This window comes from Thalassotalea agariperforans (assembly GCF_053470345.1).
Window position 1 is genome coordinate 57672 of sequence record NZ_JBQMWH010000008.1, and the last position, 115343, is coordinate 173014.

92 protein-coding genes and 4 tRNA genes (2 of these 96 cut by a window edge) are annotated in these 115343 nt (G+C 37.0%); 58 read left to right on the forward strand and 38 right to left on the reverse strand.

Translation table 11 applies throughout. From position 1 onward, the window contains the following. The 11 genes from ACSLUO_RS11690 to ACSLUO_RS11740 form a co-directional block, all read left to right on the forward strand. A protein-coding gene (locus tag ACSLUO_RS11690; RefSeq protein ID WP_448248714.1) for a methyl-accepting chemotaxis protein crosses the window boundary here: on the forward strand, window positions 1-1611 show its 3' portion. 1146 nt of this gene lie to the left of the window's left edge; the window shows 1611 of its 2757 coding nt (coding positions 1147-2757); its start codon lies off the left edge, out of view; the stop codon is at window positions 1609-1611. A gap of 6 nt (window positions 1612-1617) precedes the next feature. After that, window positions 1618-2466: a CheR family methyltransferase gene (locus tag ACSLUO_RS11695; protein WP_448248715.1), complete on the forward strand. Its 849-nt coding sequence runs from the start codon at window positions 1618-1620 to the stop codon at window positions 2464-2466. Beyond that, window positions 2463-3122 (forward strand): chemoreceptor glutamine deamidase CheD, encoded by a 660-nt coding sequence (gene cheD, locus ACSLUO_RS11700; protein ID WP_448248716.1) that lies wholly within the window; start codon window positions 2463-2465, stop codon window positions 3120-3122. Before ACSLUO_RS11695 ends, cheD begins: the two co-directional genes overlap by 4 nt. Before the next feature lie 11 nt (window positions 3123-3133). After that, a complete protein-coding gene (gene cheB / locus ACSLUO_RS11705) occupies window positions 3134-4216 on the forward strand; it encodes a protein-glutamate methylesterase/protein-glutamine glutaminase (RefSeq protein ID WP_448248717.1) in 1083 nt (360 codons plus the stop codon). Further along, a complete protein-coding gene (locus tag ACSLUO_RS11710; protein ID WP_448248718.1) occupies window positions 4206-5381 on the forward strand; it encodes a methyl-accepting chemotaxis protein in 1176 nt (391 codons plus the stop codon). Before cheB ends, ACSLUO_RS11710 begins: the two co-directional genes overlap by 11 nt. A 19-nt stretch (window positions 5382-5400) precedes the next feature. Next, window positions 5401-5709 (forward strand): STAS domain-containing protein, encoded by a 309-nt coding sequence (locus tag ACSLUO_RS11715; protein ID WP_448248719.1) that lies wholly within the window; start codon window positions 5401-5403, stop codon window positions 5707-5709. 3 nt (window positions 5710-5712) lie between these two features. After that, the gene (locus ACSLUO_RS11720; RefSeq protein WP_448248720.1) at window positions 5713-7425 is read left to right on the forward strand and encodes an ATP-binding SpoIIE family protein phosphatase; all 1713 of its coding nucleotides are present in this window, start codon (window positions 5713-5715) and stop codon (window positions 7423-7425) included. Between the two features lie 349 nt (window positions 7426-7774). Continuing rightward, window positions 7775-8929: a response regulator gene (locus tag ACSLUO_RS11725; RefSeq protein WP_448248721.1), complete on the forward strand. Its 1155-nt coding sequence runs from the start codon at window positions 7775-7777 to the stop codon at window positions 8927-8929. Then, entirely contained in the window at window positions 8926-11103 is a 2178-nt protein-coding gene (locus ACSLUO_RS11730) for a hybrid sensor histidine kinase/response regulator (RefSeq protein ID WP_448248722.1), read from the forward strand. The genes ACSLUO_RS11725 and ACSLUO_RS11730 overlap by 4 nt, the downstream gene beginning before the upstream one ends. A 248-nt stretch (window positions 11104-11351) precedes the next feature. Continuing rightward, the gene (locus tag ACSLUO_RS11735) at window positions 11352-12149 is read left to right on the forward strand and encodes a response regulator (protein ID WP_448248723.1); all 798 of its coding nucleotides are present in this window, start codon (window positions 11352-11354) and stop codon (window positions 12147-12149) included. Window positions 12150-12180: 31 nt separating this feature from the next. Beyond that, window positions 12181-13482: a diguanylate cyclase gene (locus tag ACSLUO_RS11740; protein WP_448248724.1), complete on the forward strand. Its 1302-nt coding sequence runs from the start codon at window positions 12181-12183 to the stop codon at window positions 13480-13482. A 46-nt stretch (window positions 13483-13528) separates the two neighbouring features. On the opposite strand, the gene ACSLUO_RS11745 is transcribed toward ACSLUO_RS11740, so the two are convergent. Together ACSLUO_RS11745 and bglX are read right to left on the reverse strand one after the other, a co-directional pair. Then, window positions 13529-15349, reverse strand: coding sequence for a glycoside hydrolase family 3 protein (locus ACSLUO_RS11745; protein WP_448248725.1), 1821 nt, complete (start codon window positions 15347-15349; stop codon window positions 13529-13531). A 69-nt stretch (window positions 15350-15418) separates the two neighbouring features. Further along, window positions 15419-17614, reverse strand: coding sequence for a beta-glucosidase BglX (gene bglX, locus ACSLUO_RS11750; protein WP_448248726.1), 2196 nt, complete (start codon window positions 17612-17614; stop codon window positions 15419-15421). A 347-nt stretch (window positions 17615-17961) separates the two neighbouring features. Between bglX and ACSLUO_RS11755 the strand changes: the two genes are divergently transcribed. Next, complete coding sequence (locus ACSLUO_RS11755; RefSeq protein ID WP_448248727.1) at window positions 17962-19437, forward strand: MFS transporter; 1476 nt, start codon at window positions 17962-17964, stop codon at window positions 19435-19437. A gap of 144 nt (window positions 19438-19581) precedes the next feature. Here ACSLUO_RS11755 and ACSLUO_RS11760 read toward each other — a convergent pair whose 3' ends face one another. Further along, window positions 19582-19797 (reverse strand): DUF1653 domain-containing protein, encoded by a 216-nt coding sequence (locus ACSLUO_RS11760; protein ID WP_448248728.1) that lies wholly within the window; start codon window positions 19795-19797, stop codon window positions 19582-19584. Window positions 19798-20135: 338 nt separating this feature from the next. On the opposite strand from ACSLUO_RS11760, the gene ACSLUO_RS11765 reads away from it, so the two are divergent. From ACSLUO_RS11765 to ACSLUO_RS11780, 4 genes are all read left to right on the forward strand, one after another. Further along, window positions 20136-21167, forward strand: a complete 1032-nt coding sequence (locus ACSLUO_RS11765; protein WP_448248729.1) for a LacI family DNA-binding transcriptional regulator — start codon at window positions 20136-20138, stop codon at window positions 21165-21167. Window positions 21168-21250: 83 nt separating this feature from the next. Further along, on the forward strand, window positions 21251-22498 hold the full coding sequence (locus ACSLUO_RS11770; RefSeq protein ID WP_448248730.1) for an acetate kinase: 1248 nt from the start codon (window positions 21251-21253) through the stop codon (window positions 22496-22498). Continuing rightward, window positions 22498-24648 (forward strand): phosphate acetyltransferase, encoded by a 2151-nt coding sequence (gene pta / locus ACSLUO_RS11775; protein WP_448248731.1) that lies wholly within the window; start codon window positions 22498-22500, stop codon window positions 24646-24648. The genes ACSLUO_RS11770 and pta overlap by 1 nt, the downstream gene beginning before the upstream one ends. Before the next feature lie 251 nt (window positions 24649-24899). After that, window positions 24900-25787, forward strand: coding sequence for a hypothetical protein (locus ACSLUO_RS11780; protein WP_448248732.1), 888 nt, complete (start codon window positions 24900-24902; stop codon window positions 25785-25787). 34 nt (window positions 25788-25821) lie between these two features. Here the strand turns inward: ACSLUO_RS11780 and ACSLUO_RS11785 are convergent, their stop codons facing one another. The 3 genes from ACSLUO_RS11785 to ACSLUO_RS11795 all read right to left on the reverse strand — a co-directional run bounded on the left by ACSLUO_RS11785 (window position 25822) and on the right by ACSLUO_RS11795 (window position 28356). Beyond that, window positions 25822-26064, reverse strand: a complete 243-nt coding sequence (locus ACSLUO_RS11785; RefSeq protein ID WP_448248733.1) for an RNA recognition motif domain-containing protein — start codon at window positions 26062-26064, stop codon at window positions 25822-25824. Window positions 26065-26261: 197 nt separating this feature from the next. Continuing rightward, window positions 26262-27686 carry a pyruvate kinase gene (pyk, locus tag ACSLUO_RS11790; protein ID WP_448248734.1) on the reverse strand — a complete coding sequence of 475 codons (1425 nt, stop codon included), beginning with the start codon at window positions 27684-27686 and terminating at the stop codon, window positions 26262-26264. A 214-nt stretch (window positions 27687-27900) separates the two neighbouring features. Continuing rightward, entirely contained in the window at window positions 27901-28356 is a 456-nt protein-coding gene (locus ACSLUO_RS11795) for a methylglyoxal synthase (protein ID WP_448248735.1), read from the reverse strand. Window positions 28357-28551: 195 nt separating this feature from the next. Here ACSLUO_RS11795 and sbcD point away from each other — a divergent pair, with 195 nt between their 5' ends. The 5 genes from sbcD to ACSLUO_RS11820 all read left to right on the forward strand — a co-directional run bounded on the left by sbcD (window position 28552) and on the right by ACSLUO_RS11820 (window position 35498). Next, window positions 28552-29841, forward strand: a complete 1290-nt coding sequence (sbcD, locus tag ACSLUO_RS11800) for an exonuclease subunit SbcD (protein WP_448248736.1) — start codon at window positions 28552-28554, stop codon at window positions 29839-29841. A gap of 2 nt (window positions 29842-29843) precedes the next feature. Beyond that, window positions 29844-33728, forward strand: coding sequence for an SbcC/MukB-like Walker B domain-containing protein (locus ACSLUO_RS11805; RefSeq protein WP_448248737.1), 3885 nt, complete (start codon window positions 29844-29846; stop codon window positions 33726-33728). A 61-nt stretch (window positions 33729-33789) separates the two neighbouring features. Next, entirely contained in the window at window positions 33790-33921 is a 132-nt protein-coding gene (locus ACSLUO_RS11810) for a hypothetical protein (RefSeq protein WP_448248738.1), read from the forward strand. A 98-nt stretch (window positions 33922-34019) separates the two neighbouring features. Further along, complete coding sequence (locus ACSLUO_RS11815) at window positions 34020-34913, forward strand: EamA family transporter (protein WP_448248739.1); 894 nt, start codon at window positions 34020-34022, stop codon at window positions 34911-34913. Window positions 34914-35015: 102 nt separating this feature from the next. Then, window positions 35016-35498 carry an FKBP-type peptidyl-prolyl cis-trans isomerase gene (locus tag ACSLUO_RS11820; protein ID WP_448248740.1) on the forward strand — a complete coding sequence of 161 codons (483 nt, stop codon included), beginning with the start codon at window positions 35016-35018 and terminating at the stop codon, window positions 35496-35498. Between the two features lie 292 nt (window positions 35499-35790). On the opposite strand, the gene yfbR is transcribed toward ACSLUO_RS11820, so the two are convergent. The 5 genes from yfbR to ACSLUO_RS11845 form a co-directional block, all read right to left on the reverse strand. Beyond that, complete coding sequence (gene yfbR / locus ACSLUO_RS11825; RefSeq protein ID WP_448248741.1) at window positions 35791-36396, reverse strand: 5'-deoxynucleotidase; 606 nt, start codon at window positions 36394-36396, stop codon at window positions 35791-35793. Between the two features lie 45 nt (window positions 36397-36441). After that, the gene (locus ACSLUO_RS11830) at window positions 36442-37656 is read right to left on the reverse strand and encodes a pyridoxal phosphate-dependent aminotransferase (RefSeq protein WP_448248742.1); all 1215 of its coding nucleotides are present in this window, start codon (window positions 37654-37656) and stop codon (window positions 36442-36444) included. Window positions 37657-37840: 184 nt separating this feature from the next. Beyond that, window positions 37841-39559 (reverse strand): proline--tRNA ligase, encoded by a 1719-nt coding sequence (locus ACSLUO_RS11835; RefSeq protein WP_448248743.1) that lies wholly within the window; start codon window positions 39557-39559, stop codon window positions 37841-37843. Between the two features lie 497 nt (window positions 39560-40056). Beyond that, the gene (pyk, locus tag ACSLUO_RS11840; protein ID WP_448248744.1) at window positions 40057-41508 is read right to left on the reverse strand and encodes a pyruvate kinase; all 1452 of its coding nucleotides are present in this window, start codon (window positions 41506-41508) and stop codon (window positions 40057-40059) included. 94 nt (window positions 41509-41602) lie between these two features. Then, window positions 41603-42448, reverse strand: a complete 846-nt coding sequence (locus ACSLUO_RS11845) for a MurR/RpiR family transcriptional regulator (RefSeq protein ID WP_448248745.1) — start codon at window positions 42446-42448, stop codon at window positions 41603-41605. A gap of 303 nt (window positions 42449-42751) precedes the next feature. Here ACSLUO_RS11845 and zwf point away from each other — a divergent pair, with 303 nt between their 5' ends. From zwf to ACSLUO_RS11870, 5 genes are read left to right on the forward strand one after another with little or no spacing between them, the layout of a single operon-like run. After that, window positions 42752-44224, forward strand: coding sequence for a glucose-6-phosphate dehydrogenase (gene zwf / locus ACSLUO_RS11850; protein ID WP_448248746.1), 1473 nt, complete (start codon window positions 42752-42754; stop codon window positions 44222-44224). Next, a complete protein-coding gene (gene pgl / locus ACSLUO_RS11855; RefSeq protein WP_448248747.1) occupies window positions 44224-44916 on the forward strand; it encodes a 6-phosphogluconolactonase in 693 nt (230 codons plus the stop codon). The genes zwf and pgl overlap by 1 nt, the downstream gene beginning before the upstream one ends. A gap of 2 nt (window positions 44917-44918) precedes the next feature. Then, window positions 44919-46736 (forward strand): phosphogluconate dehydratase, encoded by a 1818-nt coding sequence (gene edd, locus ACSLUO_RS11860; RefSeq protein ID WP_448248748.1) that lies wholly within the window; start codon window positions 44919-44921, stop codon window positions 46734-46736. Window positions 46737-46744: 8 nt separating this feature from the next. Continuing rightward, entirely contained in the window at window positions 46745-47725 is a 981-nt protein-coding gene (locus tag ACSLUO_RS11865; RefSeq protein WP_448248749.1) for a glucokinase, read from the forward strand. After that, window positions 47718-48362 carry a bifunctional 4-hydroxy-2-oxoglutarate aldolase/2-dehydro-3-deoxy-phosphogluconate aldolase gene (locus tag ACSLUO_RS11870; RefSeq protein WP_448248750.1) on the forward strand — a complete coding sequence of 215 codons (645 nt, stop codon included), beginning with the start codon at window positions 47718-47720 and terminating at the stop codon, window positions 48360-48362. Before ACSLUO_RS11865 ends, ACSLUO_RS11870 begins: the two co-directional genes overlap by 8 nt. A gap of 228 nt (window positions 48363-48590) precedes the next feature. Here ACSLUO_RS11870 and ACSLUO_RS11875 read toward each other — a convergent pair whose 3' ends face one another. Both ACSLUO_RS11875 and gap read right to left on the reverse strand, forming a co-directional pair. After that, window positions 48591-48716, reverse strand: a complete 126-nt coding sequence (locus ACSLUO_RS11875) for a hypothetical protein (RefSeq protein WP_448248751.1) — start codon at window positions 48714-48716, stop codon at window positions 48591-48593. Between the two features lie 82 nt (window positions 48717-48798). Further along, window positions 48799-49794, reverse strand: coding sequence for a type I glyceraldehyde-3-phosphate dehydrogenase (gap, locus tag ACSLUO_RS11880; protein ID WP_448248752.1), 996 nt, complete (start codon window positions 49792-49794; stop codon window positions 48799-48801). 278 nt (window positions 49795-50072) lie between these two features. Here gap and msrB point away from each other — a divergent pair, with 278 nt between their 5' ends. From msrB to ACSLUO_RS11895, 3 genes are all read left to right on the forward strand, one after another. Then, window positions 50073-50447, forward strand: a complete 375-nt coding sequence (gene msrB / locus ACSLUO_RS11885; RefSeq protein WP_448248753.1) for a peptide-methionine (R)-S-oxide reductase MsrB — start codon at window positions 50073-50075, stop codon at window positions 50445-50447. 98 nt (window positions 50448-50545) lie between these two features. Beyond that, window positions 50546-50794, forward strand: coding sequence for a DUF3297 family protein (locus ACSLUO_RS11890; protein ID WP_448248754.1), 249 nt, complete (start codon window positions 50546-50548; stop codon window positions 50792-50794). Window positions 50795-50930: 136 nt separating this feature from the next. After that, window positions 50931-51560: a PepSY domain-containing protein gene (locus ACSLUO_RS11895; protein ID WP_448248755.1), complete on the forward strand. Its 630-nt coding sequence runs from the start codon at window positions 50931-50933 to the stop codon at window positions 51558-51560. A gap of 106 nt (window positions 51561-51666) precedes the next feature. Here ACSLUO_RS11895 and ACSLUO_RS11900 read toward each other — a convergent pair whose 3' ends face one another. Next, window positions 51667-53397 carry a GMC oxidoreductase gene (locus ACSLUO_RS11900; RefSeq protein ID WP_448248756.1) on the reverse strand — a complete coding sequence of 577 codons (1731 nt, stop codon included), beginning with the start codon at window positions 53395-53397 and terminating at the stop codon, window positions 51667-51669. 2 nt (window positions 53398-53399) lie between these two features. Further along, complete coding sequence (locus ACSLUO_RS11905) at window positions 53400-53999, reverse strand: gluconate 2-dehydrogenase subunit 3 family protein (RefSeq protein WP_448248757.1); 600 nt, start codon at window positions 53997-53999, stop codon at window positions 53400-53402. Window positions 54000-54402: 403 nt separating this feature from the next. Between ACSLUO_RS11905 and ACSLUO_RS11910 the strand changes: the two genes are divergently transcribed. Continuing rightward, entirely contained in the window at window positions 54403-55278 is an 876-nt protein-coding gene (locus ACSLUO_RS11910; protein ID WP_448248758.1) for a porin family protein, read from the forward strand. Window positions 55279-55351: 73 nt separating this feature from the next. Here ACSLUO_RS11910 and ACSLUO_RS11915 read toward each other — a convergent pair whose 3' ends face one another. Beyond that, window positions 55352-55771, reverse strand: coding sequence for an RNA-binding S4 domain-containing protein (locus ACSLUO_RS11915; RefSeq protein ID WP_448248759.1), 420 nt, complete (start codon window positions 55769-55771; stop codon window positions 55352-55354). Between the two features lie 144 nt (window positions 55772-55915). On the opposite strand from ACSLUO_RS11915, the gene ACSLUO_RS11920 reads away from it, so the two are divergent. The 5 genes from ACSLUO_RS11920 to ACSLUO_RS11940 all read left to right on the forward strand — a co-directional run bounded on the left by ACSLUO_RS11920 (window position 55916) and on the right by ACSLUO_RS11940 (window position 59904). Beyond that, a complete protein-coding gene (locus tag ACSLUO_RS11920) occupies window positions 55916-56569 on the forward strand; it encodes a sulfotransferase (protein WP_448248760.1) in 654 nt (217 codons plus the stop codon). 170 nt (window positions 56570-56739) lie between these two features. Then, complete coding sequence (locus ACSLUO_RS11925; RefSeq protein WP_448248761.1) at window positions 56740-57312, forward strand: MiaE family protein; 573 nt, start codon at window positions 56740-56742, stop codon at window positions 57310-57312. A 38-nt stretch (window positions 57313-57350) separates the two neighbouring features. Next, the gene (locus ACSLUO_RS11930; protein WP_448248762.1) at window positions 57351-58589 is read left to right on the forward strand and encodes a hypothetical protein; all 1239 of its coding nucleotides are present in this window, start codon (window positions 57351-57353) and stop codon (window positions 58587-58589) included. 293 nt (window positions 58590-58882) lie between these two features. Beyond that, window positions 58883-59386, forward strand: a complete 504-nt coding sequence (locus ACSLUO_RS11935; RefSeq protein WP_448248763.1) for a TlpA disulfide reductase family protein — start codon at window positions 58883-58885, stop codon at window positions 59384-59386. Window positions 59387-59421: 35 nt separating this feature from the next. After that, window positions 59422-59904, forward strand: a complete 483-nt coding sequence (locus ACSLUO_RS11940; protein WP_448248764.1) for an EVE domain-containing protein — start codon at window positions 59422-59424, stop codon at window positions 59902-59904. 59 nt (window positions 59905-59963) lie between these two features. Here ACSLUO_RS11940 and ACSLUO_RS11945 read toward each other — a convergent pair whose 3' ends face one another. Together ACSLUO_RS11945 and ACSLUO_RS11950 are read right to left on the reverse strand one after the other, a co-directional pair. Beyond that, window positions 59964-61430, reverse strand: coding sequence for an SEL1-like repeat protein (locus ACSLUO_RS11945; RefSeq protein WP_448248765.1), 1467 nt, complete (start codon window positions 61428-61430; stop codon window positions 59964-59966). Window positions 61431-61787: 357 nt separating this feature from the next. Then, window positions 61788-65090 (reverse strand): glycosyl hydrolase, encoded by a 3303-nt coding sequence (locus ACSLUO_RS11950; protein ID WP_448248766.1) that lies wholly within the window; start codon window positions 65088-65090, stop codon window positions 61788-61790. Between the two features lie 27 nt (window positions 65091-65117). On the opposite strand from ACSLUO_RS11950, the gene ACSLUO_RS11955 reads away from it, so the two are divergent. Next, on the forward strand, window positions 65118-65252 hold the full coding sequence (locus ACSLUO_RS11955) for a hypothetical protein (RefSeq protein WP_448248767.1): 135 nt from the start codon (window positions 65118-65120) through the stop codon (window positions 65250-65252). A 216-nt stretch (window positions 65253-65468) separates the two neighbouring features. Further along, a complete protein-coding gene (locus ACSLUO_RS11960) occupies window positions 65469-65834 on the forward strand; it encodes a hypothetical protein (protein ID WP_448248768.1) in 366 nt (121 codons plus the stop codon). Between the two features lie 13 nt (window positions 65835-65847). On the opposite strand, the gene ACSLUO_RS11965 is transcribed toward ACSLUO_RS11960, so the two are convergent. Further along, complete coding sequence (locus ACSLUO_RS11965; protein ID WP_448248769.1) at window positions 65848-67125, reverse strand: ABC transporter permease; 1278 nt, start codon at window positions 67123-67125, stop codon at window positions 65848-65850. Further along, window positions 67115-67798 (reverse strand): ABC transporter ATP-binding protein, encoded by a 684-nt coding sequence (locus tag ACSLUO_RS11970; protein ID WP_448248770.1) that lies wholly within the window; start codon window positions 67796-67798, stop codon window positions 67115-67117. Before ACSLUO_RS11970 ends, ACSLUO_RS11965 begins: the two co-directional genes overlap by 11 nt. A 132-nt stretch (window positions 67799-67930) precedes the next feature. Here ACSLUO_RS11970 and ACSLUO_RS11975 point away from each other — a divergent pair, with 132 nt between their 5' ends. Beyond that, window positions 67931-68608, forward strand: coding sequence for a DUF3299 domain-containing protein (locus ACSLUO_RS11975; protein WP_448248771.1), 678 nt, complete (start codon window positions 67931-67933; stop codon window positions 68606-68608). A 70-nt stretch (window positions 68609-68678) separates the two neighbouring features. Here the strand turns inward: ACSLUO_RS11975 and ACSLUO_RS11980 are convergent, their stop codons facing one another. From ACSLUO_RS11980 to ACSLUO_RS12010, 7 genes are all read right to left on the reverse strand, one after another. Further along, the gene (locus tag ACSLUO_RS11980) at window positions 68679-69731 is read right to left on the reverse strand and encodes a CobW family GTP-binding protein (RefSeq protein ID WP_448248772.1); all 1053 of its coding nucleotides are present in this window, start codon (window positions 69729-69731) and stop codon (window positions 68679-68681) included. A gap of 18 nt (window positions 69732-69749) precedes the next feature. Continuing rightward, window positions 69750-69941 (reverse strand): SEC-C metal-binding domain-containing protein, encoded by a 192-nt coding sequence (locus ACSLUO_RS11985; RefSeq protein ID WP_448248773.1) that lies wholly within the window; start codon window positions 69939-69941, stop codon window positions 69750-69752. Window positions 69942-69991: 50 nt separating this feature from the next. Further along, window positions 69992-70384, reverse strand: a complete 393-nt coding sequence (locus ACSLUO_RS11990) for a MerC domain-containing protein (RefSeq protein WP_448248774.1) — start codon at window positions 70382-70384, stop codon at window positions 69992-69994. A gap of 72 nt (window positions 70385-70456) precedes the next feature. After that, a complete protein-coding gene (locus tag ACSLUO_RS11995; RefSeq protein WP_448248775.1) occupies window positions 70457-71023 on the reverse strand; it encodes a DUF2796 domain-containing protein in 567 nt (188 codons plus the stop codon). A gap of 47 nt (window positions 71024-71070) precedes the next feature. Then, complete coding sequence (locus tag ACSLUO_RS12000; RefSeq protein ID WP_448248776.1) at window positions 71071-71751, reverse strand: DUF1826 domain-containing protein; 681 nt, start codon at window positions 71749-71751, stop codon at window positions 71071-71073. Next, window positions 71751-72953: a zinc metallochaperone GTPase ZigA gene (gene zigA, locus ACSLUO_RS12005; RefSeq protein ID WP_448248777.1), complete on the reverse strand. Its 1203-nt coding sequence runs from the start codon at window positions 72951-72953 to the stop codon at window positions 71751-71753. The genes ACSLUO_RS12000 and zigA overlap by 1 nt, the downstream gene beginning before the upstream one ends. 276 nt (window positions 72954-73229) lie before the next feature. Further along, a complete protein-coding gene (locus ACSLUO_RS12010) occupies window positions 73230-76010 on the reverse strand; it encodes an alpha-L-rhamnosidase (protein WP_448248778.1) in 2781 nt (926 codons plus the stop codon). A 358-nt stretch (window positions 76011-76368) separates the two neighbouring features. Between ACSLUO_RS12010 and ACSLUO_RS12015 the strand changes: the two genes are divergently transcribed. Then, window positions 76369-77853, forward strand: coding sequence for a sulfatase (locus tag ACSLUO_RS12015; protein ID WP_448248779.1), 1485 nt, complete (start codon window positions 76369-76371; stop codon window positions 77851-77853). A gap of 313 nt (window positions 77854-78166) precedes the next feature. On the opposite strand, the gene ACSLUO_RS12020 is transcribed toward ACSLUO_RS12015, so the two are convergent. From ACSLUO_RS12020 to ACSLUO_RS12040, 5 genes are all read right to left on the reverse strand, one after another. Then, on the reverse strand, window positions 78167-79111 hold the full coding sequence (locus ACSLUO_RS12020) for an alpha/beta hydrolase family protein (RefSeq protein WP_448248780.1): 945 nt from the start codon (window positions 79109-79111) through the stop codon (window positions 78167-78169). 154 nt (window positions 79112-79265) lie between these two features. Beyond that, on the reverse strand, window positions 79266-79631 hold the full coding sequence (locus ACSLUO_RS12025; RefSeq protein ID WP_448248781.1) for a hypothetical protein: 366 nt from the start codon (window positions 79629-79631) through the stop codon (window positions 79266-79268). Between the two features lie 20 nt (window positions 79632-79651). Next, window positions 79652-80005, reverse strand: a complete 354-nt coding sequence (locus tag ACSLUO_RS12030; RefSeq protein WP_448248782.1) for a hypothetical protein — start codon at window positions 80003-80005, stop codon at window positions 79652-79654. Window positions 80006-80119: 114 nt separating this feature from the next. Continuing rightward, complete coding sequence (locus ACSLUO_RS12035) at window positions 80120-82060, reverse strand: ulvan lysase-like protein (RefSeq protein ID WP_448248783.1); 1941 nt, start codon at window positions 82058-82060, stop codon at window positions 80120-80122. A 139-nt stretch (window positions 82061-82199) separates the two neighbouring features. Next, the gene (locus ACSLUO_RS12040; protein WP_448248784.1) at window positions 82200-85730 is read right to left on the reverse strand and encodes a glycosyl hydrolase; all 3531 of its coding nucleotides are present in this window, start codon (window positions 85728-85730) and stop codon (window positions 82200-82202) included. A gap of 354 nt (window positions 85731-86084) precedes the next feature. On the opposite strand from ACSLUO_RS12040, the gene ACSLUO_RS12045 reads away from it, so the two are divergent. Next, window positions 86085-88877, forward strand: coding sequence for a family 78 glycoside hydrolase catalytic domain (locus tag ACSLUO_RS12045; RefSeq protein ID WP_448248786.1), 2793 nt, complete (start codon window positions 86085-86087; stop codon window positions 88875-88877). Between the two features lie 365 nt (window positions 88878-89242). Here ACSLUO_RS12045 and ACSLUO_RS12050 read toward each other — a convergent pair whose 3' ends face one another. After that, on the reverse strand, window positions 89243-90754 hold the full coding sequence (locus tag ACSLUO_RS12050) for a BNR-4 repeat-containing protein (protein ID WP_448248787.1): 1512 nt from the start codon (window positions 90752-90754) through the stop codon (window positions 89243-89245). Between the two features lie 496 nt (window positions 90755-91250). Between ACSLUO_RS12050 and ACSLUO_RS12055 the strand changes: the two genes are divergently transcribed. From ACSLUO_RS12055 to ACSLUO_RS12065, 3 genes are read left to right on the forward strand one after another with little or no spacing between them, the layout of a single operon-like run. Further along, window positions 91251-92459: a glycoside hydrolase family 88 protein gene (locus tag ACSLUO_RS12055; RefSeq protein ID WP_448248789.1), complete on the forward strand. Its 1209-nt coding sequence runs from the start codon at window positions 91251-91253 to the stop codon at window positions 92457-92459. Between the two features lie 30 nt (window positions 92460-92489). After that, the gene (locus ACSLUO_RS12060; protein ID WP_448248790.1) at window positions 92490-93959 is read left to right on the forward strand and encodes a sulfatase; all 1470 of its coding nucleotides are present in this window, start codon (window positions 92490-92492) and stop codon (window positions 93957-93959) included. Between the two features lie 36 nt (window positions 93960-93995). Then, window positions 93996-95201 carry a glycoside hydrolase family 88/105 protein gene (locus ACSLUO_RS12065; protein WP_448248791.1) on the forward strand — a complete coding sequence of 402 codons (1206 nt, stop codon included), beginning with the start codon at window positions 93996-93998 and terminating at the stop codon, window positions 95199-95201. An 86-nt stretch (window positions 95202-95287) separates the two neighbouring features. Here the strand turns inward: ACSLUO_RS12065 and tpiA are convergent, their stop codons facing one another. After that, window positions 95288-96052: a triose-phosphate isomerase gene (gene tpiA / locus ACSLUO_RS12070; protein ID WP_448248792.1), complete on the reverse strand. Its 765-nt coding sequence runs from the start codon at window positions 96050-96052 to the stop codon at window positions 95288-95290. Between the two features lie 433 nt (window positions 96053-96485). Further along, the gene (rhaM, locus tag ACSLUO_RS12075; RefSeq protein WP_448248793.1) at window positions 96486-96800 is read right to left on the reverse strand and encodes an L-rhamnose mutarotase; all 315 of its coding nucleotides are present in this window, start codon (window positions 96798-96800) and stop codon (window positions 96486-96488) included. Window positions 96801-97327: 527 nt separating this feature from the next. On the opposite strand from rhaM, the gene ACSLUO_RS12080 reads away from it, so the two are divergent. The 4 genes from ACSLUO_RS12080 to ACSLUO_RS12095 all read left to right on the forward strand — a co-directional run bounded on the left by ACSLUO_RS12080 (window position 97328) and on the right by ACSLUO_RS12095 (window position 102948). Beyond that, window positions 97328-98545: a right-handed parallel beta-helix repeat-containing protein gene (locus ACSLUO_RS12080; protein WP_448248794.1), complete on the forward strand. Its 1218-nt coding sequence runs from the start codon at window positions 97328-97330 to the stop codon at window positions 98543-98545. A 343-nt stretch (window positions 98546-98888) separates the two neighbouring features. Beyond that, on the forward strand, window positions 98889-99899 hold the full coding sequence (locus ACSLUO_RS12085; protein WP_448248795.1) for a hypothetical protein: 1011 nt from the start codon (window positions 98889-98891) through the stop codon (window positions 99897-99899). A 16-nt stretch (window positions 99900-99915) separates the two neighbouring features. Then, window positions 99916-101412, forward strand: a complete 1497-nt coding sequence (locus ACSLUO_RS12090; protein WP_448248796.1) for a BNR-4 repeat-containing protein — start codon at window positions 99916-99918, stop codon at window positions 101410-101412. Between the two features lie 132 nt (window positions 101413-101544). Next, window positions 101545-102948, forward strand: coding sequence for a BNR repeat-containing protein (locus ACSLUO_RS12095; protein WP_448248797.1), 1404 nt, complete (start codon window positions 101545-101547; stop codon window positions 102946-102948). A gap of 435 nt (window positions 102949-103383) precedes the next feature. Here the strand turns inward: ACSLUO_RS12095 and ACSLUO_RS12100 are convergent. Both ACSLUO_RS12100 and ACSLUO_RS12105 read right to left on the reverse strand, forming a co-directional pair. Then, window positions 103384-103460 (reverse strand) — tRNA-Met (locus ACSLUO_RS12100). A 155-nt stretch (window positions 103461-103615) separates the two neighbouring features. After that, window positions 103616-103692: transfer RNA gene (locus ACSLUO_RS12105), tRNA-Met, on the reverse strand. Window positions 103693-104009: 317 nt separating this feature from the next. Here ACSLUO_RS12105 and rlmKL point away from each other — a divergent pair. From rlmKL to rmf, 5 genes are all read left to right on the forward strand, one after another. Next, window positions 104010-106136 (forward strand): bifunctional 23S rRNA (guanine(2069)-N(7))-methyltransferase RlmK/23S rRNA (guanine(2445)-N(2))-methyltransferase RlmL, encoded by a 2127-nt coding sequence (gene rlmKL / locus ACSLUO_RS12110; RefSeq protein WP_448248798.1) that lies wholly within the window; start codon window positions 104010-104012, stop codon window positions 106134-106136. Window positions 106137-106188: 52 nt separating this feature from the next. Further along, window positions 106189-106419 (forward strand): glutaredoxin family protein, encoded by a 231-nt coding sequence (locus ACSLUO_RS12115; protein WP_448248799.1) that lies wholly within the window; start codon window positions 106189-106191, stop codon window positions 106417-106419. Between the two features lie 57 nt (window positions 106420-106476). Then, complete coding sequence (gene uup / locus ACSLUO_RS12120) at window positions 106477-108402, forward strand: ATP-binding cassette ATPase Uup (RefSeq protein ID WP_448248801.1); 1926 nt, start codon at window positions 106477-106479, stop codon at window positions 108400-108402. A gap of 25 nt (window positions 108403-108427) precedes the next feature. Continuing rightward, the gene (locus tag ACSLUO_RS12125; RefSeq protein WP_448248803.1) at window positions 108428-110194 is read left to right on the forward strand and encodes a DUF3466 family protein; all 1767 of its coding nucleotides are present in this window, start codon (window positions 108428-108430) and stop codon (window positions 110192-110194) included. Window positions 110195-110499: 305 nt separating this feature from the next. Continuing rightward, the gene (gene rmf / locus ACSLUO_RS12130; protein ID WP_448248815.1) at window positions 110500-110673 is read left to right on the forward strand and encodes a ribosome modulation factor; all 174 of its coding nucleotides are present in this window, start codon (window positions 110500-110502) and stop codon (window positions 110671-110673) included. Window positions 110674-110745: 72 nt separating this feature from the next. On the opposite strand, the gene fabA is transcribed toward rmf, so the two are convergent. Further along, entirely contained in the window at window positions 110746-111261 is a 516-nt protein-coding gene (gene fabA, locus ACSLUO_RS12135) for a bifunctional 3-hydroxydecanoyl-ACP dehydratase/trans-2-decenoyl-ACP isomerase (protein WP_448248805.1), read from the reverse strand. A gap of 152 nt (window positions 111262-111413) precedes the next feature. Between fabA and ACSLUO_RS12140 the strand changes: the two genes are divergently transcribed. The 6 genes from ACSLUO_RS12140 to ACSLUO_RS12165 all read left to right on the forward strand — a co-directional run. Beyond that, a complete protein-coding gene (locus ACSLUO_RS12140; RefSeq protein WP_448248807.1) occupies window positions 111414-111668 on the forward strand; it encodes a hypothetical protein in 255 nt (84 codons plus the stop codon). Between the two features lie 107 nt (window positions 111669-111775). Continuing rightward, window positions 111776-112420 carry a UvrY/SirA/GacA family response regulator transcription factor gene (gene uvrY, locus ACSLUO_RS12145; protein ID WP_448248816.1) on the forward strand — a complete coding sequence of 215 codons (645 nt, stop codon included), beginning with the start codon at window positions 111776-111778 and terminating at the stop codon, window positions 112418-112420. An 87-nt stretch (window positions 112421-112507) separates the two neighbouring features. Beyond that, the gene (gene uvrC, locus ACSLUO_RS12150; RefSeq protein ID WP_448248818.1) at window positions 112508-114349 is read left to right on the forward strand and encodes an excinuclease ABC subunit UvrC; all 1842 of its coding nucleotides are present in this window, start codon (window positions 112508-112510) and stop codon (window positions 114347-114349) included. A gap of 112 nt (window positions 114350-114461) precedes the next feature. Continuing rightward, window positions 114462-115046 carry a CDP-diacylglycerol--glycerol-3-phosphate 3-phosphatidyltransferase gene (gene pgsA / locus ACSLUO_RS12155; protein WP_448248809.1) on the forward strand — a complete coding sequence of 195 codons (585 nt, stop codon included), beginning with the start codon at window positions 114462-114464 and terminating at the stop codon, window positions 115044-115046. Window positions 115047-115188: 142 nt separating this feature from the next. Then, a tRNA-Gly gene (locus ACSLUO_RS12160) sits at window positions 115189-115264 on the forward strand. Window positions 115265-115302: 38 nt separating this feature from the next. Next, window positions 115303-115343, forward strand: a tRNA-Cys gene (locus ACSLUO_RS12165) (it continues 33 nt past the right edge of the window).

The window sequence follows — 115343 nt, forward strand, 5'->3', positions numbered from 1 at the left end:
GTAACGGCAATCAATGATGTTAATGGTAATTATATTGGTAATTCATTGGAGTGGCAGGATGTCACTGATGCGCGCAATAAAGCAATAGAAGTGGGGCGTTTATCTTCCGCAGTTGAAGGCATGACAACTAATCTAATGATGGCAGATCCCACCGGTAAAATTGTTTATGCCAATCCTTCTGTTTTGTCGATGTTACGAAGACGTGAGCAAGCATTAAAATCAGCTTTACCTGCTTTTAGTGTTGATCGGGTTGTAGGCACTAATTTTGATAGTTTCCATAAAAATCCAGCTCACCAACAAAATTTATTGGGTAATCCCGATAATTTACCTTATAAAACTGAAATCAGTGTTGCTGGCCTAGTATTTGAGTTGATCGCTATCGCCTTAAGAGATGATAAAGGTAATCATGTTGGTACTGCTGTGCAATGGTTAGACCTAACAGAACAAAAAGATGCTCAAAACCAAGTTGACGGTTTGATCAATGCCGCTATAAGTGGACGTTTAGATAGTCGAATTGATACCAGTCAATATGAAGGCTTTATGAAAGGCTTAGGCGATAATATCAATAGTTTAATGGATTCTATTATTGCGCCAATTAATGATGCTATTTCAACGGCACAAATGTTAGCAGAAGGTAACCTAACTCAAACAATGGATGGTGAATATGAAGGTGAATTTTTAGCTTTAGCCCAAGCCATGAATGGTTCAATTGAAAACTTAAGTTCGATGGTTGAAGAAATACGAAATGCTTCCACTAGCGTTTTTGATGCCGCCAGAGAAATTGCCGCAGGTAACGATGAATTAAGTCATCGTACTGAATCACAAGCATCAAGTTTAGAAGAAACCGCTTCAGCCATGGAAGAGCTAACCAGTACAGTACAACAAAATGCTGAAAATGCCGGTGAAGCAAGTAAATTATCGACTTCTGTTATGGATAAAGCCAGTAATGGTGGTGAAGTGGTTAAAAATGCGATCACCGCCATGAGCGATATTAATAAGTCGAGTAAAAAAATTGCCGATATTATTAGTGTGATTGACGAAATAGCATTCCAAACTAACTTGTTAGCGTTAAATGCGGCTGTTGAGGCGGCTAGAGCCGGAGAGCAGGGGCGCGGTTTTGCTGTTGTTGCAGCAGAAGTTCGTAATCTAGCACAACGTTCTGCCGGCGCGGCAAAAGAAATAAAAGGCCTTATTAACGATAGTGTTGAAGCGGTAGGACAAGGTACTAAGCTGGTTGATGAAACCGGACAAACCTTTACTGAACTGGTTCAAGCGATTGAAGAAGTGAGTAAAATGATCAGTGATATCGACAGTGCTGGAAAAGAGCAATCTGCCGGTATAGGTGAAGTAAGTGCTGCTGTCAGTCAAATGGACGAAATGACACAACAAAATGCTGCATTAGTGGAAGAAGCAAGTGCTTCGAGTAAAGCAATGGAAGAGCAAGCACAATTATTACTAGAGCAAGTGGCTTTTTTCAATAATGGTAGCGAAGAAATAAAATCTCCTGTTAAAACAAGTCATAGAACTCATGTTAGAGCGGTAACACCTCAACAACCACCAAAACGTTCGCGTCCGGTGACCCCTAGCGATCAAGAATGGGAAGAGTTTTAAATAAGTATGACAATTACTCGTAATAGTGATGCGGTACTAACCGGCAAAGATTTTAATTTTATTTGTCAATTTGTCTATCAAGCGTCGGGTATTGTGTTAAACGACAGTAAACGGGAAATGGTTTATCGTCGTTTAACTCGAATTATTAGAGATCGAAAGCTCGAGTCATTTTCACAATATTGTCAGTTATTAAGAAATAATCCGGAACAAGAAAAAAACTATTTTATTAACGCCATTACCACGAATTTAACGAGTTTTTTTAGAGAGCATCATCACTTTGATTATTTGGCGACAACTGAATTACCTAGGCTGATAAAGCGTGGAACAAAAAAGATCAGAATCTGGTCTTCTGCTTGTTCAACGGGGGAAGAACCATACAGTATCGCGATGACCGTGATGAAAACCATGAAACCCCATCTAGCTTCATGGGATGTAAAAATACTTGCTACCGATATTGATAGTAATGTTTTAGCTAAAGCTAAAAGTGGTATTTATCCTGATAAAGACGATATTTTACCGCTAAATATTAAAAAAAACTTTTTTAAACAGGGTAAAGACGCTAACCGTAATAAAATTAAAGTGAATAATGAGCTGCAATCATTAATTACCTTCAAGCAACTAAATTTGTTACACGAGTGGCCAATGAAAGGCCCTTTTGATGTGATTTTTTGTCGAAATGTTGTGATTTATTTTGATAAAGAAACACAACAAGAGTTGTTCGCTCGCTATTATGATTTATTAGCGCCAGGAGGGCTTTTAATACTAGGGCATAGTGAAAATTTAGGCAGTTATCAAAAGTACTTTAGCAATGTTGGCCGAACCATTTTTAGAAAGCCTGATCAGGTATTAACATGATCTTAAATCAGTTAAGTAAAAAAAATGAAGAGTTAGCAAACTGTTTAGACGAATTTAAACATGTTAATCATTATTGGGATAAACAACGAAATAGTATCGTAGCTAAAATTCTACCGGGTGAATTTTATATGACTAAAGAACCTATCACCATTGCTACAACTTTAGGCTCATGTATATCCGCTTGTCTTTGGGATGAACGAGCAAAACTTGGAGGAATGAATCATTTTATGTTGCCATTAACCGATAAAGAGGCACATGAAGTGAACTGGGGAAGCCGAGGTTTAGTTACGGATTCAACCCGTTATGGTAACTTTGCGATGGAGCATTTAATTAACACTATTTTAAAATATGGTGGCAGAAAGGTTAATTTAAAAGCTAAAGTGTTTGGTGGCGGTAAAGTATTAAAAAAAATGTCAGATGTTGGCGAGCGAAACATTGCTTTTGTTTTAAGCTATTTAAAGCAAGAAAACATTGAAATTGTTAGTTCCGATCTGGGGTTGTCTTACCCAAGAAAAGTGTTATTTGAACCGCAAACAGGGCGTGCCTTTGTTAAGCGGTTAGACAATTTACATAATGATACCATCGCCCGTAGAGAAACAGACTATCGTAAACGTATTGATGATCATGAGGTTGATGGCGACGTTGAGTTGTTTTAACGAGAGGTTTTATGGATAAAATTAAAGTATTAATCGTTGATGACTCTTCGGTAATAAGAGCAATTGTTAGAGGACTACTATCACAAGATGAGAGCATTGTGGTTGTTGGTGAAGCGGAAAACCCGTTAGTTGCTCGTGAGTTAATTAAAAAACTGAACCCTGACGTGTTAACTCTTGATGTTGAAATGCCCAAAATGGATGGTATTACTTTTTTAAGTAATTTGATGCGGTTAAGGCCGATGCCAGTGGTTATGTTGTCGACATTAACCACTAAAGGTGCAGATATTACACTCCAAGCACTTGAAATTGGTGCTGTCGATTTTATCGCAAAACCGAGTGTTGAGTCGTTAATTGCCAATAAAGCGAGTTTTAAAGACCTACTTATTGATAAAATTAAACATGCAATTACTGTTAATCATAAAAATTATCAATTAAATCAGCAGTTATCTAAACCCAGTTCCGAGCTTGAATTAACCTTTGAAGGCGCTGATAAAAATCATATTATCGCTATAGGCGCCTCAACCGGAGGAACAGAAGCAATTAAGTCGGTTTTAATTCAATTGCCTAAAAACTCCCCCCCCATTGTGATAGCGCAACATATTCCGCCAACCTTTAGTGCCCGTTTTGCTAGTCGGTTAAACTCCCTTTGTGCGATGCAAGTGCATGAGGCCAAGCATGGTCAGAAAATTCTACCCGGTCATGTTTATATTGCTCCAGGTGATCGACATTTAAAAGTTGAAAGCAAAGGTGATGCTTTGTTTTGTGTGCTTGATGATTCAGCAGAAGTTAATCGGCATAAACCTGCTGTTGATGTATTGTTTAATTCATTGGTTGCTATAGCTAAAAATGTTCAAGCGATTGTTCTAACTGGCATGGGGAGTGATGGTGCAAAAGGGTTATTAAATTTACAACAGGCCGGCGCAAGAACTATTATTCAAGATGAGCAAAGCAGCTTGATTTGGGGTATGCCGGGGAGTGCAGCTAAGTTACATGCTTATACCGATGAATTTTCACTAAAAGATATTGCGAAAAATATTTTAGCTTTTGCTAAATTACCTCAACATAAAAGGGCAAAGGCTTTATATGTTGATTAAACAAGATCAATCTTCATTAATTATCATTGGCTTGGTTCTCGCTATAATTAATGAGGCTCTGGTCAATATACCTTATTTAACGCTTATATTATTACTTGCTTGTTTATCTATGCAATTAATTAAATATGTTTTTAAAATTAGACAAAACGAGCAACAAGAAATACAGTTAGAACAGGTAGATAAAGAATTAGTTGCGACGTCGTTATTAAGTATTCAACAATTCCTTGAGCATGAAATTAAGGTTTTTGAAAATGAAATCAATAGAACGACAGGTTTTATTCAAAATGCGGCAATGGGCTTATCAGATACATTTAAGTCATTACAAGCATTAAGTTATCAGCAGCATGACATGTTAAATCAGTTAGTTTCACAAAACGCTAATATTGGTGATGAAGATGAAACCTCGTTAGCAACCTTTGTTGATAACTCAAGTAAAACCTTAGATGAATTTGTTAAAGTTATTATAAATACCAGTAAACAATCATTAGAAACAATGAACTATACCGATGAAATGATATCGCAATTTGAGCGAATTTTTTCATTGCTTGAACAGGTTGAAAATTTAGCCAGCCAAACAAATTTACTGGCGTTAAATGCAGCGATTGAAGCGGCAAGAGCAGGAGATGCTGGGCGAGGCTTTGCGGTTGTTGCTAATGAGGTAAGAGCCTTGTCATTAAGCTCAACTGATTTAAATCAAGATATTAGGCAAGAAATTAGTAGCGCAAAAGTAACTATTGAAAATTTAAGAGCCTCTGTTGAAGTTATTGCATCGGCTGATATGACACAAACGATAGCCGAAAAAAATAAAATGGGTGTCATGATGGGGCTCGTTAATGATATTAAAGGTCGAACCGATACTCAGCTAACCGAACTGTTAGCAATTTCACCTCAAATTGAAGATGCCGTTGCTTTGGGGGTTAGAAGTCTTCAATTTGAAGATTTGACTTATCAAGCGCTTAACTCTTTAAGAGATAATCTTGAGCATTTAACTGAATTTAAAGGGGTAATTGATAGTTTAGCGCAAGCAGGTAAATTACAAAATAGTGATACCTTAGACACAATTACGCAGCAATGTATTAAACTTAGCCATGCGTCACAAGATAAAGAGTCGAAACGAAGTGTTAGCCAAACATCTTTAGACGAAGGCGATATAGAATTATTTTAAAAATAAGGAGCAAATATATATGGGAATTACAAAAGAAGTTTCCGAGGATGGTAAAGACGTTAATATTCAAATTGAAGACAGGTTTGATTTTTCGCTTCATCAAGGTTTTCGCGAGTCGTATTCAAAACATGATATAAAACCGGCAAAGTTTACGTTAGATTTAAGTAAAACAACCTATATGGATAGCTCAGCGCTCGGCATGATTTTATTATTAAAAGATTATGCGGAAAATATTTCAGCGGACGTGGTTATTAGTAAACCAAGTGAAACCGTGTATAAAATTTTACAAATAGCGCAATTTCATCGCTTATTAACCATTGAATCATAACTTATGTTGAATGTTAAACATGGAAAGTTAGCCTTAGTTGTTGATGATTCTGCTATGCAATGTAAGTTGCTAAGTGTTTTATTGATTGAAGAGGGCTATCAAGTTGTTACTGCCAATGACGGCGCAGAAGGAGTAGCAAAATATATCGAACATCAGCCTGATCTTGTGCTGATGGATATTAACATGCCGATAATGAATGGTTATCAAGCGACTCGAAAGATAAAAGAAATATCAAAAGGTTCGCTAGCTCCGCTAATTTTCATTACCAGTTTAGACACCGACAAGGCCTATATTGAAAGTATTGATGCCGGTGGTGATGGTATTTTAGTTCGACCATTTTCACCTGAAGTATTTAAAGCAAAAATTAAATCCATTCAACGAATTAGTGACCTATATAGCCAAGTAAAAAGCTTACAACAAGCGCAACAACAAGATGCTGAATTAGCTGAAAAATTAATGTCTGGTGTTATTGAATCACGTAATTTTTCGGTTGATAGAATAAAAATTATTAAACAAGCGGCAACCTTGTTTAGTGGCGATATTCAATTATCCGCACTTTGTCCTAACGGTGATGTTAATGTGCTATTAGGTGATTTTACCGGTCATGGATTGAGGTCATCAATTGGCGCAATACCTCTGGCTGAAACCTTTAGAGCGATGACAAAAAAAGGTTTCTCAATTTATGAAATTATTTCGCAAGTTAATTTACAGCTGTATAACTTATTACCACAAGACTTATTTTTAGCTGCCGCTTTTGTCAGTATTTCAGCACATGATAAATCAGCCTATATTTTCAACGCAGGTTTACCCGACGTTTATTTAATTAATAACCAAGGTCAGATAAATGATGTGATTTCATCATGTCATCCCCCTTTAGGAGTAATGGCTAAGCTGCTCCCTGATGTTGGTGTATCGGTGAAGTCAGTAGTTGATGATGACAATATCGTTATGATCAGTGATGGCATTATTGAGGCGAGAAATAGTTTGGGGGAAATGTTTGAACAACATCGCTTTGAAAGTGCGATTATTGAAGGCGCGAAACAAGGCGGTATCGCTAACTATTTAATGGCACAAGTGAGTGAGTTTTGCCAACAGGTTCCACAAGAAGATGACTTGTCAATTATCGAGCTACCTTGTGGGGGTTGGGAAAGCGAGAATGTTCCCGTTGCGTTTAATAATATAAGTCATTTAGATGCAGTTTCGTTTATTGACCAGCCTAATTGGTTTTGTAGCTTAACCTTAACCGGTGAAAAGTTAGCTAATGTTAACCCGATCCCGATTATTATGAATCAAATTCAAGATATAGAAGGCAGAGGGGAACACTGGCAGGTTGTTTATACTATTTTTACCGAACTTTTTACAAATGCTTTAGATCATGGTGTGCTAGGTTTGAGCTCAGACTTAAAAGACTCTCCAGAAGGCTTTGCTCAATATTTTGCTGAACGTCAAACACGATTAAACCAATTAGTTGATGGTGATATTGATATTTATGTTGAGTTATACCAGTTAAAAAATGTTGGTAAAATTGTGATAAAAATTAAGGATAGTGGCAAAGGTTTTAATATTAGTAAATTTATAAACAAAACGTCAGAGCAAAGTGTCAATAAAAAGTTAAGTGGTCGTGGTATAGAATTAGTTAAACAATTATCTAACTCGGTTAATTATTATGAAAACGGTACTTTAGTTGAAGCGTCTTTTTTATGGGAAAAACCTTAAGCTTAAAGCTTATTATAATTTTTAATAAAAATGCCTAATTGCTTCGCTATGACATGCTAAAAGGTGTTTATGTCATTTGAGTTTTTTATCCTTTCTATAAATGTATACTTCTAACTAGCTTTTTATCGCTAAATTCTGTTAATAAAAAATATCATATCCTGCCCCTATATATCGATTGGGGTTGTCTTTTTTACCACCGAATTACGAAATAATTATGAGTAAAACTTATTTTATTTAAAGATAAATAAACTTCGATTTGTGTCTTAAAAAAATTGCACTAATATTAAGTTAAGTATTGGTTTATAAATAAAAAACTATCGATAATTTTGGTATATAGGGAAGTAGTTAAATGACACAATCACGGATATTAATTATTGATGATGACGAAGTATATCTAGCGTTATTAAAAGAAGCTTTAGAAGATCATTATTTTGTCCAAACGGCAACTAGTTTAGTTGAAGCTGATGCAATCGTGCATGAATGTGAAAATTTTGATATTGCTTTAGTAGACGAATTTATTGGTCAAGAGCATGGTTCTACTTGGATATCTAAGAATAAAACAAATCAAACAGCGGCAAAATCTTTTGTTTTATATTCGGGATTAGCAACAGAAGAGGCGATTCTTAATGGTTTGTCTTGTGGTGCCGATGATTTCTTGTCGAAACCCATTTCATTATTTACGCTGGCGAATAAACTATCAAAACTTATTGATTACCAGTGCCGCATTAAAACATTTGAAAGCGAGCTAAAATCAAAAGATAACGTGATTAACATATCGATGGCACAGGCCTCTAAATATGGCAGCTGTATGCAGTTAACGTCGCGACTTAATCAATGTTTTAGTCTTGAAAAAATAAGAGATGAAGTTTTTTCTTTTTTATACAGCATGAATTTAAAAGGTTGTATTTCATTTTATCCGCTTGATTGCCAACCCACATTTTACAGTTCAACCAATGGCTATTGCTCCCCGGTAGAAATAGATGTCATGAAATTACTTCATGAAAAACCTCGTCTGTTCCGATTTGGGCCACGTACTATTTTTAATCACACTTTAGTCTCGATTCTTATCTTAAATTTAGAAGAAGATAGTGTTGATACGGATATTTATATCGACGCACTAGCGTCGGTAATCGAATGTATTGGCGCTCGAATAGAGTTTTTAATTTACAAAGATGCTTTGATTGGTGTGCAAGAACAAATAGCGCAAGCCGTTCACAAAACGAAAAAAATGGTAGAAATTTCAAAGCATCATCAACAAGAAATTATGAATGAAATTGTCCAGAACATTGGTACCAGCTTTCATGTCCTTGATATGAATGAAGAGCAAGAAGAATACTTAATGAATCTTGTGCATAGCGCGTTAAAAAAACATTCTCAAGATGATATTAATTTTATGGAAGTCACGGGCTTTTTAGATCAAGCTTTATTAAGTGTCGAGCAGCTTAAAACACTTAACACCGAAGTTTCAGAAGTGTTAATTGAAGAAGAGGATGAGTTGTTTTGAGTCAGTCTATTTCGTTAAACATCAATGATATTCCTTTGCCTGCCATTGTTGTTGATGACAAAGGAATTGTTCTCGCGATTAATAATACTTTTATTGAGCGCTCTCATTATCAAAAAAAATCATTAATTAATAAGCCATGTTCGCTATTTTTACCTGGATTAATTAGCGATAATTTTTCTCAAGCCTTAAGTAAAACAACAGAAAATGATCTGTTGGATTTTGTCCAAAATGATGATGATTTATTAGGTAAAGTCAGTATTAATAAATCTAAGTTGGCTGATGAATATTTATTATTATTTGATTTTATCGAATCAACAACGTATTTAACCCCTAATCGCTTAAGTACAACTAAAAGTCAATTCTTAAAAGTATCGCCAGACAAATCATATAAATTGTTGCAAGAACAAAATCATTATCTTTCCTTGTATGAAAAAATGAATGATTCAGGTTTTTGGCGTATTGATTTTAACGATAATTCACTTTTTTGGTCTGAAGGTATTTTTAGAATACATGGGGTTGATGAAGAAACGTATACTCCATCAACTCTAAATTATTTAGATTATTATTTACCTGAAGACAAAAAAATCATTCAACAATGCATTGAAAAAGCAATTAAAGATAAAACAGGCTTTGTTTGCAAAGGTACTATTGTTCGCAGTGATAATACGCGGGTAAAAGTTGAATCAATTGGTGAAATTGAAGTTGATACGAATGGTAATGTTGTTGGTATTATCGGTGTCTTTCGTAACATCACTAAACAAGTTCAAAATATTGAAAAGTTAAAGTTATTAGCCATTGTTAATTATACTATCAGTGTGCCTATCTTTTTTATTGATGAAAAAGATAACGTTATTTATCAAGATCTAACCCCGTTATGTATCAATGTACCCTCAGGTTTATTTAGTTATCTTAATTTCAGTATTGAAGAGTATATTGATTATAAAAAGAAAGCGAGAGAGCAAGGACAAGTTAAAGAAAGTAACATCAGTTTTGATCAATACAATACCGTTTATGATTTTTCAGTGACTTATGAGCCCGATGAAAAAATTTATATTTGGATTGTTGAAAACGTCACCGAAAAATTCCGTAAAGAACAACAGCAAATGATCAGCAACCGCTTAACATTATTAGGTAATACGTTTGGTAATGTTTCTCATGATATCAACAATGTGCTTGGGGTTGCTTTAGGCTCCGTAGAAATGCTGGAGCTAAAATTATTAAAGGGCGAAAAAGATATTGTCAGTTATGTTGACCGAGTTAAAAATGCGATAGATAAAGGAAAATCAATCACTGAACGTTTATTAGCTTTTACCCGAAAACAAACTGTCAAAATTGTTCAATTTGATCCTGATAAAGATATCATGGATAACCAATATTTATTTAAACAATTGTTATTAACGACAATTAATCTCAAATTTAAGCTGTCAAAAGAAGTATGTATTATTAAATTTCCACAAGGCGAGTTTATTAATATTTTACTTAATATTGTGCTTAATGCTCAAGATGCTATTCAAGAACAAGGCACTAGCGGAGAAATAATTATATCAAGTGAGTTTGTTGGCGGTAACCGTTACGTTGTTCATGTAAAAGACTCAGGCGTAGGTATTGAATCTCATCTATTAAGTAAGATATTCGACCCTTTTTATAGCAGTAAGTCCGTTAATAAAGGCAATGGTATTGGTTTAGCTAATGTTTACAATACTATGTATAAACATAACGGTGAAATTAAAGTGCAAGGTCGTAGTGATATTGGTGGCGCGCAATTTTCACTTGTTTTTAAAGCGGAATTATTAAAAAAAACTAGAGTTCCCAAAAAAGTCATTAAAGAATTGAATCTATTAAATAAAAATGTCTTAGTGCTAGATGATGAAGAGAGTATTGCTGACTTTGTTGCCATGTACATAGAAAACCAGGGGGCGAATGTTAATTGCGTTAACTCAAAAGAAGAGTTAATGCGTTATTTAGCATTATCACAACCGGTTGATATTTTTATTACCGATATGATCATGCCTGACTTTACCGGTAAAGAAGCTGTTGAACTTGTGTTAGCGCATAATAACAATGCCACAATATACTCTATGAGCGGCTATATTGGCCAAAAAGAACAAGAGTGGCAATACCCAGTATTACGAAAACCGTTTAACTCATCTGAATTATTAGAATTCATAAGTTAGTATGTTTTTCTGTCCAACCAATAGCTAATTTTCAATATAGCAGCACATTAAGCTGTTGTTTTAGCTGAACACTATACCTAGATGACTTGGGTGTGAAAGAATTTTAGGTTATTGTACTATTTTCTCAATCATTAAACGTATTTTAATGCTTAAACTTATGTTTTAATGAAAGCGTTTCTGAATTAATTGGTTCAATACTAAAGCGTGAGCGTGAAAGCGTGCTTTTTGATAATTGAGAGGATATACCATTGCCGTTGCCTAAAAATATAAATATTTTATTAGTGGAAGATAGTCGTATTAATCAAGCGGTGATGATGGGCATTTTATCGTCTTGGGGTATGTCGGCTGATATTGCCAATAATGGTCAGGAAGCGATAGAAATTCTAACAAAACAAGAAGATTTGTTTTATCACATAGTGTTAATGGATTGCCAAATGCCGATCATGGATGGCTATGAAGCTAGCCAAGTGATCCGTTCTGGTCAGATACAAACACTTCCACATGATATACCTATTATTGCCATGACCGGCAATGCGATGGAAGGCGACAAAGAAAAGTGTTTAGCCGCAGGTATGAATGATTATTTATCAAAGCCTGTTGATGCGACTATGTTGTTGGAAAAAATACAGCACTGGTTAAATATAGCGAATACAAATTCAATAACGGAAACAAACGTTGACCAAGCAGCAAGTGTTGTTCTAACTGACAGCGACACTTGGCAATATAATCAATTATTAGTACGCATGAGAAATAATCAAGCTATGATTAAAAAACTGATTGAATTGTTTATTGAAGATAATGGACAAGTAAAAGCACAGTTAAAACATGCTATTGAGCAAAATAACTTAGCGGAAGTAAAAAGCATTGCACATAAAATTAAAGGCTCTGCGAGAAACTTAAGTTTTATTAATTTAGGTGATACGTTAAATGCGATTGAATTATCAGCAAAAGAACAAAAAGTTGATAATTTATCTGAACTTTATCGACAATTTATTAGAGAATATGACAATTTAATGCCATTATTAACCAAGTATATAACTAATTGATAAATCATGATAATGATAGGATGTGTTAAGCATGGCAAATGACCCCATGTATACAATTTTAGCTGTTGATGATGCTCGCGATACGTTAATGTTAATTGACTTTGACTTGACTGAGCATGGTTATAAAGTTGTTACCGCAGACTCAGGCGAGAATGCATTTATTCAATTAAGTGAGCATGATGTTGACTTAATATTGCTTGATATTTATATGCCAGGTTTATCGGGCCTTGCAACCCTCGCTAGGATCCGTGAGCATGATAAATATGACAACATACCGGTTATTATGTTGTCGGCATCTAACGACGAGGACGAAATTGTTCATGCCTTAGATCTAGGTGCAAGTGATTATGTTACTAAACCCTATATTACCAAAGTGCTTTTAGCTCGTATCCGTAACGCAATCCGCTTGAAAGAAAAAAATATGGAGCTAGAGCTAATTGCTAAAACTGATTTTTTAACCGGTTTGAGCAATCGTAAAAACTTTGATGAATACGCCAATAAAATGATCACACAGAGTAATCGAACACATGATTATCCTGTTGTGATTGCTATGTTTGATATTGACTTTTTTAAGAAGGTCAATGATACCTACGGGCATGAAGCAGGTGATATTGTTTTACGAAGTTTTGCTAAAATTTTAACTACCAATTTTAGAGATTATGATTTAGTTGCTCGCATTGGTGGCGAAGAGTTTGCAGTTTGTTTACCTAATACTGATCTGCATGAAGCTATCGCGGCATGTGAGCGCTTTAGAGTACAAGTTGAGAACTTTCAATTTCCGATCACACCTGATCAAAGCAAAGTTATTCAAATAACCACGAGTGTTGGACTTGCTGCTAATCAAAGTAATATTCAAACATTAGAAGAGTTAATGAAATTAGCCGATGAAGGCTTGTATCAAGCAAAATCAGAAGGTAGAAATAAAGTGGTGAATAATTCAGATGTTGCGGAAGAGTTAAACTCACAAGGTAACAATCAAGAAAAATATCCAGGCATTGAGCTTTCTGTTGGTTTAAAAAATGTGTTGGATGACGAAGGATTATTTAACGAAATTTTGATCATGTTTTATCAAGATCATGGTGAAGATGTAGATAAACTAAGGAAAGCACTGGCAAGCCAAGATGTGTTAACAGCTAAACATTTAGCACATACCCTAAAGGGCGTTGCCAGCTCTATAGGTGCTATTACCCTGTTTGAAAAAACCAAGATACTTGATGAAGCGATCAATGCTAATGAAGACTTTGATATTTTAATGAGTCACTTTGATTTGGTGGCGATACAATTAAATATTGTCCTCAATGGCATTAAAGCTCAATTAAATGATAGGCTTTAGTTGTATCTTTAAACGGTGTTTTATTTGCTGTTTATTAAAGGATTAATTATAGCCCATAACCATACGGAAATAATGGCTGATAATCGGCATCACCAATATTAAGCGTTGGGTGTGACTTTTTAGGCCAAGTAAAAGATAATTTACCTTGAAAAGAGTAGTCGCCAAATAATACATCAGCGACACCTTCACCTTCAGAGCCGGGTAACCATGCGGCGATAAAAGCCGATGACGCCGCTAATTCTTGGTTAATTAATAAGGTTCGACCAGAAAGTAAAATCACAACCACTGTAATACCTTTATTTTTAATATTATTAATGGTTTTTAGATCTTCTGGATGAAGCTGAGCTAATGCTAAAGTACGGCCATAAGGTGACAAAACATTGAGTTTCCCTTGTACTAATGAACCTGTTTCAATAATCGTATCATTACCTTCTCTGATATCACCTAAACCTTCGGCATAAGGGGTTTCACCAATAACTACCACGGCAATATCGTGAAGGTTTGGATCTGCATCTTCGGCATAAGGCTGCTTGCTTAATGTTGCATTTTTGGCTTGTTTTTTGATGGCTTGCCAAATACTAGTAGCACCTAATAACTCTTTATTATGGTTAAAACCTTGCCAATTTATGGTGAAGCCACCACATTGGTTTGCTAAACTATTTGCGCTTTTTCCTGCAACTAATATTTTTTGATTTTTATTAAGCGGCAATGTGTTTGTTTCATTTTTTAATAAAACGCATGATTTTCTTACGGCTTCTCGGGCAACATCTCGATGCTTTTGGCAACCAATAATATTTTTCTTGGCTAATAGACGATTTTTCGGGCTAGGGGAGTCAAATAAGCCATACGCAAATTTTACCGTCAGTATTCGTCTGACAGCGTTGTTAATACGATTAATAGAAACTGAGCCTAACTCAACATGGTGTGTTAAGTGTTCAATGAATAATTGCCAATTCTCCGGCATCATAAACATATCAATGCCAGCATTTACGCCTTGTTCGACCGCTTGATAAAAATCATCGGATAAATAATCAATGCCTTCCATATCAGAAATGATAAAGCCATTGAAGCCCATTTTTCTTTTTAAGGTATTAATTAACAGCATTTTATTGGCATGGCATTTTTTACCATTCCAGCTGCTAAATGACGCCATAATGGTCAAAACACCAGCTTTAATTGCATGGTAGTATGGAGCAATATGAAGCTTGTCTAATAACTCAAAGCTTAACTGGGTATTGCCTTGATCAATACCATGACTTGTCCCGCCATCACCAATAAAATGTTTAGCACAGGCAATTACGCCTTGCTCTGAAAGATCGCCTTGTAAGCCGGCAACTAATTTTTCAGCATATTGGCAGACAATAGCAGGATCTTCTGAAAAGCTTTCGTAAGTTCTGCCCCAATGGTTATCACGGGCGACTGCTAAATTTGGGGCGAAAGTCCATTCGACGCCAGTTGCTAATACTTCGTTTGCGGTTACTCGAGCTATTTTTTCAATTAACTCAGGATCTCTCGCTGCCCCTAAACCAATATTATGTGGAAAAATGGTCGCATGTTTAAGATTATTATGGCCATGAATGGCGTCAACCCCATAAAGTGTTGGGATCGCGAGATGTTTATCATCATGCATCATTGAAGCTTGCCAGTAAGCTTCATTCATTGTTAGCCAATCATTAACATCATTATTGCCAGGAGCCGAACCTGCGCCACTTAATACAGAGCCAATATGGTGTTTTTTAACTTGCTCAGGTGTGCAGCTTTGGCGTTCTACCTGAGTCATTTGACCGATTTTTTGAGCTAAAGACATTTGGGCTAAAAGTTTCTCAACTTTTATTTTTATCGACTTATCTAGCAGTTTTGATGACATAGTATTTTCCTACTGAACGCGATGTTTTATCTGTCTTCTCTCGGTAAAACCAAATTGGCTTTTAGCATGTTATTGTTGAGACATAATTAAAAATTCGGTTGATAATTGAGTGGTTGAATCACCACCAACGTAAATAATAAACTTGCCAGGCTCAACAACCGACACCATTTTATTATTATAAAACGCTAATTCGTTATGGCTTAATTGAAATGTTAACGTTTTGGTTTGTTGTTTTTCTAACATAACACGTTGAAAGCCCTTTAGCTCTTTTACTGGCCGAGTGACACTAGCAACGGGATCTCTGATATAGAGTTGCACTATTTCTTCGGCGGCATAATTACCAATATTAGTTACAGCAACAGAAACGTGAATGATTTCATCAAGTTGATATTCGGTTTTATCAATGTGCAAGTTGTGATAGCTAAATCGGCTATAAGAAAGACCAAAACCAAAAGGAAATTGTGGCGAAAAATGCGTGTCTAAATGGGTTGCAGTCATGCCCAATGAGGTTTGCTCAGCGCGGACATCAATATCATTCATATGAATAAATGTGGCATCGCTAGGGGGCTTTCCTGAATTTTTATGGCTGTAATAAATAGGAATTTGGCCAACACAACGTGGAAAAGTAACGGGTAATTTACCCGATGGAATTTGTAAACCAAATAATAAATCGGTGATCGCAGGTCCTGCCATTGAGCCTAGATGCCAAGTAAATAAGATGGCATCCACTTTATCAATAACTTGGGTTAACGTAATAGGGCGTCCTGCCATGATCACAAGCACAATAGGAGTGCCTGTTTTTGCTATTTCGTCAATTAATTGCGCTTGTTTCCCTGGTAAATTAATGTCAGCACGGCAATGTGCTTCACCGGAAAGAATTGATTCTTCGCCCATAAACATTAGTGCAACATCGGCTTGAGCGGCTTTATTGACGGCATCAGCAAAGCCTTCAGTTTTAGTAGACCTAGAGGTTGATAATCCTTGAGAAAATTCTATTTTAGCATGGCTACCAACCAAGCTTGTTAGTGCCGATAAACAACTAATACTGTGTTTTTCTTCACCGTCAAATATCCAAGTGCCTAATTGTTCATAACCATCATCGGCTAATGGGCCAATAACGGCAATATTGTTAAGCTTAGATGTGGAAAGTGGTAAGGTGTTGTTTTGGTTTTTTAATAACACACAACTTTTGGTTGCAAATTCTTTTGCTAACAATAAATGCTCATGGTTAGCTAATGGCGGAAATTGCTCTGTTTTTGTATAAGGCTGGTCAAATAAGCCTAATTGCTCTTTTAAAGATAAAATATGGCCTACCATTTGATCTATTTGTGCAACGGTAATTTTACCTTCATCAATCAGTTCGTTTATATTTTGCTGATAAGTATGGCTAACCATTTCCATATCAATACCAGCGTTAATTGCTTCATAAGCCGCATGTTTATCATTTTCAGTTAAACCATGAATACTTAACTGCGAGATAGATTCCCAGTCACTGACAACCATGCCATTAAATTGCCATTCAGTACGGAGAATATCTTTCATTAACCACGCATTACCTGAGGCGGGAATACCATTTAAATCGCTAAATGCTGACATAAAAGTGGCAACACCGGCATTAATTGCTGATTTAAATGGAGGGAAATACACATTTCGTAATTCATGCTCAGAAATATTGGTGGTATTGTAATCACGACCACTTTCAGCCGCACCATAACCGGCAAAATGTTTAGCACAAGCGGCAATGGCACCGGTTTGGCTTAAATCGTCTTGTTGAAAGCCTTTGATCATAGCATTACCTAATTGTGAACATAGGTAAGGATCTTCACCTAAACTTTCGGCAATTCGCCCCCAACGTGGATCGCGTGTTATATCGATCATTGGCGCAAAGGTCCAATTAACACCAATACTTGCTGCTTCAAGCGCAGCTATTTCAGCACTCGCTGCAACAAGCTCAGGCGACCAAGTTGCCGCTTGTGCTAATGGAATTGGGAAAATGGTTTTAAAGCCATGAATAACATCTCGGCCAATTAATAATGGGATCCCTAAACGGCTTTCTTCAACAGCAATACGCTGTAATTCATTAATTGTATTCGGCTCAACTTCATTAATTACAGAGCCCACAAGACCTAAACGAATATTGTTTGCTAAATCTTCAGTTATTTGGCCATGACAGCCAGAAACTTGGCTCATTTGTCCTGCTTTTTCAGCAAGTGTCATTTGGCTAATTAAGTGTTTAAGTTTTATGCTTAGCGTGTTTTTTGTCATTGCATTTCTTTAAGGATTATTGAGTATTATCACTACGCTGTTGTCAGCGGAAAGTTTGATCACTGCTAACTATTATTGTTACAGCATGATTATTCAAATTAAATAAGACCAGATGGACTAAATTTAAGTTAGGGCGGATTTTTTTAAGGGATTTTCGAATATGCTTGGTTTTTAGCTATTAGATAACCGCTTTGTCGTTGTATTTGTCCAACTCATCGTTTTTATCTGTATACACTGATAAAAAAAGTTATGGTAAAGGTGAATAATAAGAATGGTTAATGAAAACAAGTTAACAAAACAGTTCGCAATAACAAGCATATAACAGCAACATTAAATTGGGTTTATCCATGAGTCAGATAGAACAACAGCCAACAAAATCCACCGATAAAATTTCTGTTATGCAAAAATTTATCTATGGTTTAGGAGCGTTAACCAATAATTTATTAGGTGCTGCTATTGGCGGTATGGCCATTGTTTTAAACCTAGGTTTAGGAATGAATCCTGCTTTGGTGGGATTACTCGGGGCTTTACCTCGGCTCACCGACGCATTAACTGATCCTTTAATGGGGTATATTTCAGATCATACCAAATCGAAATGGGGACGCCGACGTCCTTATATTTTTTGTGGTGCAATATTAGCAGGTATTATTTTCGCTTTGTTATGGCAATTCCCACAAGGTCAAAGTGAACAGTTTTATTTTTGGTTTTTTCTTATCGGTTCCATTTTATTTTATCTAGCTTATACCGTATTTGCCACGCCCTGGGTGGCGTTAGGTTATGAGTTAACACCTGATTATCATGAACGTACTCGGATCATGGCGGTGCAAAATTTTATGGGACAATTTGCTTGGATTGTTGCACCTTGGTTTTTATGGTTTATGCAATCAGATCTGTTTTTTGACAATATGATCCAAGGTGCAAGTTGGTTAGCCATTATTATCGGTATTTTTACTGTTTGTGTTGGTATTTTACCCGCAATTTTCTTAAAAGAGCGCAGTAAGCAAAATCCAACTGCAGAGCAATCTCCTGTAGTAGCTGTGGTTAATGCCGCTAAACAGGCAGCTAAAACACCTGAACATTCAGGCAGCTTTAAAGGTTTTTTTAAAGGCTTTTTAATCACCATAAAATTTAAACCTTTTTTAAGTTTATGCGCCGCGACATTTCTCGTTTTTAACGGCTTTATGTTGGTTTCATCATTTCAAACTTATGTCATCATTTATTATGTTTTTGGGGGGGACCAATCGTTAGGAGCTGAGTACGCAGGTTGGTCTGGTACCGTTTCTGCAATTGCGACATTTTGTGTGATCTTTTTAATCACGAAAATTTCAACAATTATTGGTAAACGCCAAGCTTTCTTTCTAGCAACTGGTATTTCTATCATTGGTTATGCATTAAAGTGGGTTTGTTATACTCCTGAAAACCCAATGTTAATATTAATTCCACCTATTTTTATTGCCTTTGGTTTAGGTGGATTATTTACTTTAATGGGCTCAATGGTTGCCGATGTCTGTGATCTTGATGAACTTAATACCGAACAACGCCGTGAAGGTATGTTTGGCTCTATTTTTTGGTGGGTGGTTAAACTCGGTATGGCGTTAGCTTTACTTGCCGGTGGATTTTTATTAAATGCTACTGGTTTTGATGTTGCTTTAGCGCATCAGCAATCGTCAGAAACTTTATTTTTAATGCGAATTTTCGATGTAATTATTCCTATTATCACTTCATCTATTGCCATTTGGATGGTTGCAACTTATCCAATTACCGAACAAAAAGCGCGGGAAGTCAGAGAAGCGCTTGAGCAACGCCGTGGTAAATTAGCTTAGCGTTGGTTTAACTGGTCAGTATAATTTTTAACAGTTTGTATGGTGTTAGTACAAGCGCTAGTCAGCCCGATTCATTTTAAATGAATCGGGCTTGAACGCGTATTGAGCTGATAGCTTATGTACAGATAATTAATAACTCGCGTGTTATTCTTTAATAAACCGAAAACGTTTTAACTGTTTGCCGTCACGCTCGATTGTTTCATCAAACATGCTTAAGGGTCTGACCCAAATGTCTTGTTCACCATATTGTGGTTGATATACAACCATTATTTCTTCTGTTTCGCTATGGGTAGCCAAGTGCAACACACGATAAAAATTACCTTTAAAGTGTTGGTACATGCCTAAAGGGATTTTGTTCATATTATTTTTCTATGGTTATTTGTTACGGTTATTTGCTAGGGTTAACTTGTCGGTAGTTAGAGTATCATTTTTGGTGATAACTTTGTATTTTACCGTACAAATAACAATAAACACTGTTTTAAAGCTGCTAGTTTTATAAGCTTAAAATAGCCACTGGTAGCGTTAACTTTTTATTGGTATTTTCAACCTTGTTTATATTATTTGTTTGTTAATAACTTATAGCTAGCTTTTGTTTTACATAGCTTAACTAGATATTTTTATTCTTTATTTAATATGTTAGTCTTTAACAATATGTAAGTTGTAACAATCGAATTTCATCGATAAGCAGAAAGGTCTACATGGTAAAAGCAAAACGAGCACGTATTCAGGATGTTGCTGAAAAAGCTGGCGTGTCAATGATGACAGTTTCACGGGTGTTAAATCAAGATGCCAAAGTTAGTGATAAAACCCGTCAAAAGGTCATGCAATTTGTTAAAGAGTTAAATTATCGTCCTAATGTATCAGCCCGCCGTTTAGCCAGTACCAAGTCATTTTTTATTGGTTTATTATACGACAACCCAAGTGCCTCATATGTTAGCCAGTTTTTATTAGGTTCTTTAAAACGTTGCCGTGCCAGTGGTTATCATTTGGTTGTTGATGAAGCTGATCCTGATCTTGAGATTACTTTAGCGTCAGTGAAAGATCTTATTGATGTCACTCAAGTTGACGGTATGATTTTATTACCGCCTGTTTGCAATATGCCGGAAGTTGTTGCTATGTTGCAAGAGTCGAAAGTGCCTTTTGTTCGCATTTCTCCTGATAGCAACTTAACGTCATCACCTTATGTTTGTTTAGATGATTATCAAGCTGCCTTTGAGGTTACTGAAAACCTGATCCGACAAGGACATAGCAAAATAGGCCATATTATTGGTCATCCTAATCAAGGATCAAGCCGTTTACGTTATCAAGGGTATCTTGATGCCTTAAGATCAAATGAAATAACAGTACCGCCTGAATATATTGAACAGGGCTTCTTTACTTACAAATCGGGTTTGAGTGCAGCAACCAACATGCTGGCATTACCTGATAAACCCACTGCTATTTTTGCCGGTAATGATGATATGGCGGCGGCTGCAATTGCCGCAGCACATATGAAAAACATTACCGTACCCGATGAATTATCTATTGTTGGTTTCGATGATACTCAACTTGCCACAACTGTTTGGCCTTGTATTTCAACGGTACGTCAGCCCATTCAAGAAATGGCTGAATTAGCGATAGAGCTATTAACGTCTGGTCGTTATGACGATCTATCACAGGTTAATCCGCGTGAATTTCGTCATGTCCTTGATTTTAAAATTATTGAGCGCGAATCAAGCCAAGCAATTTAATTCGAATAGTTTGATTTAGCTCTACTTTTTTTTTGATTATTTCAGCTATATTTATATCAATTCTTTTTTGTTGATATAAATATATGACTGATTTTGTTCTTGTTTTAAACTCTGGAAGTTCTTCGGTAAAATTTGCCGTTATTAATGTACAAACCACCGAGCAAGTTTTGCATGGTATTGCCGAATGTTTAGGCGCTTTAAATGCGCAAATTAGCTGGCAACACAGCGGCTTGCCTCACTCTACTGCACAATCACCGGCCAATCAGAAGCATACACATGCATTGGCTGAAAATAGTTACCATCTGGCCGCAATTCAAGCCTTGGTCGAAATTATTAACCAACATCAATTAACTAGTGCAATTAACGTGATCGGTCATCGTGTTGTTCATGGTGGTGAGAAGTTTTTTAACTCGGTGGTAATAACTGACGAGGTTGAGGCTGAAATAAAAGCTAATAATAAACTTGCCCCTTTGCATAATCCCGCCAACTTATTAGGTATTCAAGCAACTAAAAAACTGTTTCCACATTTAAAGCAAGTAGCGGTATTTGATACTGCGTTTCATCAAACCTTAGCTAAAAAAGCCTTTTTATATGCAATTCCTTATTCGCTTTATCAATTAGAAGGGATCCGTAAATATGGTTTCCATGGTACCAGTCATCGCTATGTGGCGGAACAAGCGAGCCAATTGTTAGATAAAAAGTTTAGCGAGTCTCACTTGATCACGGCACATTTAGGTAATGGCTGCTCAATTTGTGCGATTAAAAATGGTGAAAGTGTTGATACCAGTATGGGGTTTACGCCACTAGGAGGTATTTGCATGGGGACACGCAGTGGTGACGTTGACCCTGGCTTATTAAACTTTTTAGTCAATGAATTAGCTTATTCAATGGAGCAGGTTGATCAGGTATTAAATAAACAAAGTGGTCTTTTGGGTATTTCACAATTAAGCAATGATTGTCGAGAGTTACAAGAAGCGGCACAAGCGGGCAATAAACAAGCGGAATTAGCGCTTGATGTTTTTAGTTATCAAATTGCTAAAACGATTGCTGCTTATACAGTCCCATTAGGGAAGCTTGATGCCATTGTTTTTACCGGAGGTATTGGTGAAAACTCAGCTTATGTGCGAGCAAAAGTGGTGTCATTATTAACTATTTTTGGCTTGGTATTATCTGAACAAGAAAACATGAATAAACGGTTTGGTGAGCAAGGTTGCATTACCAGTAATGATGGGATCAAAGCGTTAGTTATTCCAACTAATGAAGAATTAGTTATTGCGCTTGATGCCATTGCATTATTGCAAGACACCAGTAATGAAAAGGAGATTTGTTAATGACTAAACGCATTATGTTAATTCCGGTTGGTTCAGCGGTTGGGCTAACTTCTGTTAGTTTAGGGCTGTTAAGAGCATTTGAACAAAAAAATATTGATGTCGGCTTTTTTAAACCAATTTCACAACCTAAGCCAGGCGAAAATGGACCGGAAAAATCAACCGAAATCATCAGAAAAACTAGCCATATTGAGCCGCCTGAACCATTTGATTTAGCTTATGCTGAAAAACGGTATAGCCAAGGGCAACAAGATGTTTTATTGGAAGATATTGTTGGCCGTTTTGAAACCTACGCCAAACAAGATCAAACCATCATTATTGAAGGCTTAGTACAAACTCAAGAACAAAATTATACCGTTAGACTTAATCGTATGGTAGCCAATGCATTGGGAGCCGATGTTGCTTTTGTTGCCACTATTCATGATCAAGATGAATCCATTGATGAGCTATTAGATATCGCTGCCAATCATTATGGAGGGGTGAGTAGTGAACATGTTTTAGGTTGTATCTTTAATAAAATTGGTGCGCCGGATGATCCTTTGGCTATCGAGCAGAACGAATTTAGTAATGATTTACCGGCTTTTTTGTTTGAGAATTTAACTAATAAAATTCATCAATTACCAATATTTAATGAAAAGTCATTTAAATTATTAGGGGTAGTGCCTTGGAATTTTGATCTGGTTGCGCCACGAGTTAAAGATTTAGCCAATTATATTGATGCCCAAATATTGAACACTGGCGATATGGAGCATAGACGCTTACGCTCTATTAATTTTTGTGCGCGTACGGTTGCGAACATGATCGGTCATTTTACCCCGAATACCTTGTTAGTTACGCCCGGTGATCGCTCAGATGTTATTATTGCTGCTTGTTTAGCGGTAATGAATGGAACAAAACTGGGGGCTTTATTACTCACCGGTAATATTCGACCAGATCATAAAATTATGAAATTGTGCCAGCAAGCCTTTAATGCTGGTTTGCCATTATTGCTTACTAATCATGATACTTGGCAAACAGCTTTAAAACTTCAACGTTTTAATTTTGAAGTACCGATAGATGATTTACAACGAATAGAAAAGGTAAAGAATCATACGGCACAATTTATCAATAGTGATTGGGTTAATAGTATCGGGCAAGTAAAACCATTAGAAAAATCTCATGAATTTCGGCCAATGTCTCCACCCGCATTTCGTTATTTACTGACCGAGCGCGCTAAAAGAGCTAATAAAACCATCATACTTCCTGAAGGAAATGAAGTGCGGACAATTAAAGCAGCGGCACTTTGTGGAGAGCGAAAAATAGCACGTACTGTGTTATTGGGAAATCGTGATGAAATTTTAACAACAGCACAACATCAAGGGGTTCAATTAAATGACTACGTTACCATTATTGAACCAGAAAGTATTATTGATCAATACGTAGAAGACTTAGTTGCTTTAAGAAAACATAAAGGCTTAACGCCGGTTGTTGCCAAAGAGCAGTTAGCTGATCCGGTTGTGTTGGCTACCATGATGTTAGCCAATAACAAGGTGGATGGCTTAGTTTCGGGAGCTGTTAATACAACGGCAAATACCATAAGACCTGCGCTACAACTTATTAAAACTGCACCTGAAGCCAGTTTAGTTTCATCGGTATTTTTTATGTTATTACCTGAACAAGTACTTGTTTATGGTGATTGTGCAATTAATCCTGATCCTAATGCTGAACAATTAGCGGATATAGCAATTCAATCGGCAGACTCAGCTAAAGCTTTTGGTATTGAACCGCGTGTTGCCATGATAAGTTATAGTACTGGAACGTCAGGTCATGGTAGTGATGTTGAAAAAGTGAGACAAGCCACTGAAATAGCACAAGCGAAACGACCTGAGTTATTAATTGATGGGCCATTACAATACGATGCTGCTGTCATGGCTAATGTTGCCAAGAAAAAAGCCCCAGAAAGTAAAGTGGCTGGCCGTGCCACCGTGTTTATTTTCCCTGATTTAAATACAGGCAATACGACTTATAAAGCCGTACAACGTAGTGCTGATTTAGTAAGTATTGGCCCTATGTTACAAGGCATGAATAAACCTGTGAATGATTTATCAAGAGGTGCTTTAGTCGAAGATATTGTTTACACCATTGCTTTAACGGCAATACAAGCGGCGCAATAATATAATTATTTGTTGTTTATAATATCCCAAACAACGAGTGTTGCTTGGGATATCATATCTATAGAATGTTCGAAATTTGATAAAAACCGACTAAAATTAATAACAGAAAATTAATTATACCAACTCCATTAAGTTTGTGATCTTGTTGTCCGTAGGCAACATAAATTATGGCAAGGCGCTTGATTGAGCAATAGCTTGATATTGAAAGCAACGCAGCCATGTAATGAAATTGGTATTAGTTAGGTAAAGCTATGCAAGATTTGGAACGAGTTAAACGCGATTTTTATCAGCAAATGGGTGACTGGCTGCGGATAAATGAACGTATTAGTTTATCGAGTGTTACCTTTATTAGTTTATTTATCGCGACAGTAGCAGTGCTTTGTGCAAGTTATTTTGCCTTTTCAAATAATAACTTGAGTCGCCAAAATGTTGCTTTGTTAGCAAATAACAGCCAGTTGCAACAGCAAGTAGATAGTCAAACTTATCAACAAAATAGTGCGTTAACTGAGCTAAAGTTTAAATTAAAATCAGCTATCAATAGGGAAGATGAGCTTAAAAAAGAGCAGCGAAAACTAAATACTGAAATAAACCAAACAAAAAGCAAAATAACCACACTTAATACGTTAACAACTAAACTTACAGCAGATAAATTAGCCCTTGAGCAGAAATTACAGCTTAGCCAAACTCAAGTTATTCAACAGAAAAAATTATCGGATAAAAACAGCTTAGATTACGCCCGTTTAAATAGTGATTATATTAAATTAAATACCGAATTAACGGAGCGCATCAAAACGGAATCTAGCTTAGCTAAATCGTTATTAATAAAAACCATAACACCAATATGGTTTGAACCCTCAGCTTATTTTAATCATCAAGCGGTGATAGCACTTTATACCAATCAACAACCAGAAAAACTCACTTTATTCGAGCAAGAGGTTGACTATGTTTATTACAAAATATCAGGTGCAGAAACAGCGTCAGGTAGTGACGTGTTCCGTCCAATTGCGGTTAGTGATAAACAACGAGGTTTATATTTTATGGTTTATAACAATAGTGCTAAAAATTGGGCGGGTAAGGAGAAATTTGCTTTTATTAAATTTAAAGGACAAAGCAAAGAACATGTTATTTCTTTTTACTAACAACAAACAACATGCGCTTTAATGTGATTAAGAATTATTCGTCTAACGCTAACTTTACTCGAATTTTATTATTAGCCACTTTCATGTGATGTAAGCTGGCAAGGGCGGCATGTGCTTCTTTTTCATTAGGCATAACAACAAAGCCAAAACCTTTCGACAAACCGGTTGCTTGATCCAATACTAAATTACACTCATTTACTGTGCCGTGATTGGAAAATAAAATTCTAATTTCTTGTTCCGTGGTTGAGCGAGAAAGGTTACGAACTAAAAGTTTCATAATGAACCATAGTGTTTTTATAAGTTAAAGTCATTGTCTCAGGTGCTAAGCGCTAGACCAAGCTATTTATGATTTATCGGCAATAAAAAAGGCTTAAATTTTCATTTAAGCCTTTTGGGTAATCATTTCAATACTTATCGTGTTATTTGTTCTTCAACACTAGGGTCTATTATGCGTAAATTATGCTTTAAAAAGCATTAATCTCTCGCGATAAAAGAAGCAACCGTGTTAACTTCCATGCGGTTAGTTTTGCCTTTAGGTGCGCCAGGTGCACTTTTAGCAATAACCACTAAACTGTCGTTGTTAACAATGTTCTTTTCAACTAATGGCATAATTGAGTTTTTGATCACATCTTTACGCTCAGGCACATCAACTAAATAAGCGTCAACACCGTAGCTTAACGATAATAAACGTAAAGACTCAGGTGTATAACATGCAGCATAAATAGGCGCAGCAGGGCGATGTGAAGCAATTTGACGAGCAGTTGAACCTGTAGCTGTTGGTACAACAATCGCATCAACGTCTAAGTCGCGTGCTGATTTAGCAACTTGCTTACAAATGTAGGCTTGTAAGTTATCTTTGTCAGCTTGGGTTGCATCTAAGTTAATGCCATGAGCAATTTTTTCTTCAACGTGTTTTGCAATTTGTGACATAGTGTCAACTGCTTCAAATGGGTAATCACCGTAAGCTGATTCACCTGAAAGCATTAATGCATCAGTACCATCTAATACCGCATTGGCAACGTCAGAAATTTCTGCACGTGTAGCACGAGGGTTTTGGATCATACTTTCTAACATTTGTGTTGCCGTAATTACAGGTACTTGTGCAGCAATACATTTTTGGATCATTTCTTTTTGTACTAATGGTACTTCGTAACCTGGAATTTCAATACCTAAATCACCACGCGCTACCATAACACCGTAAACAACTTCTAAAATTTCATCTAGGTTGTCAACGCCTTCACGGTTTTCAATTTTAGCGATAATTTTAATTGATGAATTTTTAGCGTCTAAAATGTCTTGTACATCTAATACATCTTGTTTGTTACGAACAAACGAATGGGCAATAAAATCAACACCCGCGTCAATCGCCATTTCGATAAAGGTTTTATCGCGGTCCGTTACTGAAGGTAAGTTAATTTCTACACCTGGAACGTTAACACTCTTTTTCTTTTTAATTTTACCGTTGTTTAATGCCGTTGTGTAAAGGTTGCTATCATCTTTACTATCAACAACTAATTCTAATAAACCATCATCAATTAAAATGCGAGCGCCTACTGGTACATCGTTAACAAAGCCTAAATAGTTTACTTGTACTGCTTCTTTCGTGGTCGGAACATCTAAACCGTCAGCACGGAAAGTTACTTTGTCGCCAGTTTTAATGGTCAAATCTTCTTCAATTTTAAGATTTGTACGCATTTCTGGGCCTTTGGTATCAACAAGAACCGCTAACTTTTCACTAACAGCACGAACGTTTTCAATAACTTTACGTGTGTCTTCAGGTGTTTGGTGAGCGGTGTTTAAACGAATTACGTTTACACCACGTTTGAATAATTCACCGATAAATTCTACGTCACCTTTAAGGTCCGATACTGTTGCTACAATTTTAGTTTGTTTTGTCATTTTTCCATTCACAAATTTCAGAAGAATATTTCGGCCGCTATTGTAATGAATTTCTATAATTAATGCTGCCTTTATAGCGATTAATTTTGGACTTTTTGAGCTGTTTTTTTAGAAATGGCTAAAATAGGGGATATCTTGCCTAAAAAACATGGTCAATTAGAGGCTGAAATTAATCCGCCTCTAATAAATAAAAAGTGATAGAGGTAAAAAACCACTAAGTACGAGAGGCTAAATAACTTTCATAATCGGGGATAGTTTTCTCATAACTGCTGGCAAATAAGCTTGAATTAACTAACATATCAGCGGTTGATTCATTACAAGCTACGGGAATATTCCATACGGCTGCTAAACGAAGTAAGGCTTTTACGTCAGGATCATGAGGTTGTGCGGCTAACGGATCCCAAAAGAAAATCATCATATCTAATTTTTGTTCCGTGATCAGAGCACCTATTTGCTGATCGCCACCCAGTGGACCGCTGATCAAAGGGGTGATATCAAGATCCGTATTTTTACTTAACAAGGTACCGGTTGTACCAGTGCCATAAAGGGTATGTTGTGATAGTGGTTGTTGATATTTTTGACACCAAGCTAACAATCTATTTTTCATGTTATCGTGGGCAACTAAAGCAATAGTTTTTTTAGCGGGAGAAGTTACAGTTTTAAAAAGCATAAATGAGTTTATTTTCAATTAACATAACAACACACTAACGTGTTTTGTCGGTGCTGTAAAATGGAGAATATCCGCTGAATAATATTTAAGCAAAATTACCCAGTTTGCTTTAATAAACTTAAAAATTGCTGTTACTTATTATCAATATAGGTAGAATTGACCTTTGTTTTTTCACTCGTTTAAATTTGTTTTATTATGCGCATTATACACACCTCTGACTGGCATTTAGGTCAGCATTTTTTTGGCAAAAGTCGCGCAGTTGAACATAAACAATTTTTACATTGGTTAATTGAACAAGTGTTAGCAAATGATGTTGCGGCCATTATTGTTGCCGGTGATATTTTTGATACCGGCAATCCGCCAAGTTATGCCCGTGAATTATATTTTGATTTTGTCAGTGACTTACATAAACAAGCACCATTTTGCCAGTTGGTAATTTTAGCGGGTAATCATGACTCAACGGCGATGATTGGTGAATCAAAACAGTTGCTTAGCAAGTTTTCTACTTATGTTATTCCGTCCGTATCTGATGATATTGATGCACAACTTGTTGAACTAAGTGATCAAAACAATAATAAAGCGATTGTTTGTGCAGTGCCTTTTATTCGTCCACGTGATGTTTTAAAAAGTAGTGCCGGACAGTCAGCACAACAAAAACAGCAGCAATTGCAACAAGCAATAACAGCGCATTATCAAGCTTTGTATCAACAAGCTGAGCTTTTAGCGCAAGATAAATACCCAATCATTGCTACCGGCCATTTAACCACCGTTGGTGCAACGACTTCAGACTCTGTTCGCGAAATTTATATAGGCACACTTGATGCCTTTCCTGCTAGCTTTTTCCCAACGGCCGATTACATCGCATTAGGGCATATTCATCAAATGCAAAATGTTGGAAAATCTGAACATATTCGTTATTGTGGCTCTCCTATTCCTTTAAGTTTTGATGAAGCCAAACAAGACAAAAAAGTGTTGTTAGTTGATGTTAATGCTAAACAACCCCCAAAAATTAAACCTTTGGTTATCCCACGTTTTCAGCCTATGGCTATGGTTAAAACTACCGTTGATGCGGTAACGGAAGATATTAACGCTTTAGTTGCGCCTTTAAGCGATGGTGTTAGTTTATGGTTAGATATTGAAATTGAATCAAGCGATTATCACAGTGATATGCAGGCAAAAATTACTGAGCAGTTACAAGCATTAATTGATAATAAAAAAATTGAAATTTTACTTATCCGACGTAGTAAACAACAGCGACAGTTGTTGTTAGACGAGCAAGAAAAAATCACGTTAGAAGAATTATCACCCAATGAAGTGTTTAGCGAGCGTTTAAAACAAACGGATTGGCCGGAAAGTGATAGTAACATTGATGATAAAAAACAGCGTTTAACGCAGTTATTCCAACAAGCCTTAGATAAAATGGCGGTGTCACCAGCAGAACAACCACTTGCTGTGAGTGCCGACACATCGGAGCAAGATAACTAAACATGAAAATTCTTAGCTTACGATTTGAAAATATCAATGCCTTAAAAGGCGCTTGGCATATTGATTTTACTCAAAGTCCTTTTGACGACAATGGGCTGTTTGCCATCACAGGGCCAACCGGTGCCGGTAAAACAACCTTGTTAGATGCAATTTGTTTAGCGCTGTATCACCAAACACCTAGGCTGACAATATCCGATAAGCAAAACCAGCTCATGACACGTAATACCGCGAATTGTTTAGCCGAAGTAGAATTTGAAGTGAAAGGGCAAGGCTATCGGGCTTTTTGGTCTCAGCGTCGCGCTAAAGGGCAAGTTGATGGGAAATTACAAGCAGCTAAAGCAGAGTTAGCGACCTTAGATGGTAAAATACTGGCGGAAAAACTATCTCAAGTTAGAGCTGAAATCACGCGCATTACAGGTTTAGATTTTGCACGTTTTACTAAATCAATGATGTTATCACAAGGGCAGTTTGCCGCTTTTTTAAATGCATCACCTAATCAACGAGCTGAATTATTAGAAGAGCTAACGGGAACGGAAGTTTATGGTTTAGTGTCGCAACAAATTTATCAAGATCATAAAACCGTACTTGATAACTTAAAGCAGCTAAAAGCGCGTAACAAGGATATTGCGGTATTATCTGAACAAGAGATCAGCGAACTTGAAAACGAACTTGCTCAGTTAAATAAGCAAGAACTCACGTTAAATAATCAACGTGAGTTTTTACAAAAACTAGCCAACTGGAAGCAACAAATTAATGAGGCTGAGCAGCAGTTAACCTTGGCGCATGGTCAAGAAAAAATGATCAGCCAAAAGTATCAATTAGCACAAGCCGATTTAACAAAATATGAGCTGGCTGAGCCGGCGGAAAAGCTACGAGCAGAATTTCAACAGTTAGAAAAATTAACTGAAAAAGTCACTTTATTGCAAAGCCAGTGTTTGGAAGAGCAAAAGCAAGTAAAGCTTGTGCAACAAAAAGTCATTGAACAGCAAGCGCAATTTGACAAGTTTGCAATAACGCAGCAGCAAGCAGAGCAAAGTCACCAGCAATTAGAGCAATTAATGGTGGAGCAAGTTACACCGTTAGATAATCAAATTCATTATCAGCAACAACAAATTACCCACCTTAATGAGCAGCAAAAGGCACTTAGTACTGAGCAACAAAATATTGCCAAGCAGCGTGCTGATAAAAACAAGACATTAGAGCAAGTGCAGCAAGAAATTGCCAAGCAACAACAATTTCTGAATGAGCACCAATATTTGTTAACTTTGCAACAATCGTTACCTAAATGGCGGCAAGATGTTGAGCAAGTTATTAAGTTTCAAGAAGACGTTAACAATCTTGAAAATAAAAAATTAAATCATGAAAAAAACGCGCAGCAATTAAGACAAACTTTAGCTGAGCAAACACAGCAATTAGACGATTTGTCAAAGCAAAGTGGCACGTTAAAAAATCAACTTGAGAGCACGTTAGCAAATAAATTAGCATTATTTTCACAACTTGAATTTGTCGATTTTTCAGCATTTGAAAAGGTAAATGAAGCCGTTGAAAATGAAAGTAAATCGCAAACATTATTGCAAAGAACACGCTTAATACAGCAACTTCTTGGGCAAAGCCAAGCCCAGCAGCAGTTGTATTTGAAAGCTCATCATCAACAGCAAGAGTTTACTAAAACACAGCAAGAAATAGCAGGGTTAACAACACAAGTTAATGTTTTAAAAGAAAATAATTATAACATTGAACAGCAATTGATTTCGTTACGCGTTACCTATAAAGAATCAAAACAAACTGTTGATGACCTCTCATTGATTGTAAAACAGCATAATGCGATTATCGACCTTGCGAAATATCGTAGTGAACTTCAAGCACAACAACCTTGTCCGTTATGTGGTTCAAAAGAGCATCCCGCTATTCATGATTATCAACCGATCACGGTCAATGAATACGAAGAACGCTTAACCTCAGCACAACAGGCATTAGAAAAGTTAGTGTTAGAAGGCCAGCAGTTAGGTTATCAAAAAGAAACGAATAATAAACAGCTTACTGAACTTGACGAGCGCATTAAAAAAGAGCAAAAACAATTAACGTTATTATCAGAAAACTGGCACTTATTAAGCCATGATTTAGCGCAGCAATGTGCAATTGATAATACTGACAAGTTGGCAGAATTAACGCAGCAAAACGATCATCAATTAATAAAATTACAGCAGGTAATTTCAGATCTTGAGCCGTTAAATATTGCAGGTCAAAACATCGAACAAGCAATTGCGGACGCAGAAAAATCAGTCTTAGTGTTAGCAGGTCAAAAACAGCTTAGCGAACAAAATTTAGCGCAACTGCAAGTTATGCTTAAGCAAGACAGTGAGCAGGCGGCTGTTTTTCAAGAAAATAGCCAGCGACTTAAGCAGCAAGTGTTAGCTGAAATTACGGCCTTATCACTTGTGCCGCCAGCATTTGAACTATTAGCGGATTGGTTGAAAGAGCAAGATTTACAGTTTGCGGAATATGAGCAACGCCAACAAGCCTTAAATACTCATGCGCAAGAGCAGCAAGCGTTATCACAAAGTATTGCTGTTTTTGATGAACAGTTAGCTAGCCGAGAAAATCAGTTATCAGTAACTAAGCAAGATGTTGCACAATTAAACGATACATTAGTGGTATTACAGCAACAGCGTTCGAGCTTATTTGCTGATAAAAACGTGAGCACTGAACGCGAAAAGTTACAGGCTGAAAAAAACGAATTAAAATTACGTTATCAAACATTACAAACAGAATTACAGCAACAAAATCAAATTTATCAAAGCAAACAAGGAAATTTAGCGGCACTTGAAAGCCAACATCTAGCCTTGAGCGAAGAAAAAACACAGGCCATAGAACATTGGCAAACGTTGTTACAAGCAAGCTGCTTTGCTGATGAAAACGCATTTAAGCAGGCGCTATTACCCATTGAAGAAATTGAGCGCTTAAAGCAATTGACCACCAGTCTTGCGAGCGAAAAACAAACGGTGGCGGCAAAATTACAACAAGCACAAGCACGGTTCAGCCAATTAGAGCAGCAAGCACAAAATGAATTAATTAATTATCAACTCGCAGGTGAACAGCTCAGTCAAAAATTGCTAACCGCTTTGTTATCTGTTGACAGCCAAGTAGATGTTAACGCTTTAACAAACACAGCCATAACATTAGCTGACTTATTATCGTTAAAGTTATCGGTTATTGAGCAAGCATTAGCAAGCGTTAATCAAAACTTAAAGACAGTGCAAATAACCTTAGGACAGCAGCAGCAGCGGTTATCACATGATCAACAAACCCGAGAGCAGCAACTTTCCTTATTGCAAGAGATCAGCCTTGTGGAAGCTGAGCTTGATGACTTAAGCCAGCTTAATCACTTGATCGGCTCAGCTGACGGAAATAAATTTAGGCGCTTTGCTCAAGGGCTTACCTTAGGGCATTTAGTCTATTTAGCGAATCAACGTTTATTAAAGCTTGATGGTCGATACCAATTACAGCGTAAAGATAGCGATGCTTTAGCATTAGAAGTACTTGATACATGGCAAGCCGATAGTGTGCGCGACACGGCAACTTTATCTGGTGGCGAAAGTTTCTTAGTCAGTTTAGCCTTGGCATTGGCGTTATCGGATCTAGTGAGTGCTAAAACCAGTATCGATTCATTATTTTTAGATGAAGGGTTTGGTACCTTAGATAACGAAACCTTAGAAATCGCCCTAGATGCCTTAGATAGTTTAAATGCCAGTGGTAAAATGATCGGCATTATCAGTCATGTTGATACGCTAAAAGAGCGAATTTCTGTTCAGATCAAAGTGAAAAAACAAAATGGCTTAGGTTATAGTCAACTTGAGCCGCAATATCGATTTATCGAACAAGATTAGGGTTTGTTGAACTTTGTTTATATTTTCAGCAATAGGCTATTTTAAGTGATAGCAAAGCAGAATGAACGTTGTTTGGTTATTCCAAATGAGTGAAATTCTAATGCAGCTAGCGCAAAAAATAGCCATTGCCCCCTGTGGGCTGAGACTAAAATCGCTTTACTGGGCGTTAAAAATTATTGGTTTAGATGATTAAACGACATAATTTCAGCCTTGATTAAAAACGATTTTAACTCTCAGCTGAATTATTAAACAAAGATAAACATACCCTGATATAACTTTATTAAAGGATTAGTGACTTTGTATACTTGGATTTATTTCACCTTATTAGCCGCAACCATGCAGGCGGTAAGAACAGCCGGTCAAAAACAACTTGGCAGTAAACTTAATACTATGGCGGCCTCAGGGGTACGTTATATTTTTGCTTTGCCCTTTGGTTATTTATATTTATATGGTGTCACGGAATATACCGAATTGGCGGTGCCGAGTTTAAATAGCCAGTTTGTGATTTATGCGCTTTTAGCTTGTGCCGCTCAAATTATTGGGACAGCTTGTTTAGTGGCGGCGTTTAAATACCGTAACTTTGCTGTTTCAAGTAGTTTATCTAAAACAGAAGCAATTCAAATCGCCATTATTGGTGCGATATTATTTTCTTCACCGTTGAGCTTGTTAGGCTGGGTATCGGTGATCATTAGTGCAATTGGTGTTTTCTTTTTAGCGAAAGTTAAGTTTCACTTGAAAGACTTAATTGCTAACCCTGGGGCGGGTTATGGTTTGGCCTCAGGCTTAGGTTTAGCGTTTGCTACGTTGTTAATTAGAGAAGCAAGTTTAGCTTTATCAACCAATTTATTTTTAAGTGCTGCTGTGACTTTGGTGTTTATGATCACCGTACAGTCGTTATTTTCAGCGATCTATTTGTGGTTTGAAGACAAATCTCAGTTTGGTTTAATGGTAAAACATTGGCGTTTAGCTTTGTTTGTTGGGGTAACAAGTGTGCTCGGCTCTATTGGCTGGTTTACGGGCGCAAGCTTACAATTAGCCGCTTATGTGAAAGCGCTTGGTCAAGTTGAGTTTTTTATTACCTTGTTATTAACTTATCGAGTCTTTAAAGAAAAAATAAGCTTAGCTGAATATATTGGTATGGTGTTAATCGTGTTAAGTGTTTTAATCTTGTTGTTATGGGCTTAATGGTATTGCTTAACCTGAGCAGGGGATAAAAATGATTAGCTCGGCCATGTTAACTTTGTTAGAATCGCCGCCATTATTTCCCCTTAACAATTGGTTAAATTAATGAGTATTACAAAAAACAGTGTTGTGCAATTTCATTACACACTTAAAGATGAAGCCGGCGAAACCTTAGAGTCGTCATACGACGGTGATCCGGTAGCTTATTTACATGGTCATGACAACATGATCGTTGGTGTTGAAAAAGCGCTAGAAGGTAAAGCAAAAGGTGATGAATTTACGGCGACAGTAGCCCCAGCCGATGGTTATGGTGAAATTGAACCTGATGCACAGCAACGTATCCCAACTAAACATTTACAGGGTGCTAAACATTGGGCACCAGGCATGATGGCAACGGTAAATACTGAACAAGGTAAACGTCAGGTTACGGTAGTGAAAGTAGGGCGCTTTATGGTAACGGTTGATTTAAACCATCCACTTGCGGGTAAAACCTTAGTATTTGATATTAAAGTTGAAGATGTTCGCGAAGCAACCGAAGAAGAAATTCAACATGGCCATGCTCACGGTGTGGGTGGTCATCATCACTAAGTGTTTGATAACGACTTAATGTAAAACTTAACCTGAACTAGGGATAACAACTTGCTTTCTAGCAGCTGTTTTTCCTTGTTACTGCGTTAAATTTAATTGCAATAGGCTCGCTATTGGCGCTTAAATTTGCCTTGTACTAAGAAAAAACATCAAGCTAGAATAGAGAAAACATAAAAATATATGTATTTCATATGGTTAGCTAATTTCTTATCCCGAGTTCAGGTTAACTTACAAAAGCAGATATCACATCTGCTTTTTTTATTTTTGTTTAATATCATTCCGTATAATATGGTTATTTGACCGGATTAAGCCCAGATAATTGATCAAGTGTTGCAACACAGCTTTTTGCAAAAGTATCTAAAAAGTATTGTACTTCCGGTAGTTCAGTCACAATAACCGCCAGTTTCTTTTCTAAATTTATTTTTACGTGAGCAAATTCTTGATTACCTAAATGTAATTCATCAAGGGTTTTTAAATAAGCAGATAAAACATCCGCGGCTTTAATAATCGGCTTGTAAGCTTTATCGACATTATCTTGAACGATAATATCTTCAAAATACTCACGAAATTCTTCCGGTAATGAGGCTAAGCATTCTTGTTCGGCAAGTGTTTCTAAGCGTTTAAATTCACGGGTAATTTCAGGGTTGTGATACTTAGTATTATGATTAAGATCTTGATGACGGGCTTCGCTACATTCATGATATAAAGCTAAGGTGGCAGCGCGATCAGGATTTAAATTGCTATTAAACTTTTTATTTTTAATAACAATTAATAAATGTGATATTACCGCGACCATATGTGAATGTTCGGCGACATTTTCCGGTTTAACACAGTGCATTAACGCCCATCGTTTGATGAGCGGCATGCGGTAGATCCAAGCGATAAAGGTACTATTCATTAGATCTCCTTTGGGTTTAACGGCTAGCTTTGCCTGTATTGTTTGTTATTGCTGATAGGTTGCAAAAAAACGTTTTAGTTTTCTAAGAGCAGGCCCTAATTCATCAACATGTGGTAAAAATACTAATCGGAAATAGCCTTTTTCTTGAATGTTAAAAGCGCGACCATGAACCAGTAAGATTTTTTCTTGTTTAAGAATATCTAACACCATTTTTTCATCGTCTTCGATATTAAATTTTTCCATATCCACTTTTACAAACAAATATAGTGCACCCATAGCTGGCTTACATGAAATACCATCAATGGCATTAAGCTCTTTAAAAGCAAGATCTCGTTGCTTTTTCAAACGGCCATCACCATTGATTAATTCATTAATGCTTTGATAACCGCCTAACGCCGTTTGTATGGCATGTTGGCTAGGTACGTTTGCACATAAACGCATTGATGACAGAATATTTAACCCTTCAATATAATCAGCGGCATGTAGTTTTGGCCCGGTTAATACCATCCAACCAGCACGGAAACCGGCAATTCGGTAATTTTTTGATAAGCCTCCCATGGTAATGATCAAGACATCATCAGCTAAACTAGCTGTTGGAATATGCTTCGCACCGTCATATAAAATTTTATCGTAAATTTCATCACTGAAAATGATCAAATTATGTTGGCGAGCCAGTTCAATGATATCTAATAACACTTCTTTTGAATAAACGGCACCCGTTGGGTTATTTGGATTGATCAAAACAATTGCTTTGGTTTTATCATTAATTTTACTGGCAATATCTTCTACGCTTGGAAACCAATCTTTTTCTTCTTCACAGCGATAGTGAACAGGTGTACCACCAGCTAATGAAACAGACGCAGTCCATAGCGGATAGTCAGGTGCAGGTAAAAGTACTTCATCACCATTATTTAATAAGCCTTGTAGTGCCATAACGATAAGCTCACTGACACCATTGCCAATATAGATATCGTCAACACTAACTCCTAATATACCTTGTTGCTGAAAGTACTGAGTAACGGCAACACGGGCAGAGTAGATACCTTTAGAGTCGCTATAACCTTGTGAACGAGGTAGGTTATGAATAACATCTTTTAAAATATCATCTGGTGCTTCAAAACCAAATGGCGCAGGGTTGCCAATATTGAGTTTTAAAATTTTATGACCTTCGTCTTCTAATTTACGGGCTTCTGCTGCGATCTGTCCACGGATCTCATAACAAACATTATTTAACTTGGAAGACTTTTTAACTTTAGGCATGGACTGGTACCGTTACAAATATGATTCTAATAAAAGGTTAACTGCATTGTTGCTAAAAATTATGCAGAAAGAAACAGTTAACGACTGATTTTTTCAGGTATTTTCGCTATTTTTCAGCTTGACTTAAAAATACCAATAAAAAAGGGGCTAAACAGCCCCTTATTCAAATGAATACTGGGCGTTATCAGCAACTGGCAAATAACGACATTACTTCGCTAATGGCAATAAGTGATTTTTCACCTGTGGCGCGATGTTTAACTTCAATTTCTTGATTATCAAGGTTACGTTCACCAATAACTAATAATATTGGTGTACCAATTAATTCATGATCTTTAAACATGACACCAGGGCGTTCTTTACGGTCATCAAATAAAACTTCAATCCCTGCCGCTTGTAAGTCGGCATATAGTTTATCAGCCACTTCTTTTACACGAGCTGACTTTTGCATATTCATCGGCACAATAGCTACTTGGAACGGGGCGATAGCTGTAGGCCATTTGATACCATTTTCATCGTGGTTTTGCTCAATAGCAGCCGCAACAATACGTGAAACCCCAATGCCGTAACAACCCATGGTTAAAATTTCAAATTTACCAGATTCAGTAAGCACACCACAGTTCATCGCTTGTGCGTATTTTTTACCTAGTTGGAAAATATGTCCAACTTCAATACCACGTTTGATCACAATATTGCCTTGACCACAAGGGCTTGGGTCACCTTCAACAACATTACGAATATCGGCAACCGTATAATTGGTGATATCACGATCCCAATTTGCACCGGTAAAATGGTGATCATTGTCGTTAGCACCACAAACGAAATCAGCTAAATGTGCAGCACTGCGGTCAACAACAACAGGAATAGATAAGTTAATTGGGCCAACAGAGCCAACATTAGCACCGGTAGCCGCAAATACTTCTTCATCTGTTGCCATGGTTAATGGGGCTGCAACACCTGAAATTTTTTCAGCTTTAATTTCATTTAATTGGTGATCGCCACGTAAAACAAGGGCAATGATAGGTGCAGCAGCTTCGTCATCGGCTTGTTCACCTTTAACCAATAGTGTTTTAACAATTTGGTTTTCGTTAATGGCTAAAAAGTTAGCAACTTGCTCAATGGTTTTAACATCAGGGGTTGCTACTTTAGTTAACTCAGCATTGGCTGCTGGGCGCTCACCTTGTGGCGCTAATGCTTCTGCTTTTTCAATGTTAGCAGCAAAGTCACTAACATCACTAAAGGCAATATCATCTTCACCTGAGTCTGCTAACACGTGAAATTCATGCGAGGCTTCACCACCAATAGAGCCTGTATCAGCAATAACTGGGCGGAAGTTTAAACCTAAACGTTCGAAAATACGGCAGTAGGCATCAAACATTTTTTGATACGTTGCTTGTAAACACTCATCTGAGTTATGAAATGAATAGCCATCTTTCATTAAAAACTCACGACCGCGCATTACGCCGAAACGAGGACGAATTTCATCACGGAATTTAGTTTGTACTTGGAAAATGTTTAATGGCAATTGTTTGTAGCTGCTAATTTCATTGGCAACTAGCTTAGTGATCACTTCTTCGTGAGTTGGTCCTAAAACAAAAGGACGATTGTGACGATCGGTAATACGCAATAATTCTGGACCATAATCGTTCCAACGGCCTGATTCTTCCCATAAATCAGCAGGTTGAACAACTGGCATTAAGGCTTCAATGGCACCGGCACGTTCCATTTCTTCACGAACAATATTTTCTACTTTACGTAAAACTTTCAAGCCGGTCGGCAACCAAGTATATAAACCTGACGCGACATTTCTAACTAAACCAGCACGTAACATAAGTTGATGACTGATCACTTCTGCATTAGCAGGCGTTTCTTTTAAAGTAGATAGCAAATATTGGCTAGTACGCATTACAAGTAAATTCCGTTAACGGGTTAAATTTTTTAGGGCGCTATTCTAACAGGGCATGAACTAAGGAAAAAGTGTTATTTCATTGTCGCGCGCGGTATTTTTAGATAGCTATGGAGAGTAGGGGCTGTTTATCTTTGTTTAATAATTCAGCTGAGAGATAAAATTGTTTTCATCAAGGCTTAAATGATCTCGTTTAGTCATCTAAACCAATAATTTTTAACGTGGAGTAAAGCGATGATTATAGCCTCAGCCCGCAGGTTAATGGCTATTTTTTGCGCTAGCTACATTAGAATTTCATAAAATTTCAATTATTTAGTATAACCAAACAACGTTCATACTGCTTTGCTATCACTTGAAATAGCCTATTGCTGAAAATATAAACAAAGATCAACAACCCCTAATAGCTAAAGGCAACAAATAATGCCATAAAGAGTAAAGTGGAGAAACAAAAAAGGGCGCTAATAGCACCCTTAATTATCATTAAAATACCAAGATATTTAACTAATGTGTTTAGCTGTAACTTCTAACACTTTAACTGTGTTGGTTGCGCCAATTTCACCCATTAAATCACCATGAGTTAGAACAACTTTATCACCCGCTACTAACTTAGCTTGTTTACTGACAGCGGTTAGAATTTCATCGGCTAATAAGTTGTTATCAACGGCAATCGTTTCAAATGCCATTGGGTAAACACCACGATAAATAGCAGTTGTTGTTAACGTTTTTGCATGACGTGATAATGAGAAAATCGGTAAGCCTGAGGTGATACGAGACATTAATTTACTCGTGTTACCTGATTCAGTTAACGCTACAATGGCTTTTACACCTTCTAAATGATTAGCTGCATACATTGCTGACATCGCAATAGTTTCACCAGCACAATCGAAGGTTTCATCTAAACGGTGCTTAGAAATATTAACTGAACGATGTTTTTCAGCGCCAATACAAACATTAGACATTGCTTGTACTGTTTCTACAGGGAATGCACCTGCCGCTGTTTCAGCCGATAACATAACAGCATCAGTACCATCAAGTACGGCGTTTGCAACATCCATTACTTCTGCACGTGTTGGCATTGGCTGTGTGATCATCGTTTCCATCATTTGGGTTGCGGTAATAACAGCACGGTTTAATTGACGAGAACGGGCGATCATGTGCTTTTGTTTACCCACAAGTTCAGCATCACCAATTTCTACACCTAAATCACCACGCGCTACCATAACAACGTCAGAGGCTAGAATGATGCCATCAAGTGTTTCATTATCAGCAACCGCTTCCGCACGTTCCACTTTGGCCACAAGTTTAGCGTTACAACCAGCAGCTTCGGCTAATTGACGAGCATATTTCATATCTTCAGCATCACGTGGGAATGAAACGGCTAAAAAGTCAGTTTGAATAATAGCCGCTGTTTTAATATCAGCTTTATCTTTATCTGTTAATGCTGCAGCAGATAAACCACCACCTTTACGGTTGATGCCTTTGTTATTTGATAATGGACCACCAATAGTCACTTCAGTGAATACAGATGTTTCTGAGCTGCTTAAAACTCTTAGTTGTACGCGGCCATCATCAAGTAATAAAATATCGCCAGCATCTACATCTTGTGGTAATTCTTTGTAATCAATACCAACTTTTTCTTTGGTACCTTCACCTTTTGCTAACGTAGCATCTAATTCAAATTTATCACCAACAGCTAATTCAATTTTGCCATCTTTAAAAGTAGAAACACGAATTTTAGGGCCTTGTAAATCACCTAAAATGCCAACATAAATGCCTAATTCTTGTGAAATCTCGCGAACTAATTTAGCGCGGTTAATATGATCTTCGGCGCTGCCATGAGAAAAGTTTAAACGGACAACGTTAACGCCTGCGGCTAAGACTTTTTTTAATACTTCTCTATCTTCAGTTGCTGGCCCTAGGGTAGCAACAATTTTCGTTCTTCTAAGCATCTTGTAGACCTTATAGTTTTATGGGAAGTGAGCGTTTGGTTATTATATCGGTCACCGGATCCAATGGTGAAATAAATATGGCTTATATTCAGTATTATTTACGTTCAAAACGTGAACTGATCAAGCTGTCTTTAACGCGTTTTAAATGTTCACGGAAATGTGAATCACGTCTGAGTGTAAAGCCTGTGGCTAACACATCAATTAATGTTAATTGCGCTATACGTGAAGACATTGGCATGTATAAATCAGTGTCTTCTGCTATCTCCATCGATAGTACAATATTACAGATTTTAGCTAAAGGGGAATCGGCAGTGGTAATACCAATAACTGTGGCATTATTGTCTTTGGCAATTTTTGCTATTTCAACCAAAGATTTTGTTCTGCCGGTATGTGAAATAAAAATAACGACATCACCTTGACTACTATTGATCGCGCCCATACGTTGCATAAGTATGTCGTCAAAATAGACCACCGGAATATTAAAAGGAAAAAACTTGTTTTGTGCATCATGTGCAACCACCCCTGATGCGCCTAGGCCAAAGAAAGAAATTTTATTGGCTTGAATTAACAATTCGACACAACGGTTAATTAATGCAGGGTCTAAAGTTTTTTTCGCGAGCTCTAAATTAGCCATGGTAGATTCAAAGATTTTAGTCGTATATTCGGCAGTTGAATCATTTTCATCTACATGTCTGTTGACATATGGTGTTCCGTTAGCAAGACTTTGTGCTAGATGCAATTTAAAATCGGGATAGCCTTTGGTATCAAGGCGACGGCAAAAGCGATTTACGGTTGGTTCACTGATATTCGCTTGTTTAGCTAGTGCAGCTATACTCGCATGAATAACGGTACTTGGAGAATCTAGAATAACTTCGGCGACTTTTCGTTCTGATTTACTAAAAGTTTCTAGTTCGTTAGCAATTTTTTCAAGGATATTCATGAACATTAACCTAAAGGTTGGTCTAAATGTAATTAATTTTCATTTTAAAAAGCTTTAACGCATTTAAAATGAAAGTTAATTTCAAAATTAACAGTTAATATAAATCAAATTATCAAGAATTTGAAATATTTAATAGTAAATAAATTTTTTTGTGAGCTTAAGCTCTATAGATAGTATGATATTTCATAAAATCTGAGGCTTTTGTAATAAAATTACAAAAAAACCTTTACTGAAACCCAAATACCCGTTAAATTAACGCTAAATGTAATTTAGTTACATATTTAGTAAACTAGAGAAATATCTATGAATAATATTGAAAGCCAAGCTGCTAGTGAAATTGTCATCTTTGGCGCGTTAGGTGATCTATCTCGCCGTAAGTTACTTCCATCTTTATACCAATTAGATCGTGCCGGTTTAATTCATCAAGATAGCCGGATCATTTGTGTTGCTCGTCAAGAGCATACTAATGAGTCATTAATTGATGTAGTAAAAGAAAATTTTGCTAAATTTGTTCCTGAACATGAAATTGATCAAACAGCCTATGACCGTTTTTTATCACGTTTAGTTTACCAACGCGTAAACTTAACTGAGGTTAGTTCTTATCAAGGATTAGCTGATGCTGTTGCCGGCGGTCATGACATTCGAATTTATTACTTCTCAACAGCACCATCATTATTTGGTGATATTTGTGATGGTTTAAATGATGCCAAATTAATTACTGATAACGACCGCGTTGTGATGGAAAAACCAATCGGGCACTGTTTAGAGTCATCTAAAGTTATTAATGATCAAGTTTCGCGCTTTTTCAAAGAAAACCAAACTTACCGCATAGATCACTACTTAGGTAAAGAGACAGTACTTAACTTATTAGTAATGCGTTTTGCTAACTCATTATTTACTACTAACTGGGATCGCAACAGTATTGACCATGTGCAAATTACGGTTGCTGAAAGTGTTGGGGTTGAAGGCCGTTGGGGTTATTACGATGACGCCGGTCAAATGCGCGATATGGTGCAAAACCATTTATTACAAATTTTATCGTTACTTGCCATGGAGCCACCAGCTGATTTAACCGCTGATAGCATTCGTGATGAGAAGTTAAAAGCATTAAAAGCGTTAGTACCTATTAATAGAACTAACGTGAAAGAAAAAACCGTTCGTGGTCAATACTCGGAAGGTTTCTTAAATGGTGTACCTGTACCTGGTTATTTACAGGAAGAAGGCGCTAATACCAACAGTGATACTGAAAGTTTTGTGGCGATTAAAGCTGAATTTGATAACTGGCGTTGGTCTGGTGTGCCTTTTTACCTAAGAACAGGTAAACGTATGCCAGCTAAACACAGTGAAATTGTTGTTCAATTTAAAGCACAACCGCATAACATTTTTAAAGACAGCTACACCGACTTACCAGCGAATAAATTAACGATTCGTTTACAGCCGGATGAAGGTGTTGAATTGCAAATCATGAATAAAATTCCAGGCATTGCTTCACAAATGCAAATTCATGAAAACAAATTAGATTTAAGTTTCTCTGATACTTATGAAAATGAGCGTGTGATTGATGCTTATGAGCGTTTAATTTTAGAAGTGATCAACGGCAACCAAGCCTTGTTCGTTCGTCGTGATGAAGTTGAAGCCGCATGGGAATGGGCTGACGGTATTATTGATGCTTGGAAAGAGTCTAACGATAAGCCAAAACCTTATGCTGCCGGTTCTTGGGGACCAGTTTCATCTATTTCTTTAATCGCGCGTGACGACAGACAGTGGGTTGAATAATGTATCAATTAAATGAATTCGCTGACCGTTCAGCACTCGATCAAACATTGGCAGATAATGTTGCCGACATTTTAGCTGATGCTATTAAACACAAGGGTAAAGCAAGTATTGCGGTATCTGGAGGTTCAACACCAAAAGGTTTTTTCTCTCTTTTATCGCAAAAAGATATTGCTTGGGATCAAGTTACTATTACCTTAGCGGATGAACGCTGGGTAGATATTACGAGTGAAGCCAGTAATACCCGTTTAGTACACGAAAACTTATTAGTTAATAAAGCTAAAAAAGCACACTTTTTTCATATCAAACAAGGTGATGAGCTTAATGCAGAAGTGTTAAGTGATTTAATTTTTGCTGCCGACAGCAAATGTTTACCTTTTGATGTCTTAATTCTTGGTATGGGTGAAGACGGTCATACCGCGTCTTTATTCCCATGTAGTGAACAAATTGATGCCTGTTTTTCAATGTCGACAGCATCACTTTTAAAAGTAAAACCAACAACCGCACCACATGATCGTATTAGCTTTAGTTATAAAAGCTTAATTGCGAGTAAAAATATCTTTTTACATATTTGTGGTGATAACAAAAAGCCAGTTTTGGAAAAAGCTCTTGCTGGCGATAACGTTAAAGAAATGCCGATTCGCGGCTTCTTACAACATCCAACAGTAAATACCAATATATATTGGGCGGAATAATTATGAACTCACAAATACAAGCGATCACCGACCGAATTATCGAACGAAGCAAAGATACACGCTCAGCGTATTTAGCTAAAATTGATAGTGCTAAAGCAAAAACAGTACATCGTGCTAGTTTATCTTGCGGTAATTTAGCGCACGGTTTTGCCGCTTGTGGTAAAGAAGACAAATTGAAGCTTAAAGGTATCAATCATTCTGATGTAGCAATTGTTTCATCATACAATGATATGTTATCGGCTCACCAACCTTATGAAACCTATCCTGCTATTATTAAAGCGGCTGTTTCTGAAACTGGTGGCGTAGCGCAATTTGCCGGTGGTGTGCCAGCCATGTGTGACGGTGTTACACAAGGCCAACCAGGCATGGATTTAAGTTTAATGAGCCGTGATGTTATTGCTATGTCATCGGCTGTTGCTTTATCTCATAACATGTTTGATGGCGCACTAATGCTTGGTATTTGTGACAAAATTGTTCCGGGTTTATTAATTGCGAGTATGACGTTTGGTCATTTACCAACGGTTTTTGTGCCTGCTGGTCCAATGCCTTCAGGTATTCCAAATAAAGAAAAAGCTCGTGTTCGCCAGCAATATGCTAAAGGTGAAGTGGGCGAAGAAGAATTACTGGCGGCTGAATCAGCTTCTTATCATAGTGCTGGTACTTGTACTTTTTTTGGTACGGCAAACTCAAATCAACTTGTTGTTGAGATCATGGGCTTGCATTTACCTGGTGCTTCATTTGTTGCGCCAAATACGGAACTTCGTACCGAGCTTACTAAAGCCGCGGCGAAGCAAGTAACACGTTTAACGCAGCAAAATGGTAACTATATGCCGGTTGGCCGCATGATTGATGAGCGTTCAGTGGTCAATGCCATTGTTGCCTTAACAGCGACTGGTGGTTCAACTAACTTAACTATGCACTTAATTGCTTTTGCTCGTGCAGCAGGCATAATCATTGATTTCCAAGATTTTAATGATATTTCTGATGCAGTGCCGTTAATTACCCGTATTTATCCTAATGGTCATGCTGATATTAACCACTTCGAACAAGCGGGTGGTATGGCATTATTATTTAAAGAATTAATTGCCGCGGGTTTATTGCATAATGATGTAGAAACTATTTGTGGTAAAGGACTTGATGCTTATACTAAAAAACCAGTATTACAAGACGGTAAATTAGTTTGGGTTGAAGCAACTGATGTTTCAGGTGATCCTGAAGTAATTGCCACCGTAGCTAAACCGTTTAAACATGATGGTGGCTTAAAAGTACTAAAAGGTAACTTAGGTATTTCGGTTATTAAAACGTCATCACTTCGTGAAGGTGCTGCTGTTATTAAAGCGCCAGCTGTTGTTTTCGAAGATCAAAATGATTTACAAGCCGCTTTTGATGCCGGTGAGTTAGAAAAAGATTTTATTGCTGTTGTGCGTTTCCAAGGTCCTAAAGCACGTGGTATGCCTGAACTACATAAATTAACACCACCATTAGGGGTGTTACAAGATAAAGGGTTTAAAGTTGCATTAGTAACTGATGGCCGTATGTCAGGTGCATCGGGTAAAGTACCAGCTGCTATTCACCTTTGTCCTGAAGCGTTAGATGGTGGCTTAATTGCTAAAGTACAAACAGGCGATATGTTATCGCTTGATGCAGAATCAGGCGAGTTAAGTTTACTTGTTTCAGAAGAAGAACTTGCTAAGCGTGAATTAGCGTTATTTGAACAAGCCAAACATCATGAAGGAATGGGACGTGAATTATTTGGTGCGATGCGTCGTAACTTAAGTACGTCTAATACCGGTGCCTGTTCATTATTTGATAACGAATAAGGATATTTATGACAAAATCGATAAATTTAGTGGCAGATATTGGTGGTACCAATATCCGCCTTGGTATTGCGGATGATACCGGCGACATACGTGCATTAACCGTATTTCAATGCCGAGAATATCCAGGTTTAGCTGATGTATTGAAAAAATACATTGCTGATAATGATTTAGCGCAATACAGCATTAATGCTTGTTTAGCGATAGCCTGTCCAGTTGATAACGATCTTATTACCATGACCAATTTGCCATGGTCGTTTTCGAAATCAGCGATAAAAACTGAATTAAAGTTAAATAAGTTATTATTAATTAATGACTATACGGCTATTGCGCATTCGGTACCTTATTTAACCGATCAGCAAAAAGTACAAATTGGTCAAGGTCAACCGGTAGCAGGGCGTCCAATTTCAATTTGTGGGCCTGGTACCGGTTTAGGTGTGGCTAATGTCGTACCAAATGGTGATAATTGGATAAGCCTTGGTGGCGAAGGTGGTCATGTCGATTTTGCACCAATTGATGCAATTGAACAGCATATTTTGAATTTCTTGTTAAAGAAATATAGTCATGTTTCCTACGAACAGTTATTATCTGGTTTAGGTATAGAACAAATATACCAAGCGTTATGCGATTTTCATGGCGATACGCCAGAACAATACAGTGCTAAGGATATTTCAGCTAAAGCTGTAGAGAATTCTTGTCCGCGTTGTGTTGAAGCATTAGCGCAGTTTTGTAAAACCTTAGGTAGCTTTGCTGGTAATTTATCTTTAAACTTAGGCAGTTTTGCCGGTGTTTATATAGCAGGCGGCATTGCACCAAGGTTTATTGAATTTATTAAAAATAGTGATTTCAGAGCTAGGTTTGAAGAAAAAGGGCGCTTAAGTGCCTTTAACCAAAACATTCCTACCTATATAATAACGGAATCACAACCAGGCATATTAGGTTCTTTAGCCTATTTACGCCAACATAATAAAGAGGAATTATCACGTGACTAAGCAATGGCAAATTATGCCAAATGAACTAATGGCAACAGGACCATTAGTACCAGTATTAGTAATTAATGATGTTGCACATGCTTTACCAATTGCAGAAGCATTATTAGCGGCAGACATCAAAGTTTTAGAAATTACCTTACGTACTGAAGCGGCTTTAGGTGCTATTGAAGTGATTGCGAAAAACTTACCAGAGGCGATTGTTGGCTCAGGTACAGTAACTAACCGTGCTTTATTACAAGCATCAGCAGATGCCGGCGCTAAGTTTGCGATCAGCCCAGGTTTAACTCCAGATCTTTTACAAGCGGGTAATGAAGGTAATGTTGCTTTATTACCAGGTATTTCTACCATTTCTGAGTTGATGACGGGTCTTGATCATGGTTACGACCATTTCAAATTTTTCCCAGCAGAAGCCTCGGGCGGTCCATCAGCGTTAAAAGCGATCGGTGGTCCATTACCAGATGTACGTTTTTGTCCAACTGGTGGCATTAGCATGAATAACATCAAGAACTATTTAGCCTTACCAAATGTAATGTGTTGTGGTGGTTCTTGGTTAGTCACTAATGACATTTGTAAAAATGGTGATTGGGGACAAATTACTAAATTAGCAAAAGAAGCCTTAGCCCATATTGCTTCATAAATAATAAACTCATTATTTATGAGAAATAAAAAACCAGCATGAAAATGCTGGTTTTTTTTGCATATTTTTATAGCTGAATTATTCGGAATGGTATTATTTGAATTTTTCAGCATGATTTCAAGGCACAAAAAAGCCTGCAAAAGCAGGCTTATACCATTCCGTATAAAGAAGTGCTCACTTAGAACGTTATGGGCGGCATTAGAACAAACAAAATTTGTGAAGATATAGTTATTCTACATCAAATAAATTTTGTGCAGTTATCATGGTGCCCATACGTTCCCAAAGGGCGAGTTTTAAAGGCTTATATGCAGCGTTATTGATTTTGACAAGGGAATAACCATTCTCTTCAATCAATGCCTTGCCTCTAAGCCTTTAAATTCTCGCTAAGCGATCACTTTCTTATACGGATTGGTATTATTTAGCAATAAAAAAATGCTTATTTAGCGATGAAAGCCACTAAATCTAAAACTTTGTTTGAATAACCAATTTCGTTATCGTACCAAGAAACAACTTTAACAAACTTGTCGTTTAATGAGATACCCGCATCAGCATCAAATACCGAAGTACAAGTTTCACCAATGAAGTCATTAGAAACAACAGCATCTTCAGTGTAACCTAAAATACCTTTTAATTGACCTTCAGAAGCTTCTTTCATTGCCGCACAAATTTCTTCATAAGTTGCAGCTGATTTTAAGTTAACAGTTAAATCAACAACTGAAACATCAGGAGTAGGTACGCGGAATGCCATACCGGTTAATTTACCGTTTAACTCAGGAATTACTTTACCAACAGCTTTGGCAGCACCAGTAGATGATGGAATGATGTTTTGACCAGCACCACGACCACCGCGCCAATCTTTAACAGAAGGAGCGTCAACTGTTTTTTGAGTCGCTGTAGTAGCATGAACAGTCGTCATTAAACCACTTTCAATGCCCCACTTGTCGTTTAATACTTTGGCAAGAGGTGCTAAACAGTTAGTTGTACAAGAAGCGTTAGAAACGATGTCTTGACCAGCATAGCTGCCTAAGTTTACACCACATACAAACATTGGCGTGTCATCTTTAGAAGGAGCAGACATTACAACTTTCTTAGCGCCAGCTTCGATATGTTTACGAGCAGTTTCATCTGTTAAGAATAAACCTGTTGATTCAACAACAACGTCAGTGCCAATGGCATCCCATTTTAAATCAGCAGGGTTACGCTCAGCAGTAATACGAACAGTTTTACCGTTAACAATCAGGTTACCACCTTCAACTTCAACAGTACCGTTAAAACGACCGTGTGTTGAATCATATTTTAACATGTAAGCCATGTATTCAACGTCGATTAAGTCGTTAATACCAACAACTTCAATATCATCACGCTCAACAGAAGCTCTAAATACAAAACGACCAATACGGCCAAAACCGTTAATACCAACTTTAATTGTCATAGCTAAAATACCTATTAAAAACTTAATTAAAAAATAATGTAGTAAAATTACACCAAATAGTGAAAAATTTATACAAAAAACTGAATAAACCCACTATTCACAGGATTTATAATGCTTTTTGTATGTATGTTTACATAATACTAAAGTTTTATACGTATTACTTCATTTTTATTCAAATTTGTTAATGATGTTTACACTGATATATTGCGGAGTTTTTGTGCTATAAAGTAAAATATTGAATAAATTTAAGTAATTAAAGTTAAAAAATAAGATTTAATATGACAGAAAGTGATTATAAAAATAAACTTTCCGAAGATGCTTATAAAGTTTGTCGGTTAGCTGCAACAGAAAGACCGTTTACCGGTATATATAATGACCATTGGCAGGAAGGTACTTATTGTTGTGCCTGCTGCGAACAACCTCTATACCTTTCTAGCACTAAATTTAATGCCGGTTGTGGTTGGCCAAGCTTTTATCAAGAAGTTAAAGGGGCGGTTAAATCAAAACCCGATCTTAGTCATGGTATGAATCGCATTGAAATTTTATGTGCTAACTGTGATAGCCATTTAGGCCATGTTTTTGATGATGGCCCACAGCCAACGGGCAAACGTCATTGTGTTAATTCGCTTAGTTTATTGTTTAAAGAGAATTAAACTTTGTAAGGTGATGACTAGGTGCTGCGTTGTTGTGCTTGAGCGCGGGCATGTTAGCGACTACAATGTCGCACTTTTTATTTTATTAGGTTATTAAAATGAGCGATAACAAATCGTTACCAGCTTTACCTGATCGTCTTTCAGGTAACCCACGTAGTCCATTCCATGTTGAAGAAATTTTTGAACACAATATTGGCATTTTATTGAATGGTAAAGAGCGCAATGATGTTGAAGAATACTGTATTAGTGAAGGTTGGGTAAAAATACCAGCACCAAAAGCATTAGATCGTCGTGGCCAACCACTACTGATCAAATTAAAAGGTAAGGTTGAAGCTTTTTATCTGTAAACAACTAACGTTAGCGTTTTTTGAAGTATAACGTTTTGTTTATAAGGAAATATAAAGAAACAGTTTGTTTTATATGATTTAAATTTACCGATCATTAGCAACAAACTGTATTCTTTAAAAATAACCGCAGGAAATAATGTCAAAACTTCAACAACAAACATCAGGCATTAACACGCGTAAAGTTCATAAAATTATAGGTTTAGTACTTATTTTTCCCATGTTTGCTTGGGCATTAACAGGCATGATCTTTTTTATCAAACCTGGCTATCAAGCGGCATATGGGCAATTAAAGGTAAAAACATATCCATTAACCAAGTCCTTTGTTTTGCCTGCTAATAAAACATGGCAAGAAGTTAAGTTAGTTAAAACAATTTTAGGTGAACATTTATTAGTTAAATCTGCCATTCAAAGCGAGCATTTACATGCTGGCACATTGACAACATTCATTCCTCCTAGCGCAGCAGAATATCGTTTATTAGTAGAAGATGCGGTGTCTGATAATAAACAACGTTACGGTGATATAATTCGTATTGATCATTTAACCGCATTCACAAGTACTGGTGTTGACATAACGCTAGACTGGAAAAATTTAACCCTGCGGCAAACAGGGCAAGATACAAAGCTTATTAACCTTATTTATAAAATTCATTATTTACAATGGACACCCATTAAGTGGGTTAACCAAGTATTAGGCATGGTTGGGTTATTGTTAATCTTAGTATTAACGGGGTTTGGTATTAGACTATTCATTGAGGGTAGACGATAAATGGATGAAAGGTTTTACTGCACTTTAAAAAAAGTAGTATGGATAATCCCCCCTAAGTAATAAAAATCAATGATGAATTAATAAATCTAGGGGAGTGCGTTTTATTCTATAGTATTCCTGCTTTTATTTGTTTATCGGCATAATCAACAGCACGAGCTGTTAACGCCATGTAAGTAATACTTGGGTTTTGACTTGATGAACTGGTCATACACGCGCCATCAGTAACAAAGACATTGGGCACTTCGTGCATTTGGTTCCATTGATTTAAAACTGAGGTTTTAGGATCACGTCCCATGCGAGCCGTTCCCATTTCATGAATAGCCGCTCCGGGCTCTTTGATTTTATCGGCTGTAGTTATGTTGGTACAACCAGCCGCCTCTAACATTTCTACTGCTGATTTTAACGCATGTTTCCGTTGTTTTGTTTCATTTTCACTCCACTTAACATCAAAGACAATTTTAGGCATGCCAAACTTATCACGATCATTAAAGTCTAAATACATACGGTTTTCATGTCTTGGTAACATCTCGCCAAAGCCATGCATATGAACACGCCATTTACCAGGTTTGAATATTTCATCTTTTAGTGCGGCACCAATTAATCCTTCTGGCGTATTGCGGGTACGACTAGCAGCCCCCTGAAAACCATAATGGCCTAAGAACTCAGTTTGACGTGTTTCTTCGTTAATGTTAACAAAGGGAGGAATATAAAATCCTTTTGGACGACGACCTTGATAATATTCGTCATCGTGTCCTGGTAAAGTACCATTTGCCACCATACCATAATGATGGTCCATTAAGTTATGACCTAATTCGCCACTGCCGTTGCCTAAACCGTTTGGAAACGATTCAGAACGACTATTTAATAAAATGGCTGTTGTTCCCACTGTACTTGCACAACAAAAAATAATTTTGGCGTAATATTCAGTTATTTTACCTGAATGTATATTTTTAACTTTAACACCAGTTGCTTTTTTTAGCTCTGCATCGTAAATCACTTCCATCACGATACTGTCTGATTTAAGGGTTAAATTTCCTGTTTGTCGAGCTACCGGTAGAGTGGCTGATTGGGTACTGAAATATGCTCCAAACGGACAACCACGGACACAACGGTTACGTGCCTGACATTGCCCGCGTGTGCCTAAATGTACCTCCGGCTTATATTCACTCAAGTTAGCGGTGCGACAAGGTGTGATCACCCGATCAGGATATTTTTTACGTACGGCTTCGCGAATAGCAACTTCGGCAGTATTTAACGGAAAAGGGGCAATAAACTTACCATCAGGACATTGCTCTAAACCTTCAGCTTGACCAGCAACACCAACAAAGGTTTCAACATAATCATACCAAGGTGCGATATCTTCATATCTAATTGGCCACTCAACAGCAATACCCTCACGTTTATTGGCTTCAAAATCGAATTTTCCCCAACGAGGTACATGGCGTCCCCATAATATAGAACGACCACCAACTTGATGACCTCTAAGCCAAGAAAAGGGCGCATCTTCCTTGTAGGGATATTCATCGTCACGATTAAGAAAATGTTTGGAATCTTCTCTGACAAAGCCATTTAATTTGTTTTGTAAGAAGTATTTTTCTTCTTTTTCTTTTAGTGGTGTATGTCCTTGATTGGGCATATCCCATTTATCTAAGTGTGCTGTTGGATATTCTCCATGTTCAACCATTCGGCCACGTTCTAACATGAGTGTTTTATGGCCTTTTTTTGTAAGTTCCATGGCAGCATAACCACCGGAAATTCCTGAGCCAATTACAATAGCATCAAACATTGTCTCTTTGTTGTTGTGGATACTGGAATTATAATTAGTATTATTTGTCATTATTATATCGCCCATGCCTTGCCACCCACTTCTTTTACTGAAATGTCAGGGTTCCAGCCACCAGGAATAGGTAAATAATTTAAGTAGTTTTCTGCAATTTTTTCGGTTGATAAAAAATAGCTAATGGTTTGTTGTTTTAAATCGAGATAAGCGCGATACAGTGGCGAACTTTTATCACTTGTTTCAATTGCTATCAATGCTGCTTCTTGTGCTTGTGAAGTTGCATCAATAAAGTTTTTAGCGTTTAAGTGCTGCTCAACAATAGCCATTTTTTTTAAAAATTGTTGCTGATAACTTGGGGGAAATATTTTGGCTAACATGTTATCGAGTATATAGTTTACTTGTACTTCAGTGGCTGAAGGTGAATCTGTTTTGGGTAAAATAGTATCCATTACTTGGCTGATTAATTTAAATTGTTGTTGGCCAAAAAATTCAGGAATAACCTTGTCATTGTTATTGACGAGATCTTTACCCTTAACTCGTTTATTAACTGTTGAGTTTGTGTGCTCGCTACAACCAAGTAACATGCTAGCAGTTAAAGGAGCGATAATCGCTGACCCTGTGATTGTTGCTGCATATCTTAATATATCGCGTCTATTCATTTACTATACCTTGAGGCTTTATTCTTTTAATTGTTGTTTAGTCATATCGTTACGTTTGAATAGACTAACGGTTTGATCTTTTAGTTGAATTTTTAAGGTGTGTAGAGTTTGTTATTTAATACGTGTGAGTGTAATTGTCGTTATTTTTGCAAACATAAAAACATAAATAATCAATATTTGTCAATAAAAATCACGATAGGTCTTTTTGTCGCTTTTATTTATCATGACGATGTTTTTTAGTCTGTTTACGTAGAATATTTATCTTTCGAGGCCATATCTACAGATTAACGTTATTACTTAGTGATATTGTATTATGAGTTATTTTATACAACTTACTCTTTATTGAGTAATGGGAATAGTTTAAATAGTTGTCACGGCCATTAAAAATCAAGGATAGCGATTAATGAAAAAAGCAGTTTTTATATTAACTCTTATGGTATTTGTTATGGAAGACGTACAAGCGGCAAGGTATTTTAAGGCTCTATACACAAAACCGGTAGGCTTATATGTTGGTGGTCAAGTTTTTAAAAGTGGAGCAAGTGGCGTTTTTGGTGAAGATAACACACCTGTTGATTTTAATTTAAAAAAAGCAGTGAAATTTAATTACTTTATTGCGTTTGAACATCCTTTCTCATTATTTCCAAATGTACGTATTTCAAAGGTAGGTGTTGAAACATCAGGTGAAACTACTTCTACGCAAGAGTTTTTAAGTTTTGAGGATGGGATCTTTCATATTGATGTCGAAACTGAAGTTGCAGTAGATGCTGTTTTCAATGTCAACTATGTCGATTACACCTTATATTATCAATTGTTTGATAACAGTGTAATTTTATTTGACCTTGGTTTAACCGCGAGAGATTTTAATAGTGCTGTCACTGAAACGGAGACAATTATTACTGTTACTACAAGTGATGATGGCGGCTTGGATGCAGAAGAACACCCAGAACATGGTCATATTGTTACAGAAAGAACAAAAACAGTTATTACGGAGCAAAGAGGCCTAACTGATACTGTGCCGATGCTGTTTATTGCCGCTAATTTAAATTTACCATCAACTAATTTTAATGTTTTTGCCCAAGGAGATTTTTCATTCGCAGGTAACTATAGATTTGCTGATTTTGAAGTTGGCCTAAGTTATTTGCTAGTTAATAGTAAGTTAGGAGATTTTAATCTGACCTTAGGTTATCGGTTTGAGAAAGTGACATTTAAAGATGTAAATAACTTACCTAGTGATGTTGATTTTAGCGGCGGTTTTGTAGGCTTGATTGCACACTTTTAAATAAAAGCTAAAGTCACCACTATTTGTTTACACCAATAAAGTAAACGTTAGGGGATATTGTTTTTTCTCTACTTTAATCAAACTTTATTGCCCGGCGCTTACCACGCGAAGCTGGGGCCGGCTGGTTACTAGGCTTATTGTTGGGGCTTTTGTTTGCATGCTTGTGTTGCTTGGTTGATTTGTTTTTTGAGTTATTACCAGCGTGTTTGTTTTGCGGTGTAACTTTTTTGTTTGGCTCTTTTGGTGTTCTTGGTGCCGGCATGACAGGTTCGGCATGGCAGATCATTTCAATAATATCGCCATTAAATTCGATAATATCACCAGAGAATACTTTTTTGCGTTTTTGGCTTTCAACTTCACCATTTAATAAAACATAGCCTTCACTGATCACTACTTTTGCTTCACCGCCACCACTGACTAAATTGGCAATTTTTAGTAATTTATACAGCTCAATGGGTTGCTGCTCTAACTCAACTTGGTAATGATCTGACATAAAACGGTACTTGATAAAATTTTCGCTATTATCCTACATCTTATGACTGAATTGTAGTTTAAAGATATTTGTTTATTGGAATAGGTGACAGGCTTTGTTAATCCCCGTTAAAATAGGCGTTTATCTCGTTAAATAAGTGCTATTTTGACTTCACCGAAAATTTTTATAATTGGTTTACCGCGTACAGCCACCACCAGTTTATCCGTGGCGATGTTAGAGCTTGGCTTTACTGTTGCGCACACCGCCTATACCCATAAAGCTTTTAGTGATGCGCAGGTAATGGCCGATACACCCATTTATTGTGACTATCAAATACTTGATAAACGTTACCCCAACAGTTTGTTTATTTATTTATCGCGTGATTTACCACAGTGGTTACCGTCGATAAAACAATTACTCAATCGTATGTCGGTTAACTTGTTGCGTGACGATGGCGGCTTTAATCCTTCAATTAAACGTTGTTTTACCCATATATTTTCTCCGTTTACTGAGCAAAATATTAATGATGATGCGTTTTTAACCACGTGTTATTTAAAGCATCAACAGCAAGTGTTTGACTATTTTGCTAACCGTTCACAAGATTTATTTTTGCTCAACCTTAGCGAGCAGGGCAGTTATCAAGGTTTGATTGAGTTTTTAACGCTGCAGCTTGACGAGCTACCCAATGAATTTAAGCAAGTTGCCAAACAGGGGCGTTTTCCACAATTAAATACCGGCGCTAAAGTAACGGCATGGAAAGAAATTAAACATCCGCGTAAGATTGAGTCCACCAATAAAGGACGGGTTGAGTTGAAATAATATTTTTAACCTTGTTCGATAGCATGATAACGTTGACTGACATCATAATGAAGTAAGCTTGTCTGTTTAAATTTGGCTTATTTAACAAGAACACTTTTGATCGGTTACTTGCCTGTGTAAAATAACCGACATTATTTTCCATTCTTTGATTTATAAAGCATTTAGACCCTATGTTCGATTTAAAATACGATACGCCATTCTCTTGGACCGAAGCTGTGCTAGCTGACTTTGATACCTTTTTACAAGATCACGCTTCAGCGGAAAAAAAAGCGTCAGGTATGGCGGTGTCTATGATATCCCATTACCCTGATCGCACACGTTTAGTTCGTGCCATGGCCGACCTTGCCATTGAAGAACTTATTCATTTCAAAGAAGTGATTAAAATTATTCAAAAGCGTGGTTCACAACTTGGTGATGATGTAAAAGACACTTATGTGAAAGATTTACGTAAATTGTTTCGTCACGGCCAAGCGGAATTCTTTTTAGATCGTTTAATTGTTGGGGGCGTTATTGAAGCGCGTGGTTATGAACGTTTTTCGTTAGTAGCTCAAGCGTTACCTGAAGGACCAGAAAAAGCTTTTTACAGTGAAATTGCGGCTTCAGAAAAAACACATAAAAACTTATTTATTGAGCTAGCTTACGAATATTTTGATAAAGCAGAAGTTGATGCGCGTTTAGAAGAAATATTAATTGCAGAAGCTGAAATTTGTCAGAAATTACCTTTTAGAGCGGCATTACATTAATAACGATAGAGCAATAGCTAAAGGGTAAACGACATTAAGTGAGTAACACTATCAGCAAATCTTTGAGTAAATATTTAGCTAACTATAGTGAAATTGAAATTTCACAGTTGGCTAACTTTCCAAAAGAGCATAAATTTCAACATGCTTTGGTTATTCCTGCTTATCAAGAGTCAGCTGATTTTATTAATAACTTTTGTCAAAGTGCGTTAGTTAAACAAAACGTATTGGTGGTTGTGGTGTTAAACCAACCAGATTGTGATGATAACATTCAGCCGCAACAGGCTTTATATCAGCAATTGCAAAAATTTGGCAAAACAAAGGAGATAAGTGCAGAGCTTACCTTCATCGCACTAGGTCATTCAAATAGTGCCTTGTTAGTGGTCAACCGATACCAGCGCCCGATACCAGCAAAACAAGGTGTTGGCTTAGCGCGCAAAATTGGTTGTGATCTTGTTTGTCAGCTGATCGCAACTGACATTGTTAAGAGTTCATTTATTGCATCAACAGATGCGGATGCTTGTTTACCCGATAATTATTTCACCGTACAACAAATATTATCAGCGAATAAACACAGTGCTGGTTGTTATAATTTTGTCCATTATTGTGCCGATAAAACCATTCATCAAGCCACCCAAACCTATGAAACGGCCTTAAGATATTATGTTGCAGGTTTAACCTATGCTAAATCAGCTTATGCCTTTTTTACTATCGGTAGTATCTTGATTTTTAATGTAAATGCTTATGCTAATGTGCGCGGTTTTCCTAAAAAAAGCGCCGGTGAAGATTTTTATTTATTAAATAAATTAGCAAAAATTGGTGCGGTTGCTTTACTGACCGACAGTACCATTACACTGCAAGCACGGTTATCTGATCGTGTTCCTTTTGGTACTGGCCCTGCGGTACAAAAAATTCTCAATTTAAACGAACAAACCTTGCCATATTGTTATTATCATCCTGCTGTTTTTGATGAACTTAGAATGGTGAATCAAGCGATTGTTTTATTAGCTGGGCAGTTAGCTCAATGTTCAGTGAATGATAAATTGGCTGGCGTTGATACTTGGTTAGCCTCATTATCATCCGTTAGCCAACAAGCGTTGAAAAACATTGGCTTTGACAGTTTTATTAACAAGCATTTAACCGACAGTACGACACAATTTAATAAACAGTGGTTAGTGTGGTTTGATGTCTTTAAAACCCTAAAGTTTATTCATGCGCTGCGTGAATTAGCTTACCCAGATGTTCCTTTACAAACGGCTTTAGCAAATAAATCCTTCTAGGGTCTGGTGAACTTTGTTTATATTTTCAGCAATAGGCTATTTTATACGGAATAGTATTAAGTGATAGCAAAGCAGTATGAATGTTGTTTGGTTATTCCAAAGGAGTGAATTCCAAATGAGTGAAATTCTAATGCAGCTAGTGCACAAAATAGCCATTGCCCTGCGGGCTGGGGCTAAAATATTAAACAAAGATAAACAGACCCTAAGCAGTTATCTATTTTATTTAAGTTTTCTTAATATTCCGTTAAGTTTTGTTAAACTAAATTGAATTTTTCAATTAGGTAGAAAATATCGTGAGAACTAATAGCCATTATTATCAAAAACTAGCCGTTGCCTTGTTATTGCTCATAAGTGCTTTAAGCCTATTTAGTTGCTCGCAAGAGGTTGCTGATGAGCCTGATCCCGTTGTTAAAAACTTTGAACAGCAATTAAAAACTTACCAAGGACAAGTGGTTTATATCGACTTTTGGGCATCATGGTGTATCCCATGCAGACAAACATTTCCTTGGATGAATGCGATGCTCAGCAAGTACAAGGCACAAGGTTTTAAGGTAATTACCATTAACTTAGACAGTGACAAACAAAATGCTGATGATTTTTTACAGCAATATCCGGCACAATTTGAGGTAGTGTATGATCCTAAAGGTAAGTTAGCCCAAAAGTTTAACTTAAAAGGCATGCCGAGTAGTTACCTTGTTGATAGAAAGGGTAATGTTGTGAGTTCGCATACCGGCTTTAGTGATGAAAAAAGTAAAGCCTACGAGCAAGAAATTATCGACCTACTTGCACAGAAATAGATTTGAGTATCATTTAAAAATATTGAAGGTGAATTATGTCGTATTGGTTATTTAAGTCAGAGCCTGACAGTTTTAGTATTGATGACTTAATGGCTTGTCCTGAGCAAACCGAACCTTGGGATGGTATTCGTAATTACCAAGCACGTAATTTTTTACGTGATCAGGTAAAACTTGGCGATCAACTATTTTTTTATCATTCTAGTTGTAAACAAGTGGGTATTGTTGGTGTGGCAACCGTGGTGAAAGAAGCTTATCCTGATCCAAGCCAATTTAATCCTGACTCTAAATATTTTGATCCTAAGTCATCACTTGATAATCCACGTTGGGTGATGGTTGATGTGCGTTTTCAAGAAAAATTTGAGCATATCTTAACGTTACAAAGCATTAAAGCTAACCCGCAGATAACTGAGATAGGTTTAGTAAAAAAAGGCCATCGTTTATCGATTATGCCAGTAACTGATACTGAATGGGCTCAGCTATATCAGATGGTAAAAAAGTCAGATGGTAAAAAAAGTTAAAAAAATAGCCGGTTAAAACCAGCTATTTTTTATTGTTAACGTGAAAAGCTCAACAGGCTTTAGTCATCACTAATAAACACACGGCCAGTGGTTAATGTAATTAATAAATCTTGCCATTCACTTACATCCCAATTTGCTCTTTGCCCCATGCTAATAGCACGTTCTAAGTTTTGAATTACTTGGGTGTAATCACGATTTTTTCTGTCTTTATGAGACAGTGCTAATAAATAATAGTATTCAGGATTATTTGCCTGAGAAGTTTCAATTTGACTTAAATAATTAATAGCACCTTCAAGATCATGGAGTGATTTATCGTTAGCTGTTAATTTTAAATCAATTGCTTTGATTGTTGCGGCATCATGATTTTTTTCCATGGCAGACTCAAACCAAAACAATGCTTTTTTCTCATCGTTTTCAACCCAAGGGCTAGATAATAAAATATTAGCTAAACGGTATTCAGCTCTTGCTAAACCATATTTACTGGCTTCTGAAATCCAATGGATTGCTTCTGGTATGTTTTTTTGCTCTCGGTAAAGTTTAAAACCGTATTCGTACATAGCTGCAGGGTGACCAATTTTAGATAAAGCTAACAAGAGGCTTTCAATTTCACCATCTTCTTGGTTTAACCAAGGAAAATTTTGCAGTGCCATGGCATATTGGTATTTGTCATTAAGTGATTCACTCGCTTTTAATTTAATCGCAGCACGGCGAATACGCTCGTATAACTTTTTATCTTCTTCTAGTAAGGTAAACTTGCTATAACCTGCGGCACCTAAGTACACCCGATTAACAAAATCAACAGGACGCTTGTTAAAGTCAGGTTTTAAAGTTGGAAACAGCTTAAATTCATCAATTAAACTTTTTGTAAATCCAATTATTTGAACATCAGCTATGTTTCTTATCGAACCATCAGGGGCTACATCATGATCTAAAATGATGAAAGGTTGCTTGGGTGTCGACATTAACAAGGCTAAATCATCATATTCTTCTTCGCCATCTTCACTAAATGACGTTGAATAACTTTCTTCATAATTATCACTGTATTCGTCGGAGTGGTACTTGGTTTCTAAAGCAGGTTCGCCTTCAAAAGTGACTTTATAAGCTAAGTTTTTTTCATTAATGATCGGAAAGTACTTAGCCATAACTGTTTGTTTGCCATTACTTTCATTAAATTTAGATAAAATATTGGTAAGTGTTTGTTTTTCTTCTGGAGACACGTTACTTAACATCTTATTAATTATTTGTTCCGCATCATGAAATTTATATTCAGCCGCTAAAGAAAAATAAATTAAGGCGTTTAGCGTGTCTTTTTCAACCCCTAAACCTTTCAAATATATCGTAGCTAATTGGTAGTAGGCATGTGGGTTACCTAAACTAGCAGCTTCTAAATAACCTTGTTTTGCTTGCTCATAGTTTTTTTCTGTAAATAAGCGGTCGGTTTTTAAAATATCGGCAGACATCGCTGTTAGTGGAAGAACAATACCAGCAAGTGTTATTAATTTTATCTTTGTTATAAATTTTTTCATTTTTTCAGCCAAAAAAGTCAGTAGCTAAAACTACTGCCTTGTATTTGTGGAGTGATATTTTATTGTTCGGTGTAAACTGATAAATAAAATATTCCATGTTTAATAAAACAATACCTATTAAGGAATTTCCTTTTGTTATTATGCTGAATAAATCTTATTTAATCATTATTTAGCAATGGTGGTCATAATGATTTTAGTAAAGATCAAAGTCAAGCGTATTTACATTAGCTTACATTGACTTTTCAGAGGTGGTTATTTTGTCTATTACACATATTTATTGGATGTTAGTTTCAAAAGGGTAATAAAAAACCACCTTAGTTCGTAGGTGGTTTTATTTTTACTTACACCGAGGATGTTTTAGTTATTTTTATGTATCAAACGTACAGGCCCTAATAATCCTGATTTTTCTAATACCTGTGACTTAGGTTGTTTAAAAAAGTTATAACCAGTAAACGTGACACGCTCACTTTCTGGCGGTCGTTCATTATTGTTGATCCAAGAAACGGTATCACCAGTCATACTATAACCACTAGTATCGGGTAGCGCTTCATCACCAATTAAACGATTAACCCAAGTATTGGTGATATCAATTTGTAAGGTGTTTTCGCCGGCTTTAATGGCGCTACTGATATCAACAGCAAAAGGTGGCTTCCATAAGGTCGCAAGTTTTTTTCCATTAACGGTGATTTCAGCAATGTGTTGAACGTCGCCTAAATCAAGATAAAACGGTTGGTCTGTTGCTAGTTGACTTGCCGATAGGTTAAAGGTTTTATGGTAATTAGCCGTGCCAGAAAAATGTTTGATGCTGTCATTGTTATGTTTAGTCCAATCGATCAATGTATCGAAAGAGACACGTCCTGGTCCGCTCCAATTTTTATCAAAATTAACCTGCCAACCTCCTTTAAGCTCAGTAATTGATAACTGTTTATTGTTTGTTGAAGAGGTAATAGATGCTTGATAAATAGTTTTATTCAACGCCGTATGGCTGCTGTCATAAGCTAAGGTATTGTTATCTCTTCTGATCAAGACAAAACGAGAACCATGAGGCTCAAGCAATAACTTAGTGGTTAAACGATTATTCTGCTGTTTAAACTGCGTGATTTTTTCAACACTGCCATTATCAGCATGCCAAATTTCAGGCTGGCCATTACCTTCGCGTATATCAACATTCAGCTCAGCAAACTCAGCTTTATTGTTGTAAAAAAAGTATAAGTCGTTGTCTCCAATACGGCGATGGGTGAATAATTTTACTGCTTGGCCATTAATTTTTAGATCTGGCTGGTAACCTAATTGTTCAATTGCTTTATCAAGCGGAAGGGTACTGATCTGTCCTTTACCAACTTTTCTTAAGGCTTGCTGGCCATCACCCCAAAGTTCATTAGAAATTTTTTGAAAAGCGGCTGTTTTATCCCATTCACTAAAACCAATAGGTTGAGTTGGTTTGGCACTAATAATTGTGGCGCCGGCTTTAACTAATGTTTGTATACGTTCAAGCGTTTTCATGCGCATGTGCTCAGGTTGGAATAATTGCAAAGCGCGATAACGGGTACCTTCGGGTAATACTAACCAACCATCTTTTACACTAATGCGATCAATTAACACTTCGCTATTAACATAGTCGTAATTAAAACCATCTGGCACCTTAGTATTGTTTTTATTTGGAACACCTTTAGATGATAAGTCACCTAAGTGAATTAAAAAGTCAGCGTCAGGTACACCTTGTTGTAATAAATACGAACCACGCGCTAAATAATTAAACCATTCAACACCACCATTATCCCACCATGTTTGAGTACGATCGATGTGAGAGCCTATGCTGTCCATGGTCATACCTGGTTTAATATAGTTATTGGGTTGATGTGCAAAGCGATGGAACATAGTTTCGTTAATGCCACGTGCCCATATTTGATCACCATACTTTTTATAAAAGTATGGATGGCCTTTCCAGTTAACGGTATTAATTGAAGTAAACGATTCGGCAGAAATAATGTTTTTACCATAAATATGTGCAGATGAAATAGCGGCACTCACACGGCCAGGATATTCTTCATCACGCACCCAAAATTCTCCCATTAAGCGATCGGCTTTGCCACCAGCGCGTAATTCGTCAAAAGGGCCCCAACCGTAGGGTTCAATATAAGATTCCATGCCATATTTTTTGGTTAATCTGGTGAATTCACCAAAATAATTTTCAACCATTAAATCAGCAAGGTGTTGTCTAAACTCTTGTAAAATCGCGCCACTATGCGCCGGAGATTCAATAACGCGACCGGTGATCAGTGGTAACCAAGGAATAAAGTCATAATTAAATTTATCTTTAAAAGTTTTATCTATGCCTTGTGTCCAGTTTTGGCCACCCATTTCGTAGCTGTCAATTTCTGAGGTTTTAAGAGATTTATATCCTTTGGCTTGAGCGGCTTTGGCGAGCTTGCCAACGTATTGCTCAAAATGAAACTGTAAAGCAACTGGATCAAACTTGTCACATTCTAAACCTGTTCCTTCAACTGTTGCCGGAATATTTTTAGCACCGGTACTGGTGTAACCAAAGCGTAGAATTCGCCAGTTTCCTTTTGGTAACGTGATACCGTTTTTAGGTAACTCTCCACGATTAAGTACAAGTACATCTTTGGCTTTAGTAACTACGTTATGGTGTGTTGTTGGTGTTAACGTTAATTTACCACGCTCCATAGCGTTCATTGCTAGCCAATGTGGAGCTCTTGGCACAGACCATAAATCAAAACGTTTAATGCCAATAGGTTTATCAAAAACAAAACGAAAATATTTCGCGGTAAAACCATCAAAAGTTGGGCTAAATGCCCATGTTCTTGCACCTGTGCGAGGTCGTCTTAATTTTTCAACAACCGTGGTAAAAGTTACGCCATCATCTGATATCTGCAAAGCAGCCTCACCATGACGAGACGGGGTTTCAATTTGCAAACTGCGTAGCGTAGTAGGTTGGTCAACCTCAACTTGTAGCCAATAGTCGTTATTTTTATTTTCGGTGAAAACCAGCTCGGTATCCCAGTCGTTATCTTTTAATAAGTTAACAGCTAAACTAGGATCAGAACTAGATAATTTAGCGTTAGCAAATAAATTGCTTTGATTAAACTCGTTGGCAGGTAAGGCAATAAGTGCGATGTCTTGGTACAAGCCTTCTTCAAAGCCTGGTTGCTTTAATTGCTCCACGGTTATTTTTTTACCTGCATTTTGCTTGATGGAAATAGCCTCTTCCGACCAAGTAATACGTTTCATTGACATTTCAGGGGTGATCCATGGTCCGCCACTAGACGACCAACCGTCAGCATTGTGCACGCCCATTTCTAAGCCATTTTTATCTGCTTCACCTATGGCATGTAAAAGGGTGTCATTAAACTCTTCCGTACCAAATCGTACAGGACCTCTTGAAGAATATGGTTTGTTTTGACGATGAACATGAAAGAATATTGCACCTCCAATTCCTGCATCAGCCATGGCTTTAAAGTCTTGGGTAAAGCCAGGTTTGCTCAGGTTGCCGTTCATGGCATGCATCCAAGTTTTAGGTTTGTAGTTTTTTTGTGGCGTTTTAAATTCTTCTGGAGATAAAGCTTCTGCCTGTAATGAAGCTGACATCAACAGTAGAGGAGCACTGAGTATGGTTGTTATGAGTGTTTTATTAAACATAGTATTTTCCGTTGAACTCGTTTAATAATGAATAGACAAGAGATAGTTAAAATTGATACCCCTAAAAAAGAAAACACCTGCCTATTACTGAAAGCAGTACCTGCAGCTGAAATAATTATGATCAACTTTATGCTTAAAACCTTAGCAAGAACAGACGGTTAACATATTGATTATTTTTATTTAATAGCGTAAGTTACTGGGCTTAATATAACATGGAGGTTAGTATGAAGCTCTGTAAATACCTTTTCCTCCAGAGAATATGGACATACTCATCGAGTAAACCTTGTTGCTACTATTATTAGGGTCTGTTGAACTTTGTTTATATTTTCAGTAATAGGCTATTAAGGGAATAATTGTATAATGAAAAGAGGAAAATTAATGAAGTATTATGTTGCGTTACCACTATTGTTGTTGACCAGTTGTGCCACAACCAATTACAACCCATTCTTAGATGAGAAGATTGTTAAAAATCAAGTATGTCAATCAAGCTTAAAAACATTAGTGGAAAATGATGCCTTTTTGGAAGTGAAAACATTGATCGATAGAGAGTGTAATAACCTTGTCGTTAAAGGCTGGGTTAAAGGCAAAATTGATAATGCTTTTGATAAACGCTGTAAAGCATCATTTCAATATTTGGTTCAACGTCCAGCCCTACAAAGAGTGGCTAAACAATTTATTCAAAATGAATGTTATCCTGAAAACCCAAATAAGTTTTATTGGAAATCAACAAAAAATGTAGAGTAGAAAGCGAGTAACATTACTGCTTTTTTCTTTTCGATTGAGCATAGCCAATTAATGATGGGATCATGGCAATAATCAGCGAAGCTGCCATAACCGTGGCAATTAAATATAAGCTGTTTAACGACCAAATATTAGTACTAATATGTAAACCAAATTGGTTGGCTAAATAATCATCAAACATGAATAAGGTGCCGGTAAGCAGGCCGGCGCCCAAGACAATACTTGTTAAAGTGATAAATAAGGCTTCTAATTGTACCAATAAAAATAAAAAGGTCGGTGAAGCGCCAATCATACGTAATAATTGAATTTCTTTGCTGCGCTCTCTAATCGATGATAACAACATAGCACTTACCCCTAAACAAGCAGCAACTAGTACCAATAACGACACCAATAATAAGGTGTTTTCTAATATTGTCATCATTTGCCAAAGTTCAGATAGGGCAATACCAGGTAAAATAGCCATTAATGGCTCTGGTGAGTACTGATTAATTTCACGCTGCAGCCTAAAGGTAAGTACTTTGGATTTTAGTCCTAACATAAAAGCGGTAATGCTTTTTGGGGTTAGGTTAGCAAGTTCTGTTTGCTCAGTATTTTCTTGCAGGCTGTGTTGGTGGTTATGTTCATGCTGATGAGCATTGCTATGTTTTTGATGGCTTTGCCAATCCATGTGCATCGCTTCAATACCTTGTAAACTAACATGCAGGGTATTATCTACAGGTGTTCCCGTTGGCGCTAAAATACCAACAACTGTAAAGGGGGTTTGCTCGTGCAGTGCAAAACTTGTTTTAGCAATCCCGTGGGCAAGTACCAGTTTATCACCTAGTTGATAACCGAGTTTGTTAGCAACATGAGCGCCTAATACCACATCAAATACTTGGCTAAAAACTTCGCCTTGCTCAAAACTTAAACTGTGCTGCTTACCGTAGTTAAAATAGGTAAAATAATCTTGGTTAGTGCCAAGCACTCTAAAACCTTTGTGGGAGTCGCCTAGCGATAATGGAACAGCCCATTTTACTTTAGGATTTGCTTCAATATCTTTAAACGATTGCCAACGCATATTATTGGTTGGGCTGCCAATTTTAAAAACAGAATAAAGCAATAAGTTTAAGCTGCCGGTTCTTGCACCGCCAATTAAATCAATACCAGAAACTGTATTAGCAAAACTTTCTTTACTTTGGTGACGAATATGCTCAACACCTAATAAAACAAAAATGCTTACCGTCATCGCCATAATAGATAACATGATAGAGCCTTTACGATCACCTAGGCTTTTAAGTGCAAGTTTAGTTAACACAGGAAGTTGGCTCCAATTGGTTGATCTCGTTTAATGATTCTACTCGGCTAAAGTAGTGAGATAACGACATATCATGGCTAACAAATAATAATGTGATCTTGTGCTGTTTAACTATCGTCATCAATAAGCTCATAAAGTTATCACGGTTTGCTTGATCAAGAGATGATGTTGGCTCGTCGGCAATCAGTATCTGGGGTTTATTAATGAGAGCACGAGCGATAGCTATTCGTTGCTGTTGGCCAATACTTAAATTGCGTACCGGTTTATTCCAATCTTGCTCTGGAAAATTTAATGTCGTTAATAAGGTTTGAATATCGTTATCAAGAGAACGGTTTGATTTAGCAAAGTAACTGGCTAAGCGAATATTATCGATAGCATCTAGGTAAGGAATTAAATTAAATTTTTGAAAAACATAACCAATATGATTAGCTCTAAATTTATCTCGTTGGCGCGGGCTCATGTTATTCAATGCTTGCCCTAAAACAGTCACCTTGCCTTGTGTGGCGCTAAGTACACCACTTAATAAACCTAATAAGGTCGATTTGCCACCACCGGATGGTCCATAAATAAAGGCATCTTCACCTTCACCTAATGACCAAGTAGGGATATTTAAAATAGGTACATTGGCTTGTTCAGGATAGCTAAAACAAACATTTGATAGGTTAATTGCCATGGTTTACTGCATTTCCAATGTTAATAGTTCAGGTTATACAAATTGGTATTAAATATGATCAACAAACGGTTTAATAGCTAAATGATACAATGTATCATTTAGCTATTAAACTTCTTTTTAAATCTGAATGTTATGAGTAAATTAAGTCTTGCCAGTATTTTCTTTTTGTTGCTGTTAGGGTGTGAAAAAGCACCAGATCAGCAAAGAATTAATGAACAAATTAGCAAAGCAGCTAATAAAGTAGAAGATCCCACAATTGAAAGCCAACCGCAAAAACTGTTACCAGCTTCGGCCTTTATGAGTGCTGAGTGGGTAGATTTAATTCCGGAAGACGACTTAGAAGTTTTGCTAAATCCACCAGCGTATATTGATGAAATACCTGAAAACTCAGCGGAAGATCAATTAGATAACACAGGGAATAATAATGTTATTAATGCGAAACTTACCAGTTCAGAAGGTGATGCAGAAGCTGAACGTTATCAACAGGCATTAGCATCTACCCGTGTTATTTCTGCCGTTAACAATGTGCCTATTCGCATTCCTGCTTTTATTGTTCCGCTTGAGTTTGATGATGAACAGCGGGTGACGCAATTTTTTATGGTACCTTTTTTTGGCGCTTGTATTCATTTACCGCCACCACCACCTAACCAAACCATTTTTGTTAATTATCCGCAAGGGTTCAAACTTGATGATTTAACCGAGGCTTATTGGGTGTCTGGTATTATTAAAACATCTAAAGTCGAAAATGATCTGGCAACGGCAGCCTATACTATGGAAGTACATCACCTTGAACTGTATACAGAAGAATAAAAACAACACGTCGAATATGCTTACTTTGGCTTGAGCAATTTTCTTTAAATACCAGAATGTTTGACCTTGGTTAGCGTATACATGCTAATAATTGTGCTTCAATGATGTCCGCTAGGTTGTTATCTATATTTTTATCGAAATTTAATGTGATAACTTCAATAAAACTTTCTTGGTTATTGGCTTGGGCTTTTGTTTTTTCAGGCATTGGTGGGGCTTGGGTTAAGCCCTCATTAGTTACGTTATAGCTAAATCGACCGTGATTGGTGTTACAACTTGCTTTAATGCGTTCAGCATTAATGGTTGTTAATAAACCCTTTAGTTTATTGTGATCAAATACTTTGCTTGCAGAAAATCGCCAACCAATACTGGTGAATTCTTCACCATGATTAACTGCTTTAATAAAGCCGGACTCAGGTATTGGCATTTGTGCGATCAATGTTTTTTCAATAGTGCTATGTTGATGTCCATGTTGGGAAGCCGAGAGCAATGATAAAGCAAAAGTGTTATTACCGGCTAAATGGGCTAGATGAATTTCTCCGTGCTGTGCAAAGAGCACTTCAGTATTGCCATGACCATGTGATTTTACATAATTTATTAACCGTGACTTATCGTCTTTTTGATATAAATCGACTTTATTGCCAATCACCATATCGGCAATGGCAATTTGTTGGTTAAAAGTGTCATGATTAGTGTAACGTGGGTTGGTTAAATTTCGAGCATCAACTAAGGTGATCGTTTTTTGTAAGTTCAGTACCGGTTGATAATGTGGTTTTGAAAGCACGGTTAATACTTCTTTTGGATGGCCAAGGCCAGTTGGTTCGATAAAGAGACGATCTGGCTTAGCTTTGAGTAATAACTGATTCAAGGCTATTTGCATTGGTACGCCTGCCGCACAGCACATACAGCCACCCGGTACTTCACGAATAAAAACACCTTGTTGTTCTGAATATTGGCCAGCAAATAAAGCACCATCAACACCAATTTCACCAAATTCATTAACTAAAACAGCCCAGCGCTCATTGGCGGGTTTATGTTTAAAAAGTTGTAAAATGGTTGATGTTTTACCTACCCCTAAAAAGCCGGTGATAATGTTGGTTGGAACGGCGCTGATTTTGCTCTTCATTATTTCTCGTTAGTTATGTTAACCACAACATTTTTTAAATTTACGACCACTGTTACAAGGGCAAGGATCGTTGCGGCCGATTTTTGCTTGATTATAAACGATAGGGCTTTGCGGTGCACAACAAGCTGATTTACTACAGCAACTACTTGCTACTGCGGTTGTTTCTGTGGCACTTGCTAAATGATTAATTGTTTGATTTTCAGTATTCATTGTTTAAACCTATTGGTAAATGAGAGTAGATAAGTGGCAGACTTTGCTACTTAGTGCCGACAACTTTTGTTGCTACGACAGCGCTTAAAGTTAATTAAATGTGCGCCAGCAACTAGCATTGCGCCTATTAAGGTTAATGTTTTTTCACCAGTTTCCCCGATCATGTCATGATCTAAACATAGCGCTGATACCATCAAGGTAAGACCTAACATGCCTAAAACAAGTAAATGATATCTATGATGTTTTTTACATCCCATTGTAAGAGCATACAGACTTGTTGGGATCACAGCGATTAACATCCATTTATGAAAGGCTTCATCGTGAAGATTAAATGCCGCTAAACTTGGTAATAGGGCTAATAAAATCGGCAATACTAAGCAATGTATGGCGCATAACATTGATAATCCGATAGCAAATTTGTCTGTTATTGCTGTTGTTTTCATTTTTTATCTCTTGTGTAATTAAGTCTTAATAGGTTACTGGTGTTAACCCTTGAGTAATTTAAATGGTTTTAATTAGTTAAAATTAACGGTGTTGTTATTCGCATCAAGTGTTAAGGCACCTTGCTGACTTGGTGTGATCCACATGGCTTGTATTTTTTCAATTCCAGGAAATGGTACAAACACATTGAAATCAATGGCTGAAATTGACGAAGCTTGGTGACATTGATAACGATAATAAGCGGATACTTCACTGTGGTTGTCGGCTTGGTGATTTGTCTTTATCTGCTTATTGTCATCATGATGCTTATGGCTATGTTCACTCGTATTTGTTGTGTGATGCTCTGATGATATGCTTGATAAATCGATAACTTGCTCGATAAAGTTGCAATTTCCTCCTGAAAATACAAACAATGTTTGAGGTTGGCTTAACAAGGTTTTAGCCGCTTTAATTTTGGCAATATCAGCTGGCGTGATGGCTCTATGCTCAAAGCCGACAATATTGCTAGCAGGTGAGTGTATTTCAATTTCTAGGTTTTGCTTATCTATGGCAATGGTAATTTCAGATAAACCATGTAGATGAGCATTAAGAGAAGTACTTTGCTCTGCAAAGCTCAATCTATGTATACTTGTGCTTAGCATAGCCACGCTTAAGGTTAAAATATTAAGGTACGTTTTCATCTAATTAATTAATCAGCTAAAAAATCAAGGGTTAATAATAATCTTTGCTCATCTGCTTTTACGGGGGGAGAGCGGTGTACTAAACCACCACCTTTACTTTCATCCCAGTTTTCACCTTTTAGCAAAGCAACATCACCTACCGTTAATTGGTTTATATCTTGTGGACTCTTAAACAGGCCTGATTCTTCGTCAGTTTTTCCTTGGTTACCAGCACCTAATTTACGGCGATCAACAGCGTCATGATTTAGCCATTCAGTGGCAATACCATGATAAGTTGTTACTAAACGGCAAGGGATATGATCAACATGAAAACGAGGGCACATAGCTCGATCAAGTACAGTGAGCCTTAATCCTGCTCGTTTAAGGTCAAATAAACAGCAAAACATATCAACCAATAAGGCAATATCATCACTTAATACGGAGATTGCCTCAGAATTGCCAAAGGCTTCAGCTAATACTTGTTGGGTATCTTCAGGTGTTACGGCAAGAACAGCTGCTGTTTTAGTGTGAGTTTTTAAAAATTCGCTGACAGCAGAAGTTAGCTCAGGTGAAAGGTCACGTTGCCAAATAACCATATTAGCGCCATCTTGATAAATGTTGCTAAGCACTTCAGGAGTGTTACATTGTATCGTTTGTCTGCGCAATATTTCTGGGTTGTTATTTTTATATTCAACGGCAAGTGCTGTCATTATTGTTCCTCCCATGCTGGAAAAGGGTCATTAAGTTTTGCCCAATGTTGTTTACCTTGTAATAGTTCATCTTCTGGTAATAGGCAGTTATTTAACGTGGCAATTATTGCTTCTTTATTTAAATTTTGGCCGATAAAAACAAGTTCTTGACGCATATCACCAAAAGGTTCAAGCCACTGTTTTTTTATTTCTTGAAGTGATTCAGGATCGGTAGGCCAATTTTTTTCAGGAATGGCTTTCCAAAACATACCGGCAAAGCCATAACGAGCAATACCACCAGCTTGGCTCCATTGGCCACAAAATTGCGGTCGTGTTGCTAACCAAAAATAACCTTTAGAGCGAAGTAATTTGCCAAATTGCTCGGTGTTATGAAGAAAGTGATAAAACTTTTCAGGGTTAAATGGCCGACGAGCGGTGTAATTGAAACTACTGATACCATATTCTTGTGTTTCTGGGAGGTGTTCACCACGCATTTCTTTAAGCCAACCGGGTGATTGTTCAGCACGTTCAAAATTAAATAATCCTGTGTTAAGTACTGAATTTATATCAACTTTACCTAAGGTAATAGGAATAATTTTGGCATGAGTATTAAGAATGTTAAGGATGGCGATTAGCTTGTTTATCTCAGAGGGAGTAACCAAATCAGTTTTACTAATTAGGAGCACATCGGCAAATTCAACTTGTTCAACTAATAAATCGGCAACACTGCGATCGTCTTCTTCGCCAAGCGATTCATTAGTTTCTTGAATAAATTGTGCTTGTTCATAATCTTTTAAAAAGTTAACAGCATCAACTACTGTCACCATAGTGTCTAAAGTGGCGACGTCAGACAACGAAACACCTGTTTCATCGGCAAAAGTGAATGTTTCCGCAACGGGTAATGGTTCTGAAATACCGGTTGATTCAATTACTAAATAATCAAATTTACCTGTTTTCGCTAATTCACCAACTTCAATCAATAAGTCTTCACGCAACGTACAGCAAATACAGCCGTTACTCATTTCTACGAGTTTTTCTTCACTTCGATTAAGCGATACTTCACTTTTTATGGTAGCGGCATCGATATTTATAGCGCTCATATCATTAACAATAACAGCCACTTTTTTGCCTTCACGGTTGTTAAGAATATGACTTAATACCGTGGTTTTTCCTGCACCCAAAAAGCCAGATAAAACAGTAACAGGCAACTTTTTTTCGATCATAAATAACTTCTATACAAATACTTATTTGAGTTATGTTATAACATAACAATTTATAGTGCTAGTAGATCATTAATAATTATTACCGGTTTTTTAATAATGGCGTTATGTGTTGATGATGTATTACTGCCGTTTTATGGTTTTTTCTGAGCGGAAATATGACTAGAGGAATGTGTAGTAATGTTAAGATCAGTAAAAGTAAGCTACGAGCTCGCAAACTGAAAGGCTAAAGCGGCTTGAAATTAAGCCGCTATTTATCACAATAGCGGCTTAGGTTAACTATAAATGAATAGCACCACTTATTTGGTAGCTACCAGGAGGTAAAATTGTCTTACTGGTTGGCGTATTAATAGGGGCGATTGTTGGTACTTGTTGGCTGTTGATTATTTTTACATTGGTTACACTTGGTAAAATTAGTTCAGCTTGGCTATTTTTAGGCACAACTAAAGTCATTGATAAATTGTTATCTTTTATCGACCAACTAACAGATATATCACCCATAGGCGTTGGTACTGAGCCATTTAAATGATTTAATTTATCGGTAAATTGTGGCGACACAGTAAAGGTTTTAAAGCCTGGTGTTGTTGCTTGAATTCCTAAAATGCCGGTATAAAACCACTTGGCAACTGCGCCGTAAGCATAATGGTTTAATGAATTCATATTTGCTTTGTTAAATCCTTCTTCAAATGAATATGAATTCCAGCGTTCCCAAGTTGTAGTTGCGCCATTATTAATAGAATAAAACCATGAAGGATAAGTTTCTTTTAATAAAATGTCGTACATCAGTTCACTGTGACCAAATTGCTGTAATACCTCATACAACAAAGGGGTACCTAAAAAACCAGTACGTAAATGACGATCACTTTCTTCTAATAAATTAATTAATTTAGCTACAGCGATTGGCTGTTGTTCAACACTAAATAAGTTAAATGCTAAAGGTAACAAGTAACTTGTTTGTGTTGTTTTTAAGATGATTTCACTAGTTTTTGGCTTTTTAAGACGTTTACCATCTTCACGGTTTATTACCCGTATTGCTTTGTTAACTAAGTTTAAATTTTCATCAAAAAAGTAATTTCTGAATTTATTTTTAATGTTAGCAAACAGGGCATCAAATTGTGCCGCGTCACTTTTATAACCTAATAAGTGTGCAGTTTTAGCCGCTATTTCTACAGAGCGCGCATAATAAGCCGTGGCAATTAAATCAGGGTGGGTGTCACCTTTAGCGCGGCCATTTTCTGAAAAAGGTTGTAACCAGTCACCGTAAGTACCAATGTTAGAAATATAATCAACACTATTAAATTCCGTGTAACTTATCCAGCGCTTCATCATAGTGTAGTTTTCTTTAAGTACCTGAATATCACCGGTATATTGATATAAATCCCAAGGCACAATTGTGGCGGCATCCCCCCAAGCGGCGGCGGTACCATCAGTTAAAAATGAACGAAAGGGAACAAATTTAGGGATCATGCCGCTAATGTCTTGTTCTTCCCGTACACTTTCTAACCAAGCTGACCAAAAAGCATAAACATCGGCTTTATACATTGAGGTACTTACAAAAACTTGAGCATCGCCGGTCCAACCTAAACGTTCATCACGTTGCGGGCAGTCGGTGGGAATATCTAAAAAGTTACCACGTAAGCCCCATGAGACATTGTCAGAAAGTTTATTTAACTTGGCATGAGAGCTTTGAAAATTGTCATAAACCGCAAAATCTGAGTGTAATACTTGCCCATTTATCCAATCTAAGCTTGGTTGCTGTTCGGTATCATAACCGCTAATTTCTACATATTGATAACCATGAAAAGTAAATGTAGGACGATACGTGATCATACCGTTGGCGTTTGGCACGTAATAATCAGTATTTTTGGCTGAACGCAGATTACGGGTATGAAAAGTGCCATGCTCTAATGCTTCTGAAAATCGTAATTTAATGGTTTGTCCGGCTTTTGCTGGTAGGTTAATTTCTGGCACACCCACCATATTTTGCCCCATGTCGAAAATAGCAACCCCGTCTTTAACACTGACAATATCAACAGCAGGTATTACTTTAGTTGCTTTTACTGCGGTATGACGTTTAGGCTTTAGTTGTACTTGGCTGTCAATGGGTTCGGCATAAACAACTGCCCATGTATCGGCAGCAAAGTTTGCGGTATTCCAACCAGGCATTTCAAAGTTGGCATCATAGGTTTCACCGTCATAATTACCTGCGGCTCTGATCGGCCCTTGATCTGTTGATTGCCAACTATTGTTTGAAGTAATAATTTGACGGCTACCATCGGTAAAGTTCAGCTCTAATTGTGCTAATAATCGCATTGGCAAAATATAGTCTTTTTTTGTTGGACTGAATATTCTGCCGGTATGCCAACCCTCAGCAATTATGGCACCTAAAGCATTATCACCAAGTGCTAAGTGCTTTGTTACGTCGTAAGTTAAGGTTTCAATGCGCTTGTGGTAAGGCGTCCAGCCGGGTGTCATAACATCATCACTGATCGCTTCACCATTAATATAAGGTTTAAATACCCCTTTAGCCGTTATATATAAACGAGCTTGTTGAATTGGTTTATTAAGGTTGAAGGTGGTGCGTAAATATTGTGGTTGATTAAAATTATTCTCTGATTCAGGGTGGCCAATCCATGAGGCTTGCCAGTCATGGTTGTTTAACAGCCCTAACTCAATTGATTGAGTGTTACTCCAACTTGAAGCTTGCTGTTGTTCATCCCAAACTTTTACCCGCCAATACACTTTTTGGCGAGAGTTTAAAGGGCTTCCTTGGTAACGTAGCCAAGCATTTTTACTTGATGCAACTTTTTTGCTGTCCCATAACAATGTGTTTGTTGAAAACTCAGAATTGCTAGCGACTTGAATTTGATAAGCCGTTTGCGTTTGTATTTTCGCTTGAGGGTTTAACTGCCAACTAAAACGTGGCTGCGCTTCATAATAACCAATAGGGTTTACAAAACCTTCGCCAACTTTTAATTGTATAACCGTATGTTCTTTTTCGAGAACATCTGTTGTTGATGGCGTTTGATTATTTTGGCAACCGATCATGAAAAATGACATAAAAATAAAACTAAAGACTAGGTGAGGGCTATGGTGATGGTTTTGTTTATTTTTACAGGTTATATAATAAAAATACCGTTTTAACAGAGGCAGCATACTTTACTCCAAAAATGTTATCTGACTTTTTTCTAATATTTTTTGTAATAAGAAAGTCAAAGGTGAAACATGACATAGGAAAAGACAGAAAATTAAATAATTGATACCCCTAAAATAAAGTAAACTTTTTAATAATTTTTTTAAATTTTGGGGTATCAATTTTAATGTTTAGTGTCTATTCCTTTATGTTTAGCTATTTAATTGCGGATCACCGATGATAATTAGCCGTATTGATACAATAAAAGTTTAGTGAGGAAATTAGATGAAATTTAAAAAACTTAATAAATTACCCTTGGTAGTTTTAAGTTTATTCACGCTGCAAGCTTGTCAAAGCACCGATATTTCAGCAAGTAACAAACAAATTGCCACGCCCAAGCAACCAAATGTTGTGGTATTTTTAATTGATGATTTACGTGTTGATTTAGGTACTTACGGTAGTAAACATGTGATCAGCCCGAATATTGATAAGCTTGCCAGTGAAGGGGTGAGGTTTGATCAAGCTTATGCGCAACAAGCTATTTGTGGGCCTTCACGCGTGAGTATTATGACCGGCTTACGTCCTGAAACAACAGGCTTATATACTATTTGGAAAGATGGTCGTTTACGTCCTAATCAGCCTGATGTGGTATCAATGCCACAACTATTTAAACAAAATGGCTACAAAACTGTGAGTATTGGTAAGGTTTACCACAGCGTAACTGACGATCAAGAAAACTGGTCTACGCATATTAAAAAGCTAAAAAACTTTTATGTTGATCCAGCCAAAGAAGCAGAAAAATTTGCCTATGAAGCAGGTGACGTTGACGATAACTTTTATAAAGATGGCAAAGTTGCAACAGACGCTATTGAAACCTTAAAGCAACTAAAAGCGCAAGATGACAAATTTTTAATGATGGTAGGTTTTAGTAAACCGCATTTACCGTTTAATGCGCCGAAAAAGTATTGGGATATGTACGATCCTGAGCAATTTGATGTTCCTAGCCGCAAAAAGCCAGATAACATGTACTCGTTAGCCTTAACTAAATGGGGTGAATTACGCATGTATGGCGGCATTCCTAAAGAAGGTGACGTAAATGACGAGCTAACTAAAACCTTGATCCATGCTTATTATTCAACAGTAACTTATATGGACGCGCAAGTAGGCCGTGTCATGCAAGCACTTGATGACATGGGCTTACGTGAAAATACCATGGTGGTATTTATGAGTGATCATGGTTATAAACTAGGTGAGTATGGTGCGTGGAACAAACATACTAATATGCAACTTGATACCCGTGTACCGCTAATTATTAGCCGAGAGTTATCGCATAAAGGCCGTAAAGCAGGTGTAAGTTCAAATGCTTTAGTTGAAAACGTCGATGTATTCCCGTCAATTGCTGAAGCTGCTGGCTTACCTATGCCTAAACTAGATGGCCAAAGTTTGTTAACTTTATTAGACAACCCTGAAATGAAATGGGATAACGCAGCTTATAGTTTATTTACCCGTGGAAAAACCATGGGAGTGACAGTAACTGATGGTAAGTGGCGCTATACCGAATGGCGTGACGCTAAAACCCAAGCGTTAAAGTTTACTGAGTTATACGATCACACCACCAGTGAAGTAGCTAGCGCGAATGTATCAGGGCAGAAAAAACACCAAGTTCTTGAGCAAAAATTAAAAGCGATGTTACACCAGCAATTCCCAATGAACGCACCGTCATTTTATGAAAAACGACATGTGAAAAATAACCAAGTGTTAACACAATAAAGGCAGTAATTTTAGCAAGCTAAATTTACTATGCTTGTTGACACAATCAAAAACCAGTAGGTTAGCTGCCTACTGGTTTTTTTAGTGATTTAAAATGAAAATAGAGTTAAGGGATTGTTAAATCAATATTGAGGCTTGTTAACGGCTATAGCCATATTTGAGGTTTTTAACATACGCTGGAATTTTACTTATAGCTTTCCTTGCTACATTCCGCCTCGTAAATAGACAAAAGTTTGTTGGCTAAAATCAGCGAGGCACGGGCAGTAGCCAACTGTTTTTAGTTAGTTCTGCTTTAATGCCTTGATAGAAGTTTTTATAGATACTCTCGAAACCAACTAACAAGCTCTTCATTCGCTTTTTCTTTGTTTTTTATTAAACCATGATCATCTTTTGGATAGACAACAAGTTTGTGAGGAATACTATTATTAGCTAGCGCACTTGCTAGTTCAATAGAGTTATTAACTGATACTTTTTTATCATCTTCTCCATGTAAAAGTAAAATGGGGATATTCGGCGATAATTCACTAACCCACTTTAATACTGAACGTTTCTCTAATTCTGCTACTTTATTTTTACCATAGTCAGTGATTCTTTTAGTGTATACCTTTTCCATAGCAGGACGAAAATCGAGCTCTTTTAACAAATCCGTTGCACCAGCAATTGTTGCTATTGCCTTTATTTTACTTGTTTCTTTTAAAACTAAGTGAGTTTGCATACCTCCTCGACTAAAGCCATACATGCCAATACGTTTCTCATCAGCACCTTTAATTTTAGGAATGTAATCTAGTAGTGCAATAACATCATTAACGTCTTTTCCACAAAACTCATCAAGTAAAATGCCTTTTGTACGAGATAATCTATATTGACTTCCAATAATCACAAACCCTTCGTTTGCGATAGGAAATAAGTTATGCATCATTGAACCAAATACTACTGATCCATAGTTACCATTGCCACCTCGGTTGTATATTAAAACAGGTAGTTTATTTTCATTTGATTTGGGCTTAATGACATAACCTGAGACTTCTAGGCCGTCAACGTTGTACTTAAATGTTATACAAGATAGGTTGTTTTTATACTGATTAAATTTTTCCTCTCCAAACATAGAGTCAAAGACTGCCATTCCTTTTGATAGTTTTTCTTCAGATTTAATTCTTATTTGTCGCTTCTCTTTAATAAAACCACGCCATGTGGCGTAGTCTTTGAATTTGTGATTAAAACAGTTTTTTTGATCCTTTATACTTTCGTCATTTATCAAATTTGCTGCTTGCGTAGCAAATGATGAAAAAATTAACGAACAAATTAATAGATATTTGCTAACATGAACTCCGTGTAGGTGATAGAAACTTCAACGCTTTGCTAATTGGCGAGGTACGAGCTAAGCAACCTGTATTTTGTCTCTTAACAACTTGTTATGTTTCTTTTGCACAATTTTCAGACAAGTAATCAAGAACATACTCTAAGTCTTTGACACGACTTTCTGGTATCTCTTTATTGTAAAGTAATGCATATACTTTTAGGTCATATAATCTAATTATTTCATTGAGCTCTTCTTTACTAGAGCTCGGTAATGAAGGTAAACAATAGATATCTTTCAACGTAATGTAATGACCAGGTACATCTATTGCGTTTGAAATAGTTTGCTCCCTTATCAGTTTAGTTAGCTCTATGTTTTTGGAATAATAACTATATAAAACCGACATGAGCATGAAAACAGTAGCTAAAAAAGGTAACAAACCAACCTTAGAGTTTTTAAAATAATGAGAAATTTTACTCAAAATCATCCTTAAACAGCTTGTTATGTTGAGTTTTTCGAAAATTTAAACTGATTTACATAAACCAACAATACAACTATAGCTAAAGTAATAAAAGAAAATAAACGATCCTCTTCTATTTTAGGTGGGACGTAATTAGGCTCTCTAGTAAATAAATAAAATATCCAGCCTAAAACGATAATTAAAGTTAAACCTAGAATCCATTTAGGTATTGGTGAAGTATACTCTTGTTTAATTTGTTCTTTCGATTTTATAAGCAATGAAAAAAGTAAAAGAAAAACAATTAATAACTTTTCAAAAATACCACCATAAAAATAATATAAAGCAAGAAAAGATAAGTTAAGAATTAACCAAAGATGTAATTTATGATTATTCACCATTCCTCCATGAAACATAACAGCTTATTAGACAGGTAAAGGCTTTTTTAAAAAGCCATTACCCAATAAATTTTAAATTATTACTCTGAAAGCTAACGATAAAAACTAATAATATCAAGTTATTAATTCATCTACTTTTATTGTTATTATTATTTCTCTATCTTGTGGGCTAAAAAAGGTTTCTATAGGTAATGCTTCTACACCCGGCACCATGTTAAAGGTTCTACTTCTGGTAATTTCTTTAATTGAAAGCGGCATGTTAGCCGTTATTGTCACTACGCCTTGGGGCTTTTCGATAGTAATTGTTTTAGTGTTTACTTGCGTAACTTTTTCACCGGTAGGCGAAATGATCGGTAAAACAAAAGCTGTTTTATGTTTGATTGCTTGCTTGGTGTTTACTTGAATTTGCAGTTGCTCATCGTTACATAAATAGTTTAAGGCAAAGTTTTTAGCGGTGGCAGTTACTGGCTCGCGTGCTTCATTTTTTAGTGTTACCTGTGATGATAATGTAAGTGAGCCATTAATGTCGGTTGAACTAATACTTGTGGTTAAATCAAATAAATTGGTATACCAGCTATTATCTTTAAAGGTTTCAATACGCGGTGTTAAGGCGATATCTTTACTTGGTTGTGGTTGCTGGTTGTTTTTTTCCATCATCTTGTATATTGCCATACTAGCCGCACATAAAAGCCCGACTTTTTGATGATATAAAATCCCTAATGCGCCTCCGGTTGCTTGGCGATAATCTTCTTGGTAATGATATTCTGCGTCATATGCACTGACGGTGCCTCGCCAATCGCCGCGCGCAAATAAAGCAACATCTAAATCTTTAAAGTGGGTAATGCCATCGGCAACACCTCTTGGTAATGGGGCGGTGGTATTAATGTTAGGTAATTTTGGCCAGTGATCGAGTAAAGCAGCTAAAGGTTTAGCGTGGGCAAAAGTATGATGCACACAAGGGGCAATGCCATGCGAGACATAATGTGGGCCGCCATGTAATAAACCATTGGCAGTACATTGTTTTAATAATTCTGTGTTTTTAACTGCCGCGGTACCAAAAGCGGGATTAATGTGTGCCATCATGGCGAAAGCTGGTTGGCTACCGTCGCAAGTGCGGCTGCCCCAATAACTCCATTTGTATTGCCGAGTACCCCAGCTGTTATCCCAAGCACCGTCGGGTAGCATAAAGGCTAGGTGGCTATTTAAAGATTTGGTGAGTAAGTTTAGTAATTCTTCATCATGTTCTTTAACCGCGTACATCACTAAACTATTTAAGGTTTCTTCGACATTGTAACCAAGATCAACACCATGTAAGCCTTTTTTGCTTAATTTAGACGAACTTTTTTTACATTCACCAAATAACAAGTTTTCGTTAACGGTAAAATAGGCTTTTACTTCTTCAGCCAGTTTTTTACTTTTGGCGATAAAGTCGTCATTTTTTAGTAAATGTCCGATAAGGTTTAAACCATAAATTGCGGTACCGCCATAATTAATATTTGTAAAAGCAATAGTAAAGGTGTCGTGAATATATTGGCCTGCTTTTGCTAACCGTGCTGTCCATGCTGTTCGGCGAGTTTCGCTTAATACATGACCGTGGTAATGCAAAGCTTCTGCTAGGGCAATTGCGCCAAAAATGGTGATGCCTTTCCATGATTTAGGATCAGGTATTACTGTCCAGCTGCCATCAGGTTGAGAAACGTTTTGCTCAGCCCAATCCATAACTAAGATGGCGGCTTGGGTATATTTTTTATCACCTGTTATATCTGCCATGTATAAAAAAGGGTAAACAGCGTCCATACAACGGCCATGAATATGTGTGCAAGCAGGGCAGTCTAATGCGCCATGAACTTGTGGGTTTTCAGGCTGGTTTATTTGTACTTTTAGCATGCCATCACACCAGTCTTTTAACAGCTCATAGGTGAGTTTTTTAAAAGCTGGTGAATGTTGATTATTGGCTGAAGCATTCAACAGGGTAGCCATTGATAAGCTAGGCATGGGGAGTGATAAGCCAATACCAGCTAAGCCTGAAAGTTGGAGAAAGTTACGTCTTTTCATAGTGTGTTTCTACCTTGTTAAATATCTAATACCATTCCGTATAATAATTAAGCATTATGCTATGGCAACACCAATTTATAGGCATAACAAAGATAAATTGGTGTTGCTGTTTTTAAACCCTCATGGTTAAGGTTATCGTTTAAAAAGCATTAACATGAGTGACTTGGCTTGTTGTTATTTGTACTGGCCCAATTAAGCCGGAGGCTTGCCTTGGTTCGTCGTCAGCCATAAACTTTTGCGTACTAAAAGTAATACGCTCGCTTGCGGGTGGTGGCTGGTTGTCTGTATACCATTTCGGCATTTTAATGATCGGATCTTGCCAGCGCGCGATTTTAAATCCTGATGTGTCAGGTAGTTTACGATCAGCAAGTAAACGGTTCACCCAAACATTTGCTACTTCAATTTCTATTGTATTATCGCCAGAATTAACAAACTCTGTAATATCTAACTGATAAGGCTCAACCCATGCGGTAGCAACCAATTTACCGTTTATTGTCACCGTGGCGGCAATATTAACTTGCCCTAAATCAAGCGTAAGCTTGGTTTGAGGTTTTAGGTATTGCTCAGCAAGTTTGAAATTTTTACGGTATATCGCTGTACCGGAATAATCTTGAATTCGAGTATCGCTGTGTTCGCGCCAATCTAACAGTTGGTTAAAGGTAAAGCTTTGGTCTAAACCATAATGTTTATTAAATTTAACCTGCCATGCACCATCTAAGGTTTTTGGCTCAGGTAAGGCGGGTAATGTGATCAGCGGTTGGTATTGGTTAAGGTTAACTTCGCGGATGCCTTGTTTAGTTATTAGGCTTAATTGTTTGTCAGATTTTGGATTTTTAGCTGTTGGCTCGTTTAGTAGTACTTGTACATCTTGGTTAATTATTACATCAGGTGATACCGCATTAATACCGTCTGAGCTTTGGGTAAATACTACAAACATAGCTTGCTTAGGTGCTAATTTAAAGGCAACTCGCGTATGGGTAGCATCAACTTCAAAAGCACCAAGTTTCACTGTGTTACCGGTTTTAGGATCCCAAAGTTCGGGAATTTTTCCAACAATATTAAACTTACTATCAATTAAGCGAGCTTGGTCACTTTCGTTGAAGAGAAAGTAGATGTCGTGAGTGGCACTTTTACGATGGGTAAAATAAAAGTGTTTTACATTTTTAATGCTTAGGTCTTTTACAAAGTTTTGCTCAGCGTAAATTTTATTCCAATCAACTAATGTATGCTCTGCAACTCTATGATTAGGAATTATGCCAACATGACCCTGTGTGGTTTTTGGATTAAACGGCATGTTATAAGTGCTTGGTTGAGACCAAATATAAGCAACCATATCTTCAAATTGTTGCTGCTGTGCTGGCGTGTTGAATCGTCCAGCAAGTTGTTCAATTGGCGCACCTATGATCACCACACCTTGTTTGGCTAATTGATAAATTTTTTCAACTGAATCAAAGTTTAAGGTTTTATGATTGTTTAATACTAATACCTTGTATTGCGCGCCATGAGGCAAGGTTAACATACGGTTTTGTACTTCAAGCTTGTGCAGCATTTCTGTGTTTAAGCAATCGTAGTTAATTGAAACCGGAATAACAGAACTTAATGGATCTTTTTCAGGGCAAATGGTGGGAGTAGCATCACCTAAATACCATAAAATATCAGCAACCGCGTGTCCTTCACGTAATAGGTGTTGTCCTCTGGTGATGTATTCAAACCATGCTTTACCTGCTCCGTGCCACCAAGGTTGAGTGCGATCAAAATGCGCCCCCCATTGATTCATGGTCATACCCGGCATAACGTGGGTATTGGCTTGATGTGCAAAGCGATGAAAGACATGTTGATTCACACCTAGCGCCCAGCTTTTATCACTGTCAACTTTGCCAAGTGCAGGATTAAATAACCAATTGTTTTTTGGAAATTGAGTAAAGGCTTCTGCGGAAACTAGTGGTTTATTGTAAAGGTTAGCGGCGGATGCCGATGCTGAAATTCTAAAATTATTGGTGTCTAACCAAAATTCACCCATAGGTAGGTCAGCTTTTTTGGCTACATCTAGTTCGTTAAACGGCCCAGAGCCATAAGGTTCAAGGTAGGTTTGAATGCCATCTTGATGAGCAAGTTCGGTAAAGTAGCCGTAGTAATTTTCGGTGATCAAGCTGTTATTAAAATCTCGTGTATCCCATAAAACAGACTCAGAAGTTTTCGCTGAGTCAACAAATTTACCAGCAAATAACGGTAAATAAGGCAACAAGTCGTAACCATATTGGGCTTGGAACAGTTTTTCGTAATCATGAGTCCAATTTTGTGCACCAACTTCGTAACTGTCTATTTCAAGGCTATGCAGTGCATTGGGCGCAACTTCTTTTACTTTATTAATAACATTGGTGATGTAATTATCATAATGCAGTTTAAAAGCCGCTTTACTAAATTTATCCACTTCTAAGCCCGTGCCTTCTTTTGAAGCGGGAATATTTACAGCACCTGTGCTGGTGTAACCAAAACGCATTATGGTCCATTTACCTTCAGGGAGCGTTGTACTTAGCTGACCATTTGGTTTTAATGCGGCGGTTAAATTACGAATACTTGCACTTTTTATGGTTAAATTTTCTGGTGCTGTGCCAATCGCTTTAAATTCTTGATAATCGGTGCGGCTAGCTGATGTGCGCCCCGTATAATTATCCATTGTTGGGGTTGACGATAATCGTATTTCCATCAGGTTAATAGCTTTAGGGCTAACAATGCGAAAATATTTAGCGGTATAACCTTTAAATGCATCGTCAATTGCATAAACATTTTTACCAGGTCGTCTTAAGTGTAGATCTTGTACTTTGGTGAAGGTTTTGCCGTCGTTTGAAACATGTAGCGATAACTCAGCTTTGCGTCCTTGATAAATAAGTAATTCTGCTAAACGTAGCGTATATGGTTGTTGGTAAGCAATTTGTAGCCATGCTTTTTCACCATCTTGTGGGGCAAGTAGGCTGTGATCACTAACATCGTTATTCGTAATGATGCTTGGCTTAAAGTTAGGATCGGAAGCCGTAATTATGGGGTTGCGAGTGGCATCGTCTATTTCGGTGCTTAATGCAGGATAGGCGATCACCGCAACATCTTGATAATAATTAAGTAATGTTTTTGGTTGTGGCAAGGTTAGGTCAATTTTACCACCATCAACAACCACTTCATTAAAGGTGAGTCTTTTCATTGAATGTTCTGGAGTCACCCAAGGGCCACCACTTGATGTCCAACCATCACAATTGTGCATACCAAAAGTTAAGCCAAGGCGTTGTGATTCTTTAGCGAGATGACCGATCAGGTCAATGTGCTCAGTTGAATTAAATTTCACTTCACCCAGAGGAATGCCTTGGGTGACATTAAACAACATCGTACCGCCAATACCGACATCGGCAATGGCTTCTAAGTCTTTAGTGAGACCTTCGGCCGACATATTGCCGCTCATGGCGTGTAACCAAGTTAACGGTTTAGACGTAGCAGGTGGGTTAGCAAACTCTTCTTTAAGTTTATCTGCTACTAGCGTTGCTTGATTTTTGTCTATCGCTGGCTGCTCATGTTTACTGCACGATAATAGTGAAGAGCCAATAAGGCCTATGAAAATGAGCTTTATAGGCGTTTTAACGCTTGGCATACCGAGTTTTATTAAGAAATGTTTCGCAATCATGATTAGCTGAGGTTCCTTATTATTGGTCAAGCTTACAGTTAGGTTATTGACCTTATCACTTTTCAATTTCTAACCTTTTACCTTCATCTGTGAAAATCAAAAGTTAGCTTTATAAAGAGATAAGACAATAAATTGAATAATTGATACCCCTGATTAAATTTTTTTGTAGGTTTTTATTGAATAGACCTTAGCGAAAATTTTTTTGTTAACTGGGTATCAATTTTAAGTTTTTTTGTCTTTTCCTAAGACATAGAGAAATTAATGGAATTTTCTTGTTTTAGGCTTTGCCACACGGCTGAATGATATCGATTAGCTGTATTTGGGCATATTTATTGAGATTTAGGGGAATGATTGATGATCAAAAGCATAACAATTTGGAGGCACTTTAGCCTGCTGTGTTTATTAACCTTGTTGTCTGCTTGTACTTTTACAGACGATAAACAGGCAAATTTTTCAGTGCCTGTGGCCTTAAAGGTTGGGGAAGGATTTGTTAATCCTTTAGGGTATTATGAACAAAAGCCGCGTTTTTCTTGGCAGCTATCAGCTAATTCAAACGCGCAATTTCAGCGAGCATTTCAAATTCAAGTTGCATCATCAATTACTAATATTGATGACGCTGATTTATGGGATAGCCAAAAGCAATTATCGTCAACAACGTCTTGGGTTAAGTATCAAGGTAAAACTTTAACTTCGCGTCAACAAGTGTACTGGCGAGTACGTGTTTGGGATGAAAAAGATAATGTGTCGTCATGGAGTGAACCGGCGTTAATTGAGTTAGGGTTATTATCAAATAAAGACTGGCAAGGTCAGTGGATACGTCATCCTGAAACAGAGGAATATACAGAGTTTACCGTTAAAGGCGAAGTGGTTAAAAATAAACTTTACCGTCCGCAATATTTAAGAACCGATTTTACTACCAATTTTGCTGGCGATAAAAATAGCAAACAGGCAATTAAACAAGCGCGTTTATACATCACCTCAAAAGGGGTTTTTAATGCTTATATTAATGGTAAAAAAGTTTCTGAAGATGTTATGACGCCAGGTTGGACTCCATATTTACAACGCATTGAAACCTTAACTTATGATGTTACTGAAATGCTTAATATTGGTGAAAACGCTTTAGCCGCCACAGTTGCTGAAGGCTGGTATACCGGTCGTATTTTGAAGCCGATTGCTCGCGATGTAAAACCATCTGCTTTGTTGGCACAACTTGAAATTCAATACACAGATGGCAGCACACAAACCATAACAACAGATAAAAACTGGCAAGTTAGTTTAAATGGGCCTATTCGTGCTGCGGGCAATTATGACGGTGAAACTTATAATGCTAATTATGAGATGCCAGGCTGGAATAATGTGGGCTTTAAGGCGAATAATTGGCAAACTGTGATCAGTGAAGCTATTGAACCACAAGTGGCTTTAGCGCCTAAGCGTCATCAAGCATCGGCAGTGAAATTAACCTTACCAGCAGCTAGTTTTGTTGATGTGGCTAATCCTAAACCGGGTTTTGTGGTTTTTGATATGGGACAAAACATGCTAGGTGTGCCTGAATTAAATATTCCGGTGATTGCAGGTCAAAAAGTGACAATACGTTTTGCTGAAGCTTTAGAAAAAAATACTTTTTATACTAAAAACTTACGTAGTGCTAAGGCGACTGATTATTACATACCAGCCAGTACAGGCATGATAAATTATGTACCTACGTTTACTTTTCATGGCTATCGTTTTGTAGAAATATCAGGTTTTGACCAAAACCAAACGCCAGCGTTAAGCTGGGTAAAAGGGCGAGTATTACATTCAGACTTTGACGTACATGCAAATTTTACCAGTTCTCACTCCAAGTTAAATAAACTTGCTGAAAATGTTGTTTGGGGTTTACGTGGTAACTTTTTAGATATTCCCACCGATTGTCCACAACGTGACGAACGTTTAGGCTGGACAGGTGACGCGCAAGTTTTTGCTGCGCCATCGATGTATATGGCAGATGTTTATGGTTTTTGGTCGGCTTGGCTGCAAACGGTACGTGAAGAGCAGGCTGACAATGGCCGTATTCCTAACTTCATTCCAACTAAAGAAAGTAAACACGGCAAAGGTGTTTCTTCCGGTTGGGGGGATGCAGCAGTTATTATTCCATGGGAGCTTTATTTACTTACCGGCGACAGCCAAATTTTGGCAGAAAACTATGCCATGATCCAAGGTTGGTTGAACTTCCATCAATCAAAAGCAAATAATTATGTTTCCACCTTAAAAGGTTTTGGTGATTGGTTACAGCCTTACACAAAAGGAGTAAATGGCCGACCTACGCGTGGTGATACGCCAGTGCAACTGATTTCTACAGCCTATTATGCTCGTTCATTAGATTATGCTGCTAAAGCTGCGAAAGTGTTAGGTCGTGAGCAAGATGCTGCGCTTTATAGTGAAACTTTAGTAAAAGTTAAACAAGCGTTTCGTAACGAGTTTTACGATGCACAAACAAAAGTAAAAAGTTCACCAACACAAACTAGTTATTTGCTACCACTGGCGTTTGATTTATTTGCTGGCGATGATGTTATTAATGCTCAGCAATACTTAATTGCCGAAATAGAAAATGCAGATCATCATTTACGCACGGGCTTTTTGGGCACGCCGTTATTAGCACCTGTTTTACAAAAAATGGGACATAGTGACTTAATGTTTGATTTGTTGTTTAAAGAAACCTATCCGTCGTGGTTTTATTCTATTAACAACGGCGCTACTACCACCTGGGAACGTTGGAACTCTTATTCCTTACAAGATGGTTTTAGTAAAGAGTCGATGAATTCACTTAATCATTATGCTTACGGTGCGGTTGCCAAATGGTTTTATGAAGGCATTTTAGGGATTAATTCAGCAGGTGTTGGTTTTAAAGAAATAACAATAGCACCGCAATTTAGTCATTACTTAAATCAAGCGTCAGGTAGTTATCAAACCCCACAAGGTGAAGTGAAAGTCGCTTGGGTTATTAAACAAGGTAAACTTGATATGCAAGTTACCATTCCTAAAAATAGCCAAGCAAATTTTGTTTTACCGCAGGTAACGTCGTTAATGATAAATGGCGTTAAGGCGACATCATCTGAGGTGTTAACTAAACAAGCTCCAGGTGTCTATCAAATCACAGGCAGACTATAAAAATTATCTAATAATAATGCTTGGTAGCACAATTAAACGGCTTGAAATGGAGACATTTCACAGCCGTTTTTTTAGTACTTAAACTTAAGCGTTGGTAGGAAACTAACCATAATTTTGTCAATGTTTTGGTTGGCCTTTAGTTACGCGTTACATGAGCTTGGAGTTGTTATAGTTTATTAACCCTAAGTATTACGGGCTATTCAAGCCTGATTATGATTTTGTTATCGAATGGGAGGGATAAAGTAGCTCAGGGCTAAATGTTATTAAGGTAACTTTATTGAGGACGTTTTATTAAAGTGATTAAAGCAGATAAAAGAACAACAACCTTAGTTATTCGGTTGTTGTTCTTAAAACTGACGGGCTATTTATTTTTTGTTTTTCTTATAAAGTTCGTGTGCGGCTTTAAACTTTTTCAAGTGCTCTTGATCTGCTTTCGTTAACACTGAAGCGGAAGACTTTTCACGTTGAATAGGACCATTGTCACCCACTAAATAAAGTTTACGCCAGTTACTACTTTTTAGTTTTTCTGCAACAATTATACGGGCATCTGGATGCGCATTATCAATTAATGCGGTTAGTGACCATGCGGCATTTTTACTACGCAATAACTCTTTGCCTTTGTTAAACGTCTGGCCACCATCGGTACTATTGTAATAAGAAATAATACCATCACCATTTTCTTTATAACCTAATAAATAATTGATTTCAGTTGGTGATTTTATGATAAAGTCGCCACGGGTATCGGTACCATCTACTCGGGCTTGTTCGTATACTGGCTGGCCACCAAGCCATTCGTTACCTGTCCAACGATAATGACTGGTTTGTTTAGGGCCACCGGTTTTTTGCCCTAAATCTTTACCAATATTAATACCAATGTGTGGGTAACCGTTTTGATCTAAATGAGTAGAACCGTTAAACGTCCAAAAACCATTGCCTCCTGTGCGTGCTACTAGCGTTTTTTCATCAGCTACTTCACGAGTTAAAGGCATAGTTAAGGCATCACCTTGAACATTGCGCCAGGTGTTTTTATTGGTATCAAAAACCATGTAATAAGCATCATGACGTTCAGTAGTATGGCCGCGATCGGTTGCTTTCATGTTCCAGCAAACGTGATAATCATAAGAAATTATTATATCGTCATTTTGACCTTTAGAAACATAAGCATACCAGCTGTCAGTAGCTTCAATATCGGTGCGTTTTTTGGTTTTTAAAATGGAAACTGGTTTTTCAAAGGTACGACCGTTGTCGGTTGATTTTTGATATACCCAGTCACTACGGTGGGCACCGTGACGGTAAAATAAATAAATATCGCCGTTATCCATGACAATGGCTTGGTTATAGGTGCCAAATGGTTCAATAGCGTTTAACTCTTCCCATTCAGTGATGTCGTACGGACGTTTAGATACGGCATGTTTATTGGCGGCATAATGGCCATTACCTAAGGTATTTTTGCCGTGGCGCTTATCGCCACCGTGACCACCAAAAAAGATATGAATATAGCCTAATTTGTCAATTAGCATGGTAGGTTTACCATGGTTATCAATATTTTTAGGTTGGGTTAAATCTTTCCCTAATTCACTAATACCTGCTTTATAAGGTCCAGTCCATTGTGCTGTGTTGTGATTGTAGGCGGCAACATAAGGGTCTTCTAAAGGTCCTTGGTACGAAACATAAGTAATACCATTTTTATGTATACCTGCAGGGTGTTGCACTACGGCTAATGGTGTCATTAGGCCATTATCGGCAAAATAAGTAACAGGGTTTTCTATCGAGGCAACATTGTTAGTACTTGTTGGACTGGTGCTATTACAACCAGTTAAAAATATGGCTAGACTCAGCGTTGAGATGGCTGAGAGGGTTGAAAGTGTTTTTTTCATAATGTTTGTTATCCATATAATTTAATGGGTTGAATAGACTAAGGCCAACCATTTTATTGGGTAAAGCATTATTCATATGTAATCATATTTAGTCAATTTATTTTCGTTTTGGGTGAATATTATCAATATATGCATTGTTAACGCATTTTTATTCATTGTATTTAGCAAAATTTAAACACCAACGGGTAATTATTATGGGTGTCATGTAATGGATAGTTTAGACATAAAATGTTGATGTGTTATTTAAGGCTCTGAATTTAATTGTTTTATTTTATTATTATGTTGTTTTGCTAGATTGATTTTATAGTATATGAACTAAGGTGGCTTGCATTTGATTTAATTTGACTGTAGTTTACGTTTTTATATTAGCGGACAGAATATGTCATTAAATAAAAAGTATAAGCAATTAAATTACTTTGCAATGACAATGTACTGAACGTGTTATTAGCCACTTTTATAATGAATTTGCAGTTTAAGGTTCAAACAAGGTATCAAGATGAATAGTAAAAAAAGTAAATTATTTACATCGATAAGCACATGTTTGCTATTAGCAACAGGTAGTTTAGCAACACAGGCAAAAGTTTGGCCAACAGACAATGTTGAATTTTGCCATGCCGCTTTCGACAGTGCTGTTCAGCAATATGATGACTTTAGAAAGGAATATACTAATCCGTCAAAAATTCCAACCTCATTCAGCAATGGTGAAACAAAATTTACCAATCCTATGGGGTGGACGAGTGGCTTTGTTGGCGGTAGTTTTTGGTATTTATATGAACATACTCAAGATAAAAGTTGGTTAGAAACGGCGACAAAGTGGACCAACGCATTAGATAAACAACAATTTAACCGTAAAACACACGATATTGGTTTTATTATGTCGAGTACTTATGGCAATGGTTTACGATTAACTGAAAATAAAGCTTATCGGCCGATTTTAGTTAACGCAGCTAAAACGCTAATGGAGCGTTACAACCCAACAATTGGTGCAACCTTTTCATGGAGTTGGGGAACATGGGAATTTCCTGTGATCATCGATAATATGATGAACCTTGAATTATTATTTAAAGCGTCAGAATTTACGGGAGATAAAACCTATTATGATGCTGCGGTAAGCCATGCCACTGTTACCATGAAACACCATTTTAGAGAAGATCATAGCTCTTACCATTTAGTGAATTACAACCGCACAACAGGGTTACCTAATCATAAACAAACCTTTCAAGGTATTGCCGATGATTCTTCTTGGTCTCGTGGGCAAGGTTGGGGTGCTTATGGTTATACTATGGTGTATCGATTTACCAAAGATGAAAAGTTTTTAAATCATGCACGCAATATAGTTAATTACATTTTAACTCATAAAAACATGCCGGAAGATCTTGTGCCTTACTTTGATTATGATGCGCCAGATTATCCAGAAATTAAAAACTACAAAGATTCATCCGCAGCTTCTTTAGTTGCCAGTGCATTATTTGAGTTAGCTGATTATGTTGAAGCTGATGAAGCCAAACGTTACCGTGATGCTGCCATTAAAATGTTACGCAGTTTATCGTCGCCAGCATATCTAGCGGCTAAAAATGAGCATGGGCATTTCTTATTAAAACAAGCTACCGGACATTATCCAGCAAATTTAGATTTAGAAGCGTCATTAAACTACGGTGATTATTACTACTTGGAAGCGTTAAAACGTTGTAAAGCTTTGAAGTGATAATAACGACAGTTCTATTGGAAAATAATAATGATAAATAGACGTAACTTTTTATTAGGGGGAGCAGGCGTTGCTACAGCGGCTGCTTTGTATAAGTATGACTGGCTCACCGAATTAAAAAAAGAATACCCAAACGTATTAATGTTAATTGTAGATGACTTAAACGATTGGGTTGGTGCTATGCAGGGGCATCCCAATGCCAAAACCCCAAATATTGATAGGCTTGCAAGTCAAGGTACGTTATTTACTAATGCGCACGCGTCAGCACCAATTTGTGGGCCTTCACGTGCTAGTATTATGACGGGATTAGCGCCTTCTACTACAGGTATTTATGGTCATATTGATGATGATAAAATCCGGTTAGCTAGTGATAAAACAGCTCAGTCAGTATTTTTAAGCGAATATTTTAAAAACCATGGTTATTACACTGCTGCTGTTGGCAAAGTTTTCCATCAACGGGTGGTTGATGGTAGCTTTGATGAATATGGTGGTCGTGTTAAAGGCTTTGGCCCTTATCCAGAGAAAAACTTTGTTTGGGATGATCCTCGAACCAACACTGATTGGGGAGCATTTCCAGAGCGTGATGAGCAAATGCCTGATTATGAATCAGCAAATTGGATCGCCGAACGCTTATTGCGAAAACATGACAAACCATTTTTTATGGCTTGTGGTTTTATTCGGCCGCACGCACCTTGGTATGTGCCACAAAAGTGGTTTGATATGCATCCAACCCAAGACATAGTTTTACCCCCTTATTTAAGAAATGACTTAGAAGATGTGCCTGAAATTGCAAGATTGATTGCGGATCATCCAATGATGCCAACGACCGAATGGGCAATTGAAAAAGGCGAGTTTAGAAACATTGTACAAGGGTATTTAGCCAGTGTTTCGTTTGTTGATTCATGTATCGGCATTGTTTTAGATGCACTTGAACAAAGTGAATATGCTGATAATACGGCGGTTGTGTTATGGGGCGATCATGGTTATCAGTTAGGTGAAAAAGAAAAGTTTGCCAAAATGACCTTATGGGAGCGAGCAACTCGTACACCGTTAATAATTAAACCGCCTAAATCTAAAGGCAAGCAAGTATCGAATAAACCGGTAAGTTTATTAGATTTATATCCAACTTTAGTAAAAATGTGTGGTTTACCTGCAAATCCAACGAACGAAGGCCGTGATCTATCGCCATTACTTGATGATCCAAACATGCCTTGGGATCATGCCGCGATAACCACATATGGTGAAAATAATCATGCGGTTAAAACTGAGCGTTATCGTTACATTCGTTATGAAGATGGCACGGAAGAACTTTATGATCATCAGATTGACAAAGATGAATGGAAAAATTTAGCGAATATTCCTGCCTACGATGAAGTGAAAAGAACCTTAGCTAAACATATTCCTGCTGATAATGCCCCATGGTCAGAGATGACCTATTACGACGGTAACAAATATTTTCTAAAGAAAACTCAAGAAGCCGGAGCCAAAGGACGAATGTAAAACATTCAAACTTGGTGTTACAACAAGGATAACGTTATGTTATTAAAACAAAAAATAAAAATACTAGCAGTTGTTTGTGCCGCGTCATGCTTTAGTGCATGTTCGAGCATTGACTCTCATCAAGAGGCAAGTACCGTTGTCAATGTGGCTAAAACAAGCTTACCGAATGCTGAGCAAGTTTTAGCGACGATTGAAAAAGCCGCTAATTGGCAAATTGCTCGTACTCAATATATGCCACATGTTGGAAGAGCGCGTAAAGGCTCTGAAACCTATGGTCGTTGGATACAAGGGGCATTTTATGTTGGTTTAACCAAAGTAGCAGAGCGCTCTGAAAATCCATTTTATGAAAAATGGATGGAATATGTTGGTAACGAGCACGACTGGCGCTTAGGTCGAGTAAAATACTTTGCCGATGACCAAGTGATCGGTCAAATGAATTTATGGTATTACCAAAAACATAAAAACCCAGCGGTAATTGCAAAAATTCAACAAGCGTTTGATCAAATTATTGAAGAATCACCAAATAATAGCCTTGAATTTGTTGGTGGAAGAAACGAAGACAATTTACATCCTTGTCAGCGCCGTTGGTGCTGGGCGGATGCTTTATTTATGGCGCCACCAACATGGTTTGGTTTATCACAAGTTACCGGTGATCCAAAATATACGGAATATGCCCATAAAGAATTTCAAGCAACCGTAAATTATTTAAAAGACGATAAAACCAGTTTGTTATTTCGAGATTCTCGTTATGTTGACAAAAAAGGAGCTTATGGCGAACAAATTTTTTGGTCAAGAGGGGTTGGCTGGGTATATGCTGGTGTCGTTAATTCGTTAGAATATTTACCTGTTGGTCATAAATACCGTTCGTATTATGAAAACTTATATTTAGAATTAACCGATGCTTTAGTTAAACTACAAAAGCGTGATGGCTCATGGCCAATGTCGTTACTAGCGGGTGAAAAAAGTGTTGAACCAGAATCAAGTGGTACTGCATTTTTTACTTATGGTTTAGCCTGGGGTGTTAATAACGGCTTACTGAAGAAAGAACAGTATTTACCCTATGTTTTAAAGGGGTGGAATATATTAGAAAACTCAGTTCACCCTGATGGCAAGTTTGGTTGGGTACAAGGTGTGAATGATAAACCTGACGTAGTAACTTATGATGATTCTCAATTGTATGGTGTTGGGGCTTTTTTATTAGCGGGCTCTATGATCTACGACATGGCTAAAACAGAAAAATAGCTGAGCAAGTTGCAATAGCTCGGTAGATTAAAAAAAGCTTCTAATGAATTATTAGAAGCTTTTTTATTGTTTTTACTTTTTTACTTTTATGCTGAGGCTGTTTGACCGCTGCGGCATATTTGTTCAAACGCTTCTGCTTTTAATGACGCTCCGCCGACTAAGAAGCCATCAATATCTGGTTGGCCTATTAATTCGTTAGCATTGTTTTCATTAACACTACCACCATACAAAATAGCGGTATTACTAAATAATGCTGCGTCTAATTTGTTTAAGTATGAACGGATCAGCTGATGAATTTCTTGTGCCTGCTCAGCTGAAGCGGTTTTACCTGTTCCAATAGCCCAAATAGGCTCATAAGCAATAACAACAGCTTTAAATACCTCTAAACCTACCATATCAATAATATTTTGAACTTGGCTGATGATCACCGTGTTAGTGTCATTGTTTTCACGTTGTTCAAGGGTTTCACCGATACAAAAAACTGGTGTTTGACCCGCATTAACTAATTGGGTAATTTTTTGTGCTATTTCTTGTTCACTTTCTTTATAAAGCGTTCTACGTTCTGAATGACCAACTAAAGTATATTTACAAGCAAATTCGTTCAGCATAGCCACAGATGTTTCGCCGGTGAAAGCACCTTTAAGTTCAGTACAAACATTTTGTGCACCTAGCTGGATATTGCTGCCTTCAATAAGATATTTTACTTGGGAAAAGTAGATCACCGGTGGACAAATAACAATATCAGTTGATGCTGTATTGTCACTAAAGCTGACAATTTTATTGAGTAACTGTTCGTTTGAGCTGATGTCGCCATTCATTTTCCAGTTAGCGATAATTAATTTATTTTTCATGTAGTACCTGATGTTTGACTGATAAATTATAGTTATCGATATAATAAGATCATTAATGGTCAGATCCAATCTTTTTGTTTATAGTCTGTGTTGTTTTATGAGCTGTTTTAGTTGTTTGTTTGTCTTTAAACTTTATATTTTTCATTATATTTTAAATGGTTAATGTTATTTTTATGTTACAGTCAATAAGCTTTCCTAAAGTCAAATTTAATCACTTTTTTGTTGCTAGTTCAGTTTTAGACATCGGAAGGTTAAAACACCTTTGTTAAGCTTTGCCTGTTATCAATACAAGTATTTTTCGACCCTTTACATGACCGTATTTTAGTTATCCCGACTTTAGGTTAGTTATATTTAGTTATAAAAAAGCCAGTTATCGCACACAATAACTGGCTTAAGTTTCTTATTTGTGAAAAGCGTTGTTAAATAACAAGGCTTATTCTAAGTGAAATACCATATCGATAGGGGTAACTACAGGAGAGTTGTCTTCATTCGTTTCCATGATATCAGCCATAAATGCCCACCATTTTTTCACAATAGGCTCTAATGGCAAGTCATCCATACTATGATCTTGCGTGCGTTTTAATACCGCAAATAATTTATTTGACGATTTTTCATGAAAAATAGAATAGTCAGATACACCAGCTGCTTTTAAAGCGGTTATTAATTCTGGCCAAATTTCATCGTGTCTTTTTTCATATTCTGCTTCATGACCTGGTAATAAGGTCATTACAAAGGCGATTTTTTCCATCGTATTATCCAAGGTAAATATCATCAACCTAACCATTAGGATGAGGGTATATGTTATAGCCACTCATAAAAACATTTGCCATCAACTTACTTTAATGTTTCAGGTAATTATTACGAGTTTATATTTTTAGTGATTAATAATGCATTAAGTTGGCTACTTATGCAATATATCCTGTTTGTAATTGAATTAGTGATTGGTTATCTAGATAACCACATTAAAAATATGCTGCGTCTGGTTTTTTACTGTTTTTTAAGCTATCTGAGTTAGTTGTTTTATGTTGATTAAACGGTATGTAACAAGATAAATAAGGCATTTCATTATTACGCGCGTGAAGGGTTTATATAAAGATATGTTGATTTTTGATTTATTTTGGTTGATATTGGGTTTTATTGGTCTGCATAAAAACAAAATAAACAGTGTAGGGCAAGTTAATAAAGTATGTGAGTTACTAAATAATAATACTTCACACAGTGGCAATTAGAGCCACATAGTAATAATAAATAAAAATAAATAATCGGGGAAAAAATATGACAAACAAGCTCCACAAGCTTATTGGTACAACGTTAACCTTTGGGTTAATGGCTTCATCTAGCCTAGTTCAGGCAGCAAATTGCACCAGTGATCCAGTTAATCCAAATGGTAATGGCAGTTTATTAAAAGACGCACTACAACAAGCGACTAATACCGGAAAACCACTACGGATAACCGGTACTTTTTATATTAGTAGTGATATTAAAGTGTATTTGAAAAAAGATTTAATTGTTGATGCTACCAGCGCTAATTTTATTGCTACCTCAAATCTTGATGGCGATATGTTTAGTTTTGATGCGCATACAACTAAATCAAATGAATGTAATAGTGCGGGTGTGTTAGCTGACTTTACCTGGAAAGGTGGTAGTTTCAATATGGCTAACGCAAAAGTATCTCAAGTTGTGCCTATTACCTCTAAAACACCGGCAGGCCGAGAAGGTACACAAAAAACAGCCGATGCTTTATCAATACGCGGTGCCAACAATAGTAATAACACCAATAAAGTTGGCGAATTATTAATTGAAAACATTACCTTTACAGGTACAAAAAATAGCACTGATCCGTTTTATTTAGCAGGTGGTGACAGCGGTATTTTAATGACAGGTACAACAAAAGCGACCATACGTAACAATAGTTTTTATGGTGTTCGTGATGCCGCTATTTATGTTTCTGCCGGTGGTGATAACGGTCAATATGGTGATCATTTCACTATGAGTAATAATTATGTTGAACGTGCTTATGATGGCATTACCAGCAAGCGTGGTGCAGATAATATTAAAATGAACAATAACAATATGAAAGATGTGGTTGTTGGTTTAAGTATTAAACGTGTTTACGATGGTTGGACGGCCACTAATGTTAAAATTTTAAATAATACGGTTACCGAAGCGGTACGCCCAATAAGTGTTGAACGTGCTAATAATGTCACTATTACAGGCAATAATATTACCAAGTTAGGTGCCGAAGTGGGTGGTTCTTCAAACCCGATTAATATATATGGTCAACAGTATGAAGGTATTGCCTTAAATGGCGTACAAGGCACTAATTTAGTGTCGGGGAATACTATCAAAGGTATTACCGGTGTTGGTTCTCGTGAGGCTGATACTACGACTTGGGGCGTGGTAACTCGTGCTGAAGATGGCCGTAATACGACGGGAGATACCATTACCAACAATACCTTTTCAAAATTAGATAAATGGGTAAAACGTTTCTAACAATAAGCGTAATTAATCTTTTGGTAAGCCCCATTATTGGGGCTTTTAACATATATGCCAGCGCTAGGGGTAAATAACCTGAATTCGGGATAACAACTTGCTTTCTAGCAGCTGTTTTTCCTTATTACTGCGTTAAATTTAATTGCAATAGGCTCGCTATTGGCGCTTAAATTTGCCTTGTACTAAGAAAAAACATCAAGCTAGAATTGAGAAAACATCAAAATATATGTATTTCATATAGTTAGCTAATTTCTTATCCCGAGTTCAGGTTAAATATTATGTGTGAGAGAGTTATGTTAACGATAATTATGTTTGTGAGAATTATGTTTACGAGAGTTATGTGATGTTAGCCAGTTTTGATCGTTTATCTTTTATACTCGGCATTATTTTTTCATTAATAATGCTCGTTGTTTTTTCAGTTGTTGAGATTGAGAGTAAGTCAAAGCAACAAACAAGTTTTGAGCCTCATTCCGACTATGATGTGCAAATTGAACGGCAAAATAGTGATCCTAAATCTTACCTTAGTGAACAAGTAGATAATTCAGCGATAGTCATCGCCCAATTTGAAACAAATGAACCCGACACTCATTTGCCAGAGCAAAATAATCAGGTATTAGATAACTGGCAAATCCTTTTGCATAATGCTGTATCTGAGCAAGAAGCATTGACCTTGTCTGAATTATCTGTAGATCAGGCCGCGAAAGATATTAATGAGAGTGACGATGTATTTAATGCTGTTTTAAAGCAAATTAGCAGCCTTGAACAAGGCGAACAGCGTGCATTTTTATTGCGTGCACTCAGTGATACCAATGCCGACACTAGAACAAGTGCGGTTGACAAATTACTATCATCTTCTCGTACGTTAGATAAAAAAGCCGGCATTAGCTTGTTAATGTTGCATGAAAACACATCAGATAAAACGATGTTGGTGCAATTTTTATTACAGACAGAAAGTAATGAAGAAGTACTTAAAAACCTTTTAGCGCATATCAGTTCCAACAATGATCCCTTAATGATCACCGATTCATTTAATGAGTTACAGGAGCTTGCTCAATTTCATCACAACGTTGAAATTAGGGGCTTAGCTATTGAGACCATGATAAAAGCACAGCCACATAATACTGATATATTTGAGCAGCTTCAGCGTTTGATGGCATCGAATGATACCGATGAAAGTTATCAAGGGGTGAATCTTTTAAATTTACAACTTAATGACTACGGTATTAGTGTGTCAGATGATAAAAAATACGCATTAATTGAGCAACTTAATTGGATTGCCGTTGATGCAGAGCAAACACTTGATAACCGTATTAAAGCGTTATCGAATCTTAAAATATTAGCCGATCATTATTAATAAACGAGATCAGTACATGAAATTTTTACCTTATCTAATATTCTTTACTGTTAGCTTTTTAACTACTTTGCTAGCTAAGCCTGTATTCGCAGAAACGAAACAAGGTGCCGCACTTAAATTATTAGCAGAACCTGTGTTATTAAATTCATCTTTATTAGTTAGCCAATCACATAATTCTGACGGTAGTGACCGCGCCAAAAATGGCAAAGTACGTTTTACTGGGCCATTAGGCGCTCAAGCGGTGACTTATAAAGGTTATCAATATGCTATTTATTACACAGCTAAAAACCAAGGTGGGCCGGGAGATTTTTTTGGTGAAGTTGTGGTTGCCAGAAGAAAAGCCGGTACCGATGATTGGCAACATGCTACTTTGCCTGCTTATCGGTTAACTTCTGATGATGCTCATAACAGACAAACAATTGCCATTTCTAAAGGTGATGGGGTGATTCATATTGCCTTTGATCATCATAATCATTCCCGTATTAATTATGCACACACAGCTAAAGGTGTTGCCGATGATCCTGAATCAGTTGATTGGAATGATGAGGTTTTTAATTTTAACAAAAACCTAGGCTTTAACAGCGATATTATCAATAGTGTAACTTATCCTACATTTCATCAATTTCCTGGCGGAAATTTATTATTGTATTACCGTAACGGTGGTGCAGTTAAAGGTGAAATGCAAATTGCCCGTTATGATGCAAAACAAAGTAAATGGTTATTTGTTCGTCGTGTTTCATCGCGTGAAGGCACTTTTTTCAATAATGTTAAGGGCAATAAAGAACCGAGTACTCGCGGACCGTATTCAGCTGGTGGCCCTAAAATAGATAATAATGGTGTTATGCATTTAAGTTGGTTGTTTAGAGAACGAGCCATCAATTGTAATATTGGCGGCACGGATGGTGGCCGCGACTGTAATCATGGCATGTACTATAGCTACAGTACAGATGAAGGTAGCACTTGGTTTAGTACACACGGTAAGTTATTAGCCAATACGAATAAGGGCGAAACCATTTCAGTTGAAACTAAAGGGGCTGAAGTTGTTCACATTCCTACTACTTTAATGCCATCTAATGTTTCACATACTTCTGCTATTGATAAACAAACCGGTGAATATCATGTGTTACTTGAACACAAAACCAGCGTCAATGGTGCCTCTAAAGTACATCATTATGTTCGTGATATTAATGGTGATTGGCATACGAAAATTTCCAATTTTTCAGCTTCAGATGTCACCATGACTTTCATCGGCGATACATTATTTGCGTTTGCAGGTAGAAGTGACGCCAGTATTTATTATGCAACCCGAGATAATGATTTTGCTAATTGGCAGCAAATTAATTTACCGGCATTAATCGGTAAGCCTAGCAAAATTGAACAGGGCTACATTACATGGGATCTCAGCTTGTTAGCTAATGGCATGGTCAGTGTCCTTTGGCATCGAGCTCCTGAAGGTGGTGTACACGGGAAAGCATCGCCTATTTATGTTTATGATTATCGAATTGCACAATAATGCCACTAAATTAAGCGCAAAATTTTAATTTTATCACCGTACCAAGGTAACGAAACTACTGTTTCCTTAGTACATGTTTATGGGTGTTCTACTTAAGCCAGTAGATTTTTAAAGAGCGGGAAATTAATCTAGATGAACTATATTTTTAACAATATAAATTTGAATAAAAAAGCCAAAAGCTTATGGCTGTTAATAGTGACAACCTTGTTGTTCTCATGTTTAACAACGGCAAAAACAGACAACAACAAAGCAACAGATGACTTTAATACAATTGCCATAGACCATGTTTGGTCGGGTCATCGAATTAAACCTTTTTTATTAACACGTGGTAAACATCAGTTTGTTGCTTATTTTGATGCCAACCGACAAATGACGGTTGCTTACCGAGAAGGGCGAGCCCCATGGCGCTATTATAAAGTAGATAGCTGGTTAGGTTGGGATAGCCATAATTACGTTACCTTAGAAATTGACGCTGAAGGTTATATTCATGTAATGGGGAATATGCACGCGGATCCAATAGAATATTTCCGCAGCAGCGAACCCTACAACGTTCGTTCACTTAAACGTGAACCTGTTATGGTTGATAAAACAATAGAACAACGAATGACCTATCCTATTTTTATGCGCAATAAAAAAGGACAGCTGTTAGTTAAATATCGTGATGGTGGCAGTGGTAATGGTAACGAAATTTATAACATTTACGATACTAAAACTAAGCGTTGGTCACGTCTTCATGCTAATCAATTTTTAGATGGTGAAGGTAAAATGAGTGGCTACTTTGAAGGGCCAACATTAGGGCCAGATGGCATGTTTCATTTAATTTGGGTTTGGCGAAATACCCCAAGTGCAGACACCAATCACAGTTTGTCGTATGCGCGGAGTGAAGATTTAGTGCATTGGGAAGACTCAAATGGTAAGCCATTACCTTTACCACTGACATTGGCTCATACGGAAGTGGTTGATCCTGTACCTGCGGGCGGTGGCATGATCAACGGTAATGTAAAATTAGGATTTGATCAAAAAGGGCAACCTATGATCAGTTATCATAAATATGACAGCCAAGGTAACACACAAATGCATGTGGTTCGCCGTGAAAAGTCAGCTTGGAATAGTGTTCAAATTAGTAACTGGCAAGACTTTCGTTGGGATTTTACAGGTCATGGTTCACTTGGGCGTTTTGCTGTAAAACCTTATTCGCCTGAAATACTTGATAGCAATACACTTGGCGTGATGGTTAGAAAATATGATGATGTTATGCGTTTTGTTTTAGATGCTAAAACATTAAAAACTATTCGTGTAGAAAAAGCAGATCTTTACCCACCACAAATTGAGGCCAAAACATCAGCCGCGAATAGCCATATTCACACCAGCCCAGATAACGTACTAGAGCACCATGTATTTGAAGGACAGGGGGATTTAAGCCCAGAAGGTAAGCAATATTATTTATCATGGCAAAGTCAACCAGGTAACCGAGATCGCGCTCACGGTACAATTACAGAACCGAGTGTATTGTTATTACACGAAATTCAAAAATAACTAAGGCTTGTCACCAATACTGTGTAATTTCCTATCATTAATTTAGTGGTAGGGAATTACATACGTTTCATGATTTAAGAATACCGTGCTGCTGTATTCATAAATCTAAAGTTATATCAAAATACCTTCTTCTTACTTTTTCAAATAATTTATCAGGTTAACTTCTATAGGTGAATTGCTAATAAGCCTAATGTTTACTTTGATGATAATAAGGTAGAGAAATGGTTGTAGGAGACAATTATTAATGTAAAGAGTGAGCTGACGACCTAAGGTCGTACATAAACTTATAGGGTGATTTGGTATTAGATGAAAATAAAGAATTGGTTGCGGGAGTCACTATTTTTGAAGAGAGTGAACTGACGACTTAAGGTCGTACATAAACATAAAGGCGGATATGGTATTAGATACAAATAAGAATTGTGGTTGTATAAGAATTGGTTGCGGGAGCCAGATTTGAACTGACGACCTTCGGGTTATGAGCCCGACGAGCTACCAGGCTGCTCCATCCCGCGTCCGAATGACCTATAAAAAATAGGAAAGCCAAGTTGTTTTAATTCAAACTTAAGAATTGGTTGCGGGAGCCACTATTTTGAAGAGAGTGAACTGACGACCTAAGGTCGTACATCCGTAACCTAATATTTGTTTTAATTCTAATATTGTAAAGAATTGGTTGCGGGAGCCAGATTTGAACTGACGACCTTCGGGTTATGAGCCCGACGAGCTACCAGGCTGCTCCATCCCGCGTCCGAATGGTTTAAACAATTAACATGTTTAAACAAGCCAGTATAAGTTTTGTTTCGTTATACTACCGAAATGTTTCCGTCTCCTGAAAACGATGCGTATCTTAAGGATACTCATCGCAATTTGCAACCTGTTTTGTTAAGTTTTTTACTGTTGGGTTAAAACATCAGCAATTTGTTGTATTTGTCGGCACTTTTTCGATTATATCAATCATCTTAGGTAATTTATTGCTAGATAAGTCAGCTTTTACTTTGATTACTATATAAGTAAGTAACGTCTTTGTTTATAATCGGCGGCAATTATTTATCTGGAATTTTTTCATGTATCAATTTTTAGCATTAACTTCTCCTGGCATTGAAATTTTACTTGCAGACGAATTAACAGATTTAGGCGCTTTGCACGTTGTGCAAAAACCTGAAGGTGTTTATTTTGACGCAGATTTAGCACTCGCTTATAAAATTTCTTTATGGACAAGGTTAGCTACTCGTATTTTATTAAAACTTGGCGAGGGTGATGCACAAGATAAAGACGCGCTATATAAATCAGCGTCAGAAATACCATGGTCTGAACATTTTTCCTCACAAGAAACCTTTATTATTGATTTTGTCGGAAAAAGTGATGAGATCCGCAATTCCCAATTTGGTGGTTTAACTGTTAAAGATGCGGTGGTTGATCATTTTCGTGATCAAGGTGAACCACGCCCATCAGTAGATAAGTTACATACCGACATCAGTTTTCAAGTGCGTTTATTACGTCAAGTTGCCACTTTTTATTTAGATTTTTCTGGTCGAGGCTTGTTTCAACGGGGTTATCGTAAAGATTCAGGTGCAGCGCCATTAAAAGAAAACTTAGCGGCGGCAATTATTATTCGGTCGGGCTGGTTAAAAGATACTAACAAGCCGTTACTTGATCCCATGTGTGGTTCAGGCACCATTTTAATTGAAGCGGCTTCTATGGCGGCAAAACATGCTCCCGGTATAGACAGAGAAAGCTGGGGCTTTACTTACTGGCCAATGCACGATCAAGCTTTATTTGAACAAGTGCTGAGCGAGGCTAAAATTATTGGCCAAACGGCGCAAGCACAACTGAGTTTGTCTTTATATGGTTATGATTTAGATAGCCGTGTGATTAAAACGGCTCGTCAAAATGCAGGGCTTGCAGGCCTTGCTAAATTTATTGATTTTCAGTGTCGTGATGCTAACAAACTTAAAAATGGTTTTGAAATACCCGGTTACATGGTGTTTAACCCACCTTACGGTGAACGTATTGGTGACTTACCTGAATTAATTGAAACCTTTGATATTTTAGGGAAAACATTTAAACAGCAGTTTCTTGATTGGCAGATTGCAATTTTTACCCATAACATAGAAATATTGTCGTTATTAAAGTTAGCCAGTTTCAAACGCTATAAATTAAAAAATGGCCCGTTAGATTGTCAATTAGCTTTATATAAAATTGATGAAAAGCAAATAAGTAAAGGCAGCGATGATAATAGCGAATTTGCTAAACAAGATTCAGCATTTGCGAACCGTCTTAAAAAGAACGTAAAAGGGCTAAAATCTTGGTTAAAACGAGAGAATATTGAATGTTACCGTATTTATGATGGTGATATTCCGGAATACAATGCAGCTCTTGATATCTATCAAGATCATTTAGTTATTCAAGAATATGCTGCCCCTGCCAATATTCCAGCAGAAACTGTGGCTAAACGTATTCAAGAAGTGATTTATTGGGCACCTAAGGTGTTAAATATTGCCACTAATAAGGTGGTATTAAAAACCCGTCAAAAACAAAAGGGCAATAATCAATATCAAAAATTAACACAAACTGATCAATCAATGGTGGTGCATGAATATGGCGCCAAACTGAAAGTAAATTTGTGGCAATACTTAGATACCGGTTTGTTTTTAGATCACCGTAAAACGCGTCAAATTGTTGCTAAAAAAGCAAAAGGTAAAACCTTGCTTAATTTATTTGCCTATACCGGCTCTGTTTCGGTACAAGCTGCCTTACATGGCGCAAGTGCTGTTACTACGGTTGATATGTCGAAAACTTACTTAGCTTGGGCACAAGATAACTTTGCGTTAAATAACCTCACCGGTGATCAGTATCAATTTGTTCAAGCTGATTGTTTAGAATGGTTAAAGAAAAATACACAAGCGTATGACGTTGTATTTATTGACCCACCAACATTTTCTAATTCTAAACGCATGGAAGACAGCTTTGATGTTCAGCGTGATTACCTTGAGGTATTACGCGATGCTTTGCCGAGTTTAGCCCCTGGTGGTGAAATTATTTTTACCAATAATAAACGTAAATTTAAAATGGATTTTGAAGCATTAGAGCGCTTAGGTTTAACTGCAAAACCAATGAGCGAGATCACTCGCGATCAAGATTTTAAACGTAATATTCATATTCATAATAGTTGGCAAATTACCCGTAGTTAATTTGGTGGTTTGTAAATAGCAAATAAAAAACGATAGGAGAATAGGTAACTAAATGGCGTTATTTCATTTATACAGTTCAGAGGGGTGTCATTTATGTGAACAAGCCCATGAATTATGTTTTCCTATTCTTGCTGAGAAAATGACCGTAGTTGATATTGTTGATGATGAAAATTTAGTTGAACAATATGGTGTGCATATTCCGGTATTAAAAAATTTAACAAGTGGTCAACAATTGTTTTGGCCCTTTAATCGCGAACAAATTCAAACATTTATTAATAGTTAAAGCGCAATTAGTATTTTTGTTAATAAATGAATAAGTAATAAAAGAGAATCGATTTTAATGGAATTAATTAGAGTTGCCCAAGCGGAATTAGCGTTTGGCGAAGATCACATTTTAAATAAAAGTGACTTAAGTGTTAGCCAAGGTGAGCGTGTTTGTTTAGTTGGTAAAAATGGTGCTGGTAAATCGTCATTATTAAAAGTATTAATGGGGCGCCAACAGCTTGATGATGGTAGTTTATTAATTTCTGGTAATGTTCGCTTAGGAATTTTAGAGCAAGATCCACCGGAGTCATTTGAGTCGAGTGTTTTTGACTATGTTGCGCAAGGTGTTGAAAAAAATGCCAAGTTATTGCAGCAATATCATCACTTAATATCCTTGATCACAGAAGATCCTAGTGAAAAAAATCTTGAAGCTTTATCGGATGTTCAGCAAAAACTTGAGCAAGCCAATGCGTGGGCTGATGAGCAGCGAATTTCACAAGTATTAAGTACTTTAAACTTAAATCCTGATGATAATATTCAAGATTTATCAGGTGGTTGGTTACGTAAATTGGCGCTCGCTAAAACTTTAGTTACCGAGCCAAATGTTTTATTACTTGATGAGCCAACTAACCATTTAGATATTGCCAGCGTGCTTTGGTTAGAGCAATTTTTGAAAAACTATAACGGAACTATCATTTTTATTAGCCATGATAGGGCGTTTATCCGTTCACTAGCTACCCGTATTGTTGATTTAGACCGCGGCACATTAAAATCCTATCCGGGCAATTATGATGAATACATTGCTCAAAAAGAGCATGATCTACAAGTTGAAGAACAACAAAATGCACTGTTTGATAAACGTTTAGCGGAAGAAGAAGTATGGATACGCCAAGGTATTAAAGCACGTAGAACACGTAATGAAGGACGTGTTCGTGCGTTAGAAAAGTTACGAGTTGAACGTTCAAAACGTCGTGAAGTGAAAAAACAAGGCGATATTAACGTTTCAAGTGGCGATCGCTCAGGAAAAATTGTCTTTGAAGGGAATAACTTATATGTTGCCTTTGACGATAAAAAAATTATCAATAACCTTGATTTATTAATTACGCGTGGCGAACGTATTGCCTTTATTGGGGCAAACGGTACCGGTAAATCAACGCTGATAAAATTAATTATGGGTAAATTAAACCCAGACGAAGGTAAAGTTAAATTAGGCATTAACCTTGATACGGCTTATTTTGATCAGCACAGAGAGCAGCTTGATATCAATCAAACGGTACAAGATATAGTTGCTGATGGTAAACAAGAGGTAACGGTAAACGGTAAAACTCGCCATGTTTTAGGTTATTTACAAGACTTTTTATTCAGCCCTAAGCGCGCTAGAACACCGGTACGGGCATTATCAGGTGGTGAGAAGAATCGCTTGTTGTTAGCTAGGTTATTTTTACGACCTAGTAACTTGTTGATCCTCGATGAACCAACCAACGACTTAGACATAGAAACTTTAGAGTTACTTGAAGAAGTAGTTGCTAATTATAATGGGACTGTTATTTTAGTCAGCCATGATCGTGATTTTGTTAATAATTGTGTGACCAGTAGTTTATATTTTGATGGTTCTGGCCATATTTCACAATTTGTTGGTGGTTATGATGATATTGATAATTACCTTGCGTTAAAAGCACAGCAAAATAAAGATGCGCAGGCTATCGACAAAGAAATTAATAAAAAATCGAATACCCAGCCTAAACAACAACCTGCTGTTGTTAAACCGGTTGCAGTGAAAAAAAGAAAACTTTCGTTTAAAGAAAGCAAAGAATTAGAAGCTTTGCCAGAAAGGCTAGAACAGTTAGAAGATGAGATCAGTACATTACAAGAACAAGTAAATGACGCTGACTTTTTCTCACAAGATGCCGAAGTAACACAGAAAGTTTTGAACCAGTTACAACAATTAGAGTCTGAACTCGAGATCGCTTTTAGCCGCTGGCAAGAGCTTGATGAATTATAACCGCAGATAAGAGCTAAGAAGTTAAATGAAAAAATTTGTAAAATCTATCGTCGCGTTAAGTATTTTTGGTGCGATGAGTATTTCCGCAGTACAAGCTGCTCAATATAAAATAGAGCCGATCACTGAAGTTAGTTCTCATAAGTATACTTATGGTCAGTTTCAAAATGGTAATAGCCAAGAATATTTAGTGTCAGCCACCAGTTCTTATAATTACCCTGTTATTGTCCAGTATTTGTTTAATGATTTAGTGTTATTGCAAGATAGTGCCGGTAATATTTATTATTCATTCTCTTATAATGGTAATACTCTTGGCTTTTTAGAAGATCCAGAAGCTTATTTGTCGGGTACGCCAACGGCAAACGATCTCGCATTATCAGTTACTTATTTACAACTTCATAAAGGTAATTTGACTTACCAACAAATTGAAGATCAGTCTGTTTTTGTTGATTTAGGCACAGGTGCCCAACAAGTAAATGTTTGGGATAAGCCATTCTCATTACAATTTCCATCGCTTACTCGTTCAACAGAAGATTACCTAAACGGTATTTCAAGTAATGGTTGGTTGTACGGTAGTGGCTCTGCACCACATTTACCTTATAGCTTCTCTGATATTGATACTGTATCAACATATTGGTTATCTGAATTTGATTTAAAAGCTTATGTATCGGTGGATAACGGTACTACTATTATACCTGTTGAATCACCGATTAATTTATATGGTGGTGTTTCGGCAATATTAGATATGGCTGAAGTTGATGGTAACCAAGTTGCTGTGGGTTATGCCAGTATTGCTTATAACGAGCAAATTCTAAATGGTATTGAAACCACATGTTTGTCTGACGCATCTAATGTAATTCAACAAAATTCTTGTATTGAAGGGGTTAGAGGTAGTTTATATTATTTAAATGCCTTTAAATGGACGTTTGATAATAATGGTAATGTTATTGATAGTGAAATATTAGGTCAATTGATTACCCCACATGTTGATGATACCCGTTTGCACGCCAGTTATGCTACCGCAATTAATAGCTCAGGTGTGGCTGTAGGTTATTCTACTGGCTGGTTTCAAGAGACGTTAGAAGAGCCTGTTACTAACCCGAAAATAGATGAACCTGTTTTAAATTACGCGGTTATTTATAAAGACGGCGAAGTGATTGATTTTACCGATGATCACTCAGAGTTTTATAACTCACGAGCAAACGATATTAATGATAGTGGTATTGCCGTAGGTTATGTTACTAAAAACATTTTAGGTGATTCACGAACGCAGTTTTATTATATCGACACCAATAAAGCCGATTTAGAAATGGTAATGCCAACAGGCTTTTTTAATGGTAGCTCAAGCACTGCCAGAGCCATTAATGAAAATGGCTTTATAGTTGGTGATGCGGAAGTAGAAAATCATACGGACAGCTCAGGTAATCCTAGACGCCGCAATGGTTTTTTATACGATATTAATACTGCCACCTTAACGAACCTTAATGACTTTTTAGAATGTAATTTAGGTTATGAAATTATTGAAGCTAAAGACATTAACGACTTAAATGAAATTACGGCAACAGCGGTGAAAAAAGTGGAAAGTCGTAATGCTCAAGGTGAAATCGAATTAGACGATGATGGTAACATTGTTTATGAAGATGTGTTAAAAGCCGTTAAATTAACGCCTATCGCCGGTGAAATTGTTAACTGTGATGCTGAAGAAGGTAAGTTAACTAAACGCCAAGGCGCTTCATTTTCATGGTTATTAATTTTATTCTCGGGCTTTATTTCGGTAGCACGCCGTTTTAAATAAAGTTGTAATAGATAAGGTATATAAAAAAACGCTCATTTGAGCGTTTTTTTATACCAACAGAAAAATTAAATTTATCAGATGATCAATCAGTTAAAATTTTCTTAAATGTTAACATTGCAATTTAAATCTCTCTTGTCTATTTGTTAAAGGTCACTGACTCAGTGAGCTTACTGCTTTTTAATTTTAGTAATAAACCTGAACTCGGATTAATAACCTATTTAACCCGAATTTGGGAAAAGAAAATAGCTAATCATATTTAAACTAAGCAGTAGTTATATATTAACAAAATGGAGAATTATTTTATGATGAAACGGCAAAAACGTGATCGCCAAGATCGGGCACATGCCAAAGGTTATCAAGCTGGCATTGCAGGACGTTCAAAAGAAAATTGCCCTTATAATAATGTCGAAGTTAAATCAGAGTGGTTAGGTGGCTGGCGAGAGGCCATAGCCGATAGACAGCATGGACTGTATAAATAAAACGCTATGTTAGCCCTTAGTATTAATTAAGGGCTAACACACAAGTCAATATAACTAAGCTGATAAGTTATATTAAAAAGCAGAGGTATCAGTAAATAAACCTACTTTTAAATCTTTGGCGGTATAAATTACTTTACCATCAACAGCCACGCTACCGTCTGCAATACCCATAAATAATTTACGTTTGATCACACGTTTTAAATCTAATTCGAAGGTAACTTTTTTCGAGGTTGGTAAAATTTGGCCAGTGAATTTTACTTCACCGACACCTAAAGCACGACCAAAGCCTGGGCCACCAGACCAACCTAAGAAAAAGCCGACTAATTGCCACATAGCATCTAATCCTAAACAACCAGGCATTACAGGGTCACCTTTAAAGTGACAATCAAAAAACCATAAATCAGGGGTGATATCTAGTTCGGCAATAATTTTACCTTTACCATGGTCACCACCATCGTCATTGATCACCGTAATACGGTCCATCATTAACATGTTATCGATAGGTAAACGACAGTTACCTTCACCAAATAATTCACCGTTACCACACTGAATTAGCTCTTCTTTCGTATAAGAATTTTTTTGTTGCATGACACTTCACTTTGTACATTTATTTAATGGGCGCTACTTTAGCGAACACTTGTACACTAAACAAGTATTATGCAGGAAAATATTGCATTTTTTCTGGTTATGCGTAACCATATTAAGGTAATTATCTGTCTAAGCATCAAAAGAGCGTAACAATGACCGAAAAAAAAGTGCCATTGAGCAATGCTGAAAAGCAAAAACGTTTTCGAGAAAAACAAAAATCACAGGGTAAAAAAGAGCATCGTGGTTACTTAACCCCAGAGGCTCAGGCCTGTTATAAATTAATTGCTGAACAAACCAATTGGAATGATAGTGTTATCTTAAGTAATGCTATTCGGTTAACTTATGCCGCCTATAAAAATGGACAAATTGGCTTATTAAATAATTGGCTTAATAAAAACGAATTATAATTGCCTTTATATAACAATATCAGATATTCTCAGCACAGATTTCAAGGTAGGTTATTACCTTGTATAGCAGATATTTGATGGTTATTAACCATACAAGAGAGAAGACATTGATTAATATTTTGCTCGTTGATGATCATGAGTTGGTCAGAACAGGAATAAGACGCATCCTTGAAGATGTTAAAGGCTTAAAAGTTATCGGTGAAGCCCAAAATGGTGAAGAAGCGGTACAGTTTTGTCGAAAAAGCGCTCCAGATGTTGTGTTAATGGATATGAATATGCCGGGGATTGGTGGTTTAGAAGCAACTAAAAAAATATTGCGCTATTCGCCTGACACAAAAGTAATCGTGTTAACGGTTCATACCGAAGATCCAATACCAACAAAAGTTATGCAAATTGGCGCTTCAGGTTATTTAACTAAAGGTGCTGGCCAAGATGAAATGATCAACGCCATTAAAGCGGTAAACAGTGGTCAACGTTATTTAACGCCTGAAATTGCTCAGCAAATGGCGCTTAGTCAATTTAAAAGTTCCGATGAAAGCCCATTTAATTCGTTATCTGAACGTGAATTACAAATAATGATGATGGTAACTCGTGGTGAAAAAGTGCCTGATATTTCAGAGCAACTTATGCTGAGTACAAAAACTATCAATAGTTATCGTTATCGTATGTTTGAAAAATTAAATATTTCTAATGATGTTGAATTAACGCATTTAGCGATCCGCCATGGCATGATCAATACTGAAAAAATGTAACGGCTGAAACTTTTGTCTGAAAATAAATCTTCACCTTTAGCGGCGGTAGCACAACAAGCCGCTTCGCTAGATTCTAATGCTAATGTTATGTCTGATAATTTACCTGAAAGCTTTGATCATCAATCTTTTTTAGCTTCTGTTACCGAGCAACCGGGCGTTTATCGTATGTATGATAAACAACAGCAGGTTATTTATGTGGGTAAAGCGAAACAATTAAAAAAACGCTTAAGTAGCTATTTTAGAAAAGATGTTGGTAGTAATAAAACCCGCGCTTTAGTTAAACAAATACTTGCGATAGATGTCACGGTAACCCATACCGAATCTGAAGCACTGATTTTAGAAAATAACTACATAAAAAAATATCAGCCTAAATACAATATATTATTACGTGATGATAAATCTTACCCTTACATTTTAGTGACCAATCATAAACATCCTAAATTAGGTGTTCATCGTGGTAGTAAAAAAGTTAAAGGGGAATACTTTGGGCCTTATAGTACGGTAGGGGCTGTTTGGGAAAGTTTACGTTTAATGCAAAAACTTTTTCCAATTCGCCAATGTGAAGACAGTTATTATCGGGCTAGGTCACGGCCTTGTTTACAATATCAATTAGGGCGTTGTTCAGCACCTTGTGTTAATAAAATTTCTGACGATGACTATGCTGAACAAGTGAGTCTTGCCAAGTTATTCCTACGTGGTAAAAGTTCAGCGGTAATTGAAGCTTTGGTTGATAAAATGGATCTAGCTAGCCAATTACTTGAATTTGAAAAAGCCGCAAAGTTACGAGACCAAATTGCCACTTTACGGAAAGTTCAGCAGCAGCAATATGTTAGTGGCTTTGCCTCAGAGTTAGATGTTGTTGGTATTCACCGGATTAACTCACAAGTGTGTTTGCATGTCCTTTATATTCGAGAAACTAAAATATTAGGCAGCAAAAGTTTTTTCCCATCGGTACCCAGTGATTCGACCGAGCAAGATATTATTAAAGCTTTTATCAGCCAACACTACATTGGCAGTACGATGGCTGAACGGCATATTCCGAAAGAGTTTGTTACCAATTGTGCGTTAGATGATTTTGATGATGTCATGACGATTTTATCGGAACAAGCACAAACACAGGTAAAATTTTCGAGCAAAGTAAAAAAAGAGCGTAGCCAATATTTAAAACTTGCTAATACCAATGCTGAAACGGCCTTAATTAGCCGAAATAGTCACCGAGAATCGGTACAGGCACGTTTTCAGGCCCTTAATGAGCTGTTTGAATTACCAAAAGAAATTACGCGCTTGGAATGTTTTGATATTAGCCATACCATGGGGCAACAAACCGTTGCTTCTTGTGTGGTGTTTGATCCTAACGGGCCACTAAAAAGTGAATACCGCCGTTATAATGTTCATGGCATCACACCAGGGGATGATTATGCCGCTATGGAGTTTGCTTTAAACAAACGTTATGGCAAAGCCGTTAACAGTGACAACTTCCCAGATATTGTTTTTATTGATGGTGGCAAAGGGCAGTTATCAAAAGCGGAAGCTTTTTTTAATGAACTACCAGTTGCATCCATACCGTTATTAGTTGGTGTTGCCAAAGGGGAATCAAGAAAACCTGGTTTAGAAACGCTAATTTTAGCGGGTAGTCATCAGTTAATTAATCTACCGAATAATTCGCCTGCACTGCATCTTATTCAACATATTCGTGACGAATCACATCGCTTTGCTATTGCCGGTCATCGCGCGAAACGACAAAAGCATGCTAAAACCTCAACTTTAGAATCAATTCCAGGAATTGGAGCGAAAAAACGTCAGGCGTTATTAAAGTACCTAGGTGGCTTACAAGAAGTGATCAAAGCGGATTTAGACACGTTAAAAAAAGTGCCCGGTATTAGTGAAAATTTAGCACAAACCATTTATGACGCGGTACATCAAGAGTAAATTGGTTGTGATCACAATATTGTGGAGCTTGGTTAACATGATTTAAAGTTGCTTGCTTTTTTTACATGTGTAGAATTAAGCGAAAATCTTAGCGGTATTGTAGAAATAATCTATGTGGACTCTTCCTAATCAAATAACTATGTTTCGGATCATCTTGATCCCTGTTTTTGTTATTGTTTTTTATCTTCCCATTTCTTGGAATCATTTTGGGGCGTTTGCGGTTTTTTGGTTGGCGTCAATCAGTGATGCCCTTGATGGCTATCTAGCAAGAAAAATGAATTTATCGTCAGCCTTTGGTGCTTTTATTGATCCTGTGGCAGATAAATTGATGGTGGTGTGTTCTTTAGCCATGTTAATTGAAGACTACCAGTTATGGTATGTTACTGTGCCAGCGGCCATTATGATCTCCAGAGAAATCTTTATTAGTGCGTTACGTGAATTTATGTCATCACGTGGTTGCAGAAATGTTATTGCGGTATCAAATTTAGGTAAATGGAAAACAGCGGCACAAATGTTAGGGATCATGGGCTTGATTTGGCAACCGGATTACGACATTCCATTAATTTTATTTTATCTACCTCATGAAATTATTAATTATGCGGCTTATATTTTTTACGCCGTTGCTACCGTTTTAACCGTTTGGTCAATGATTGAATATTTCAAAGCGGCTTGGCCAGAGCTTAAAGCGAAAAATTAGGTTTTATTTTGAGCAGTTAAGTGAAAAAATCAACAGATTAGACGCTTTTTAACCACTTAAAATAAAATTGAAATTAAAGGGTTGACTCAACAGGATTTCAATGTAGAATGCGTCCCCAGTTGACAGGGAGTCAATTTAAGAAGCGGCTGTAGCTCAGTTGGTAGAGCACTTCGTTGCCAACGAAGATGTCACGAGTTCGAGTCTCGTTAGCCGCTCCAAATTCTAAAGGAATACACCCAGTTCAAAGTTGAAATACGGCGGGTTGGCAGAATGGCTATGCAGCGGATTGCAAATCCG

Bases quoted from the DNA above. Each gene is read 5' to 3' on its own strand.
- ACSLUO_RS11970 (WP_448248770.1), bottom strand. From the start codon at position 67,798: ATGGCAATTAACCTATCAAATGTTTGTTTTAGCTATCCTGAACAAGCC.
- ACSLUO_RS11945 (WP_448248765.1), bottom strand. From the start codon at position 61,430: ATGAAAAAATTTATAACAAAGATAAAATTAATAACACTTGCTGGTATT.
- pyk (WP_448248744.1), bottom strand. From the start codon at position 41,508: ATGCTTAGAAGAACGAAAATTGTTGCTACCCTAGGGCCAGCAACTGAA.
- ACSLUO_RS11740 (WP_448248724.1), top strand. From the start codon at position 12,181: ATGGCAAATGACCCCATGTATACAATTTTAGCTGTTGATGATGCTCGC.
- ACSLUO_RS11695 (WP_448248715.1), top strand. From the start codon at position 1,618: ATGACAATTACTCGTAATAGTGATGCGGTACTAACCGGCAAAGATTTT.
- ACSLUO_RS11925 (WP_448248761.1), top strand. From the start codon at position 56,740: ATGTTCGATTTAAAATACGATACGCCATTCTCTTGGACCGAAGCTGTG.
- ACSLUO_RS11810 (WP_448248738.1), top strand. From the start codon at position 33,790: ATGAACGTTGTTTGGTTATTCCAAATGAGTGAAATTCTAATGCAGCTA.
- rlmKL (WP_448248798.1), top strand. From the start codon at position 104,010: ATGTATCAATTTTTAGCATTAACTTCTCCTGGCATTGAAATTTTACTT.
- sbcD (WP_448248736.1), top strand. From the start codon at position 28,552: ATGCGCATTATACACACCTCTGACTGGCATTTAGGTCAGCATTTTTTT.
- zwf (WP_448248746.1), top strand. From the start codon at position 42,752: ATGAATAATATTGAAAGCCAAGCTGCTAGTGAAATTGTCATCTTTGGC.
- ACSLUO_RS12055 (WP_448248789.1), top strand. From the start codon at position 91,251: ATGAATAGTAAAAAAAGTAAATTATTTACATCGATAAGCACATGTTTG.
- ACSLUO_RS11745 (WP_448248725.1), bottom strand. From the start codon at position 15,349: ATGTCATCAAAACTGCTAGATAAGTCGATAAAAATAAAAGTTGAGAAA.
- ACSLUO_RS11895 (WP_448248755.1), top strand. From the start codon at position 50,931: ATGTCAAAACTTCAACAACAAACATCAGGCATTAACACGCGTAAAGTT.
- uvrC (WP_448248818.1), top strand. From the start codon at position 112,508: ATGTCTGATAATTTACCTGAAAGCTTTGATCATCAATCTTTTTTAGCT.
- bglX (WP_448248726.1), bottom strand. From the start codon at position 17,614: ATGACAAAAAACACGCTAAGCATAAAACTTAAACACTTAATTAGCCAA.
- ACSLUO_RS12115 (WP_448248799.1), top strand. From the start codon at position 106,189: ATGGCGTTATTTCATTTATACAGTTCAGAGGGGTGTCATTTATGTGAA.
- ACSLUO_RS11755 (WP_448248727.1), top strand. From the start codon at position 17,962: ATGAGTCAGATAGAACAACAGCCAACAAAATCCACCGATAAAATTTCT.
- ACSLUO_RS12015 (WP_448248779.1), top strand. From the start codon at position 76,369: ATGAAATTTAAAAAACTTAATAAATTACCCTTGGTAGTTTTAAGTTTA.
- ACSLUO_RS11820 (WP_448248740.1), top strand. From the start codon at position 35,016: ATGAGTATTACAAAAAACAGTGTTGTGCAATTTCATTACACACTTAAA.
- ACSLUO_RS11830 (WP_448248742.1), bottom strand. From the start codon at position 37,656: ATGCCTAAAGTTAAAAAGTCTTCCAAGTTAAATAATGTTTGTTATGAG.
- ACSLUO_RS11990 (WP_448248774.1), bottom strand. From the start codon at position 70,384: ATGAAAACAACAGCAATAACAGACAAATTTGCTATCGGATTATCAATG.
- ACSLUO_RS12050 (WP_448248787.1), bottom strand. From the start codon at position 90,754: ATGAAAAAAACACTTTCAACCCTCTCAGCCATCTCAACGCTGAGTCTA.
- msrB (WP_448248753.1), top strand. From the start codon at position 50,073: ATGACAGAAAGTGATTATAAAAATAAACTTTCCGAAGATGCTTATAAA.
- ACSLUO_RS11835 (WP_448248743.1), bottom strand. From the start codon at position 39,559: ATGCGTACTAGCCAATATTTGCTATCTACTTTAAAAGAAACGCCTGCT.
- ACSLUO_RS11845 (WP_448248745.1), bottom strand. From the start codon at position 42,448: ATGAATATCCTTGAAAAAATTGCTAACGAACTAGAAACTTTTAGTAAA.
- ACSLUO_RS12065 (WP_448248791.1), top strand. From the start codon at position 93,996: ATGTTATTAAAACAAAAAATAAAAATACTAGCAGTTGTTTGTGCCGCG.
- ACSLUO_RS12000 (WP_448248776.1), bottom strand. From the start codon at position 71,751: ATGACAGCACTTGCCGTTGAATATAAAAATAACAACCCAGAAATATTG.
- ACSLUO_RS12125 (WP_448248803.1), top strand. From the start codon at position 108,428: ATGAAAAAATTTGTAAAATCTATCGTCGCGTTAAGTATTTTTGGTGCG.
- ACSLUO_RS12085 (WP_448248795.1), top strand. From the start codon at position 98,889: ATGTTAGCCAGTTTTGATCGTTTATCTTTTATACTCGGCATTATTTTT.
- yfbR (WP_448248741.1), bottom strand. From the start codon at position 36,396: ATGAATAGTACCTTTATCGCTTGGATCTACCGCATGCCGCTCATCAAA.
- ACSLUO_RS12010 (WP_448248778.1), bottom strand. From the start codon at position 76,010: ATGTCATTTTTCATGATCGGTTGCCAAAATAATCAAACGCCATCAACA.
- ACSLUO_RS11805 (WP_448248737.1), top strand. From the start codon at position 29,844: ATGAAAATTCTTAGCTTACGATTTGAAAATATCAATGCCTTAAAAGGC.
- cheD (WP_448248716.1), top strand. From the start codon at position 2,463: ATGATCTTAAATCAGTTAAGTAAAAAAAATGAAGAGTTAGCAAACTGT.
- ACSLUO_RS11915 (WP_448248759.1), bottom strand. From the start codon at position 55,771: ATGTCAGATCATTACCAAGTTGAGTTAGAGCAGCAACCCATTGAGCTG.
- pta (WP_448248731.1), top strand. From the start codon at position 22,498: ATGACTAAACGCATTATGTTAATTCCGGTTGGTTCAGCGGTTGGGCTA.
- pgsA (WP_448248809.1), top strand. From the start codon at position 114,462: ATGTGGACTCTTCCTAATCAAATAACTATGTTTCGGATCATCTTGATC.
- ACSLUO_RS11715 (WP_448248719.1), top strand. From the start codon at position 5,401: ATGGGAATTACAAAAGAAGTTTCCGAGGATGGTAAAGACGTTAATATT.
- ACSLUO_RS11960 (WP_448248768.1), top strand. From the start codon at position 65,469: ATGAAGTATTATGTTGCGTTACCACTATTGTTGTTGACCAGTTGTGCC.
- ACSLUO_RS12095 (WP_448248797.1), top strand. From the start codon at position 101,545: ATGAACTATATTTTTAACAATATAAATTTGAATAAAAAAGCCAAAAGC.
- ACSLUO_RS11710 (WP_448248718.1), top strand. From the start codon at position 4,206: ATGTTGATTAAACAAGATCAATCTTCATTAATTATCATTGGCTTGGTT.
- ACSLUO_RS11725 (WP_448248721.1), top strand. From the start codon at position 7,775: ATGACACAATCACGGATATTAATTATTGATGATGACGAAGTATATCTA.
- ACSLUO_RS11865 (WP_448248749.1), top strand. From the start codon at position 46,745: ATGACAAAATCGATAAATTTAGTGGCAGATATTGGTGGTACCAATATC.
- ACSLUO_RS11940 (WP_448248764.1), top strand. From the start codon at position 59,422: ATGTCGTATTGGTTATTTAAGTCAGAGCCTGACAGTTTTAGTATTGAT.
- ACSLUO_RS11720 (WP_448248720.1), top strand. From the start codon at position 5,713: ATGTTGAATGTTAAACATGGAAAGTTAGCCTTAGTTGTTGATGATTCT.
- ACSLUO_RS12080 (WP_448248794.1), top strand. From the start codon at position 97,328: ATGACAAACAAGCTCCACAAGCTTATTGGTACAACGTTAACCTTTGGG.
- gap (WP_448248752.1), bottom strand. From the start codon at position 49,794: ATGACAATTAAAGTTGGTATTAACGGTTTTGGCCGTATTGGTCGTTTT.
- zigA (WP_448248777.1), bottom strand. From the start codon at position 72,953: ATGATCGAAAAAAAGTTGCCTGTTACTGTTTTATCTGGCTTTTTGGGT.
- uup (WP_448248801.1), top strand. From the start codon at position 106,477: ATGGAATTAATTAGAGTTGCCCAAGCGGAATTAGCGTTTGGCGAAGAT.
- ACSLUO_RS11785 (WP_448248733.1), bottom strand. From the start codon at position 26,064: ATGAAACTTTTAGTTCGTAACCTTTCTCGCTCAACCACGGAACAAGAA.
- ACSLUO_RS12090 (WP_448248796.1), top strand. From the start codon at position 99,916: ATGAAATTTTTACCTTATCTAATATTCTTTACTGTTAGCTTTTTAACT.
- fabA (WP_448248805.1), bottom strand. From the start codon at position 111,261: ATGCAACAAAAAAATTCTTATACGAAAGAAGAGCTAATTCAGTGTGGT.
- ACSLUO_RS12035 (WP_448248783.1), bottom strand. From the start codon at position 82,060: ATGAAAAGACGTAACTTTCTCCAACTTTCAGGCTTAGCTGGTATTGGC.
- ACSLUO_RS11985 (WP_448248773.1), bottom strand. From the start codon at position 69,941: ATGAATACTGAAAATCAAACAATTAATCATTTAGCAAGTGCCACAGAA.
- ACSLUO_RS11890 (WP_448248754.1), top strand. From the start codon at position 50,546: ATGAGCGATAACAAATCGTTACCAGCTTTACCTGATCGTCTTTCAGGT.
- tpiA (WP_448248792.1), bottom strand. From the start codon at position 96,052: ATGAAAAATAAATTAATTATCGCTAACTGGAAAATGAATGGCGACATC.
- ACSLUO_RS11795 (WP_448248735.1), bottom strand. From the start codon at position 28,356: ATGCTTTTTAAAACTGTAACTTCTCCCGCTAAAAAAACTATTGCTTTA.
- rhaM (WP_448248793.1), bottom strand. From the start codon at position 96,800: ATGGAAAAAATCGCCTTTGTAATGACCTTATTACCAGGTCATGAAGCA.
- ACSLUO_RS11780 (WP_448248732.1), top strand. From the start codon at position 24,900: ATGCAAGATTTGGAACGAGTTAAACGCGATTTTTATCAGCAAATGGGT.
- ACSLUO_RS11955 (WP_448248767.1), top strand. From the start codon at position 65,118: ATGAATAGACAAGAGATAGTTAAAATTGATACCCCTAAAAAAGAAAAC.
- ACSLUO_RS11995 (WP_448248775.1), bottom strand. From the start codon at position 71,023: ATGCTAAGCACAAGTATACATAGATTGAGCTTTGCAGAGCAAAGTACT.
- rmf (WP_448248815.1), top strand. From the start codon at position 110,500: ATGAAACGGCAAAAACGTGATCGCCAAGATCGGGCACATGCCAAAGGT.
- ACSLUO_RS12040 (WP_448248784.1), bottom strand. From the start codon at position 85,730: ATGATTGCGAAACATTTCTTAATAAAACTCGGTATGCCAAGCGTTAAA.
- ACSLUO_RS11770 (WP_448248730.1), top strand. From the start codon at position 21,251: ATGACTGATTTTGTTCTTGTTTTAAACTCTGGAAGTTCTTCGGTAAAA.
- cheB (WP_448248717.1), top strand. From the start codon at position 3,134: ATGGATAAAATTAAAGTATTAATCGTTGATGACTCTTCGGTAATAAGA.
- ACSLUO_RS11950 (WP_448248766.1), bottom strand. From the start codon at position 65,090: ATGTTTAATAAAACACTCATAACAACCATACTCAGTGCTCCTCTACTG.
- ACSLUO_RS12140 (WP_448248807.1), top strand. From the start codon at position 111,414: ATGACCGAAAAAAAAGTGCCATTGAGCAATGCTGAAAAGCAAAAACGT.
- edd (WP_448248748.1), top strand. From the start codon at position 44,919: ATGAACTCACAAATACAAGCGATCACCGACCGAATTATCGAACGAAGC.
- ACSLUO_RS11760 (WP_448248728.1), bottom strand. From the start codon at position 19,797: ATGAACAAAATCCCTTTAGGCATGTACCAACACTTTAAAGGTAATTTT.
- ACSLUO_RS11975 (WP_448248771.1), top strand. From the start codon at position 67,931: ATGAGTAAATTAAGTCTTGCCAGTATTTTCTTTTTGTTGCTGTTAGGG.
- pgl (WP_448248747.1), top strand. From the start codon at position 44,224: ATGTATCAATTAAATGAATTCGCTGACCGTTCAGCACTCGATCAAACA.
- ACSLUO_RS11905 (WP_448248757.1), bottom strand. From the start codon at position 53,999: ATGAATAGACGCGATATATTAAGATATGCAGCAACAATCACAGGGTCA.
- ACSLUO_RS11910 (WP_448248758.1), top strand. From the start codon at position 54,403: ATGAAAAAAGCAGTTTTTATATTAACTCTTATGGTATTTGTTATGGAA.
- ACSLUO_RS12060 (WP_448248790.1), top strand. From the start codon at position 92,490: ATGATAAATAGACGTAACTTTTTATTAGGGGGAGCAGGCGTTGCTACA.
- ACSLUO_RS11765 (WP_448248729.1), top strand. From the start codon at position 20,136: ATGGTAAAAGCAAAACGAGCACGTATTCAGGATGTTGCTGAAAAAGCT.
- ACSLUO_RS12045 (WP_448248786.1), top strand. From the start codon at position 86,085: ATGATCAAAAGCATAACAATTTGGAGGCACTTTAGCCTGCTGTGTTTA.
- pyk (WP_448248734.1), bottom strand. From the start codon at position 27,686: ATGACAAAACAAACTAAAATTGTAGCAACAGTATCGGACCTTAAAGGT.
- ACSLUO_RS11980 (WP_448248772.1), bottom strand. From the start codon at position 69,731: ATGAAGAGCAAAATCAGCGCCGTTCCAACCAACATTATCACCGGCTTT.
- ACSLUO_RS11900 (WP_448248756.1), bottom strand. From the start codon at position 53,397: ATGACAAATAATACTAATTATAATTCCAGTATCCACAACAACAAAGAG.